This window comes from Microbacterium sp. AISO3 (assembly GCF_002204305.1).
Lineage (GTDB): Bacteria > Actinomycetota > Actinomycetes > Actinomycetales > Microbacteriaceae > Microbacterium > Microbacterium arborescens.
In genome coordinates this window covers 1-82,903 of record NZ_NHRF01000012.1, presented here as the reverse complement: position 1 = coordinate 82,903, position 82,903 = coordinate 1, and the positions used below count along the sequence as shown (strand labels likewise).

64 protein-coding genes are annotated in these 82,903 nt (G+C 71.2%); 38 read left to right on the top strand and 26 right to left on the bottom strand.

Annotated features, from left to right (window positions below):
- The 7 genes from CBF90_RS14975 to CBF90_RS14945 all read right to left on the bottom strand — a co-directional run.
- Nucleotides 1–728 (bottom strand): hypothetical protein (locus CBF90_RS14975; RefSeq protein WP_242435695.1); only part of this gene is annotated, 728 nt, incomplete at its 3' end.
- Between the two features lie 2 nt (nucleotides 729–730).
- Entirely contained in the window at nucleotides 731–1,657 is a 927-nt protein-coding gene (locus tag CBF90_RS14970; protein ID WP_023952478.1) for a carbohydrate ABC transporter permease, read from the bottom strand.
- Nucleotides 1,654–2,646 (bottom strand): carbohydrate ABC transporter permease, encoded by a 993-nt coding sequence (locus CBF90_RS14965; protein ID WP_036304677.1) that lies wholly within the window; start codon nucleotides 2,644–2,646, stop codon nucleotides 1,654–1,656. The genes CBF90_RS14970 and CBF90_RS14965 overlap by 4 nt, the downstream gene beginning before the upstream one ends.
- Nucleotides 2,647–2,716: 70 nt before the next feature.
- Nucleotides 2,717–4,015, bottom strand: coding sequence for an ABC transporter substrate-binding protein (locus tag CBF90_RS14960; RefSeq protein ID WP_023952480.1), 1,299 nt, complete (start codon nucleotides 4,013–4,015; stop codon nucleotides 2,717–2,719).
- Between the two features lie 182 nt (nucleotides 4,016–4,197).
- Nucleotides 4,198–5,148, bottom strand: coding sequence for a hypothetical protein (locus CBF90_RS14955; protein WP_088380976.1), 951 nt, complete (start codon nucleotides 5,146–5,148; stop codon nucleotides 4,198–4,200).
- A gap of 98 nt (nucleotides 5,149–5,246) precedes the next feature.
- Nucleotides 5,247–7,013, bottom strand: a complete 1,767-nt coding sequence (locus CBF90_RS14950) for an ABC transporter ATP-binding protein (RefSeq protein ID WP_088380975.1) — start codon at nucleotides 7,011–7,013, stop codon at nucleotides 5,247–5,249.
- A 49-nt stretch (nucleotides 7,014–7,062) separates the two neighbouring features.
- Nucleotides 7,063–7,806 carry a hypothetical protein gene (locus tag CBF90_RS14945; RefSeq protein ID WP_064956239.1) on the bottom strand — a complete coding sequence of 248 codons (744 nt, stop codon included), beginning with the start codon at nucleotides 7,804–7,806 and terminating at the stop codon, nucleotides 7,063–7,065.
- Nucleotides 7,807–8,006: 200 nt separating this feature from the next.
- On the opposite strand from CBF90_RS14945, the gene CBF90_RS14940 reads away from it, so the two are divergent.
- Nucleotides 8,007–9,965, top strand: coding sequence for a DUF6807 family protein (locus tag CBF90_RS14940; RefSeq protein ID WP_088380974.1), 1,959 nt, complete (start codon nucleotides 8,007–8,009; stop codon nucleotides 9,963–9,965).
- Between the two features lie 51 nt (nucleotides 9,966–10,016).
- Here CBF90_RS14940 and CBF90_RS14935 read toward each other — a convergent pair whose 3' ends face one another.
- Both CBF90_RS14935 and CBF90_RS14930 read right to left on the bottom strand, forming a co-directional pair.
- Nucleotides 10,017–10,934 carry a carbohydrate ABC transporter permease gene (locus tag CBF90_RS14935; RefSeq protein WP_023952489.1) on the bottom strand — a complete coding sequence of 306 codons (918 nt, stop codon included), beginning with the start codon at nucleotides 10,932–10,934 and terminating at the stop codon, nucleotides 10,017–10,019.
- On the bottom strand, nucleotides 10,924–11,856 hold the full coding sequence (locus CBF90_RS14930; RefSeq protein ID WP_023952491.1) for a carbohydrate ABC transporter permease: 933 nt from the start codon (nucleotides 11,854–11,856) through the stop codon (nucleotides 10,924–10,926). Before CBF90_RS14930 ends, CBF90_RS14935 begins: the two co-directional genes overlap by 11 nt.
- An 86-nt stretch (nucleotides 11,857–11,942) precedes the next feature.
- Between CBF90_RS14930 and CBF90_RS14925 the strand changes: the two genes are divergently transcribed.
- Complete coding sequence (locus tag CBF90_RS14925; protein ID WP_242435694.1) at nucleotides 11,943–13,136, top strand: acetylxylan esterase; 1,194 nt, start codon at nucleotides 11,943–11,945, stop codon at nucleotides 13,134–13,136.
- Nucleotides 13,137–13,297: 161 nt separating this feature from the next.
- On the top strand, nucleotides 13,298–14,578 hold the full coding sequence (locus CBF90_RS14920; RefSeq protein ID WP_064956241.1) for an ABC transporter substrate-binding protein: 1,281 nt from the start codon (nucleotides 13,298–13,300) through the stop codon (nucleotides 14,576–14,578).
- Between the two features lie 139 nt (nucleotides 14,579–14,717).
- On the opposite strand, the gene CBF90_RS14915 is transcribed toward CBF90_RS14920, so the two are convergent.
- Nucleotides 14,718–14,987 (bottom strand): hypothetical protein, encoded by a 270-nt coding sequence (locus tag CBF90_RS14915; protein WP_023952497.1) that lies wholly within the window; start codon nucleotides 14,985–14,987, stop codon nucleotides 14,718–14,720.
- Nucleotides 14,988–15,126: 139 nt separating this feature from the next.
- On the opposite strand from CBF90_RS14915, the gene CBF90_RS18840 reads away from it, so the two are divergent.
- Nucleotides 15,127–16,071: a DUF222 domain-containing protein gene (locus CBF90_RS18840; protein ID WP_242435693.1), complete on the top strand. Its 945-nt coding sequence runs from the start codon at nucleotides 15,127–15,129 to the stop codon at nucleotides 16,069–16,071.
- A complete protein-coding gene (locus CBF90_RS18835; protein ID WP_242435692.1) occupies nucleotides 16,047–16,586 on the top strand; it encodes an HNH endonuclease signature motif containing protein in 540 nt (179 codons plus the stop codon). The genes CBF90_RS18840 and CBF90_RS18835 overlap by 25 nt, the downstream gene beginning before the upstream one ends.
- A 185-nt stretch (nucleotides 16,587–16,771) precedes the next feature.
- Here CBF90_RS18835 and CBF90_RS14905 read toward each other — a convergent pair whose 3' ends face one another.
- On the bottom strand, nucleotides 16,772–18,169 hold the full coding sequence (locus tag CBF90_RS14905; protein WP_088380973.1) for a glycoside hydrolase family 30 beta sandwich domain-containing protein: 1,398 nt from the start codon (nucleotides 18,167–18,169) through the stop codon (nucleotides 16,772–16,774).
- A 119-nt stretch (nucleotides 18,170–18,288) separates the two neighbouring features.
- The gene (locus CBF90_RS14900) at nucleotides 18,289–19,386 is read right to left on the bottom strand and encodes a Xaa-Pro peptidase family protein (protein WP_242435691.1); all 1,098 of its coding nucleotides are present in this window, start codon (nucleotides 19,384–19,386) and stop codon (nucleotides 18,289–18,291) included.
- A 64-nt stretch (nucleotides 19,387–19,450) separates the two neighbouring features.
- On the opposite strand from CBF90_RS14900, the gene CBF90_RS14895 reads away from it, so the two are divergent.
- From CBF90_RS14895 to CBF90_RS18905, 9 genes are all read left to right on the top strand, one after another.
- Nucleotides 19,451–20,443 carry a LacI family DNA-binding transcriptional regulator gene (locus tag CBF90_RS14895; protein ID WP_023952505.1) on the top strand — a complete coding sequence of 331 codons (993 nt, stop codon included), beginning with the start codon at nucleotides 19,451–19,453 and terminating at the stop codon, nucleotides 20,441–20,443.
- A 107-nt stretch (nucleotides 20,444–20,550) separates the two neighbouring features.
- Nucleotides 20,551–21,885, top strand: coding sequence for a Gfo/Idh/MocA family protein (locus tag CBF90_RS14890; RefSeq protein ID WP_023952507.1), 1,335 nt, complete (start codon nucleotides 20,551–20,553; stop codon nucleotides 21,883–21,885).
- Nucleotides 21,882–22,817, top strand: coding sequence for an NAD(P)-dependent oxidoreductase (locus CBF90_RS14885; RefSeq protein ID WP_088380972.1), 936 nt, complete (start codon nucleotides 21,882–21,884; stop codon nucleotides 22,815–22,817). Before CBF90_RS14890 ends, CBF90_RS14885 begins: the two co-directional genes overlap by 4 nt.
- Nucleotides 22,814–23,713 carry a 5-dehydro-4-deoxyglucarate dehydratase gene (locus CBF90_RS14880; protein ID WP_088380971.1) on the top strand — a complete coding sequence of 300 codons (900 nt, stop codon included), beginning with the start codon at nucleotides 22,814–22,816 and terminating at the stop codon, nucleotides 23,711–23,713. The genes CBF90_RS14885 and CBF90_RS14880 overlap by 4 nt, the downstream gene beginning before the upstream one ends.
- Nucleotides 23,710–24,795 (top strand): mandelate racemase/muconate lactonizing enzyme family protein, encoded by a 1,086-nt coding sequence (locus CBF90_RS14875; RefSeq protein ID WP_088380970.1) that lies wholly within the window; start codon nucleotides 23,710–23,712, stop codon nucleotides 24,793–24,795. Before CBF90_RS14880 ends, CBF90_RS14875 begins: the two co-directional genes overlap by 4 nt.
- 75 nt (nucleotides 24,796–24,870) lie before the next feature.
- Entirely contained in the window at nucleotides 24,871–26,349 is a 1,479-nt protein-coding gene (locus tag CBF90_RS14870) for an aldehyde dehydrogenase (NADP(+)) (RefSeq protein WP_088380969.1), read from the top strand.
- A 9-nt stretch (nucleotides 26,350–26,358) separates the two neighbouring features.
- A complete protein-coding gene (locus CBF90_RS14865) occupies nucleotides 26,359–27,330 on the top strand; it encodes a serine hydrolase (protein ID WP_088380968.1) in 972 nt (323 codons plus the stop codon).
- Complete coding sequence (locus CBF90_RS14860) at nucleotides 27,327–29,603, top strand: beta-galactosidase (RefSeq protein WP_141097179.1); 2,277 nt, start codon at nucleotides 27,327–27,329, stop codon at nucleotides 29,601–29,603. Before CBF90_RS14865 ends, CBF90_RS14860 begins: the two co-directional genes overlap by 4 nt.
- Nucleotides 29,604–30,044: 441 nt before the next feature.
- Nucleotides 30,045–35,309 carry an SGNH/GDSL hydrolase family protein gene (locus tag CBF90_RS18905; RefSeq protein WP_277921440.1) on the top strand — a complete coding sequence of 1,755 codons (5,265 nt, stop codon included), beginning with the start codon at nucleotides 30,045–30,047 and terminating at the stop codon, nucleotides 35,307–35,309.
- Between the two features lie 93 nt (nucleotides 35,310–35,402).
- On the opposite strand, the gene CBF90_RS14850 is transcribed toward CBF90_RS18905, so the two are convergent.
- Both CBF90_RS14850 and CBF90_RS14845 read right to left on the bottom strand, forming a co-directional pair.
- The gene (locus CBF90_RS14850; protein ID WP_242435690.1) at nucleotides 35,403–39,278 is read right to left on the bottom strand and encodes an RICIN domain-containing protein; all 3,876 of its coding nucleotides are present in this window, start codon (nucleotides 39,276–39,278) and stop codon (nucleotides 35,403–35,405) included.
- Nucleotides 39,279–39,526: 248 nt separating this feature from the next.
- Nucleotides 39,527–40,570: a LacI family DNA-binding transcriptional regulator gene (locus CBF90_RS14845; RefSeq protein ID WP_064956252.1), complete on the bottom strand. Its 1,044-nt coding sequence runs from the start codon at nucleotides 40,568–40,570 to the stop codon at nucleotides 39,527–39,529.
- Between the two features lie 111 nt (nucleotides 40,571–40,681).
- Between CBF90_RS14845 and CBF90_RS14840 the strand changes: the two genes are divergently transcribed.
- The 6 genes from CBF90_RS14840 to galE all read left to right on the top strand — a co-directional run bounded on the left by CBF90_RS14840 (nucleotide 40,682) and on the right by galE (nucleotide 48,289).
- The gene (locus CBF90_RS14840; RefSeq protein WP_023952517.1) at nucleotides 40,682–41,605 is read left to right on the top strand and encodes a carbohydrate ABC transporter permease; all 924 of its coding nucleotides are present in this window, start codon (nucleotides 40,682–40,684) and stop codon (nucleotides 41,603–41,605) included.
- Nucleotides 41,602–42,480: a carbohydrate ABC transporter permease gene (locus tag CBF90_RS14835; protein ID WP_071918546.1), complete on the top strand. Its 879-nt coding sequence runs from the start codon at nucleotides 41,602–41,604 to the stop codon at nucleotides 42,478–42,480. The genes CBF90_RS14840 and CBF90_RS14835 overlap by 4 nt, the downstream gene beginning before the upstream one ends.
- A gap of 80 nt (nucleotides 42,481–42,560) precedes the next feature.
- A complete protein-coding gene (locus CBF90_RS14830) occupies nucleotides 42,561–43,907 on the top strand; it encodes an ABC transporter substrate-binding protein (protein ID WP_306460410.1) in 1,347 nt (448 codons plus the stop codon).
- Between the two features lie 74 nt (nucleotides 43,908–43,981).
- Nucleotides 43,982–45,520 carry an alpha-N-arabinofuranosidase gene (locus tag CBF90_RS14825; protein WP_088380966.1) on the top strand — a complete coding sequence of 513 codons (1,539 nt, stop codon included), beginning with the start codon at nucleotides 43,982–43,984 and terminating at the stop codon, nucleotides 45,518–45,520.
- Nucleotides 45,517–47,268: a beta-galactosidase family protein gene (locus CBF90_RS14820; RefSeq protein ID WP_088380965.1), complete on the top strand. Its 1,752-nt coding sequence runs from the start codon at nucleotides 45,517–45,519 to the stop codon at nucleotides 47,266–47,268. The genes CBF90_RS14825 and CBF90_RS14820 overlap by 4 nt, the downstream gene beginning before the upstream one ends.
- A 40-nt stretch (nucleotides 47,269–47,308) precedes the next feature.
- On the top strand, nucleotides 47,309–48,289 hold the full coding sequence (galE, locus tag CBF90_RS14815) for a UDP-glucose 4-epimerase GalE (RefSeq protein ID WP_088380977.1): 981 nt from the start codon (nucleotides 47,309–47,311) through the stop codon (nucleotides 48,287–48,289).
- Between the two features lie 37 nt (nucleotides 48,290–48,326).
- On the opposite strand, the gene CBF90_RS14810 is transcribed toward galE, so the two are convergent.
- Nucleotides 48,327–49,298 (bottom strand): LacI family DNA-binding transcriptional regulator, encoded by a 972-nt coding sequence (locus CBF90_RS14810; RefSeq protein ID WP_088380964.1) that lies wholly within the window; start codon nucleotides 49,296–49,298, stop codon nucleotides 48,327–48,329.
- Nucleotides 49,299–49,356: 58 nt separating this feature from the next.
- Between CBF90_RS14810 and galT the strand changes: the two genes are divergently transcribed.
- Nucleotides 49,357–50,523, top strand: a complete 1,167-nt coding sequence (gene galT / locus CBF90_RS14805; protein WP_083990621.1) for a galactose-1-phosphate uridylyltransferase — start codon at nucleotides 49,357–49,359, stop codon at nucleotides 50,521–50,523.
- A 32-nt stretch (nucleotides 50,524–50,555) separates the two neighbouring features.
- Entirely contained in the window at nucleotides 50,556–51,710 is a 1,155-nt protein-coding gene (galK, locus tag CBF90_RS14800) for a galactokinase (RefSeq protein ID WP_242435697.1), read from the top strand.
- Nucleotides 51,711–51,784: 74 nt separating this feature from the next.
- On the opposite strand, the gene CBF90_RS14795 is transcribed toward galK, so the two are convergent.
- Genes CBF90_RS14795 through CBF90_RS14770 form a run of 6 tightly spaced genes read right to left on the bottom strand, consistent with a single transcriptional unit; the run spans nucleotide 51,785 to nucleotide 54,284 of the window.
- Complete coding sequence (locus CBF90_RS14795; protein WP_023952533.1) at nucleotides 51,785–51,955, bottom strand: CsbD family protein; 171 nt, start codon at nucleotides 51,953–51,955, stop codon at nucleotides 51,785–51,787.
- Nucleotides 51,956–52,011: 56 nt separating this feature from the next.
- Nucleotides 52,012–52,626, bottom strand: coding sequence for a hypothetical protein (locus tag CBF90_RS14790; RefSeq protein WP_023952535.1), 615 nt, complete (start codon nucleotides 52,624–52,626; stop codon nucleotides 52,012–52,014).
- Complete coding sequence (locus tag CBF90_RS14785) at nucleotides 52,623–53,207, bottom strand: DUF6286 domain-containing protein (RefSeq protein WP_064956257.1); 585 nt, start codon at nucleotides 53,205–53,207, stop codon at nucleotides 52,623–52,625. Before CBF90_RS14785 ends, CBF90_RS14790 begins: the two co-directional genes overlap by 4 nt.
- Nucleotides 53,204–53,599, bottom strand: a complete 396-nt coding sequence (locus tag CBF90_RS14780) for a hypothetical protein (protein ID WP_064956258.1) — start codon at nucleotides 53,597–53,599, stop codon at nucleotides 53,204–53,206. Before CBF90_RS14780 ends, CBF90_RS14785 begins: the two co-directional genes overlap by 4 nt.
- Nucleotides 53,596–53,787 (bottom strand): DUF2273 domain-containing protein, encoded by a 192-nt coding sequence (locus CBF90_RS14775; protein ID WP_023952539.1) that lies wholly within the window; start codon nucleotides 53,785–53,787, stop codon nucleotides 53,596–53,598. The genes CBF90_RS14780 and CBF90_RS14775 overlap by 4 nt, the downstream gene beginning before the upstream one ends.
- Nucleotides 53,784–54,284, bottom strand: a complete 501-nt coding sequence (locus CBF90_RS14770) for an Asp23/Gls24 family envelope stress response protein (RefSeq protein ID WP_023952540.1) — start codon at nucleotides 54,282–54,284, stop codon at nucleotides 53,784–53,786. The genes CBF90_RS14775 and CBF90_RS14770 overlap by 4 nt, the downstream gene beginning before the upstream one ends.
- 139 nt (nucleotides 54,285–54,423) lie before the next feature.
- Here CBF90_RS14770 and CBF90_RS14765 point away from each other — a divergent pair, with 139 nt between their 5' ends.
- The 5 genes from CBF90_RS14765 to CBF90_RS14745 are packed head-to-tail and all read left to right on the top strand — an operon-like array spanning nucleotide 54,424 to nucleotide 58,698.
- Nucleotides 54,424–54,996: an RNA polymerase sigma factor gene (locus tag CBF90_RS14765; protein WP_023952541.1), complete on the top strand. Its 573-nt coding sequence runs from the start codon at nucleotides 54,424–54,426 to the stop codon at nucleotides 54,994–54,996.
- Between the two features lie 14 nt (nucleotides 54,997–55,010).
- A complete protein-coding gene (locus CBF90_RS14760) occupies nucleotides 55,011–55,583 on the top strand; it encodes an Asp23/Gls24 family envelope stress response protein (RefSeq protein ID WP_237049111.1) in 573 nt (190 codons plus the stop codon).
- The gene (locus CBF90_RS14755) at nucleotides 55,580–55,900 is read left to right on the top strand and encodes a hypothetical protein (RefSeq protein ID WP_023952543.1); all 321 of its coding nucleotides are present in this window, start codon (nucleotides 55,580–55,582) and stop codon (nucleotides 55,898–55,900) included. The genes CBF90_RS14760 and CBF90_RS14755 overlap by 4 nt, the downstream gene beginning before the upstream one ends.
- 48 nt (nucleotides 55,901–55,948) lie before the next feature.
- The gene (locus CBF90_RS14750) at nucleotides 55,949–57,196 is read left to right on the top strand and encodes an N-acetyltransferase (RefSeq protein ID WP_064956260.1); all 1,248 of its coding nucleotides are present in this window, start codon (nucleotides 55,949–55,951) and stop codon (nucleotides 57,194–57,196) included.
- Nucleotides 57,193–58,698: a carboxylesterase/lipase family protein gene (locus tag CBF90_RS14745; protein ID WP_088380962.1), complete on the top strand. Its 1,506-nt coding sequence runs from the start codon at nucleotides 57,193–57,195 to the stop codon at nucleotides 58,696–58,698. The genes CBF90_RS14750 and CBF90_RS14745 overlap by 4 nt, the downstream gene beginning before the upstream one ends.
- 23 nt (nucleotides 58,699–58,721) lie before the next feature.
- On the opposite strand, the gene CBF90_RS14740 is transcribed toward CBF90_RS14745, so the two are convergent.
- A complete protein-coding gene (locus tag CBF90_RS14740) occupies nucleotides 58,722–59,771 on the bottom strand; it encodes a biotin/lipoate A/B protein ligase family protein (RefSeq protein ID WP_088380961.1) in 1,050 nt (349 codons plus the stop codon).
- Between the two features lie 100 nt (nucleotides 59,772–59,871).
- On the opposite strand from CBF90_RS14740, the gene CBF90_RS14735 reads away from it, so the two are divergent.
- Both CBF90_RS14735 and CBF90_RS14730 read left to right on the top strand, forming a co-directional pair.
- Nucleotides 59,872–60,618: an ABC transporter ATP-binding protein gene (locus CBF90_RS14735; protein ID WP_023952554.1), complete on the top strand. Its 747-nt coding sequence runs from the start codon at nucleotides 59,872–59,874 to the stop codon at nucleotides 60,616–60,618.
- Nucleotides 60,615–62,030: an FtsX-like permease family protein gene (locus tag CBF90_RS14730; protein WP_088380960.1), complete on the top strand. Its 1,416-nt coding sequence runs from the start codon at nucleotides 60,615–60,617 to the stop codon at nucleotides 62,028–62,030. The genes CBF90_RS14735 and CBF90_RS14730 overlap by 4 nt, the downstream gene beginning before the upstream one ends.
- Before the next feature lie 22 nt (nucleotides 62,031–62,052).
- On the opposite strand, the gene CBF90_RS14725 is transcribed toward CBF90_RS14730, so the two are convergent.
- Nucleotides 62,053–62,898, bottom strand: coding sequence for an alpha/beta fold hydrolase (locus tag CBF90_RS14725; protein ID WP_023952556.1), 846 nt, complete (start codon nucleotides 62,896–62,898; stop codon nucleotides 62,053–62,055).
- Between the two features lie 83 nt (nucleotides 62,899–62,981).
- On the opposite strand from CBF90_RS14725, the gene CBF90_RS14720 reads away from it, so the two are divergent.
- Complete coding sequence (locus tag CBF90_RS14720) at nucleotides 62,982–63,440, top strand: MarR family winged helix-turn-helix transcriptional regulator (protein WP_023952558.1); 459 nt, start codon at nucleotides 62,982–62,984, stop codon at nucleotides 63,438–63,440.
- An 8-nt stretch (nucleotides 63,441–63,448) separates the two neighbouring features.
- Nucleotides 63,449–64,789 (top strand): MFS transporter, encoded by a 1,341-nt coding sequence (locus CBF90_RS14715; RefSeq protein ID WP_233494904.1) that lies wholly within the window; start codon nucleotides 63,449–63,451, stop codon nucleotides 64,787–64,789.
- A gap of 143 nt (nucleotides 64,790–64,932) precedes the next feature.
- Here CBF90_RS14715 and CBF90_RS14710 read toward each other — a convergent pair whose 3' ends face one another.
- The 3 genes from CBF90_RS14710 to CBF90_RS14700 form a co-directional block, all read right to left on the bottom strand.
- The gene (locus CBF90_RS14710) at nucleotides 64,933–67,809 is read right to left on the bottom strand and encodes a rhamnogalacturonan lyase (RefSeq protein WP_197690592.1); all 2,877 of its coding nucleotides are present in this window, start codon (nucleotides 67,807–67,809) and stop codon (nucleotides 64,933–64,935) included.
- Between the two features lie 104 nt (nucleotides 67,810–67,913).
- Nucleotides 67,914–70,337, bottom strand: coding sequence for a glycoside hydrolase family 2 TIM barrel-domain containing protein (locus tag CBF90_RS14705; protein ID WP_088380959.1), 2,424 nt, complete (start codon nucleotides 70,335–70,337; stop codon nucleotides 67,914–67,916).
- Entirely contained in the window at nucleotides 70,334–70,993 is a 660-nt protein-coding gene (locus tag CBF90_RS14700; RefSeq protein WP_023952562.1) for a TetR/AcrR family transcriptional regulator, read from the bottom strand. The genes CBF90_RS14705 and CBF90_RS14700 overlap by 4 nt, the downstream gene beginning before the upstream one ends.
- Before the next feature lie 184 nt (nucleotides 70,994–71,177).
- Between CBF90_RS14700 and CBF90_RS14695 the strand changes: the two genes are divergently transcribed.
- The 7 genes from CBF90_RS14695 to CBF90_RS14665 all read left to right on the top strand — a co-directional run bounded on the left by CBF90_RS14695 (nucleotide 71,178) and on the right by CBF90_RS14665 (nucleotide 82,826).
- Nucleotides 71,178–72,704, top strand: coding sequence for an ABC transporter substrate-binding protein (locus CBF90_RS14695; RefSeq protein WP_064956267.1), 1,527 nt, complete (start codon nucleotides 71,178–71,180; stop codon nucleotides 72,702–72,704).
- A 67-nt stretch (nucleotides 72,705–72,771) separates the two neighbouring features.
- Nucleotides 72,772–73,713 carry an ABC transporter permease gene (locus CBF90_RS14690; protein ID WP_023952564.1) on the top strand — a complete coding sequence of 314 codons (942 nt, stop codon included), beginning with the start codon at nucleotides 72,772–72,774 and terminating at the stop codon, nucleotides 73,711–73,713.
- Nucleotides 73,710–75,575 carry a dipeptide/oligopeptide/nickel ABC transporter permease/ATP-binding protein gene (locus CBF90_RS14685; protein WP_023952565.1) on the top strand — a complete coding sequence of 622 codons (1,866 nt, stop codon included), beginning with the start codon at nucleotides 73,710–73,712 and terminating at the stop codon, nucleotides 75,573–75,575. Before CBF90_RS14690 ends, CBF90_RS14685 begins: the two co-directional genes overlap by 4 nt.
- A complete protein-coding gene (locus CBF90_RS14680; protein ID WP_064956269.1) occupies nucleotides 75,572–76,420 on the top strand; it encodes an ATP-binding cassette domain-containing protein in 849 nt (282 codons plus the stop codon). Before CBF90_RS14685 ends, CBF90_RS14680 begins: the two co-directional genes overlap by 4 nt.
- 195 nt (nucleotides 76,421–76,615) lie before the next feature.
- Nucleotides 76,616–78,901, top strand: coding sequence for a glycoside hydrolase family 3 protein (locus CBF90_RS14675; protein ID WP_242435696.1), 2,286 nt, complete (start codon nucleotides 76,616–76,618; stop codon nucleotides 78,899–78,901).
- Nucleotides 78,898–80,043 carry a serine hydrolase domain-containing protein gene (locus CBF90_RS14670; RefSeq protein ID WP_088380957.1) on the top strand — a complete coding sequence of 382 codons (1,146 nt, stop codon included), beginning with the start codon at nucleotides 78,898–78,900 and terminating at the stop codon, nucleotides 80,041–80,043. Before CBF90_RS14675 ends, CBF90_RS14670 begins: the two co-directional genes overlap by 4 nt.
- Nucleotides 80,040–82,826: an alpha-L-rhamnosidase gene (locus CBF90_RS14665; RefSeq protein ID WP_088380956.1), complete on the top strand. Its 2,787-nt coding sequence runs from the start codon at nucleotides 80,040–80,042 to the stop codon at nucleotides 82,824–82,826. The genes CBF90_RS14670 and CBF90_RS14665 overlap by 4 nt, the downstream gene beginning before the upstream one ends.
- The last annotated feature ends 77 nt before the right edge of the window (nucleotides 82,827–82,903 follow it).

Genomic DNA, 82,903 nt, shown 5'->3' with positions numbered 1-82,903 from the left:
GCGCGGAGCGCGGTGTACCCGACGTCGGGGAGAGGCACGCGGACGGTCGTCAGAGGCGGCGTGACGTCGCGCCCCGTCGGGATGTCGTCGAAGCCGGCGAGCGCGGCGCAGCCGATGCCGGCGACGAACAGGGGCGGCAGCGCCCAGGTGACCACGACGACGAAGGCGGCCGTGGCGAGGAGGTACAGGGTCCCGACGAGGTCGCCGCGGGCGGCATCCGGGATCGATCGGATCGCGCCCCGCCAGCCGAGTGCGGGGCTCCAGGCCCCGGCGGCGAGGAGCAGCGCGACGGCGAGCGCCGCGAGTCCCGCCCAGCCGACCGCCTCGACGACGGCACCGCCCGGGAGGAAGCCCGATCGGGCCAGGTCGATGTCGAGCAGCAGGATGAGCGCCGTGACGACGGTCACGAGCCCGACGACCGCGCCCGGCAACAGACCGGCACGCACGTCCGCCCAGAACAGGGCGAGCCTCGAGTCGTCAGCGGCGACATAGCGTCGCAGGTGCCGCACTCCGGCCGCGAGCGCGATCGGAAGGGTGACGACGGCGAGCGAGACGACGCCGATGAGGAGCCCGATCAGCAGCACCTCGCCGAGCAGGGCGAACGCCCCGGCAGCACCCGGATGCCGCAGCTGCGGGCGCGCGTCGAGAGTCGGACCGCTGCCGGAACGGTCGGCCCTCACCGCTGCGCGCTGTTCGCGCCGCGTGCGCGGACGCTCGTCGGTCGACATCGCTAGCCCTTCAGACCCTGCGTGGCCACGCCGTCGACCAGGAACTTCTGGAAGACGATGAAGAACAGCAGGATCGGCACCAGCGCGATGAACGAAGCCGTCACCGTCGCCCCGTAGTCGCTCGACGAGGTCTGGTCGTTGTAGAGGCGGAGCGCGATCGGCAGCGGGTAGTTCTCGGGGCTCGTGAGGTACAGCAGCGGCCCGAGGAAGTCGTTCCACGCCCAGATGAAGCTGAAGATCGCGCACGTGATGAGCGCCGGCTTGATGAGCGGGAGGATGATCGACCAGAAGATGCGGAGGTGCCCCGCGCCGTCGATCTTCGCGGCCTCGTCCATGTCGCGCGGCATCTGCCGGATGAACTGCACCAGGAGGAAGACGAAGAACGCCTCGGTCGCGAGGAACTTCGGCAGCAGCAGCGGCCAGTAGGTGTCGACCATCCCGAGATTGTTGAAGATGATGTACTGCGGGATGATCACGACGTGGAACGGCAGCAGCAGCGTGCCGATCATGGCGGCGAACAGGATGCCGAGGCCCTTGAACTGCAGGCGGGCGAAGGCGTAGGCCGCGAGCGCCGACGAGAGCACCGTTCCGATGACCGAGACGCCGGCGATCAGCAGCGAGTTGGCGAAGAACCGCCACATCGGGACGCCGGCGATGCCCTCGGCGACCTTGATGTAGTTGTCGATCGTCGGCGCGTTCGGCAGCAGGCCCATGTTCTGGCCGAACTCGCTGTTGGGCTTGAAGGTCGACAGCAGCAGCCAGACCAGCGGGTAGAGCACGACCGCGGTGATGACGATGAGGACGGCGAACCAGACGATCGTCTGCCAGGTCTTGCGCTTCACGCGGCGCCGGGCGGGCGGCATCGGCGTGGTCTGCTGCTCGGCGAAGATGGCCTCGCTCGTGAGCGGTGAGGTGGGTGACGTGGTCATCGGTTGTCTCCCGAGTAGTGCACCCACGACTTCTGGGTGCGGAAGAGGATGAGGGCGATGATGGCGACGACGACGAGCAGGACCCACGCGATCGCAGCGGCGTAGCCCATGCGGCCGTCGGCGAAACCGGTCTTGTAGAGGTAGACCGTGATGAAGTTCGTCATCCCGGCGGGGCCGCCGGTGCCGTTGGAGATGATGTAGGCCGACCCGAAGACCTGGAACGCTCCGATGAGGCCGAGCAGCAGGTTGAAGAAGATGACGGGCGAGAGCATCGGCACCGTCACGGCGCGGAAGCGGCGCAGGGCGTTGGCGCCGTCCATCTCGGCCGCCTCGTACAGCTCCTTCGGGATCTGCTTGAGGCCGGCGAGGAAGATGACCATCGTGGCGCCGAACTGCCAGACGGCCAGGAGGATCATCATGGGCAGGATGAGGCCGGGGTTTCCGATCCAGCCGCCGAGGTCGATGCCGAAGACGTTCAGGCCGTTGTCGACGGGACCGTTCGTGGCGAACATGGCGCGCCACACGATCGCGACCGAGACCGAGGCGCCGATGAGCGAGGGAGCGTAGAAGGCCGAGCGGAAGAAGGCGGCACCCTTGTCGCGGTAGTTCAGCAGCAGGGCGATCAGCAGCGCCGCGATGAGCGAGATCGGCGTGCCGACCAGCACGTAGATCAAGGTGATCTGCGCCGACTGCATGAAGCTCGGGTCGTTGGTGAAGAGCCGGATGTAGTTGTCGAGGCCGATCCACTTGGGCGGCGCGAAGATGTTGTAGCTCGTGAACGACAGGTACAGCGAGTACGCCATCGGCACGAGCGTGAGCCCGAAGAACCCGACGAGCCACGGCAGGAGGAAGCCGTACCCCGCGATGGTCTCGCGGGCCGCGCGCTTGCGGGCGCCGGGGCGATCGAGGTGTTCGGGGCGCTGCTTCCGGACGAGGCCGCGGCGCGGCGACTCCTTGGTGACGATCACCCGTGTGGCGGTAGTGGTCACGATGCTCCTGAGGATGCGGGGAGGATGCGGGCCCGCGGGCCGGCGCTGCGCACCGGCCCGCGGCAACGGGTCATCCGTTGAGGGTGATGTCCATCTGCGAGAAGAAGCGGTCGACGGCGTCGTCGACGGTGATGGTGCCGAAGGCCAGCTCGGTGCCGAGCTTGCGGAACTCCTCCTCGATCGTGCCGTAGCCGACGATCGGCACCGGCGGGGCGTCGCCCAGGCGGTCGGCGATCGATTCCTCGTACTCCTTGACCTGCTGGCTCAGCGGGTCGAGGTCGGCCGCGTCGAGCGCGGTCTGCGAGGCGGGGAGCCCGCGGTTCGTGCCGAAGATCTCACCCGACTGGGGCGAGTTGACGAGGAAGTTCACGAGCGTCGCCGCGGCGGCGGGGTGCTCGGTCTTCGCCGAGATCGTGTGGAGCATCGAGGGCTTGAGGTACAGGTCCTTCGCACCCTCCTTCGTGACCGGCGGGGCGACGAGGCCGAGCTCGGTGTAGCCCTCGCCGAGGTTGCCGAGGTACCCGCCGCCGAAGTTGTCCCACGTCAGCTCGCTCGCCGTCAGCGCGGCGTCGAAGCCCGAGAGCGGCAGGGCCTCTTCGAGGCGCTGCTGCCCGATGACAGCACCGCTCTCGCGGAGCTCGGCGCCGTCCTCCCAGAACTCGGTGAGTCGCTCTTTGTCGAAGCCGGGCTCGCCGTCCTCGTCGAACAGCTGCGAGCCCTCGGAGCGCAGCTGCAGCTCGAAGTTCTGGATGCGGCCGGTGTAGTCCGTGCCGCCCCAGTACGCACCGCCCGACGCGTCGGTGACGCTCGCGATCCACTCGGAGTAGTCGTCCCACGACCCGCCGGCGAAGTCCGCCACGCCCGCCTGCTCGAGCAGCTTCGGGTTGGTGAACATGCCCCAGGCGTTCGTCGAGGTCGCGATGCCGTAGGTCGTGTCGCCGACGACGCCGATGTCGAGGATGTTCTGCGGGAGCGCGTCGGTCTCGATGATGTCGCCGAGATAGGGCTCGAGGTCGAGCAGGAGGTTGTTCTCGGAGTACTGGCGCAGGTACGAGTAGTCGAACTGCATGACATCCGGAAGCCCACCGCCCGCGGCCTCGGTCTGACGCTTCTCCCAGAACTCCGGGAAGGTCAGGAAGGTCGCGTTGACCGTGATGTTCGGGTATTCCTCGTTGAACGCCTCGATGGCCTCGTTGTAGAGCTGCGCGCGAACGTCGTTGCCCCAGAACGCCAGGTTCAGGGTGACTTTCTCGTCGGGGTCGAAAGTCGCGTCGGCGGCCGGCGTGGCGCCGCCGGCGCAGCCCGCCAGGGTGAGCGCTGCGCCCGTCGCGATGGCGACCGTTGCCAGTGCCCGCTTTCTGCTGAACATCATTGTCCTCTCTGCCGAACGTCGTCGTCTCGGTGCGCGCGAACGTCCATTGTCCGTGTGTGCAGGTGCGCTGCCCCGCGTTCGGGAAAGCGCTTGCCGGCAACGGTACTACGCGATGAAACGTTTCGCAAGAAACTCGGGGGAACCGATTCCGACCCGTGATCCCGCGACTGTTACCGGTCTCAGTGCGACGACTCAGCCTCGCACACCAGGCGGCCCGCGTCGACACGCAGCCGCACACGGTAGACGGCGCACCGGCGGGCTTCGACGTCGGTCGCCGCAGCCCCGTCGCCACCGGCATCCGGAGTGGTGGCCGGCTGCGCGAAGAAGTAGTACCAGAGCGTGTCACCGTCGCGGACCGGGGCGCCGTGGTGCCCGAAGCCCCGGCCAGGCACCGCGCCGGCACCGAGCACGACGTCGTCGGGGCCGCCCTGTCGCACCCAGTGGACGGTGTCGTCCGAGACGAAGACGCCCATCCCCCGCCACTCGTCGACGATCATCCACCATCTCCCGTCGAGCTCGAAGGCGCTGGGGCCCTCGTGCGGACGTCCGTCGATCGCGATGCCGCCGTCGCTCCACGACTCGAGATCGTCCGACACGGCGACGCGGGTGATCGACTCGGAAGTCTCGTCCTTGTACCAGAGCCGCCATCTCGCGTCGGGGCCGCGGGCGACGCCGGCGTCGATGACGCGGTCGCTCGCGAGATCGAGTGGTCCGAGCCGGTGCCACGACACCAGGTCGGACGAGCGGTACGCGACGATCGTGCGGGCGTGCCCCGGCCAGCGGTCGGGCACGCCGTCGATCTCGGTCAGGTACATCCGCCATCCGGTGCCGTCGAAGACGACCTCGGGAGCCCAGTGCGTGCGGTCGACGTCTGCCGGGGGCGGCCCGGCGGTCAGTCCGAGCCCGCCGCCATCCGGTTCGAGCGTGCCCGCGTAGTGCCAATCGACCCCGTCGCGCGATCGAGCGACGCCGATGCGCGAGCCATGCACCCACGAGACGCCCGGCCCGGGGTCGGGATGCGTCGCCCGTCGCTGCGTGTAGAACATCCACCAGCCGCCGCCCGGCTCGATGACGACGACCGGATCGGTCGCCCCGTCGTACACCGGGTCGCGGTAGATCTCCCTGAGCATGAGTTCTCCTGTCGTGAACCCGTCGACTCGCCACGAACTGCGGATGCGGGGGTACCGGCATCCGCATGTCCTGGCGAGTCGACGGAGGGGTGGGGGGGTCAGGACTGGGTCGCGTGGAGGTGGGCGTAGCGGCCTGCGGCGGCCAGCAGGTCGTTATGCGAGCCCTGCTCGACGATGCGCCCGCGCTCGAGGACGACGATGCGGTCGGCCTGACGGATCGTCGAGAGACGGTGAGCGACGACGAGGGTCGTGCGGCCGGTCATGAGCCGCGCGAGAGCTTCTTTCACGAGCTCCTCCGACTCGGGATCCAGCGCCGAGGTCGCCTCATCCAGCAGCAGGATGCGGGGGTCGCGGACGAGCGCACGCGCGATCGCGAGCCGCTGCCGCTGCCCGCCCGACAGGCGCGCTCCCCGCTCGCCGACCACGGTGTCCCAGCCGTCCGGCTGGTCGCTGACGAACTCCCACGCGTTGGCGTCGCGCAGCGCCCGCTCGATGCGCTCGTCGCTGACGTCCGGCAGCCCGTAGGCGACGTTCTCGCGGATCGTGCCCTCGAAGAGCACCGACTCCTGCGGCACGACCGACACGGCGCGGCGCACCGAGCGCAGGTCGAGTTCCTGCACATCGGACCCGTCGATCGTCAGGCGCCCGCTCGTCGCACGCACGAACCCGAGCACGAGGTTGAGCAGCGTGGACTTCCCCGACCCCGACGAGCCGACGAATGCGTAGGTGCGGCCCGCGGGGATGTGCAGGTCGATCTCGTGCAGCGCGTCGTCGCTCGCCCCCGCGTAGCGGTGGCCGGCTCGCTCGAGGCGGATGTCGCCGACGACACGATCCACGCGGCGCTTGCCCTCGTTCTGCTCGAGGTCGGGCTCCTGCAGCACCTCGGCGATCGAGCGCACCGATTCGAGTCCGCGCGCCCCGACCGGGATGAGCATGAGCAGCTGCGTGAGCCCCTGCGTGAGCAGCGTGAAGTATGTCGAGAGCAGCACGACCTCTCCGGGAGAGATCGGCAGGATGCCGGTGAGCGAGAACACCGCGGCGAGCACGAGGCATCCGACGCCGAGCAGCTGCATCGCCACCCACGAGATCGAGGCGACGTGGCCGTTCAGCATGTCGAGGTGCAGCCCCGCGCGCCTCACCCCCTCGGCGCCGCGCGAGACGCGGGTGACGGCCGTCTCCTCGAGGCCGTGCGCACGCGTGACCGGGATGAGCGAGGCCATCTCGCCCACCCGTGCCGAGAACACCTCGACCTCGCGCCGGAAGACGGCGTTGCGCTCGCGCGACCGGTTTCGCATGCCGTACCGGATGCCGATCGCGATCGGCACCGCGAGGGCGTAGACCGGCAGGAACTGGGGCACCGCGATCGCGGTCATCGTGAGGGCGCCGATCATGACCATCGTCGCCGAGAGCAGCGGGTGCGTGACCTGCTGCAGCATGAGCTCGACGTTCTCGACGTCGCGCACGACCTTGGTCTGCACGATCGACGAGCTGACGCGGGAGTGATATCCGATCGACAGGCTCTGCAGCCGCGCGGCGAGCGCGTTGCGCAGGTCGGCGCCGGTGTCGCGCACGACGGTCATGAAGCTGCGCGTGTAGAGGATGTGGTTCGGGTAGTTCTGCAGCAGCAGGGCCGCGGCGAGCAGGAACCACCCGATGACCGCGCTGACCTCTCCCCCGCTCGCGACGATGTCGATGATCGCCGCCGTGATGACCGGCAGGAACCACATCGGGATCTCTTTCAACGCGAAGGCGCCGATCGCGACGCCCATGCGCCCAGGACGCCGCGCGAGCAGCCGCAGGACGGATCGTGCCGGACGAGCGCCGTCGATCAGGTCCGCGGGATGGGAAAGCGGTTTCCGAGTCACGCGTCCATGCTAGGCGCAGGTCGCGCTGCCGCAAACCCCTCGGCGCGGATCAGCCGGCCGCCTGCGCGATCCGGTCGACGAACAGCTGCGTCGCCTGCGGCACGTAGTCCGCGCTCGTCTCGGGATCCCAGCCCACGAGGGCGAGAACGTTCTGCCCGGTGCGCACCGTCGCGCCGACGAGGGCGAAGGGCGACCCGCCGACGTCTCCGGTCACCCGCCACCCCTGCACGTCATCCGCTCCCGTCACGGCCAGATCGAACGGCTCGACCGCTGTCGTGACCGGCACCCCCTGCATGGCGAACAGCTCCTGACCGTCTGCGCAGCGCGCGATCGCGTCGTCGGCCTGGGCCACGAGCGCCTCGGCAGCCGCCTCGTCGGCCGCTGACGCCACGACCGCCGTCATCGACCGATCGTTGCTCGTGCCCCATTCGACGGCATCGCCCGCCGATTCCCACCCGGCACCGAAGGGAGCGAGACACGCGGCATCCGAGACCGTCAGCCCGGGGTAGATCGACTCGAGCATCGCGGCGATCGTGTCGTACTGGGCCGGGCGGAACTGGATGCCGCTGAACAGGTCGGCGAGCTCGGCACGGTCGAGGGAACCGGATGCCGCAGCGGGCGCCGACGTCGACGGTGACGGTGAGGCCGCGGTGGTCTCGGGCGCGGCGCTCGAGGCCGCTCCGCTCTGATCCCCCGCCGGCGAGCAGCCCGTCAGCGCGGCGAGTCCGAGGGCCGCGACGACGAGGCCGGCGTGCAGCCGCGTGCGCGGAAGACGGGATGCGGGTGATGCCATGGCGGTTCTCCTCGGATCGGTGTGCCTCGACGCTAACGCGCGCCACGCCCGCCCGTCGCGGACAGCACTCCCCATCGACGCCCCGCGCGCCCTACCGTAGGGTGTCGCGCCACCGCATCCTCCGTGAGACCCCTGCGTTATCCAGGATGCGCACGGGAAAGCGCTTGCTGTCATGATGGGAGCGACGTCAGGAGAAACGGATGCCACGCACCACCACCATCGCCCTCGTCGGCGTCCACGGCTACGGAACCGTGCACCTCGACAACCTCCGCCGCCTGGGCGATCGCGTGCGGCTCGTCGCGGCAGCCGACCCCCGCCCGCCGGCACCGGGCGCCCTGCCCGAGCACACGCGCGTCTTCGCAGACCTGCCGGCCCTGCTCGCCGCGACCGACGACATCGACGTCGTCATCGTGGCGACCCCGCTCCACACCCACCTCGAGCTCGCGCGCACGGTCGTGGGCCGCGGCATCGACCTCTACCTCGAGAAGCCGCCGGTGCTGACGCTCGCCGACCTCCGCGTGCTCCAGGAGGCCGCCGCAACCTCGGGCGCGCGGGTGCAGGTGGGCTTCCAGAGCCTCGGATCGCGTGCGCTTCGAGCCTTCGCCGAGGACCGCTTCGACCTCGGGCCCATCCGCGCGATCGGGGCGGTCGGGCTCTGGGCACGCGACCGCGCGTACTGGGAGCGCAGCCGGTGGGCCGGGCGCCGCGAGCTCGACGGCGTCGCCGTCGTCGACGGCGTCACGACCAACCCTCTCGCCCACGCCACCGCGACGGCGCTGGCGATCGCCGGGACGACGACCGTCGCCGACGTCACCCAGGTCACCGCCGATCTGTACCGCGCGAACGCCATCGAGGGCGATGACACGAGCCTGCTGCGCGTGTCGACGACGCGCGGCGTCCGGGTCACCGCCGGGCTGACGCTGTGCGCGGACGAACAGGTCGACCCCTACGTCGAGGTGCACGGGCGCCGCGGCTCCGCACGGTTCTTCTACACCGAGGACGTCGTCGAGGTCGACGGGCGAACCGAGCGCTTCGAGCGCGACGACCTCTTCGAGAACCTCCTCGACCACCGCGACGAAGGCGTCACCCTGCTGTCGCCGCTGTCGGCCTCCGGCGCCTTCGTCGCCGTCATCGACGCCGTGGGACGCACGGCGCCACTCGAGATCGATCCCGCGTTCGTCACTCCCCGAGGTGACGGTCCCGCGCGCCGGCTCGTCGTCGACGGCATCGAGGACGCGGTCGTCCGCGCCGTCGACGCCGAGGCGACCTTCGCCGAGCTGCACCTCCCCTGGGCGCGGCGCACGGTTCACGAGGTCGTGCTGACGCTGCCCAGCACCGGATCGCCGCTGGCCGAGCTCGTCGACGGCGCAGGTACCGCACGCTCGTCGAGCCCGCGACCCTACCTGCATCCGATCCGCACCCCGGGTGGCGTGGTCGTCACCGATCACCACCCCGCCGATCACGACTGGCACCTCGGCGTCAGCGTCGCGCTGCAGGATGTCGACGGCACCAACTTCTGGGGCGGCCGCACCTACACGCCGGGTCAGGACTACATCTGGCGAGACGACCACGGCCGCATCGAGATCGTTCGCGTCGAGCACCTCGCGGACGGCGCAGTGCTCGACATGCGCTGGATCGGCCCGGACGGCGGAGTCGTGGTGCGCGAGCGTCGCGAGCTGCGGGTGATGCACCGAGACGACCGATCCGCCGTGATCGCACTGTCGTTCGAGCTGGCGCCGGCGGGCGATCGCACCGTGATGCTCGGCGGACCCGGGAGCAACGGGCGCATCGGAGGCGGCTACGGCGGGCTCGCCTGGCGGCTTCCCGCCTGTGCCGACATCGACGTGCGCACACCGTCGGCTCGCGGCGAGGAAGCAGTGCACGGGACGGTCGCGCCGTGGCTCGCGTGGTCGGCGGCCTTCGCCTATCCGACCGATGGCCGGCCGGCAGAGGCGACCGTCGCGCTGGCCCCCGCCGACGACGCCTCGGCCGCCGATCCGTGGTTCGTCCGGGTGGCGGGGTACCCCGGCATCGGCGCGGCCCTCGCCTGGGACCGCGCGGTCGCGGCATCCCCCGACGCCCCGGTCCGTCGGGCGTACCGGCTGCTCGTGGCCGACGGCCGCCTGACCGACGCGGAGGTCGGAGCGCTCCTGACCTGAGCCGGAGCGCTCGGCGCCCGAGCCGGCGCCAGCGCCGGCGCCGGTCGCCGCCTACTTGATGCCGGTCGTGGCGATGCCGCGGATGAGGAAGCGCTGACCGAATAGGAAGGCCAGGAAGACCGGTACGAGCGAGACCACCGACATCGCGAACATGCCGCCGAAGTTCGAGGCCCCCTGCGCCGACATGAACTGGCGGAGCGCGAGCGGCACGGTGAAGAGGTCGGGGTTGTTCAGGTAGATCAGCGCCCCGAAGAAGTCGTTCCACACCCAGACGAAGGTGAAGATCGCGGTCGTCGCGAGGGCCGGAGTCATCATCGGCAGCAGGATCTGCAGGAAGATGCGGGCGTGCCCGGCGCCGTCGATGCGCGCCGCCTCGTCGAGCTCGCGCGGGATGCCGCGGATGAACTGCACCATCAAGAAGATGAAGAACGCGTCGGTCGCGAGGGCCTTCGGCAGGATGAGCGGCCAGAAAGTGTTCACGAGCCCGAGCTGACTGAACATGATGTACTGCGGCACGATGACGATGTGCACGGGCAGCATGATCGTCACGAGCATGATCGCGAAGAGCGTGCGCTTGAAGTGGAAGTTCAGGCGAGCGAAGGCGTAGGCGGCCATCGTGCACGACACGAGATTGCCGATGATCGACCCCGCGACGACGACGAGCGAGTTCCACAGGTAGGTGCCGAACGAGGGCGAGAGGGCGTTCCACCCCTCGATGTAGTTGTCGACCTCGAAGGACAGCGGCCATAGGCCCGGCAGCCGGAAGATCTCGTCGTTGGGCCGCAGCGAGCTGACGATCATCCACAGCAGCGGGTAGAGCATCAGCAGCGAGGTCGCGATGAGGAAGACGTGCCGTGCGAGTGCGCCCGCCCGGCTCCGCCGACCGAGGCCCAGCTCCTCGCGCCGCCGCGCCCGCTGGCGCTCGCGGGCGTCCTTGCGGTCGGCGGTCGTGATCAGTTCAGTCGTCATAGAACACCCACAGCTTGGAGAGAGCGAAGTTCACGGCGGTGAAGCCCGCGATGATGGCCACCAGCAGCCAGGCCATGGCCGAGGCGTAGCCCATGTCGAACGCCGTGAACCCCTTCTGGTAGAGGTACAGCGTGTAGAAGAGCGTCGAGTCGGACGGTCCGCCCGATCCGTTCGAGATGATGAACGCCTGGGTGAAGGCCTGGAACGCTCCGATCATCGACAGGACGAGGTTGAAGAAGACGATCGGACTGAGCAGCGGCAGCGTGATCGAGAAGAACTGGCGGACGGATCCCGCGCCGTCCATCGCGGCGGCCTCGTAGTACATCACCGGGATCTGTCTCAGACCGGCGAGGAAGATGACCATCGGCGCACCGAAGCCCCACACGCTCAAGAGGATGATCGTCGACAGCGCCGTGTCGGGGTTCGAGATCCACCCGGGACCCTCGATGCCGAAGATCGCGAGGAACTGGTTGACGAGCCCGTCGACGCCGAAGATCTGCTTCCACAGGATCGCCACCGCGACCGAGGAGCCGAGCAGGGAGGGCAGGTAGAACATCGAGCGGTAGAACGCCAGCCCCCGCAGCCCCTTGTCGAGCAGCAGAGCGATGCCGAGTGCCGCGCCCATGGCGAGCGGGACGCCGACGAGGACGTACACGAACGTGACGCCGAGGGATGCCGCGAGGCGCGGGTCCTGAGCCATCCGGACGTAGTTGTCGATGCCGATGAACTCGGGGGCGTTGAAAAGGTCGTACTTCGTGAACGACAGGTACAGGGATGCCGCGATCGGCAACACGGTGACGAGTACGAGCCCGAGCAACCAGGGAGCGAGGAAGACCATCGCCGCCTTCGTGTCGCGCGGTTTCTCCCGCGCAGCCCGCCCGGCGGGACGCCGCAGCCGGGACAGCTCGCCGATGGCGCTCATCCGGTCCTCCTCGACACATCCATCGCTTCGTCGTCGAGCGATGCAGAGCGCTCAGAAAGCGCTTTCTGTGAAGATACACTATCGACGTGGACGCACAAGCGTTCCCCCCGATCGGAGCCACGATGACGTCGCCGGACACCTCGCCCACGCTCGCCCGCGACGCCGGTGCGGTCGATGCTCCCCACCCCTCCGGGCCCCTGGCCGGCTATGCCGACTGGCCCGCGTACCTCGAGCGCACGACACCGCATCGGCCGGGCGACGAGCGCGGCGACGCGCTCGCCCGCGCCCTCGGCGTGCGGAGGCCGTCCGCCGCCGACATCCGCGTCGAACACACCTGGTCGAACGACGGCGTCGACGGCTCGGAGCTGAGCTGGCAGCTGCCGTACGGACCGCGGACGCGGGCGTGGCTGCTGCGCCCGGCCGGCATCCGCTCGGCCCTTCCGGGCCTGCTCGCACTGCACTGCCACGGCGGAGTCCGCTCGGTCGGCGCGGAGCAGCTCGTCGAGACCGACCGCCACCCTCACCCGACCGCCGCCCGACTGCGACGCGACGTCTACGACGGTCGAGCCCCCGCGAACGACCTCGCGCGCGACGGATTCGCGGTGCTCGCGCACGACACGTTCTCGTGGGGCAGCCGCGCGTTCGACCTGACCGGACCGACGCCGCGCCTGGCCGAGCACATCGCGGCCCGCGAGGCGCTCTGGCGCGAACGCGGCGAGGACCCCAGCGCCGCAGACCGGTTCGACGCGATCTCGACGCTGCACGAGGACTCGCTCGCCAAGGCCGCCGGAATGCTCGGGTCGAGCCTCGCCGGGGCCGTCGCGAGCGACGACCTCGCGGCCCTCGCCGTCCTCGCCGAGCTGCCGGGGGTCGACCCTGCTCGGCTCGGCACCTTCGGACTGTCGGGCGGCGGCGGACGGGCGGTGCTCGCGGCAGCGTTGGATCGACGCATCTCGGCGACCGTCGTCACCTGCATGATGGCGACGTTCGCCTCACTCGTCCCCGCCGAGATCGACACCCATTCGTGGTTGCTGCACAGTCCCGGCATCCGGTCGGCGGGAGACTGGCCCGAGCTCGCTCGACCGGGGCGCGGACAGTCGGTGCTCGTGCAGTACGGCCGATACGATCCCCTCTTCCCCGCAGCCGGGATGCAGGCGGCCGACGCGGCTCTGGCCGGCTCGGCGGGCTACGCCGGGTCGTTCCACGACGCGGGGCACGTCTCTTCGGCGGCGATGCAGGACGAGGCGCGTGCTTTCCTGGCCGATCGACTCCGCGCCTGACGTCGCTCGAGTGCGTCGTTGACTTTGCCGACGGCGGGCGTTAACGTCCGTCAGTAAGCGTTTTCTCACGGTCGAGAAGCGCTATCGAGAAAACGCTTCCGCAGCGGCCGACGTCGAAGCAGACGACGACACCGCGACGCACCCGCCCGAGAGGACCTCCCATGAACAACCGACGACTCCTCGCCCTCGCCGCCGCCGGCGTCGCGATCGCCGTCTCGCTGTCCGGATGCGCCGCAGGCGCCGGCGGTGGCGACGACGAGAAGATCACCCTGCGCTTCGCCTGGTGGGGCAGCGACGAGCTCAACGCCATCAAGGACGAGCAGATCGCCCTCTTCGAGAAGGCCCACCCGAACATCACCGTCGCGGGCGAGCCCAGCGAGTACAACGGCTACTACGACAAGCTCGCCACCCAGGTCGCCGGCGGCGGCGCCCCGGACGCCCTGCAGATCACGTACGACGCCCTCCCCCTGTACGTGGCCAAGAACGCGATCGCCGACATCTCCAGCGACGTCGACCAGGACTCCTTCACGCCCGGCTCCCTCGATGCGGGCATCATCGACGGCAAGCTCTACGCCCTGCCGACGGGTGTCGGCTCACGCGGCATCATCGTCAACCCCGCCGTGTTCGAGGCCGCAGGCGTGCCGCTGCCCGACGACACGACCTGGACCTGGGACGACTACATCGACATCGCCACCCAGATCTCCGAGAAGAGCGGCGACGGCGTCTACGGGTCGGCTCAGATCGCCAACGACCAGTCGCTCATGGCCTTCGCACGCCAGAACGGCGAAGACCTCTACACCGCCGACGGCGAGTTCGGCGTGAGCGAGAAGACCGCGAACGAGTTCTTCACCTTCGCGAAGGAACTGCAAGCCAGCGGAGGATCGCCCGACGCCTCGACCGCGGCCGAGGACGCGTCAGCTTCCCTCGAGCAGAGCCTGATGGGGCAGGGGAAGATCGGCATGGCGTTCGCCCCGCTCAACTTCACGGGCATCTACGCCACGGCATCCGGTCAGGACCTCCAGATCCTCAATGTGCCCGGCGACAGCGCCGGCAAGGTCGGTCTCGTCATCCAGCCGACCGTGCAGTACGCCGTCTCGTCGAAGTCGAAGCACCCGCGCGAAGCCGCGATGCTCATCGACTTCCTCCTCAACAGCGACGAGGCCGGGCCCCTCAACAAGCTGACCCTGGGCATTCCCGCGACGCCCGCGGTGCTCGAGGCGATCACGCCGGAGTTCACGGACTCCGAGAAGGCTCAGGTCGCCTTCATCGATCGGCTGTCTGCCGCGGGTGGTGCACCCCAGAACCCGCTGGCGCTTCCCACGTCGCAGCTCGGACCGATCATCACCAAGCTGCTCGACGACGTCACGTTCGACAAGGCGACGCCGGCCGACGCCGCGTCCGAGCTCGTATCGCAGGTGCAGACCGCGCTCGACGCGAGCTGACGAGCGACACTCCGGCAGGGCCGGATGCGGGAACCTCAGCCCCCGCGTCCGGCCCTGTCTCGTGCGCGGCGCCGCCCCGCCGGAGCGCGCAGCCTCGCGCACGTCAGGCTGCGTCGCTAGCGTCATCCGCGTCGTCGCGTCAGGATGCGTCGAGCCAGCGGCGCTCGAACTCTTCCGCGCTGATCGGCGTGACGGCATCGTCGTCGTCTAGTTCCCGGGTCGTGGACGGTTGGTCCGACAGCATCCCCTGATCGTCGACATCGACGGCGCCGAAGCCGTACCGCCGCGGGCCCGCCGGTCGATCATCGATCTGCCGCACGACCCGCCAGAGGCCATCCGGTCCGGCCTCGAGCTGTTGATACTGCGCGAAACCAGCGAGGTCGGCATCGACGACGAGATAGCGGGCCATACTTCCATCATCACCGGAGGCGACGGGGGTGCGGGGGTCGGCGGGGCGGGGTGCGCGCGTCTCGGTCCGGAGTCCGCGGGGCCACGCAGGCTGTGGACAGTCGCGGCGCAATGTCGGAGGCCAGTGGCGATATTAGAACATGCATTCGAATGGTGGGCTCGGCGGCCGGGCAGGCGGCGGAATGGGCAGCGACGGTGACGTCGACGCCCTCGCGGCGCTCGTCGCGGATGCCGAGGGTGTTTCGGATGCCGCGCGAGCGGTGCAGATCCGTGAGGTTCGAGTGCTCGCCGCGGCCGGGGTGCTCGCGGAGAAGCAGGCCGCTGGAGCGTCGGAGAAGGTCAAGGCGCACGAGATGGCGCTTCGTGGAATCGCCGCGGAACTGGCCGGAGTGTTCGTCGCGACCGACCGGACCCTGCAACGCCGAATCGACGAAGCACGGGACCTCGTCGACAACTACCCGTTGACGATGGCGGCGTGGGAGACCGGACGCATCGTCCGAGGACACGTCCGGGTGATCCAAGAGATCGGGTGCATCGTGCCCGCGGACGACCGCGAGGACTTCGAGCGAGTCGCGATCGAGCGATGCGAGGGCGAGACGCCCAACCGGGTGCGGGCGGCGCTGCAGATGCTCGCGGAACGCATGCACCCGCGGACCTTCACCGAACGCCACGAGGAGGCCGCTGCGGGGCGGTGCGTGCAGGTGCGGACCGGAGCCGACGGCATGTCGGATCTCATCGCGACGCTGCCCACCGTGATCGCCGACGGGATCGTGGACCGACTGACCCGGCAGGCGCGCGAGATCATCAACGCGCGGGCGAAAGCCGATACCGCGGGCGCCGCCTCCGCGAGCGCTGACGCCCAGCTCGCCGCGGGCGCGACCGGCGCCGACGGTCTGACCGACCGCGCGGGCGCCGACGGGTCGTCGTTCGTCGGTGACACGCGCACGATCGACCAGGTTCGCGCCGACGTATTCAGCGATCTCCTCCTCACGGGAACACCTGGGCTCGACCCCACGGCAACCGGTGACGGGGACGGGCGCTCGGAGCGATCCGTGCGCACGTGCAGGTCGTCGTGTCGGCGCTGACCCTGATGGGTGAGGACGAGGGGCCGGCCGACCTGGCGGGCCGCTCCCCCATCGACGCCGCTACCGCACGCGAACTCGCCGGCAAGGCGGCCTCGTGGGACCGACTGCTCACCCATCCCGTCACCGGAACCGTGCTCGAATGCGACACGTACCGGCCGACCGCAGCGATGGTGCGGCTGCTACGGGCGAGGGACCGGCACTGCAGGTTCCCCGGATGCCGACAACCCGCCATCCGCTGCGAACTCGACCACACCATCGCCGCCTCCCACGGCGGCGCCACCCACGTGTGCAACCTCGCCAACCTCTGTAAGAGACACCACGACGTCAAACACCACACCCGATGGCGAGTCCGACAACTCGCGGGCGGGCGCCTGATATGGACCTCACCCACCGGACGGGTCTACCGCGAAGACGCCCCGCCACCACTCGTCGCATTCACCACCGCCGAGCCGCCCGGCAGCCCGGCCCCATCGGCGGCGCCGCGAGGGCGCCGGGACGGATCGCCGCCATTCTGACGCGCCATCGTCACGCACCACTCTCATGTGCGGCCCCATCGCGTCGCACATGCGGCCCCATCGCGTCGCACATGCCGCGCCGGTGCGCCGACCCCGCACGCCAGGGCCACCAGCGCGTGCGCGGCGCGATCCCGTCCGGACTCTGGCCGTGCCGGGCTTCGCCGGCGCGAGCGCGGGCGCACGCGTCAGGCGGGGGCGGCGATGCGGATCGTGCTGAACGAGTCCGCGGGCAGAACGACGTCGAACGCCGCGCCGTCGAGGGCGATGGTCACCGGCATCTCGTCCGCGAGGTCGTTCTGCATGACGATGACGATCGAGCCGTCCGGGTTCTCGAACGCGAGCTGGTTCTCGTGACCCGTCCAGCTGAACGCGTCGATCCGGGTCGCGCCCGCCTGCACATGGTGCGCGAGGTGCTTCATGACGAAGAACTCGTGGGTGTAGCGGTATCCATTGGTCTCGGGGTCGACGACGACGAGAGAGTTCTGCGCCCAGCCCCACCGGCTGACGCCGCCCTCGTCGAGAGCGAGGTTCCAATAGGTGTACGCGTTGGCGCCGGCCTCGAAGAAGCGCTTCATGAGAGACCAGGTGTACCGCGCGAACCGCCAGTCGTTCCGGCCATCACCGCACTCCTGCTCGGTCTGGTACAACGACAGGTGCGGTGCGATCCGGTGCGCATCGGCGATCGCCCCCTTGCCCGCCCACTGGAATCCCGCGCCCGAAACGAAGGGTCCGGCATCCGGATCCGCGAGGACGGTCGCGAGATGCTCCGGCGCGGGGCGCTCCTGCGTGCCGAAGAACACGTCGACGCCCAGCTCTCGCATCCGCGGCCCGAGGACGGCGATGAACCGGGCCAGCCCCTCGGGCGTCCACGTGCAGCTCGGGAACACCTGCGGCGAGTTGAACTCGTTCTGCGGCATGACCATCGAGATGTCGATCCCCTCCGCGCGATACGCCTCGACGAACCGCGCGAAGTACTCGGCGTAAGCGGCGAGGTACCGCGGCTCCTGGATCATCATGTCCGTGCCCTCGGCACCGACCTGATCGGGCCGGAGCCCGTTGTCGATGTCGTTCCCGCGCCATGGCAGGGCTGCAGCGTAATGACCGTTCGTCTTCATCCACGACGGCGGGCTCCACGGCGATGCCCAGAGCTTCAGGTCCGGGCGCCGACGCAGGGCCTCGTGGATGTACGGGATGAGCGACGCGCGGTCGTGCTCGATCGAGAAGTGCTCGAGGTCGAGATCACCGTCGACCTCGTCGTACGAGTACCAGTCGGTCGAGAAGTCGTTCGCGCCAACCGGCATCCGGCACACGGAGAAGCCCGTACCGCGCCCCGGAGCGAACAGCTCGTCGAAGATCTCGGCCCGGTCGGCATCGCCCAGACGGGACAGCGCGCGCCACCCGAGCTCGTTGAAGCAGACGCCGAACCCCTCGACGGTCTGGTGCCTGCGGTCCGTGCGCAGCAGCACGTTGGGCATGCCCGTCGCGGGCGCGAACCGCGGCGCGGGCATCTCGATCCACGCCCGCTCGCGATCGGTGCTCACCCAGCTGATACGACGATTCGGGACGACATCGGTGTCGGACATGCGGGCCTTTCGGATGTGCGGCGAACGGACCGCATCACGACGACGCGACGCTGCGTTCTCCCGTCATCATCGCAGAGCCGAACCACCAGCCGAACCACCGGCCGCCTCCGCTCGACGCGTCACGAGAACGGTCGCGCGACAGGCCGGGCGAGGCCGCCCACGGTGACGACGGGCCAGCGCGGGTCGACCGTCAGCACCTCGACACCGGCATCGGTGACGACCACGGTGTCCTCGACCTTCGCGCCGGGCGCGCTCGGATTCCAGGCGAACGCGTGCGGCGATCGTACGAGGTCGCGCGTCTCGGACGTCGCCCGCGGATCGCGCCCCGCATAGCCGGTCGGTCCGCCCTGATGGTGACGTTCCCACTCGTCCGGCGCGAAGCCGGCGTCGGCGTAGCCGCGACATCCCGCGGCGAAAACATCGTCGAGCCGCGCACCCGGCCGGGTCGCCGCGAAGAACGCCGCCTCGACCTCCAGGATGCGGTCGTCGTCGACCCCGGCTGCCCCGACCCAGCGAGTCGCGTTGGCGATGAGGCCGTGCCTCCGACCGCACACGACGAGCATCGCGCGCGCACCGAGCGGAGACTCCGTGGGCAGCGGATGCCGATGGCCCAGCCGCCCCTCCCCCGCCACCAGCACCACGAGCGGATCGATCCCGCGCGCGATGAGACCCGCCGCGAGGGCGGAGGCGGCAGTGCGCTCCGACGTCGCCTCGCCGAGCCCCGCGGCGACATCCGTCATCACCTCGGCCACCGCACGGCCGAGGCCCCGATATCGATCGACTTCCTCCGGCACCAGCGCGGCGCGCACCGCCCGCAGCTGCGGACCGAGCTCGGACTCCGCCACCACGCGCCCGTTCCCGGCACCGGCGCGCGCCGCGACCGACTCGTACCACGGGACGCGAACGACGCGCTCGGCGTCGTCCGGTGCGAGCTCCTCCGCGATCAGCCGGTCGGCCTCGTTCGCCGAGACGAAGAGCGTGTCGCCGCCCTCAGCGACGCGGACGGCCAGGACGGGCGGACCCGCGAGCGAGACGTGCGTGCGAACGCCGCCCAGGTACCACGAGAGCGCCTCGTGAGACGTGAGCACGAGTGCTGCCGCGCCGGCATCCTCACAAACGGATGCGAGGCGGCGGCGCTTGACGTCGCGCTCCGTCGTCGGCACCACGCCGTTCGCCGACGCGGTGTCCGCGGCTCCCGCGGTCGTGATCGCAGACATCGTCGTCTCCTGTCATAAAACGTTTCCTCGCATAGTATGGCCGGACCGAGAGGGCGGGGGCACGATGGCCGGAGCGAAACAGACCACGATCACCGACGTCGCCGCGCATGCCGGCGTCTCACTCGCCACCGTCTCGCGCGTCATGAACGGCAACGCCACCGTCGATCCGGCTCTCGCCGAACGCGTGCGCGCTTCGGCCGCCCAGCTCGGCTACTCGGCCAACCCGCTCGCACGAAGCCTCGTGCTCGGGCGCACCCAGACCATCTCGGTCGTCGTCCCCGACCTCGCGAACCCCACGTTCCAGGGGATGCTGCGCGGACTCAGCCGGGCAGCGGTCGCCGACGGCTATCACGTGCTCATCGCCGATTCCGACGAACACGTCGACGAGGAGCGTCTGCTCGCGCTCGAGTCGCGGCGACGCTCGGACGGGCTGATCCTGTGCGCGCCCCGCATGAGCGACGAGCAGCTCGCCGAGGTCGTCGCCGACGTCGCGCCCGTCGTCCTGGTCAACCGCACCGGCGACGCCCCGAGCGTCGCCGCGGACTACCGCACGCCGCTGCGGGGCATCATCGACCACCTCTACGCGCAGGGCCACCGCCGCTTCGCGTATCTCGCCGGCGCGGCACGCAGCGCCTCGAGCGGGCAGCGGCTCTCCGCGCTCGAAGACGCGCGGCGCGAACTGCCGGACTGCTCGATCGCCGAGATCCCCGCCGGGGTCGATTTCGCGAGCGGCGCGGGAGCTCTCGACGACGTCCTGACATCCGGCGCGACGGCGGTGCTGGCCTTCAACGACCTGTCGGCGATGGGCCTGCTGAGCGCGGCGACCGAGCGCGGCATCCCGGTGCCCGGCCGGCTCTCGATCGCGGGCTTCGACGACATCCCCTTCGCCCGCTACACCTCCCCCGCGCTCACGACCGCCGCCGTGCCGATGGGCGAGCTCGGCGCGCGAGCGTGGTCGGCGCTGCACGACCTTCTGGACGGGCGCACGCCCGAGCCCGCCGTGACGGTGTCGCCCGAGGTCATCGTGCGAGGCAGCACCGGAGCACCCGCGGCCTGAGAATCGCCCCCTCGCGCCCGCGCCGCGGCTCGTGCTACGCTCAGAAAACGTTTACTGAGAGCGCTTTCCCATCGGAAGCCCCTCAGCTCTTGGCACGAAGGAGAGCCATGACCCGCACGCGCTACGCCCTGGTCGGCGCGGGGCACCGCGCCCAGATGTACGTCGACGCCATCACCGGGACGCACGCCGATCGGGCGGAGCTCGTCGCGATCTGCGAGCCCAACCCGGTACGGGCCGAGCACTACCGCGATCAGCTGATCGAGCGCGGCCTGCCCGCCCCGACCCTGTGGACACCGGACGAGCTCGAACGGATGATCCAGGAGTCCGAGGCCGAGCGCGTCATCATCACGGCGCGCGACGACCTGCACGCGTCGCTCATCGTGCGCTCGCTCGATGCCGGTGCCGACGTGGTCGTCGAGAAGCCCCTGACGATCGATGCGCCGAGCGCCGCCGCGATCGAGGATGCCGTCGAGCGCACAGGACGCTCTGTCGTGCTGACGTTCAACTACCGCTACTCGCCCCGCAACAGCGCACTGCGGCAGGTGATCCAGGACGGCCGGATCGGTCGGGTCACGTCGATCGACTTCTCGTGGATGCTCGACACGAAGCACGGCGCCGACTACTTCCGCCGCTGGCACCGCGAGAAGGCGCACTCGGGCGGTCTGCTCGTGCACAAGGCGAGTCACCACTTCGACCTCGTCAACTGGTGGATCCGCGACGAGCCCCGCCGCGTCTTCGCCTCCGGTGGCCTCCGCTTCTACGGGGCCGAGAACGCGCGGACCCGCGAGCTCGGCGAGCGCCCCCTCCGCGGCACGCACGACGGCACTCACGACCCGTTCGAGCTCGACCTGCGCGACGACGATCGCCTGCGCGCGCTGTATCTCGAGGCCGAGAGCCACGACGGCTATCTGCGCGATCGCGACGTGTTCGGCGAGGGCATCACGATCGAGGACAACCTCGCTCTCGTCGTCGACTACGCCGGCGGCGCGACGATGTCGTACTCGCTCAACGCCCACGCCCCGTGGGAGGGATACCGCGTCGCCGTGAACGGCACCGAGGGTCGCGCCGAGCTCGAGGTCGTCGAGCGCGGCGCCGTCCTCGAAGACGAAGGGCTGCACCCCGTGCTCGATCCCTCGGCCGTCGAGGCGGGCGGGCCCGTCTCGCTGCGCCCGCAGGGCGAACGTCTGATCGTCCAGCGCCACTGGGAGGACGCCGTCGAGATCCCGATCGAGTCGGGCGAGGGCGGCCACGGCGGCGGCGACGAGCTGCTGCTCGCCGATGTCTTCGTCGGGCCCGGCGACGACCCGCTGGCTCGACCCGCCGGCTGGGCGGACGGCGTGCAGTCGATCGCGGTGGGCATCGCGGGCAACCTGTCGCTGGCGTCGGGTCTTCCCGTGCGCACATCCGAGCTCGGCATCCGACTGCTCGACGGCCGGCGATGAGCCGGGTCGTCGTCACCGGAGGCGCGGGCCGCCTCGGCCGGAGCCTCGTCGGCGGGCTCGTCGCGGCCGGCCACCGCGTCGTGTCCTTCGACCGCGCGGTGTCGGACGCCCCCGAGCTGCAGGGGGCCGATCAGCTCGCGATCGACCTGCTCGACGCCGAGGCGACCGTCACCGCGCTCCGCGCACAGCGGGCGACCGCGGTCATCCACCTCGCCGCGATCGCGGTCCCCTTCAGCGCTCCCGAAGACGTCATCATGCGCACGAATGCCGCGTTGGCCGTCTCGGTGCTGGGCGGGGCGGTCGCCGCCGGGGTATCCCGGATCGTGGCCGCGTCCAGCCCCACCGTGCTGGGCTATGGAGCACCCCGCGGCTGGGTGCCCGACCGCTTCCCGCTCGACGAAGACACTCCGCCACGACCGTGGAACAGCTACGCCCTCTCGAAACTCGTCATCGAGCAGACGGTGCGGATGCTGCACCGGCAGACCGGCGACGCCGTGCGCTTCGCCGCGTTCCGCCCCTGCTACGTCATCGCCCCCGAAGAGTGGCGCGGAGCGCTGACGCAGCAGGGCCATACCGTCCGCGAGCGACTCGACGACCCCGGCCTCGCCGCGCCCGCGCTGTTCAACTACGTCGACGCGCGTGACGTCGCCTCGTTCGCCGATGCGCTCCTGGCCGCCCTGCCGACGATCCCGAACGCCGAGACGTTCTTCGTCGGGGCGGACGACGCCCTCGCGCGCCGCCCGCTCGCCGAGCTCATCCCCCGCTTCCACCCCGGCACGGAGGAGGTCGCCGCCGTCCTCACCGGCACGACCCCCGCCTTCTCCAACGAGAAGGCACGGCGCCTGCTCGACTGGGCGCCGCGTCATTCCTGGCGCGATGCCCTGACCGAAGAACACTCCCTCTCCGACACCCGAAAGGACGTGCCGGCATGAACTTCGACGGCATCCTCTTCTTCCCCGTCACCCCGTTCGACTCCTCCGGCTTGGTCGACCACGAACTGCTCGCATCGCACGTCGGCCGAGGCGTCGAACAGGGCGCCGGCGGCGTCTTCCCGGCCTGCGGGACGGGCGAGTTCCACGCGCTCTCGACCGCCGAGGCGGCTGCCGTCGTCCGGACCGCGGTCGCGAGCGTCGCGGGAGCCGTCCCCGTCGTCGCCGGCACCGGCGGCCCACTCGGCCACGCCCTCGAGACCGCCCGCGCTGCCGCGGATGCCGGGGCCGACGCCCTGCTCGCCCTGCCGCCGTACCTCGTCGGCGGACCGCAGGCGGGACTCGTGGCCTACGTCGAGGCGATCGCCGCGGCATCCGACCTGCCCGTGATCGTCTACCACCGCGCCAACGCGCAGTTCACGCCCGAGTCGATGCGCCGTCTCGCCGACAACCCGCGGATCGTGGGATTCAAGGACGGCACCGGTGACATCGGCGCGACACAGCTCATCGTCCGCGCGATCGCCGACGCGGGCCGCGACGACTTCGCGTTCTTCAATGGTCTCCTCACCGCCGAGCTCACCCAGGCCGCGTACCGCGGCATCGGCGTGCCGCTGTACTCGTCCGCCGCCTTCGCGATGATCCCCGAGGTCGCCAACGCCTACTACCGGGCCTACGTCGAGCACGACGAGGAGCGCCGCCTGGCACTGCTCGACGCGTTCTACACCCCGCTGGTCGCCCTCCGCGACGAGACGCCCGGGTTCGGCGTCTCGCTCATCAAGGCGGGCCTGCGCCTGAGCGGGCAGGCCGTCGGCGGCGTGCGTGCCCCGCTCGTCGACCCCACCGCCGATCAGGAACGCCGCCTCGCGGCGATCCTCGATGCCGGGCGCGCTCTGCTGTGACGACGATCGCCGCGCTCGACGCGCGCCTGATCCGGGTCCCGCTCACCCGCCCGTGGGCCGCCGACGTCACCTCGGTCGGCGTCATTGCGACGCACCTGCGCCGCAGCGACGGCGCCGAGGGCTGGGGCTTCGCCTGGACTCCCCAGATCGGAGCCGAGGCCGTGCTCGCCCTCCTGCGCCACGACATCGCGCCCGCCGCGGTGGGGCGTCCCGCCGCCCCGGGCGACGCCTGGCAGGGCCTGTGGGAGCACGTGCACGAGGCGGGCGGCGGGGGCGTGACGACGATCGCGCTCGCGGGTCTCGACCTGGCGCTGTGGGATGCCGCGGCGCGCCCCGCGGGTTCATCGGTCTCGACCCTGATCGGACGACGGCGCGAGAGCGTCCGCGTCTACGGCAGCGGCGTGAACCTCCACTACTCGATGGACGAGCTCGTTGCTCAGGCCGAGCGATGGGTCGATCGCGGCTTCAGTGCGGTGAAGGTCAAGGTCGGCAAGGCGGACGTCGCCGAGGACCTCGACCGGCTTCGCGCCGTGCGCGCGGTCCTGGGGCCCGACCGCGGCCTGATGATCGACGCCAATCAGCGCTGGGACCTCGACCGCGCCACGCGCTCGCTCGACGTCCTCGCCGAGGTCCGACCCGGCTGGATCGAGGAGCCCCTACGCGCCGACGACATCGACGGACACGCCGAGCTCGCACGGCGCCTCGGCGGCGGGCCGCGCATTCCGATCGCCGTGGGCGAGAACCTGCACACCGCGTACCGCTTCGCGGAGATGCTGCGCCGCGGTGGGGCGCAGATCGTCCAGCCCAACATCGTGCGCATCGGCGGGATCACGCCGCTGCAGCGCATCGCCACAATTGCCGAGGATGCCGGGGCCGAGCTGCATCCGCACCTGCTGCCGGAGCTGTCGGGCCAGATCGCGCTGACCCTGCCCGGCGGCGCCGCCGAGCCCTGGGTCGAAGACGTCGAGGATGCCGGCTTCGCCGAGCTCGGCGCCCTCCGCGATCCGTCTCCCGTCGTGATCCGAGACGGACGGCTGCGCGAGACCGATCACGTCGGCCTGGGCCTGCGCTTCACCGGCTGACACGTCAGCACCGGCCGGCTCCTCCCCACTCACCCTTCACCCACGCTCGATCACAGACCACCGCGAGGACCAGCGATGACCACCACCCCCGATCGCATCGACGAACTGGCCGCCGCGGCAGCCGCGGCAGCCCCCATCTGGCGCGACGCGGATGCGGCGACCCGCGCCGGCTGGCTGCGCGCCCTCGCCGACGCCCTCGACGCCGCCGCGGACGAGCTCGTCGAGATCGCCGACCGCGAGACACGGCTCGGCACGACGCGCCTGCGCGGCGAGGTCGGCCGCACGACGGGACAGCTGCGGCTGTTCGCCGACGTCGTGACCGAGGGCTCGTTCCGCGAGATCACGATCGACGACGCCGACCCGGCTGCGACGCCGCCGCGCCCCGAGCTGCGCCGTCTGCTCGTGGGGCTCGGGCCGGTCGCGGTGTTCTCGGCGTCCAACTTCCCCTTCGCGTTCTCGGTCTGCGGCGGCGACACCGCGTCGGCCCTCGCTGCCGGCAACCCGGTGATCGTCAAGGCGCACTCCGGGCACCCGGAGCTCTCGCGCCGCACGGCCGAGATCGCAGTCGAGGCCCTCCGCGGCGCCGGAGCGCCGGAGGGGTCGTTCGCGCTCGTCGAGGGGCGCGAGGCCGGCAACGCGCTCGTGCAGCAGCCCCTCGTCCGCGCGGCAGGGTTCACCGGCTCGGTGTCGGGCGGGCGCGCCCTGTTCGACCTCGCGTCGGGGCGGCCCGATCCGATCCCGTTCTACGGCGAGCTGGGCAGCGTGAACCCCGTGGTCGTCACACCCGCCGCGGCCGCGGCCCGGGGCGATGAGCTCGCCCGCGGTCTCGTGGCCTCGTTCACGCTCGGCGCCGGCCAGTTCTGCACGAAGCCCGGCGTCGTGTTCGTTCCCGGCGGCAGCGGATTCGTCGACGCCGTCGCCGCTGCCGCCGTGGGCGCGACCGGCGGCCCGCTGCTGACCGATCGCATCACCGACGCCTTCCCGGCCGGGATCTCGGCGCTCGAGGCCGACGCATCCGTGGGGTTGGTGGCGGAGGGCGTCGCGGGCGACGGTGCACGCCCCGTCGTCCTCGCGTCCGATGCGGCGGCGGTCGCGGCTCGCCCGGAGGTCCTGCTGGAGGAGTGCTTCGGTCCCGTCACCCTGCTCGTCGAGTACGCCGGCGAGGCAGACCTGCTGGCAGCCCTCGCCGCCGTGCCGGGAAGCCTCACCGCCACCCTGCACTCGGAGCCGGGCGACGACGTCACCGCAACCCTCGCACTGCTGCAGGAGCGGGCCGGTCGTGTGCTGTTCGCCGGCTGGCCGACCGGCGTTGCAGTGACCTGGTCGCAGCACCACGGCGGCCCGTGGCCCGCGACCACCTCGCTGCACACCTCCGTCGGGGCCACCGCCATCCGCCGCTTCCTGCGCCCGCTCGTCTTCCAGGATGCGCCGCCCGCCCTGTTGCCGCGCGAGCTGAGCGACGCGGCGCTGAGCAGCATCCCGCACCGGCGCAACGGCGTGCTCGTGCTGCCGCAGGCGAGCGGGCCGCTCGCAGACGGAAAACGCTTCCCGTAGGCTGGCGCGATGACCTCGAGCTTCACCGCCGCGTTCGACTGGGCCCGCCGGCACGTGGGAGACGGCCGTCTGCCATCCGCCGTCGTCGGCATCGCGGACGCACGCGGCATCCTCGCCCTCGACGCCGTCGCCGCCGATGTCGACGACCGGTACGCGCTCTTCTCGATCACGAAGCCACTGCTGGGCATCTCCGCCGCGCGCGCCATCGAGCGCGGCGAGCTGACCCTGCAGACACCGCTGACGCGCGCGCTCCCGGAGTTCGGCCGCGACCGGGACGACATCGTGCGGCTCTCGCACCTCGTGAGCCACACGAGCGGCATCAGCGAACCGCCGCTCGACACCCGGGTGCCGCTGCGCACCGAGCTCCTCACGCGCGGCCGCGACTTCGCCGCCGGGACCGTCTCGCGATACTCCACGCTCGCCTTCGAGGGCGTCGCGGCGCTCGTCGAGAGCGCGAGCGGCCACGCATGGCACGACGACGTCGCCGGCTGGGCGTCGAGCATCGGCGCCGACGGCCTGTCGGTCGACCTCGACGGCACGACGCCGATCGCGGATGCCGCCGCCGCGGGCGCCGATATGGCGGCCTTCGCCGCGCAGCGCAATCCCGGCGCGGGCCTCGCCGGCCGGGCGCGCGACCTGCTCGCCCTCGGGACCGAGCTGCTGCGGATCCACGACGGTGCCCGCGACGGCATCCTCGCGCCCGCGACGCTCGCGATGATGCGGCGCCCCCTGACCGGCGACATCCCGCGGCTGGAGCCCTATCCCGCCGAGCGCGGCCAGGACTGGGGTCTCGCCTGGAACCTGCGCACCCGGGCCCCCGGGCTGATTGACCGCGACACGTACGGCCACGGCGGCTGGGCGGGGACGGAGTTCTGGGTCCACCCGGGCGCCGGCATCGCGTGGGTGCTGCTGACCAACCGCGCCCTGCGTCCGGGCGTCGACATCGACGAGCTCGACAACGCGGTCGTCGGGGCGCGGTGAGCGAGCCCGTGACCGAGCCGCTGACCGTCCAGCACGTCGCCTGGCCCCACCCCGAGCGGCCCGCGCCGCTGCCCGCTCCTCACGAGCGCGCCCGCGGCATCTCGGTCACCGATCGCGCCCTGTACCGTCACGGCGAGGGCTGGGTGCCGGTGTCAGGCGAAGTGCACTACAGCAGGCTGCCGCGGCACCGCTGGCCCGAGCGGATGCGACAGCTGCGCGCCGCCGGCGTCTCGGTCGCCTCGACCTACGCCTTCTGGAACCACCACGTCTCCGAGCGCGGGCGCCCCCGCTTCGACGGGCACCTCGACCTCGGCGCGTTCGTCGACGACGCCGCCGCGGCCGGACTCGACGTCATGCTCCGGATCGGCCCCTGGGCGCACGGCGAGTCGCGCAACGGCGGCTTCCCCGACTGGGTGCAGGAGCTGCCGGTCGCCCACCGGAGCGACGACCCCACCTATCTCGAAATCGTGCGCGAGTGGTTCGGTCAGCTCGCGACTGCCCTCGACGGCCGCGCACGGCCGGGCGGACCGGTCATCGGCATCCAGCTCGAGAACGAGCTCTACGACCGCCCCGAGCATCTCGTCACGCTCAAGCGACTCGCCCGCGCGGCGGGTATGTCGGCGCCCCTGTGGACCGCGACGGCATGGGGTGGGGCGATGCTCCCCGACGGAGACGTCCTGCCGGTGTTCGGCGGGTACGCCGACGGGTTCTGGGTCGACCCCGGCGCGCCCTGGGACCCGACGTTCCGCGCGCACTACTTCCCGTCGCACGACTGGGACGACCCGGGCGTGGGCGCTGACGTGCGCGCCAGCCAGGGCTTCGCCGCGGCGAGCGCGACGGCCGATCTGCACGGCTTCCCGCCGGCCACATGCGAGCTCGGCGGGGGCATGGCCACGGCGTACCACCGGCGTCCGGTCCTGGCCGGGCGCGACGTCGCCGCTCTCGCCCACGTGAAGATCGGCAACGGCTCCGCGTGGCAGGGGTACTACATGTTCGTCGGCGGTCGTAACCCCGGCCCCGACCTGCAGGAGACGATCGACACCGGATATCCGAACGACATGCCCGAGTTCGGATACGACTTCCACGCTCCCATCGGGCAGTCGGGCGACCTGGCCGAATCGGCGCCGCTGCTGCGCGCGCAGCACGCCTTCCTCTCCGCGTTCGGCGCCCGCCTGTCGGCCATGTCGTCGTCCCTCCCCGATGTCCGCGCCACGTCGCTCGACGACCGCACCGCCCTCCGATGGGCCCTCCGCTCGACGGCCGACGAGGGCATCGTCGTGATCTCGCACCACCAGCCGTTCGAGCAGGTCGCGGACGTGGCCGACGTGCAGCTGCGCGTGGTCCGTGGCGAGACCGAGACGCTCTTCCCCTCCCGGCCGATCACGGTGCCCGCCGGCACGCTCGCGCGATGGCCCGTCGGGCTCGCCATCGGGCGGACGCGCGTCGCCTGGGCGACGGCATCCCTCCTCACGGTCGTCGCCGGCACGGCGCGACCGACCCTCGTGCTCGTCGAAGATCGCGGCATCCCCGTCGAGATCGCGGTCGGCGACGAGGCGCCGCGGGCCGTCACGCCGGGCTTCCGCCCCCTCGGCTTCGACGACCTCGACGTCGTGGTGCTGCCCGCCGCCGACGCCGACCGAGTCTGGGTGCGGCCGGGTCCCCGCCCCGAGCTGTGGCTGACCGACGGCGAACTGACGTGGGGCGTCGACGGCGCCCTCGTGCGCGGGGCCGGAGAGGCTCACCGTTACGACCCGGATACGGGCGAATGGCGGGCTGCGGCAGTCGTGACGGACGGGCCGGACCCCGCCCGCGCAGCCGCGCCCGCGCCCGACGGCGAACGCGTGTCGGTCGAACAGGAGCGCGCGCCGCAGGCACCGCCCGCGGACTACGGCTTCGGCGGGCCGCGCCACCGCGCACCGTCGGACGAGACCTTCAGCGAGCGCGCCGCCCGATACCGCCTGCGCCTGCCCGCAACGTCGTTCGACCCCGAGGCCGACGCCGTGCTCGACCTCGACTGGGCGGGCGACGTCGGACGCGTCGTCGTCGACGGCCGCGTCGTCGACGATCGTTTCTGGGACGGCACGCGCTGGTCGCTCTCGCTGCGGGATGCCGGCGCCACCGAGACCAGCGAGATCGCCGTCGAGGTGCTGGCGCTGTCACCCGCCTCGACGATCGCCCTCCCCATCGGCGCGGAGTCACGGCGAGCCGACGCTGCGGCTCCGAGCCTCCGCGCCGCGGTGCGCCGTCGCGGCCCCTGGCAGCGCCTCGCCTGAGCGGCCCGCGCCGGTGGCGAAACTCGGAGAATGGCGCGAAAACCGGATGCCGCGCGGTCTGAAGCTCCGAGAAGCGTGAGATTCTCCGGAAGTCGCGACGACCGGATCGGGCCCGTCGCCGCCACGGTCCGTAATCGCGACGACGACGGGGAAAGCCCGTCGAGACGGAATGCGCTTTCCGCGTCACCGTAGCGCGGATGTCGCGCGCCTCACAACCCGCGACAGCCGGGTCGGGCATCTGAGCCGCACGTGACCATTGCGTCTTGATGACCGCCGTGTTTAGATCGTTTCACGCAAGGCGGAATGCGCTTTCCAATGACGGAGGCGCGCTCGTCTCGCGCCGTGGTCGAGTCCGTACGCCCCCGGATGCCGTTCATCCTCCCGCCCCGGCGGAGAGGCTGCGCGGCGTGCCCTTCTCGCCGATGCTGTCCAGGAGGAACCGTGGCTCCGAGCCGTCCCCCCGTCCCCGTCCACCACCGACCGGTCCGCGCCGGCGCCGCGGTCGCCGCCGCAGCCCTCGTGGTCACTCTCCTCGGCGCGGCGCCCGCCGTCGCCGACGATACCGCCCTCCACCCCCTCGATCCCGGCGAGAGCGTCACGTTCGACTTCGGCCCGGGAGCCATCGCGCCGGGCGCCATCGGAGTGACGGCCGAGACCGCCTTCGACACGGCCGCGGGTTACGGCTTCACGACGACTCCCACCGCCGATCCGGCGAACGTCGACCGCGGCGGCGACGACCCGCTGCGCTCCGACTTCGTCGCCGCTCACGGCGGCACGTTCGAGGTCGAACTCGGCGCCGGCGACTATTCGGTCGCCCTCGTCGCGGGTGACACCGCCGCAGCGACCGATATCTCGCTGACCGTCGAGGGCATCGTGAAGGTGCAGCCCACGGCGAAGCCGGCCGGCGAGTACCTGGAGATGTCGTTCCCGATCGCCCTCGTCGACGGCGGGCTCACCGTGCAGGTCGGCGGCACCGCGGCATCCCTCGCGGGTCTCACCGTCACCCGGCTGGCGGAACGTCCCGCCGGCGCGATCCCGACGACCTACCTGACCGGCGACTCGACGGTGCAGACCTACGACGCCACCGCCTACGCGCCGCAGGCCGGGTGGGGTCAGATGCTCGACCGTTTCCTCGCCGACGACGTCGCTGTGACCAACCGGGCCATCGGCGGACGCTCGTCGAAGAACTTCATCACGCAGGGGCGTCTCGACGAGGTCCTCCTCGGCATCCGTCCGGGCGACTACCTGTTCGTGCAGTTCGGCCACAACGACGCGACGCAAGGCGTCGACGACCGCTACGCGTCGCCCGCCGACTACAAGGAGTACCTTCGCGTCTACGTCGAGGGGGCGCGCCAGCGCGGAGCCACTCCGGTTCTCGTGACGCCGGTCTCACGCCGCGACTTCGACCCCGCGACGGGGCTGTTCCGCGTGAGCTTCCCCGCGTACGTCGAGAAGATGATCGAGCTGGCCGACGAGGAGGATGTCGCTCTGGTCGACCTGTCGGCGTCGAGCCGGGCCTACCTCGACCAGATCGGACCGGATGCCGCGAAGGCGGTGTTCCTGCACGTCGACCCGGGCGTCTTCCCCAACCGCCCCGCAGGCACCGTCGACGACACCCACTTCCAGGAGTACGGAGCCATCCAGATGGCTCGTCTCGTCGCGCAGGGCATCGCGGCGCTCGACGACCCGCTCGCCGCGAAGGTCGTCGACGTCGAGCAGCCCGGTGAGCTACCCGCCGCCCCGCAGAACCTCGTCGCGGGAGGCATCAGCAACGCCGGGGCGACGCTGCGCTGGGATGCCGTGCCCACCGCCGACATCTACAAGGTGTTCCGCCAGCGAGCCGCAGACCCCGCCAACACCTGGACGCTCGTCGGGACCGTCACGCAGCCGACCACCATCGTCCAGGGCCTCGAGGAGGGCGCGACGTTCCGCTACCGCGTCGTGGCCGTCAACGGACGCGGCGAGTCCGAGCCGTCGGCATCCGTGGAGTTCACGACCAAGCAGGCGCAGTACCGGTTCGACTTCCAGCTGCCCGGCAACCCGCTCGCCGCGGGGTACACCGAGGTCACCCCGGCGATGGGCTACACCGCCGAGCGCGGCTACGGCTTCACCAACGTCCTGCCGGCCAACGCCGGTCGCGACCGCGGCGCAGCCGACGGCGCCGACGACCTCTCGCGCGATTTCGTGCTGCCGGGCGACAGCTCGACCTTCGCCCTCGACGTGCCGAACGGCACCTATTCGGTCAAGACCTACTCCGGTGACTGGATCGGCTCGTCGCGGACGAGCTTCCGGGTCGAGGGCAAGGACGCCGGGTCGGGCAACGCGGGACGCGCGTCGGTCGCGGCGGTCCTGCGCGGCCCCTTCCTGGTCACCGACGGACAGCTGAGCATCGAGGCCTACGGCGCGGCCGCCGGCACCCGGCTGAACGGGCTGGAGATCACGCCGATCCTGCTCGGCCCCGTGGGCTTGAGCGTGACGGGAGTCGATGCCGATCCCGCGGCCCCGCGAATCGACCTCGCGTGGGATGCCGAGCCCGGAATGCGCTGGAACATCTACCGCGCCTCCGAGTTCGAGGGCGCGCCGGTGCTCGTCGGCACGGCGGATGAGCCGAGCTACACCGACCGCACCGCCCGCCTGGGTCTCGACTACAGCTACCACGTGACCGCCGTCGACCAGACGGGTCTCGAGTCGGTGCCTTCCGCCACGGTCGGCACGAGCCTCGTCGATCCCGAGGCGGCACCGCCGTCGGCACCGATCGCGCTCACCGCCGAGCGCGTCGACAAACGCGAGATCGAGCTGTCGTGGTCGGCACCGGATGGCGCCGTCTCGGCGCTCGTGTTCCGGTCGCAGACCGCCGGCGAGCGGGGCGACCTCGTGGGCATCGTCGACGTCTCGCGGTTCGTCGACACCGACGTGCTGACGACCGTGCCCTACTTCTACACCGTGGTGAGCCTCGGCGCGGGCGGTCCGGGTGCCGCATCCGAACAGCTCGAGACGCCCGCCCCGACCGTGCTGCAGCGTCAGGCCGAGTACCTCGGCCGCGGCGTCGCAGCTGTCGCGACCGACGACGGGGTGCTCGTGTCGTGGCGGCTGCTCGGAACCGATCCGGCGGACGCCGCGTTCCACGTGTACCGCGACGGCGAGCGCATCACCGACGAACCGATCACCGCGACGACGAACCTCGTCGACACGACCGGCTCGACGGGATCGACCTACTTCGTCACGAGACTGAGCGCCGACGGATCGACCGAGACCACCGAATCGGAGCCGGTCTCCGTGCAGACCGCGGCGTACCGGTCGGTCCCGCTGCAGCGTCCCGCCGATGCCTACACCCGAGACGGCCAGCCGTACTCGTACTCGGCGAACGACACGACCGTCGGCGACGTGGACGGCGACGGCGAGTACGAGCTCATCGTCAAGTGGTACCCCTCGAACGCGAAGGACAACTCGCAGTCGGGCTATACCGGAAACGTCTACGTCGACGCCTACCGGATGAGCGGAGAGCGCCTGTGGCGCATCGACCTCGGCGTGAACATCCGAGCCGGCGCGCACTACACCGACCTCATGGTGTACGACTTCGACGGCGACGGTCGGGCGGAGCTCATCACCCGTACCGCCGACGGCACGATCGACGGAGCCGGAAGGCCCATCGGCACCGCCGGGGCCGATCATCGCAACAGCTCGGGCTACGTGCTGCAGGGCCCCGAGTTCCTGACCGTCTTCGACGGATTCACGGGAGCCGCCGTCGACACGATCGACTACGTGCCGCAGCGCGGCGACGTCGGATCGTGGGGCGACACCTACGGCAACCGTGTCGACCGGTTCCTCGCGTCGGTCGCCTACCTCGACGGCGAGCGACCGAGCGCGATCTTCAGCCGCGGGTACTACACCCGCGCGGTGATCGGAGCGTTCGACTTCGACGGCGAGCACCTGACGACGCGCTGGGTGCTCGACTCGAACGACGAGGGCGCAGAGTCGATCTACGGCCAGGGCTACCACTCGATGTCCGTCGCCGACGTCGACGGCGACAGCAAGGACGAGATCGTCTTCGGATCGGCCACGATCGACGATGACGGCGACGTGCTCTACTCCACGGGGCTCGGACACGGCGACGCGCTGCACGTCTCGGATCTCGACCCCTCCCGGCCGGGGCTCGAGGTGTTCGCCGCGCACGAGAACATGGCCGCGTCGGGCAACCGCGGTGCGACCTTCCGCGATGCCCGCACCGGCGAGATCCTGTGGGACATCCCTGCGACCGTCGACACCGGCCGCGCGGCATCCGGCGACATCGATCCGCGGCATCCGGGGGCGGAGAGCTGGGCCGTGGGCGGCGACGCGGCCTGGAACTCGCGTACGGGCCACCTCATGACGGCGGCCGGCGAGCGCATCGGCGAGACGATCCCCGCGGCGAACTTCCTCGCCTGGTTCGACGGCGACCCGCTGCGAGAGATCGTCGACCACACGTGGGACGCCGCGACATCGCAGGGCACCCCCACGGTGTCGAAGTGGGACTTCGAGAACGAGACCGAGAATGTCATCCTCAGCGACACCGGCGCCCGGTCGAACAACGGCACGAAGGGCACGCCGAACCTGCAGGCCGATCTGTTCGGCGACTGGCGCGAAGAGATCGTCTGGCGCTCGGCCGATTCGTCGGAGCTGCGCATCTACTCGACCACGGACGAGACCGAGCTGCGCATCCCGACCCTCATGCACGACATGCAGTACCGGGTCGCCGTGGCCTGGCAGAACACCGGGTACAACCAGCCGCCGCACCCGAGCTTCTTCATCGGAGACGGGATGGCTCCCGCGCCGATGCCCTCGATCGCGGTGACCGGCGACCCCTCGGGGGCGACGGACGAGACGGCCCCGGTCATCTCGGGGCTGCCCGAGGACGGCGCGCTGCTGCCCGACACCGGCGAACTGCAGCTCACGGTCGCAGCCGACGACCCGGAGAGCGGTGTCCGCACCCTCGATGTCGCGCTCGACGGCACGCCGGTCGCCCCCGACGCCGCGATACCGCTCGCGGGGATGTCGGGCGAACGCGTCCTCACGGTGCGCGCGGTCAACCACGACGGTCTCGTGGCGACCGCCGAGGTGCGGCTCGTCGTGTTCAGCGACGACGGTGCCTCGGCGCCGCCCGCCCGAGCATCGCTTCACACCGACAGCGGCTGGAGAGACGGCCGGCACGACGGATCGTTCACCGTGACGATGAACCTCTGGTGGGGAACGAACGGCGGCGCGTACCGCCTCTACGAGAACGGCGAGCTCATCGCCACGCGCCTGCTCGCCCCGAACACGCCCATGGCGCAGGTCGCGTCGGTCGCGGTCGCGGGCCGGTCGAACGGCACATACGTCTACACCGGAGAGCTGGTCAACGCCGCCGGCGTCACGGCCACGACGCCCACGACCGTCGTGGTGACGGATGCCGCGCCGGCTCGTCCCGTCGTCTCGCACGACAACGGCGACTGCGACGGCGCGTTCACCCTGACCACGAACCTGTGGTGGGGCACGAACGGGTCGGAGTACACGCTGTTCGAGAACGGCGTGGAGATCGACCGGCAGCAGCTGACGGTCGCCTCCCCCGCAGCGCAGCGCGCCGTGACCTCGATCGCCGGTCGCAGCCCCGGCACCTACGAGTACGTCGCCGAGTTCGCCAACGACGCCGGGGCCACCCGCTCCGCGCCGATCACCGTCGTCGTGCGCTGACCGCCGTCCGACACAGCACGAAGGCCGTGCCGATCGTTTCATCGATCGGCACGGCCTTCGTCGTCGGGGACTCCGCCGTCAGGGGCTCCGTCGTCAGGCGTCCCGGGCTCCGACGCGGCGTCGGCGCACGACGACCGCTCCGGCGCCGAGCACGAGCAGCGCCAGCGCGCCGAACAGCGTCGCGGCGATGCCGCCGGCATCCCCTCCCGTGCGTGCCAGGTCGCGCGCATCGGTCGAGCCGGCCGCGCCGTTCGCACCCGCGCCCGTCGACGCACCGCCCGAACCCGAGCCCGAGCCCGGCGTTCCCGCGCCGCCATCGGCGCCACCGTCGGTGCCACCGCCCGTTCCCGGGTCGACGACCGCGGCGGTCGGGACGATCGCCGCCGAGCGAGCGCTGCCACCGATGAAGCCGGCCGCTGCCGCGGTCACCTCGACCGAGATCTCGCGGCCTTCGTCAGCAGCGGTCAGCGCGTAGCTGTCGGCCGTGGCGCCGTCGATCGCGGCCCCGTCCCGCAGCCAGACGAACGCGGGCGTCGCGTCCGCCGGGTCGGTGACCGCCACCGCGCGAACGGTCGAGCCGACGCGCGGCTCCCCCGACACGACGGGCGTCTCGACGCCGACCGCCCGGCTGACCGTGACCGTGTACGTCTGCGAGGCGCCATCGGGAGCCGTGACCGTCACGGTCCCGACGCTGGTGATCACGTCATCCGCCGCGGCCGCGGCATCCGCCGCCATCCGCTGCGCGTCACCGGCCTGGTCGTCGCCGGGCTGCGTCACGACGACGGTGGCGTCGTCGTCGACCGCGAGCGCGTGGAGCGTGGGCCACGCCGACCCCGTCGTCGTGACGGTGTACTCCAGCGTGTCCGGCGCGAACCCGTCAACGGGCTCATCGCCGACGGTGAGCCGCGCCAGATCGGCGACGCCTGCCGGGGCGGCTGCGGCCGCGAAGATCTCGACCTCCGAGACGATCATGTGCGTGTCGGGGCGCGCGTTCATCACGACCCGGACCTCGTCGGCGGCGCCGGAGACCGGCACCTCGACGCGCGGCGCGCCCGTCGCGGGCTCCGGCACGGTGACGAGCTCGCCCTCGGCCCACTCGCCGCCGCTCTCGCGGTGGTCGACGCGCATGGTCGCGGGCCAGCTCAGCGAACTGCCGTCGCGGTAGAACTGCACGGCGACACGCGTGAGGGTCTCGCGCTCGGCGAGGACGTAGCTCAGCGTGTCCTGCGGGTTCTTCGCACCAGAGCGCCAGTTCGACCATCCCTTGTCGGTCGTGCTGCCGTTGATGGTGTTGCCCACCGCGTACTGCGCGCTCTCGGTGAAGCTCGCACTCGGAGTGCTCTCGGGAGCGACGTTGCGTTCCGACGCCGCCGTGACGATCACGGTCAGCCGAGCATCGAGCTTCTCGCCGCTCGGACCGGTCGCGACGCCGGGCACCGAGACCGTGCCGGGGTTCGCGAACGCGTCATCGGCGATGCCGTCCCACATCCATTCGACCGGAACGGAGAAGCCTGCGCCCGAGGGACGCAGCTCGGCCTGCACCGTGGTGTCGGCCTGGCTCGTGACGGCGGCGAGGGCGCTTCCGGCGGGTACGGTCACCGATGCCGGCCGCGTCGCGGTGTAGGCGCCGATCTCGACCGTGGCGGCGGCTTCGAACGAGCCGCCGAACAGCTCGGTGCCCGTGCCTCGAACCTCGACCGAACCGGTGCGCGAGAAGTCGACCCCGTCGAGCTGCCAGGTCACCGGCGCCGTCCGAACGGTCCCTCCCGTGTAGCGCACATCGACGGCCGCGGGCAGCGTCGGGACGACACCGACCGCGGTCGCGACCGTGACGGGCTCGGTGCCCGCGACGGTCGTGCTCGCGATGCGCCACTGCTGGTTCCCGCCGCCGTTCGAGGTCCACAGTCCCACCGACGCGCCGGGGGTCGTGCTGCCGCCGCCCACGTCGAGGACGCGCTCAGCAGCGACGTTCAGCACCGAGTAGTACGCGCCGTCCGTCGTGGAGGCCATCCACTGCAGTGCGGGATCGGTCGCCGCTGCCGCTGGATCCGCGTCCACGAGCGCCGTGGCCGTGCCGCTCGATGCGAGGAACTGGCCCGACCCGTTCTGCAGCGTGAAGCGGTGGCGGTTGGTGCCCGCCCCCGCGATCGTGCGGACCGTCCACGCCTGTCCGCGGGCGGCGTCGGGGGTGGTGGCGAGAGAGCGGACCGCGAGGGTCGAGCTGCCGTCGAGGGCGAGCCCGCTCTGAAGGCCCGTGAGCTGCACCGTCTCGCCGTCGCGGAAGGCGGCGGCATCCGGTGAGACGCCCGAGACGCCGTCGATCACGAAAGTCACGACCGACTTGGCGGGAACCGTGAGGGTGGCGGTCCGGGATGCCGCGTCCACGGCGACCGGCTGCCCCTGCTGGAGCGCGTTGACGGTGGGCTCCGCCGCGGTCGACTGGGTCGTGACGACGGGGGTCACGGTCGCCCCGGGGGCCACGGTGCCGAAGTCGCTCAGGTCGATCTCGACGGTGCGGTCGGCAGCCTCGGCGTTGACGTGCACGATCGTGGCCCCCTCGCCGTCGGCGTCGATCGCCGCGGTCGACTGCGCGTTGTCGGTCGCGATCAGCCGGTCGCCGGGGGTGATGTAGTGCGTGAAGTTGCGGACCGTGTTGAACTTCTCGTTCGTCAGCACCTTGCAGGAGGGGTCGGCGTCGCCGTCGCGGAGCCGACGCTCGGACTCGCCGTCGGCGTTGCAGTCGAAGTCGATGAAGACGCTGCCCCAGTTGAGCTTCTCGACCTTCTCCATGTTGTAGAGGTCTTCGACCGGCTGCCAGAACACCCAGGCGTCCGGCTCGAGCTCACGCAGGTCGCCGACGATGTGCTGGGCCATGCCCAGGCCGTTCTCGATGTCGTCGGTGACGAAGCCCCTGCTGCGGTCGGTCCAGTTGCCCTCGACCTCGCTCATCCACAGCGGCTTGTCGGCGGCCTTCGCGATGTCGCGCACGACCTGGCGCCCGCCGGTGCCGTACGTGTGCACGTTGAGCTGGTCGACGAGGTCCTTCGCCTCCGCAGACCACGTGTTCCAGTTGGTGGCGAAAATGCCGGGGTTGGTCTCGTCCATCGCGGAGATGACGGCATCCGTGCTCGTCCCCGGCTGCGCGAGGCGCTCGGCGAGGGCGGCGATCATCGCATCCTGCGCCTCGGGCCCGATGTGCGCGCCCTCCTGGCGTCCGCCGGTGGGCCAGGTCGCGCCGTCGGGGATCTGCGTGGACCAGTAGTTCGTGTTGGGCTCGTTGAACGGGTCGATCGTGTCGAACGAGATGCCGTGAACCCGCTCGAGCTCGTCGACGACGTTCACCAGGTAGCCGGCGAACTTGTCCATGTCGGCCGGGGCGAGTTGCTCGCTCGTGGCGTTGTTGATCCCGCCCGAGACGTAGCCGCTCTGCGTGAGGAAGTAGGGCGGCGAGTTGCTGAACGCCTCCCAGTGCGTGACCTTGTCTTTGAGTGCGTCGAGCCACCAGCGCTGCGCGGAGTCCTGCGAGAAGTCGTAGGCATCGGGATCGTCGGGGTCCCAGGCATCCCGGTAGCGGTCTCGGTCGGCGAAGGTCGAGGTGATCGCGCCCTCGTCGTCCGTGGCCTGCAGGTCGGGGTTCCAGAAGCCGGGAACCGCGCCGCCGGGCCGCAGGTACGGCGGGACGTCGGTGGCGTTGCCGCCGCCGATGTTGTAGCGCGCGATGTTGAGGTTGAGGCCCTCGTCGCCGAACACGGCGTCGAAGAGCTTCTGCCGAACGTCGGCGGGGTAGTTCCCGGTCGCGTTGGCGAACCAGACCAGGCTGGTGCCCCATCCCTCGAACGGCTTCTCCGAGGCGGTAGCGGGATTCGGGGCGATCCGCACGGCGGCGGGCTCGGCCGCCTGCGCCGGCGGGGGCGCCGCAGCGGCAGCGGCGGTGAGGCCACCGGCCGCGAGCGCCACGGCACAGGTCATCGACAACAGTCGAGCTGACTTCATCGTCATTCCTATCCGGTCGCTCCGATGCGACCTCAGGGGGGGGGTGATGTTGACGTCAACATGTTGACGTCAACACCGAGCCTAAGGGACTCCTGTGCGCGGGTGCAATGGCGCGTTCCTCACGACGAAACTCGGACGATCACGCGAAAGTCGGAGCAAATGTCGCGAACGGCCCGAGGAACGCGCGATTCTCCGAGCCCGCGAGCCGGGCAGCCCGGCCCGGGCTAAGCGCGGGGGCCTGAGCTCGCGCGCACGACGAGCTCGGTCGGCACGAGCGTGCGCTCGGCCGGCGCCTCTCCCCCGTCGATCTCGGTGAGCAGCGAGCGGACGGCGGCCGCGCCGATGCGGTCGAAGTGCTGGCGCACGGTCGTCAGCGGCGGCCAGAAGTTCGCCGACTCGGGGGCGTCGTCGTAACCGACCACGCTGACACTCGCAGGCACGGGCCGATCGGCCTCGTGCAGCGCCCGGAGCAGCCCGAGAGCCATGCGGTCATTGGCGGCGAACACCGCCGTGACGGCGTCGTCGGCGGCGAGCGACCGCCCGATCTCGTACCCCGACTCGGCGGTCCAATCCCCTACGTGCGCCTCGGGCACCCGGGCTCCGCGCGCGACGAGCGTGTCGTGCCAGGCGACCCGCCGGCGCTCCGCGGCGAACGACTCCCTCGGCCCGGAGATGTGGTTGACCGTCTGGTGCCCGAGGTCGAGCAGATGCTCCGTCGCGAGACGCGCACCCAGCGCCTGGTCGTTGTCGACCACGGGATACGGATAATCGGCACTCGAGTCGACCACCACGACGGGGAGGCCCGTGGGCAGCGCGAGCTCGCGCTCGCCCAGCCGGTGCGTCTCGATCAGGATGATGACGCCGTCGACGGCGTGCTCGGCCAAGCGCACGAATGCGCCCGACACATCGGACTGCGTGGCCGACTGCACGGTGATGACAGTGAGCGAGTACCCCGCCTCCGCGGCGACGGATGCCACGGCATCGAGCGTGCGCGTGTTGCCGTAGCTCGCGAGCGAGAACATGATCACGCCGATGCTGCGGAAGCGCCCCGAGCGCAGGGCGCGGGCCGCACTGTTGGGCCGGTACCCCAGCCGCGCCATCGCATCCTGGACGCGAGCCCGGGTCTCGGGGTCGACGTTCTCGCGACCGTTCGCGACGCGCGACACCGTCTGCCCCGACACGCCGGCCATCGCGGCCACGTCGGCCATCGACACCTCGCGGCGCCGTGGCCGCACGTCCGGGCCTGCGGCTGCTCGTGCTTCACCCATGCCCGGATCCTCCTCGATGTTGACGTTGACATGCTAGCGTGCCCGAGTTATGTTTACGTCAACATCCGCGCTCAATCGGCGAGCGCCTGCATCACAGAAGAGGCACGGACGATGACGACCACTACGGCACCCCCTCCCGCCGTGCGCACCGCGCGGAAGCGGCGGCGCGTCAGCGTCGAACAACGCGGATGGCTCTTCGTCGGCCCCTTCGCCGTGGTGTTCGCCCTCGTCTTCCTCGCGCCCCTCGCCTACGCGCTCTACCTCAGCTTCTTCCGCGAGCAGATCGTGGGCGGCAACGCATTCGTCGGGTTCGAGAACTACCTCACGGCCTTCGCCGACCCGAAGCTGTGGGACGGCTTCCTCCGCGTGCTGCTGTTCCTGCTCATCCAGGTGCCGATCATGCTCGTGCTCGCGCTGGCCGCCGCCCTCGCGATCGACAGCGCGCGCCTGCACGCATCGGGCTTCTACCGGATCATCATCTTCCTGCCCTACGCCGTCCCCGCCGTCGTCGCGGTCCTCATGTGGGGCTACATCTACGGCGACCAGTTCGGTCTCGCCGGCAACATCAACGACCTCCTCGGCGCACAGGTCCTGCGACCCTTCCTGCCCGAGTGGATGATGGTCTCGATCGGCAACATCGTCACCTGGCAGTTCGTCGGCTACAACATGCTGATCTTCTACTCGTCGCTCAAGACGATTCCCGGCGAGCTGTACGAGGCGGCATCCCTCGACGGCGCCGGTGCCTGGCGCACGATCCTCTCGATCAAGATCCCGGCACTGCGCGGCTCGATCGTCATCGCCACGATCTTCTCGATCATCGGCAGCTTCCAGCTCTTCAACGAGCCGAACATCCTCAAGCCCCTGGCCCCGAACACGATCACGACGTTCTTCACGCCGAACATGTACGCGTACAACCTCTCGTTCGCCGGCCAGCAGTACAACTACGCCGCCACCGTCGCGATCATCATGGGCGTCATCACGGCTGTCATCGCCTACGTCGTCCAGTTGCGCGGATCCCGTCAGGAGATGCGATGACCGCTCCCGCCCTCGCCCGCAGCACGCCGTTCGCCCGGCGGAAGTCCGTCCTGCTCACCGTCGTGATGAGCCTGTTCATCCTCTACACGCTGCTGCCGCTGTTCTGGCTGGTCATCAACGCGACCAAGACCCAGGGCGACCTGTTCACGACCTTCGGCCTCTGGTTCGGCGACAGCTTCAACCTGTGGAACAACATCGTCGACACGTTCACCTACCGCGACGGCATCTTCCTGCGGTGGCTCGGCAACACGCTCCTCTACGTGGTCGTCGGCGCGGGCGGTGCGACGGTTCTCGCGACGATGGCCGGCTACGGCCTGGCGAAGTACAACTTCCGCGGCCGCAAGGCGGTCTTCGCCGTCGTCATCGGCGCCGTGGCCGTTCCCGGCACCGCCCTCGCGGTCCCCACGTTCCTCATGTTCAGCCAGCTGGGCCTGACCAACACCCCGTGGGCGATCATCATCCCCTCGCTCATCAGCCCCTTCGGCCTGTACCTGATGTGGGTGTTCGCGAGCGACGCCGTCCCCACCGAGCTGCTCGAGGCGGCCCGCATGGACGGCGCCAGCGAGATGCGCACGTTCTTCACCATCTCGACGAAGCTGCTCATGCCCGGCATCGTCACGGTGCTGCTGTTCGCGGTCGTCGCGACCTGGAACAACTACTTCCTCCCGCTCATCATGCTCAGCGACCCCGCCTGGTACCCGCTCACCGTCGGGCTCAATCAGTGGAACGCCCAGGCCACGGGAGCCGCGGCCCAGCCGATCTACAACCTCGTGATCACCGGATCGCTGCTGTCGATCATCCCCATCGTCGTCGCCTTCCTCCTGCTGCAGCGCTTCTGGCAGTCCGGCCTGAGCGCCGGCAGCGTCAAGCAGTGAGCACACCCCCAGACCCCGTATTCCGCACCACCTGAATCCACAACGACCCGAATCCACAACAACGAAGTGAAGGAACTCCCATGACACCCATGCGTAAGGGATCGGCGCTGCGTCGCGCCGCATCCGTCGTGGCCCTGACCGCAGCCGCCGGCCTCGTGCTGGCCGCCTGCTCGTCCTCCGGCCCCGCCGCGGGCAGCGGCAACCCCGACGACCTCGACGCGGCCCTGAAGGCCGGCGGCGAGATCACCTACTGGTCGTGGACCCCGTCCGCCGAGGCGCAGGCCGAGGCGTTCATGAAGAAGTACCCCGAGGTCAAGGTCAACGTCGTCAACGCGGGCACCAACACCGAGGAGTACACCAAGCTCCAGAACGCGATCAAGGCCGGCTCGGGCGCCCCCGACGTCGTGCAGATCGAGTACTACGCCTTCCCGCAGTTCGCCCTCACCGACGGGCTGCTCGACCTCGCGCCCTACGGCTTCGGCGATCTCGAGAGCGACTACACCGCCTCGACGTGGAACTCCGTCGACTTCGACGGCAAGATCTACGGCCTGCCGCAGGACTCCGGCCCCATGGCGCTGTTCTACAACAAGGCGGTCTTCGACCAGTACGGCCTGACGGTCCCGACGACGTGGGACGAGTACATCGCCACCGCGCGTCAGCTCACCGCCGCCGACCCGACGAAGAAGATCACGAACGACACCGGTGACGCCGGCTTCGCCACCAGCATGATCTGGCAGGCGGGCGGGCAGCCCTTCTCGGCCGACGGCACCGACGTGACGATCAACGTCGCCGACGAGGGCTCGAAGAAGTGGGCCGACACCTGGAACACGCTCGTCGAGGACGACCTGATCGCCAGCACCCCGAGCTGGAGCGACGAGTGGTTCAAGGGCCTCGGCGACGGCTCGATCGCGACGCTCGTCATCGGGGCCTGGATGCCGGGCAACCTCGAGTCGTCGGTCGCCGACGCCTCCGGCGACTGGCGCGTGGCCCCCATGCCGACCTACGACGGCACCCCGGTCTCGGCCGAGAACGGCGGCGGCGGCCAGGCGGTCACGAAGCAGAGCGAGAACCCGGCCCTCGCCGCCGCGTTCCTCAAGTGGCTGAACAACGACGAGGAGAGCCTGACGATCTTCGCCGAGAGCGGCGGCTTCCCCTCGACGACGGCGCAGCTCGAGTCGGACGAGTTCCTGAACAAGGCGCCCGAGTACTTCGGCGGCCAGAAGATCAACGAGGTGCTCGTGCAGGCGGCCAAGGACGTGCGTCCGGGCTGGCAGTACCTGCCCTTCCAGGTGTACGCGAACAGCATCTTCAGCGACACCGTCGGGCAGTCCTACGCCTCAAAGTCCGACCTGAACGAGGGCCTCGCCACGTGGCAGGACCAGCTCGTGCAGTACGGCAACGACCAGGGCTTCACCGTCAACAAGTGACGCCCGACGAGGGGCGGGTCGCATCGAGCTTCGGTCCGGCCCGCCCCTCGCCATGTCCCCCCAGGAGAAGAGCAATGACCTCCCCCACCCGCATCTCGCTCGACACGTCCGCCCCGGGCCCTGTCGTACCCCGGCGACTCTTCGGCACCTTCGTCGAGCACATGGGACGCTGCGTGTACGACGGCATCTTCGAGCCGGGTCACGCCACGGCCGACGACGCCGGCTTCCGCGGCGACGTCCTCGAGCTCGTGCGCGAGCTGGGCGCGACGGTCGTGCGCTACCCCGGGGGCAACTTCGTCTCGGGCTACCGGTGGGAGGACGGCGTCGGCCCGCGCGACCAGCGCCCCGTGCGCCTGGATGCCGCGTGGCACAGCACCGAGACCAATCAGGTTGGGCTGCACGAGTTCGCCGCGTGGGCCGAGCAGGCCGGGCTCGAGCTCATGGAGGCCGTGAACCTCGGCACGCGCGGCGTCGCCGAGGCCGCCGATCTGCTCGAGTACGCCAACCACCCGGGCGGCACCGCGCTGTCGGAGCGCCGCCGCGAGAACGGGCGCGCCGAGCCCTTCGGCATCCGGCTCTGGTGCCTGGGCAACGAGATGGACGGCCCCTGGCAGATCGGCCACAAGACCGCCGAGGAATACGGCCGCCTCGCTGCCGAGAGCGCCCGGCTCATGCGGTTCATCGATCCCGACGTCGAGCTCGTCGCCGCGGGCAGCTCGAACCACGAGATGCCGACCTTCGGCGAGTGGGAGCGCACCGTGCTCCGCCACACCGCGGGACTCGTCGACCACATCTCCGTGCACGCCTACTACGAAGAGACCCCGGGCGACCCCGCGAGCTTCCTCGCTTCCGGCGCCGGCCTCGACGCCTACATCGGCGAGGTCGCCGACATCATCGACGAGGTGCGCGCCGAGCGCGGCATCACGACCCCCATCGGCATCAGCGTCGACGAGTGGAACGTCTGGAACCAGACCCGGTGGAACGAAGTGGACAAGCCCGAGGTGTTCACCGGCGACTGGCCCGTCGCTCCGCGCCTCATCGAGGACGACTACACCGTGACGGATGCCGTCGTCGTCGGGTCCCTCCTCATCACGATGCTCCGCCGCGCCGACCGCGTCTCGATGGCGAACCTCGCGCAGCTCGTCAACGTCATCGCGCCGATCCGCACCGAGCCGGGCGGCGCCGCCTGGCGGCAGACCACCTTCTTCCCGTTCCAACTGACCGCGGCCGCGGCATCCGGCCATGTCATGGTCCCGGTCATCGACACCGGCGTCATCCCGACCGCGCGCTACGGCGACGTGGGCGCCGTCGACGCGGTCGCGACGATCGCGGGCGACGAGCTGTCGATCTTCCTCGTGCATCGGGGACTCGACGCCGAGACGCCGGTCACGATCGACCTCGACCGCTCGGCCGCGCGCGCCGAGGCGCTCGTGCTGACCGTCCCCGCGGGCGGCGACCGGCACACCGTCAACAGCGCATCGTCGCAGCCCGTCGCCCCGGCATCCCTCGCCGTCGAGGTCAGCGACAGCGCTGTGACCCTGACCCTTCCCCCGCTCTCCTGGGCGCGCGTGAGCGTGCGCCTGAACCCCGGAACGAATCGAGTGACCGCGTGACGACCTTCAGCATCGGCGAGACCGACTTCCTCCTCGACGGGCGCCCGCACCGCGTCATCGCGGGAGCCCTGCACTACTTCCGCATCCACCCCGACCACTGGGCCGACCGCATCCGCAAGGCACGGCTCATGGGGCTCAACACGATCGAGACCTACGTCGCCTGGAACGCCCACGAGCCGGTGCGCGGCGAATGGGATGCCACGGGCTGGAACGACCTGGGGCGCTTCCTCGACCTCATCGCGGCGGAGGGCATGCACGCGATCGTGCGCCCCGGCCCGTACATCTGCGCCGAGTGGCACAACGGCGGACTTCCCGTGTGGCTCACGAGCACGCCCGGTATCGGCCTGCGCCGCTCCGAGCCGCAGTACGTCGAGGCGGTCAGCACCTACCTGCGGCGCGTCTACGAGATCGTGGCGCCCCGCCAGATCGACCGCGGCGGCAACGTCGTGCTCGTGCAGATCGAGAACGAGTACGGCGCCTACGGCTCCGACCACGACTACCTCCGCACGCTCACCGAGCTCACCCGAGCCTGCGACATCACGGTGCCGCTGACCACGGTCGACCAGCCCGAGCCGCACATGCTCGCCGCCGGCACGCTCCCCGACCTGCACACGACCGGATCGTTCGGCTCGCGCGCCACCGAGCGTCTCGCGACGCTGCGGGAGCACCAGCCGACCGGGCCCCTGATGTGCTCGGAGTTCTGGGACGGCTGGTTCGACTGGTGGGGCGGGGTGCACCACACCACGGATGCCGCCGCCTCGGCATCCGAGCTCGACGCCCTGCTCGCCGCGGGAGCCTCGGTGAACATCTACATGCTCCACGGCGGCACGAACTTCGGCACCACGAACGGCGCCAACGACAAGGGCCGCTACGCCCCCATCGTCACCTCGTACGACTACGACGCACCGCTCGACGAATCGGGCCACCCGACCGAGAAGTACCACGCGTTCCGCGAGGTCATCGCCCGCTACGCCCCGGTGCCCGACGAGGTGCCGCCCGCGCGGCCCGCGGCCCCCGTGCTGTCGGTTCCGCTGCGGGCGACGGGCGACTGGCTCCCCGCGGCGGGTTCCGGCGCGGGCGCGGCGGTCACTCCCCCGACGTTCGAGGAACTCGGACAACTCGGCCCCCTCGTGCGCTACGACATCGCGCTGCCCGCCGAGGCGTTCGGAGATTCAGACAGCGCCGTGCTCGCCGTCGCCGAGGTCCGCGACCTCGCCTGGATCGCCGTCGACGGCGCACCCGTCGGCCGCCTGCAGCGCGCGCTGCACGAACGCTCGCTGCCGATCCCGCGCGGGTCGCGGCTGACCGTGCTCGTCGAGGATCAGGGGCGCGTCAACTACGACGTCCGTCTCGGCGAGAACAAGGGCCTCGTCGGCCCCGTCGCCCTCGGCGGACGCGAGCTGACCGGCTGGTCGGCGCAGCCCGTCGACCTCGCGGCCGTCGCCGCCGGCATCCCCGCTGCTTCTGAGCAGACGACGGCGGGACGCACCGGTCTCGCGGGCACGTTCGACCTCGACGAGCCCGCCGACCTCTTCCTCGACACGGATGCCTGGAGCAAGGGCTTCGCATTCGTCAACGGCTTCTTCCTCGGGCGGTACTGGCGCAACGGCCCGCAGCGCACCCTGTACGTGCCCGCTCCCGCGACGCGTGCCGGGGCGAACGAGATCGTCGTCGTCGAGCTCGAGCACGTCATCGATCCCGTCGCCGCGTTCGTCGCCGCGCCCGACCTCGGCCACCGCGAGGAGTGAGCGCGAGGAAGCCCCGCCGCGATCGGGCAGGATGGATGTCATGAGCTGGATGGTCACCGGTGGTGCTGGATACATCGGCGCGCATGTCGTGCGCGCCCTCGCCGCGGCGGGTCTCGACCCCGTCGTCCTCGACGACCTGTCGAGCGGTCACGCCGGGTTCGTCCCCGAGGGCGTGCCGTTCGTCCGCGGCTCGATCCTCGACCGCCCGCTCGTCGAGGGCGCCCTGCGCGAGCACGGCGTCGAGGGCGTCATCCACGTCGCCGGCTACAAGTACGCCGGCGTCTCGGTGACGCGCCCGCTGCACACCTACGCGCAGAACGTCGAGGGCACGCGGATCGTGCTCGAGGCGATGGAGACCGCGGGCGTCGACAAGATCGTGTTCTCCTCCAGCGCCGCCGTCTACGGCACTCCCGACGTTCCGCTCGTCACGGAGGACCTGCCCAAGCGCCCCGCATCGCCCTACGGCGAGTCGAAGCTCATCGGCGAGTGGCTGCTGCGCGATCAGGCGGTCGCGACGGCGGGCTCCCCCGCACCCCTGCGCCACACCTCGCTGCGCTACTTCAACGTCGTGGGTTCGGGCGACCCGTCCGTGTACGACACGAGCCCGCACAACCTCTTCCCCATCGTCTTCGAGAAGCTGATCGCCGGCGAGACCCCGCAGATCAACGGCGACGACTACGACACCGAAGACGGCACGAACGTGCGCGACTACGTCCACGTCGCCGACATCGCCGCCGCCCACGTCGTCGCGGCCCAGCGCCTCGCGGCCGGAGAGAACGTCGAGCCGGCCTACAACCTCGGGTCGCAGAACGGCCTGTCGGTCCGCGAGATCATGGACGCGATGGCCCGCGTCACGGGCATCGACTTCACCCCGAGGGTCGGCCCGCGTCGCCCCGGCGACCCCGACCGCATCGTCGCCACCGGCGAGCTCGCCGCCCGCGACCTCGAGTGGGCCAACCGCTACTCGGTCGACGAGATGGTGCGCACCGGCTGGGAGGCGCGCCGGGCGGCATCCGTCTGACCGCACCCACATGCCGAGCTGAGCTCACGCGGGCGCTTCACCTCAGCGCAGAGCTCGCGCGGACGACGAGCTCGGTGGGCATGGTGTGCGCCGGGGCCGTCGAGCCCGACTCGATGACCTCCACGAGCGCCTCGACGGCACGTGCGCCGAGGGCGTCGAAGTCCTGGCGGACGGTCGTCAGCGGCGGCCGGTACTCCGCGGCATCCACCACGTCGTCGAATCCGACGACCGCGACGTCGTCCGGCACCGCGCGACCGGCGTCGCTGAAGGCACGGAGCAGGCCGAGCGCCATCTGGTCGTTCGCGGCGAACACCGCGGTGGCATCCACGAGCGCCGCACCGGCCGCGTGACCGCCGCGTGAGGTCCAGTCGCCGCGGACGACCTCGGGTACCGCCGCATCCGCGTCGATCAACGCCTCGCGCCACCCGCGCTCGCGTTCTTGAGCCGCGAACGAGGCTGCGGGCCCCGCGAGGTGGTGCACCGTCGTGTGCCCCAGCTCGAGCAGGTGCTGCGTCGCCTGTCGGGCGCCTCCCGCGTGGTCGGTCTGCACGATGGCGAAGCGGTCGTCGGGGGGCGAGTCGACGACGACGAGGCGGAGGTCGGCGGGCGGTGCGGTGTCGCGAGCGAGCCGCGTCGCCTCGTTGAGCACGATCGCTCCGTCGACGCCCTGGTCGCGCAGCTGGGCGAACGCCTCCGCGATGTCGCGCGCACCGGCGACCGTCACCACGGCCAGGGCGTAGTCGCGCTCAGCCGCCGCGTCGGCGATGGCCTGCAGCATGCGGGAGTTGCCGACCGAGGCGAGGGTCGAGACGACGAGGCCGATCGTGCGGGTCTGGCCGGTGCGCAGCGCCCGGGCGGCGCGATGCATGCGGTAGCCGAGCGTCGCCATGGACGCCTCGACCCGGGCCCGCGTCGCGGGATCGACGCGCGGGCTGCCGTTGGCCACACGCGAGACGGTCTGCGCCGAGACGCCCGCGTGAGCCGCCACCTGGGCCATCGAGACGCGCATGCCGGTCCTCTCGTCGGGGTGTGTTGACGATATCACGGCCGGAATGTAGCGTGTTATCGTGAACATCAGCGCTCCTCCCGCCGTGCCGCTCGGCGCGGGCGTCGTCAAACGCTCCACGCGCCTCGACGACGGCCGCGAGCTTCTCTACTACGACGACCCCGACACGACGCTCGGCCCCGAGCGCGCCGTCGACGCCCGCACCCTCGACCCCCGCCCCGAGACCGCGACGATGCGGCAGGACATCCTGACGGGCGACTGGATCTCGATCGCGGCATCGCGCCAGAACCGCGCCTTCCTGCCCCCGGCCGAGCTCGACCCGCTCGCCCCGCAGACGCCGACCAACCCCTCCGAGATCCCGTCGCGCTACGACGTCGCCGTCTTCGAGAACAAGTCGCCGTCGTTCGGCCCCGCCCTGGCCGAGGCGTTCGGCGGCGCACCCGCGGCATCCGACCCGCCCCGCGGCATCGATGACCTCGCGCACCTGGGCCTCGGCCGCACCCGCACGAGCGTCGGACGCACCGAGGTCGTGTGCTTCTCCCCCGAGCACGCCGGATCCTTCGGAACCCAGACGGTCACCCGCGCCCGTACCGTCATCGAGGCGTGGGCCGATCGCACGGCCGCGCTGTCCGCGCTCCCCGGCATCGAGCAGGTGTTCCCGTTCGAGAACCGCGGCGAGGCGATCGGCGTCACCCTGCCGCACCCGCACGGGCAGATCTACGCCTACCCGTACATCACACCGCGCACGACGCGCCTGCTCGACTCGATCGACCGCACGGCTCCCGATCTGTTCCAGCGCATCCTCGAGTTCGAGCAGGCGGGTCCCCGGGTCGTGCTCCGCGGCGAGCACTGGACGGCGTTCGTCCCGTTCGCAGCGCGCTGGCCGATCGAGGTGCACCTCATGCCCCACCGGCACGTCGCCGACTTCGCCGAGACGAACGAGGCCGAGCGCGACGAGCTCGCCCCGCTCTACCTGCGATTGCTGCGCGGGATCGACGCGCTGTACGAGACCCCGACGCCGTACATCGCGGCATGGCACCAGGCACCGGTCCGCCACGCCCGCGACACCGCCCGCCTGCACCTGCAGCTGACGAGCCCACGCCGCGCAGCCGACAAGCTCAAGTTCCTCGCCGGGTCCGAGGCCGCCATGGGCGCCTGGATCGGCGACATCCCGCCCGAGACCGCGGCTGCGCGTATTCGCGAGGCTGTAGAAGGAGTGACCCTGTGACCGACACCGATCCGCGCACCGACGCGCGCGACCTGCTGGCCTCCCTCGGCGCGACCGCGACGAGCGAATGGTCAGCCCCGGGCCGCGTCAACCTCATCGGCGAGCACACCGACTACAACGACGGCTTCGTGTTCCCGTTCGCCACTCCCCACCGCACGCACGTCGCGCTCGCCCCCCGCACGGACGGGCGCCTGCGGGTCATCTCGACGTTCGACACCGTGCCGGTCGAGGTCGCGATCGCCGACCTCGACGCGATCTTCCCGACCACAGGTGGCGAGCACGCCGTGCCCGAGTGGTCCGCGTACCCGCTGGGCGTCGCCTGGGCACTGATCCAGGCCGCCGGCGCAGACCCGACCACGCTGACCGGCGCCGATCTCGCGTTCGCGTCGAACGTGCCGGTCGGCGCGGGCCTGTCGTCGTCCGCCGCGATCGAAGGCGCCACCGCCTCGGCGCTCAACGAGCTGTGGAGCCTCGGACTCGACCGCGTCGCGCTCGCGCAGGTCGGCCGTCGCGCCGAGAACGAGGCCGTCGGAGCGCCCACGGGCATCATGGACCAGATGGCCTCGATGCTCGGTGAGCCGGATGCCGCGACGTTCCTCGACTGCCGTTCGCTCGAGACCGACCAGGTCGAGCTCGGCTTCGCCGCCGCGGGGCTGACGCTGCTCGTGATGGACACCAACGTCAAGCACGCGCACTCCACGGGTGGCTACGGCGAGCGCCGTGCCTCGTGCGAGAAGGGCGCGCAGCTCATGGGCGTCCCGATGCTGCGCGACCTGTCGGTCGACGACCTCGACCGCGCCGCCGGCATCCTCGACGACGTCACCTTCCGCCGCGTGCGCCACATCGTGACCGAGAACCAGCGCGTTCTCGACACCGTTCGCACCCTGCGCGAGCAGGGGCCGCGGGCGATCGGATCGCTGCTGGACGCCTCGCACGTCTCGATGCGCGACGACTTCGAGATCTCCGTGCCCGAGCTCGACCTCGCCGTCGAGACGGCGCGGGGCGCGGGCGCCATCGGGGCCCGGATGACCGGCGGCGGCTTCGGCGGCGCGGCGATCGCGCTCGTCGAGACCGGTGCCGTCGACGCGGTGGCCGGCGCCGTCGAGAAGGCATTCGCGGATGCCGGCTACGCGGCTCCGACGATCTTCTCGGTCAGCCCGTCGGCGGGCGCGCGCCGCGACGGCTGATACCGCAGTCGACAACCACGCACGCACGACGAGAGGGGGATGCGGCCCGGCACCCCCCTCTGCGTTCACGCGAGTTACTTGAAGGCGTCCTTGACGTCTTCGCCCGTCTTCTTCGCCTCGGCCTTGACCTGGTCGGCCTTGCCTTCGGCTTCGAGCTTGTCGTTGTCGGTCGCCTTGCCGATGGCCTCCTTCGCCTTGCCGGCGATGTCCTGGGCGGCGTTCTTGATCTTGTCGTCGAGACCCATGATGGGCTCCTCTCCTTCGGTGGTGACGCCCCGGGCGGGGCTGTGGACGTGTGCGGTCAGGACAGGCGGCGCTGGTCGTGCGCCAGCTTCGCGCGCAGCCCCGTGTGGATGGAGATGTAGGTCGTGAGCTGCTGACCCGTCAGAGTGCCGAGGTTGCCGACGAGACGTTCGACGGTCTCGGCCACGTGCAGCGGCGAGGTGTTCTGCCGCGGAGTGACGCTGACGTGCAGCACCGGCTGCTTCTTGATGTCGTTCGCGGTGACACGGGCGCTGAGGATCTCGTCGCGGTCGGCGAGCGCGTTCTTCAGCGCGTCCGCCGCGAATCCCTCGGTGACCGTGATGCGGCCGAGGTCGCTCTCCGCACCCGTCGCCCGGAGTGCGGTCCGGCGGCGGCCGTGGATGCTGCGCACGACCAGCACGATCAGCAGCACGACCAGCAGCGCGAGAGCGGCGAGCACGCCGACGGCGAGCCAGGTGAGGCTCGTGCCCGCGATGACGGTGGCATCCCACGCCTGCTTCGCCCAGTCCTCGGCCCCGGACCCGACCGAGGTCCAGGTGTCGGCGGCTGCCGGCCACACCGCGCCGGCGATGATTCCGCCGCCGACGACGACGAGCACCAGTCCCAGGATCAGGAGGATCGTGCGGTTGACCGCGCGATTGGTGTTGTTCATGCGTCCTCCTCCTGTTCGCGGGGCCGCTCGACCCGCACCGCGGTGCGCAGCTTCGACGCGAGCCGATACGACTCCAGCTCCGCATCCGCCAGGGCGCGGACCTGCGTCTCGTCGACGGGGACTCCCACCGCGGGGGTGAGGGTCACATCGACCGAGCGGTGGCCGACACCGACCCGCACCTGGTCGCGGGGCAGTCCGCTCTCGTCGCTGACCCGCTGCGCGATCGCCGAGGCGATCACGCCGTTGTCGGCGACGACGGCGCTCTCACCGACGACGAGCTGGTGCTTCGACAGGCGGCCCGGGGCGACGGCGAGCACCACGAGGATGACGCCGAGCACCGCGATGACGGCGCCGATGGCGACGCTGACGCCGACCGGTACCTCCGTCGGGAGTCCGACGACCCACCCGAAGGCGGCGGCGGGACCGAGGAGAAGGGCCGGCTGACCGGCGAGGTTCAGCACGATCTCCGTACCGACGTAGACGAGCGCGAGGATGACGAGGACGACGGCGACGATCATCGCGACGGTGCGCGGCGAGTGCGTCTCACGCCGCACGACGCGGCGCAGCACGGGACTGCTCATCGGACTCTCCTCCTTGCGGGTGTCGTGGCGCCGGTGACGGTGATGTCGACGCGCGTGACGGGCTTGCCCAGCACGCGGCCGAGCTCTTCCTGCACGCGGCGCTGGGCCTCACGGGCGATGTCGACGACGGCTCCGGCGGCTCGCACCGCTTCGGTGTCGTCGAGCGACGGGACGGGGAACGGCGCCTGGATGCGGACGGCCACCCCACCCCGGTGATCGGATGCCGTGACCGACACACGGTCGACGTCCACGCCGATGACCTGGGATGCGATCTGCTCCGAGACCTTCCGCACCACGCGCTCGCGCACATCGACCCGTCCGGCGAGACCGGACGCCCCGCCGGTGGCGGCCGTGACGCCGCCACCGGGACGGATGGCCTCTGCGACGGTCATGACGAGGTGCGCCGCCCGGTCAGCACGTCGGCCAGCCCGCGGACGTCGAGCTTGCCGGACGCGATGCGGCCGACCGCGGCACCGATCGCCATGAAGAGGGCGACGAGGAGGAAACCCCAGAAGCCGAACAGCAGGGCGGCGGCGGCGAGGATGGCGCCGATGAGCGCACCCGAGACGGTGGCGCTCATGCGACGCGCGACTCGGACTCGTCGTCGTCGTCAGCGCCGGCGATGTGCACGTCGTTGACCTCGACGTTGACCTCGACGACCTCGAGGCCCACGAGTCGGCTGATGGCACCGGCGACGGCGGCACGGACGTTGTCAGCGACCTCCTGGATCGGCGCGGGGTACTCGACGACGATCGTGAGGTCGGCTGCGGCCTGGGTCTCGCCGACCTCGACCTTGACGCCCTGCGACAGGTCGGTGGCGTTGATGGCGTCGCGGATCGCACCGAAGGCGCGGGCTCCGCCGCCACCGAGGGCGTAGACGCCGGCGACCTCACGGGCTGCGATGCCGGCGACCTTCGCCACGACGCCGTCGGCGATCGTGGTCTTGCCCGCGGCATCGGTGTCGGCCGGGACACGCGACGACGAGAACGTGCGGTCGACGCGCGAAGCCTGCGGCGCGGCGGCCTGCGACTTCGTGGTCTCAGCAGCGGGGGCGGTGTTCTTCTGGTCCTCAGCCATGACGTTTCCTTATCTGTCTGCGTTGTCCGATGCAAGCTCTCGGCTCGTCATTCGGTGAGCGTTACGTTCGCTCTACAGATAAGAGGGCGGCTCATCCGGATTCGTCACAAAAAAGTTCGAGAAGTTTTCTGGGGGAACGATGCGAGCCGAAGACAGCGGGTCGAACCCCGACCTGCAGGCCGCGCCCGACGGCATCCTGGCGGCCCGAGCCGCCTCCGGAGACGCCGATGCCTTCGACGTCCTCCTTCATCGGCACACCCGCATCGTCCGCGCCTACGTGTACCGCATCGTCGGTACCCTCTCGGAGACCGACGACGTCGTGCAAGAGGCCTTCCTCACCGCGTGGCGGCAGCTGTCCACCTTGCGCGACCCGAACGCCGTGAAGGCGTGGCTGATGAAGATCGCGAGCCGCGAGGCGTATGCGCATCTCAGGAAGCGCCCCGACCATGACACACTGGACGGATTCGACAGAGCCGCGGAGGCGGGTCTCCTCCCCGAGGCCGCTGCCATCCGCAACGCACAGTTGCAAGCGCTCTCTCTTGCACTCGATGCGCTGCCGGAAGCCCAACGCCGCTGCTGGCTGCTCCGAGAAGTCGGGTCGCTCAGCTATACCGAGATCGCAGAAGAGATGAACCTCCCTCTCAGCACCGTTCGAGGAAACCTGTCCCGCGCCCGCGCCAGCATCACGATCCAGATGGCGGGGTGGCGCTGATGGATGCCGATGGCATGACTCTCGAGTGCGGCAAGACGATCGATGAGATCAGCGACTACCTCGACAGCGGTCGCTCGCCGTACGACCCCGAGATCGAGACCTGTCCCGACTGTCTGAACGCCCTCGACGCGCTCGAGCGCGCGGGGCGGTTGTCACGCGAGCTCATCGCGGCGGATGCCGCGGAGATGCCCGAGCCCTCGGAGAACTGGTTCCACGGCGTGATGAACGCGGTGCGGGCCGAGCTGCGGGCCGGGCGCTCGATCCCGCTCTCGCATCCCGATCCCCGGGTCTCGATGACCGTCACCGAGGGAGCCGTGCAAGCGCTCATCCGCGCCAGCGGCGACGCGATCGACGGCGTCTTCATCGGCCATTCGCGCATCATCGGCGACGTCGAGGTGCCCGATGCGCCGATCGCCGTCGACATCACCGCGTCGGTCGCGTGGGGCGAGTCGCTGCCGACCGCCGCCGGAGCGGTCCGCCGAGCGGTGTCCGACGCGCTCGCCCACCACACCGAGCTGAACGTCACCGCTGTCGACGTCACCGTCGAAGACCTCCACCGTCCCTTCCCGCCCAAGGACACCGCATGATCGAGCCCGTCTCCATCGTCGACCCGTCGGCTCCGCGCCCCCTCGTCGAGGTGCCCGGGGTCAGTGCCGTGCACGACCCCCGCCCGCCGCTGACCCGCGTGCTGGGAGCAGCGGCATCCGCGCTCCACCGAGAGACGGCGGCACCGACGAACGGCGTCCTCGTCACGGCCGATGGCGAGGTGGTGACCGCTGCCGCTGCCATCTCCGTCGCCGCATCCGCACGCACCCCGGAGGTGGCCCGCGCCGTCGCCGACGAACTGTGCGCGCAGCATCCGACGGCCGACCGCATCACGGTGCAGGTCCGCCGCATCGCCTGACCCGCGGTCGCCTCACCGAGGCGCCGCGGAGTCCGCTAGCTTCGGACTGTGTCTGCGACCGTCTCCGTCTCTCTCCGCCCCGCGGGTCCCGATGATCTTCCCGCTGTCCGGGAACTCGACAGGCTGTGTTTCCCGCCCGGGCGCGACGACGTCGAGCCCGCTCACCCGGGCGAGCTCGAGAGCGCCTTGGCGGGTGAACAGATCACGCTCGCCGTCATCGGCGACTCCGTGGTGGGGATGCTGCAGACCGAACGACTCGGCCCCGAGCACGTCTACCTCGCCGCGTTGGCCGTTCATCCCGACCACCAGCGCGCCGGGATCGGAGCGCGGCTCGTCCGGCACTTCTCCGACACGGTGAAGGGGATGTCGCCGCGGCCCTCGGCCACGACGGTGACCAGCCCCAGGAACGTCGCGATGATCGACCTGCTGACCCGGAGCGGCTTCGTCGGATCGCGCGGCATCCACGCCTACTTCGGTCCGAGCAAGGACCGTCTCTACTTCCAGCTGAAGAGCCGGCAGCTGGTCGCCGATCCCGACGACCGCGTCCTCGTCCCGGTGGCGGCGACCGATCACCTGTTCGATCTGCTGAGCGCCGACGCGAACGCCGTGACCAGCGTCATCAAGAGCGTGCAGGGGACGTTCTTCGAGGTCTCGACCTTCGAGGTCGAGGACCGACCCGGCCTGCGCGCCGACGAGACGTCCGTCAGCACGGGTGAGGCGGGCGCCGTCCTGGCGGCACTCACCTTCCTGCTCGGCTTCTCGCTGACGATCACCGACTTCTCCGAAGCGCTGCGGATCTTCCTGCTGGTCGCCACGATCCTGACTCTGGGAGCCACGCAGGTCTACGCGAACGCGTCGGGCTCGTTGTCGCGCCTGCAGGACGATCAGTTCGGCCTGCATATGAAGTGGGGCAATCTTCTGCTCGAGTTCGGCGGGGTCTATCCCCTCGTCCTGGTGCTGCCGGCCGTGTTCGCCGACGCCTCCGACAACGCCGGGCTCTCCCTCGCGACCGCGATCGTCGTCGCCGTCCTCGTCCTCGCGTACGAGGTGTCACCGTTCTCGATCAGCGGCCGGTACCGACGCAACATCGTGTTCTACGCGCTCGCGGTGGTCACAGCCGCGGCCCCGGTCGCCGCCGCGCCACTGCAGGCGCTGACCGGGCGCGACACCGCATGGGTCGTCCTGACAGCTGTCATCCTCATCGTCCGCTTGGCGTATCTCATCCCCGCCGGCCGGCAGGAGCTCGGCGCCCGAACCCGCCCCCGGCTGATGCGTCGCGCCCGGAGGACGCGATGAGCGCCGCAGCGGGGGAAAGCGGTGGCGGGAACCTCGTTCGCGCCACCGCGGCCGGCCGCGTGCGCGGCACGCGTCGCCCCGACGGAAGCCTCGTCTTCCTCGGCATCCCGTACGCGCAGCCGCCGACCGGCGCGCGGCGCTTCGGCGAGCCCGTGCCCGTCGAGCCGTGGGACGGCGTCCGCGACGCGACCGTCTACGGACCGACGCCGCAGCGCGGTGACCACGGCGACACCCTCATCCCCGAGCCGTCGATCCCCGGCGACGACACCCTGTCGGTCAACGTGTTCGCGCCGGACTCGTCTGGCGAGGCGGGCACCGGCGCACGGCATCCGGTTCTCGTGTACATCCACGGCGGCGGTTTCGTGCAGGGCTCCCCCGCGAGCCCCTGGTACGACGGCGGCTCGTTCGCGCGGGCGGGCATCGTCGTGGTCACGGTCTCGTACCGCCTCGGCTTCGACGGCTTCGGCCTCCTCCCCGGCGCCCCGACCAACCGCGCCGTGCGCGACTGGATCGCCGCCCTCGAATGGGTGCGGGCGAACGTCGCCGTGTTCGGAGGAAACCCCGATGACGTGACGATCGCCGGGCAGTCCGCCGGCGGCGGCGCGGTGCTCACTCTGCTCGGGATGCCCGATGCACAGCACTTGTTCCATCGCGTGCTGTCCATCTCTGCGGCCCTGACGAACGTGCCGCCCGCCCGGGCGGCGACGGCGACCGGCCGGCTCGCGGCGCGCCTCGGGATCGCCCCGACCCGCGAGGCGTTCGCCGGCGTGGACGAGCTCACGGTGCTCGGGGCGCAGCAAGCGCTGGAATCGGAGCGGCACGGCAGCATCATCGCCTCGGTGCGCTCGCGGCTCGCCGACGGGCTCACGTGGGGACCGGTCGTCGACGGCGAGCTCATCCCGCGCCCGACCCTCGATGCGCTCGCTGCCGGCGTCGGCGCGGACAAGCCGCTCGTGCTCGGCACGACGGACGACGAGTTCACGATGATCACCGACGGGGTCGCCGGCCCGCTGCGTCTCGTCCCGCCGGCGCTGGCGCTTGCCGCACTCGGGGTCGGCCATGCGATGCGCTGGCGCTACATCCGCGACAACCGTACGCAGCGACGACTCGGCACCGCCGCATTCCTCGGCCGCTACGCCACCGACCGCATCTTCCGCGACACCGTGCCCCTCGTCGCCCGGGCCCGTGGCGGTTCTTCGACGTGGGCCTACCGATTCAGCTGGCCCTCGCCGACCAAGCGCTGGGCGCTGCACTGCCTCGATGTGCCGTTCTGGTGGGACGTCTTGGGCGCCGACGGCGTCGCGAAGCTCGCGGGGCCACAGCCGCCGCAGGAGCTGGCCGACGCGATGCACGGCGCCGCCGTGTCGTTCGTCCGGACCGGCGATCCGGGCTGGCCGCGATGGACGCCGGACGAGCGGACGACGCGCATGTTCGGCGCCGCGCCGTCGGTGCCGACGGTCGTGGCCGACGGTTACGCCTCGGTGCGAGCGCTCGTCGGTTGACGGGGTGTCGACGATCCCGCGGCTTAGGGAACGCGCTTCAGCCAGGCGTCCGTCGCGAACTTCGACTCGACGAGGGCCTCGGCCTCGGCGTACTCCTCGTCCGAGATCGTGCCGGGAACCGCGCCGTAGCGCTTCGAGAACACCTCGATGAACCGCTCGATGATCGCGTCGCGCGGCAGACCCGTCTGGCTGCGCAGCGGATCGACGCGCTTGGCGGCCGAGACGGTGCCCTTGTCGCTGAGCTTCTCGCGGCCGATGCGCAGCACCTCGGTGAGCACCTGCCCGTCCATGTCGTACGACAGGGTGGCGTGGTGGAGCACCCCGCCGTTGGCGAGACGCTTCTGCGCGGCGCCGCCGATCTTGCCCGCAGGCGAGGCGATGTCGTTGAGCGGCTGGTACGTCGCCTCGATGCCGAGCGAGCGGAGGGCCTCGAGCACCCAATCGTCGAGGAAGGCGTACGAGTCGGCGAAGGTCAGCCCGGCGACGAGGGATGCCGGCACGTACAGCGAGTACGTCACGATCGAGTTCGCCGCCATCATCATCGCGCCGCCGCCGGAGATGCGGCGCACGACGTCGAAGCCGTGCTTCGCGGCACCCTCGGGGTCGACCTCGTTGCGGTACGACTGGAACGACCCGATAACGACGGCCGATTCGTTCCACTCCCAGATGCGCAGGGTGGGGTTGCGGCGGCCGTCGCCGACGCGGGTGGTGAGGACCTCGTCGAGCGCGAGGTTCATGCTCGGCGACACGGCGCGGTCGTGGACGACCTCCCAGTCGAACTCGCGCCAGCCCGGGGCGGTGATCATCGCGCGGCGAACCGCGGTGCCGACCGACTCGGGAGTGAAGCCGAGCAGTTGCGCGCCGTCGGGCAGCGCCGAACGCACGGCGGCCGCGATGGTGGCGACATCCGATTCCTCGGGCAGGCCCGTCACGGCCGCGTCGATGTCGGCGAGCGCGTCGTCGGGCTCGAGGAAGAAGTCGCCCGCCAGGTGGAAATCGGCGATGCGGCCGTCGCGCACCTCGAGGTCGACGACGACCAGCTTTCCTCCGGGGACCTTGTATTCGCCGTGCATGCGTCCAGCCTAGGACCGGGCGGAGGATCGGTCGCCCGATGGATGCCGTTACACCTCGCGACGGACGACGGCGCGGGCCCCGCTCGGAAGAGTGGATGACATGAACCCCACCATCGACTCCGCCCCCGTCCTCGAAGCCCGCGGGCTCGTGAAGCGCTACGGGCCGCTCACCGCGCTCGACCGCGTGGACCTGACCGTCCGCGCCGGCGAGGCCGTCGCGATCATGGGCGCATCGGGGTCGGGAAAGACGACGCTCCTGCACTGCCTCGCCGCGATCATCGCGCCCGATGCCGGCTCCGTCCGCCTCACCGCTCCCGGTACGGCGCCGCGCGAGCTCGTCGGGATGCCCGATGCCGACCGGTCCGCGGTCCGGCGCAGCAGCCTCGGCTTCGTCTTCCAGGACCACCTGCTGCTTCCCGAGCTCACCGCCGTCGAGAACGCCGCGCTGCCGCTGCTTCTCGTGGGCACGGCCCGCGCGGCCGCCGAGGCCCACGCCGCGGCGTGGCTGGGCGCGCTGGGACTCGCGGGCATGGAGAACCGTCGCATCGGCGAGCTCTCGGGCGGACAGGCGCAGCGCGTCGCCATCGCCCGGGCTCAGGTGACCGGCGCTCCCGTCGTGTTCGCCGACGAGCCGACCGGAGCCCTCGACTCCACCACCTCGGCGGAGGTGCTCGACGCGCTGCTGCACGCCACGACCGGTCAGGGACGCAGCCTCGTCGTCGTCACGCACGACGCGGAGGTCGCGCGCCGCTGCGACCGCGTCCTCCGGATGCGCGACGGGCGCATCGTCGACTCGTCTGCCGGCCCCGCGCGTGCGGGCGCGGCCGCCACCGGGGCGACCCGATGAGCGCCGTCGTCGCGACCGGTTCGCTCCCGCAGCCTCCCGCTCCGCTCGCGCACGCCTCCGAGGCGCCGGGCGGCATCGGCCGCGTCGCAGCTCTGACGATCCTGCTCGCCCGGCCGGCGCGGCAGGGGTCGGCGGCGATCGTCCTGCCGCTGACGGCGTTCGCCGTGACGACGATGCTCATGCTGATCGTCGCGGGCGGCACGCGCATGTTCCTCACCGACCCGCGTGCGGGCGAGATGGCCTTCCTCTACGGCGTGCTCAGCGTCCTGGCGCTCATCCTCCTCGCCGTCCCGACGGCGACCCTCGGGGCTGCCGCCGCCCGCCTGTCGAGCCGCCGCCGCAACGACCGCCTCTCGACGCTGCGGCTCCTCGGGGCCACGAACACGGAGGTCGGAGCGATGGCGGTGGGCGAGGCATCCGTCGTCGCGTTCGCCGGTGCCGTCGTCGGCGCCGCCGCCTACGGCGTCGCGTTGCCCCTGGTCGGGCTGCTCCCCTTCTTCGGCGGGCCCGTCGGCGCCGCCGCGGTGTGGGCGGGGTGGCCGATCGTCCTCGTCGTCGTCATCGGGGTCGGTCTCATCGCCACCGTGAGCGCGGCGGCGAGCCTGCGTCGCGTGCGGCTGACCCCTCTCGGCGTGCGCCGCCGCACCGAGGCGCCGCCGCGACGCACCCGGACCCTCGTGATCTCCGCGATCGCGATCGTCGCCGTCGGCACCATCGTGGCCCAGTTCAGCAGCGTCAGCGCAGTCCTGGCCCCCGCTGCGTCGATCGTGGTGCTGCTGGCCCTGTTCGCCGGCGCCCTCGCGCTGGTCAACCTCATCGGGACTCCGATCGTCGCGGCGCGCGGACGATCGATGGCGCGCCGAGCCCGGACGGCTGCTCAGCTCATCGCCGGCCGCGAGCTCGCTGCACACGCCCCCACCGCGTGGCGCCGCGTGTCGAGCATCGCGATGATCTCGTTCATCGCGGTCGTCGGCGGCAGCGGAATGGCGCTGACCGAGATCGCCGGCGACGAGCCCGGGATGACGCTGTTCGCCGACATCCGCACCGGCGTCCTCGTCACGCTGGGCGCGGGCTTCATCCTGCTCGCCGCCTCGGTGGGCGTCAGTCAGGCGGCGTCGGTGCTCGACGACCGCGAGCTCATCGTGGGCCTCGACCGTCTCGGCATGGAACCCGCCGAGCTCGCCCGGGCACGTCGCATCACCGTGATGCTGCCCCTGCGCTGGGCGGCCGCCGGCGGGGCCGTCGTCGGGGTGGCGCTGGCCCTCCCGATCGTGGGGATCAGCCTGGTCGTGGCGCCGCTCACGATGGCCGTCATCGCGGCGACCTTCGTCGCGGGCTTCGGCGCGGTCGCGCTGGCGCTCCTCGCGTCGCGCCCGCTCGTCACGGCGATCCTGCGCGGCCCCGCCCGGTGACCCCGACGCTCGCTTCCCCGGCTCAGCCCCGCGGGAAGCGAGCGTCGAGCCACGCGAGCAGATCGGCCTGCACGTCGCCCCGCACCGCCTCGTTGAAGATCTCGTGGCGGGCACCCGGGTACACGAGTGTGGTCACGTCCGTCAGACCCGAACGCGTGCGGTATGCGTCGGCGAGACGGTGGACGCTCCGCGGGCCGCCGACGGTGTCGTCGCGCCCGACCATGAGCAGGACCGGGACGTCGACCCCGAGGTCGCGACGCGGCCGGCCGATGAGCTTGAGCGTCTCGACGGGGCCGAACAGTCGGGGCAGCGCTGTCGTCGTGGTCAGTGGGTCGTCGAGGAAGCTCTGCTGCACGGCGACATCCGTGCTCAGCCACTCGACGCCGTTCGCGCCGGGCGCCTTCCACGGCGCGTTCAGGTCGCCGGAGTTGAGCGATCCGGGCCAGCGCAGCGCCGACCCCGAGAGCACGAGTCCGGCGTAGGCGTCCGGCCGGTCGTCGAAGAGCATCTGCGCGAGGAACGATCCCCACGAGTGGCCGAGGAGCACGATGGGCGCCCCGGGATGGTCGCGCTCGATGATGCGGGTCAGCTCGGCGCACGCGTCGCGCGCGGCGTGCAGTCCGCCCCGGCCGAGCTTGCCGAGCTTGCTCGGGTCACCGTGCTGCCGGATGCCGGTGCGTCCATGGCCGCGGTGGTCGTCGGCGTAGACGGTGAAGCCGGCGGCGGTGAGCACCTCGGCCAGCTCGGCGTAACGGCCCGCGTGCTCGCCGACGCCGTGCAGCAGCTGCACGACCGCCCGCTGCGCACCCTGCGCGGGATGGATGTCGTAGACGATCGCGACCCCGTGCGCGTCGGTGAACTCGGGCATGCGGCGAGTCTACGTTTTCGGCCGTCGCATTCCGGACACCACAGACCGTTAGCAAGACTAATGAGCTAAGCTAAACATCACAGATGAGCACCTCCTCCCCCGCCTCCGCCCCGCCGTCCGCCATCGATCTCGCGCACGACGCGACCGACCTCCGCATGGCGACCTTCCGCCTCGCACGGCGACTCCGCGCGCAGCGCGCCGTCGATTCGATGAGCGACGGGCAGTACGCCGTGCTCGCGAACCTGCACGTGCACGGTCCGCACACGCTCGGCGAGCTGGCGGACCGCGAGCGCGTATCGGCGCCGTCGATGAACCGCACCGTCAACCACCTCGAAGAGCTCGGCTACCTGACACGGACGCCCGACGACGGCGACCGTCGCAAGGTCAACATCGCCCTCACCGACGAGGGCCGCACCGTCGTGATCGAGACGACCCGCCGTCGCGACTCCTGGCTCGAGCACGCGCTGGAAGAGCTCGAACCGGCCGACCGTGAGACTCTGGCCGCCGCCGCCGTCATCATGCGGGCGGTGGCCGACCGATGAGCTCTGCGATGTTCCGCTCCTTCTCGGTGTTCAACTACCGGGTGTGGTTCTTCGGCGCCCTCGTGTCGAACGTCGGCGCGTGGATGCAGGCCACGGCGCTGAGCTGGGTCGTCCTCACCGGCCTCACCGACAACGACGCGGGAGCGATGGGCGTCACGATGGCGCTGCAGTTCGCGCCGCCGCTCCTGCTCGTCGGCGTCACCGGGTGGGTCGCCGACCGTTTCGACCGGCGCCGTCTGCTCGTGGTCACGCAGAGCTCGCTCATGCTCGTCGGGCTGATCATCGGCACGCTCCTGCTCACGGGTGTCATGACGCTTCCGCTCATGTACGTCTTCGCGTTCACGCTCGGCATGATCTCGGCCTTCGACAATCCGGCACGTCAGGCGTTCGTCTCCGACATCGTCGCGCGCGAGATCGCGGCCAACGCCGTCGCGCTCAACGCGGCATCCTTCAACGGTGCGCGCATGATCGGCCCCGCAGCTGCGGGCATCGTCATCGTCGCGGTCGGCACCGGCTGGGTCTTCTTCATCAACGCGGCGACGTTCCTCGCGATGATCGTCGCGCTCTTCCTCATCCGGCCGGGCGAGCTCATCCCGCGCGTGACCTCGCCGGGCGCGGCTCGCCTCGCCGACGGCTTCCGGTACGTTCGCGGGCGCCCCGACCTCATGGTCACTTTCGCGATGGTGTTCCTCCTCGGCGCCTTCGGCATGAACTTCCCGATCTTCGCGTCGACGATGGCGATCGAGTTCGGGCGCGACGCCGACGGGTACGGCCTCCTCAGCTCGATCCTGGCGATCGGGTCCCTCGCCGGCGCCCTGATGGCGGCCCGTCGTGAGCGGGCGCGCATCCGCGTCGTGATCCTCGGCGCGGGACTCTTCGCCGTGGCCGCCGCGGTGTCGGCCTTCATGCCGGATTACTGGCTGTACGCGGTGACGCTGATGTTCACGGGCTTCGCGGTCGTGACCACCCTGACCACGGCCAACGGCTACGTGCAGACGACGACCGACCCGGCCCTGCGCGGCCGTGTGCTCGCGCTGTACATGGCGATCCTCATGGGCGGCACCCCCATCGGCGCCCCGATCGTCGGATGGGTCGCCGACCAGTTCGGGCCGCGCGCGGCCATCGGTCTCGGTGCCGTCGCCGCCCTGGTCGCGTTCGGCGTCGGGGTGACATGGATGCTCGTCTCCGGACGCGTCCACCGCTCGAGCTCGCGCCGGTTCGCGCTCTCGCTCGACGAGACGCGCCCGATCTCGGTCGTCGCGCCCGAGGAGTTCAGCGACGAGGTCGCCGGAACGACGCCCATCCCGCTGCCCGACGCAGCCGCCGAGCGCCCCCACCGCATGCGCTGAGGCCCCGCCGGCGCCGATCCGCGCCCGAACCCGATACATCCGTCGGACGGGTGGGGCTGGTGAGCGTTCGCGCCGCGTCACCAGCCCCACCCGTCTCTCCGGTCCTGCAGATGTATCAGGGCATCACGTCCGAGCGGGCCGCCTCAGCACATCCGGGCGAAGTAGGGCACGTCGTAGGTGGCGTGGTAGCCGACTCCGTCGAGCCACTGATACGCCGTCACGGTCGCCGATCCGGGCACGAGCGAGTCACGGCCCGCGTCGAAGAGCCGGTACGCCGCGTCGCCCGCGGCGACCTTCTGCTGCGCGTGCTCACCGCCGACCGCGGCCAGCCGCACGTCGATCGCACCCTCAGCCTCGTTCGCGGCGTGGACCGCGACGTGCACCGCCCCGTTCACGCACTGCGACCGCGCGCTCACGCGCAGCGGCACCGGCTGCCCCGCTCGCACCGTAGCCGTCGCCGACGGCTGTGACGGTGCCGCCTGGCCGAAGGTTCCCGCGGGGGTGACGGTCGCGGTCCACTCCCCCGGCGGCACCGCCGCGAACCGCGCGGAGCGAGCCTCGGCCCCGACCTGCTGGGCGACGGTCTCACCCGCCGCCGAGCGGAGCGTGACGGCGAAGCCGGTGGCCGGGGCGCCGGGATCCGTCGTCGCCCACGTGACGTTGACGCCGGCCGAGTCGACCCCGATGCCGGGAGCCGCCACGGGCGCGGGGGCGGGCCGCAGCGGCACACCGGCGAAGTCCATGCCGGAGGCGAGGTGGAACCCGGTGTAGCTCGGCTGGTTGTAGGTCGTCTGCTGACGGGCGACCTCGGCGCGGTACTGCGGATCGTGCATGAGCGTATACAGCTTGTGCTCGGTCACCTCGGTCGAGACGTACAGCCGCAGCGCCGACGAGTCCGCCGTCCGTACGACCAGCTCTTCGCGCCAGTCGCCCAGCACGTCGGCGACGAGGCCGGGGTTTCCCTTCGTGCCGTTGTTGGCGAGGGCTCCGGATGCCGTCAGCACGGTGCCGCGCGCCCAGTCGTCGATCGTCGGGGCGACGTCGCCGCTGCCGTTCACGATCTGCGTCGTGAGATCGCCGGCCCAGCGAATCGAGGCGTTCGTGCCGGGAGTCGCCGCCGAGAGCACCTCGCCCTGGGCGGTCAGCAGGCCCGAGGCATCCGTCCCGCCGGGCATGCTCGACCAGACCTCCATGCCGGGGACGTCGGGGCGGACGTCGCCGATCATCCCGCGCCCGGTGTCGCGACCCGAGTAGGCGCCGAAGACGACCTCGCCGGTGGCCGCATCCCGCAGCGCCGTGCCGTAGGGCGCATACGCTCCGCCCTCGTGCACGGTGAAGATCTCGAGGCCCGGGCGCGACGGGTCGATGTCGGCGACGTGCATCGCGTCGCCGTGACCGAGACGCGCCATCTCTCCCGGGGTCGCCGATCCCTCGGGCATCTCGGCGAACGAGCTGTAGAGGAGGCTTCCGTCGTCATCCAGCGTCGCCGATCCGTAGACGATCTCGTGGCGGCCGTCGCCGTCGACATCCGCCGCCGAGAGGCTGTGGAAGCCCTGCGTCGTGATCGTGCCGTACACGGGGTCGGTGCCGTCGACCCCGTGCGGGCCGTCGTTGAACGGGTTGGTCATCGGCGCGTGCCCGCTGTCGACGAACCAGCGCTTGACGAGGTTCTCGCCGTCCCAGTCGTAGGTCGCGATCGTCGTGCGCGTGTAGTAGCCGCGGGCGAAGACCGCCGACGGACGCTCGCCGTCGAGGTAGGCGACGCCCGCCAGGAACCGGTCGACCCGGTTTCCGGGCTCGATGCGCGACATCGCGTAGTCGCCCCACAGCAGGCCGTCATCGCCGCGGTCCGGCTCGTAGCGCACGGTCTGCAGCTCGGCTCCGCTCTCGCCGTCGAAGACGGTGAGGTACTCGGGCCCGTCGAGGATGAAGCCCTCGAAGTTCCGCAGAGCGTTGCGGGCGCTTCGGCTCGGCGCGTACACGTCGATGAAGTGATCGACGAGGGCGCGGGCGTCGGCATCCGACAGCGGGTAGTCGTAGCGCGGCTCGATGCCGAAGGCCTCCTCGAGCGTGGCCGGCCACCGGCCCGACACGACCTCGTCGCGCGTGGACCACCCGCGGAACACCTCGACGAGGTGATCGGCGTAGTCGGCGGCGCTCATGCGGTAGTCGTCGGTGTGGGCGTAGCCCGCGGCGACATCCTCGCCCGGCATCGTGATGTACTGCTCCGACGCCACCGAGCCGTCGTCGGCGTAGGTGATCGACTTCGTCCCCGGCGCGGTCTTGAGCATCGTCTCCGACCGTCCGTCGCCGTCGAAGTCGTAGACGAGGAACTGCGTGTAATGCGCGCCGGCCCGGATGTTGGGACCGAGGTCGAGCCGGTTCAGCAGGCGTCCCTCGAGGCTGTAGGTGTCGATGTAGACCCCGCCGGTGTACCCGACCTGCGAGACGTCTTTGGAGTTCGAGGGGTCCCACTTCACGACGAATTCGTAGCGCCCGTCGCCGTCGACGTCGCCGACCGAGACGTCGTTCGCCGAGTAGGTGTACTCCTCGCCTGCCGGAGTCACCCCGCCTTCGGGCCGCTGCAGCGCGATGTCGAGGAAGCCGTCTTGCATCGGGATCGCGGCGTCGCTCGCCGCCGTCTCGACGCCCGCCGTGACCGGCGCCACGCGGTAGACGGATGCCGCCGTGCCGGCGTCGTCGCGGTAGTTCGTGCTGTCGGTGACGGTGGCGATCGGCGCGTCATCGCGGTAGACGACGAAGTCGGTGCCGGTGAGGCCGGTCTCGCCGGCACCGCTGGCCTCGCCCGCGAGGAGGCGCCAGCTGAGGAAGACGCCCTCGCTCGTCGGCACCGCGACGAGGCCCCGGTCGAGGGTCTCGAGCCGGGGCACGGGGGCGGCCGGTGGCTCCTGCGCGCCCGCGGCCGGGAGCGTCGCGACGCCTCCGGCGGTGAGGGTCGCGGCGGCGAGCGTTCCCGCGGTGAGGCCCGCGAGCAGCGTGGAGCGGAGTCTGTTCTTCATCGAATGGATCCCATCGGAATACGCTTTCCTGGATTCCGACGAGCCTAGGCGACGACGCTCCTCGCCCCGATGAGTTCTCTCTCATCCCCCGCATCCCTCGCGGCTCACAACGCGGCGGGCGCCACCTCGAACACCAGGGATGCGGGGGCGTAGCCGGGGGCGGAGGCCGTGACGGCGACCGTGCCGGTACCGGAGGGCTTCACCACCGCGAGCAGCCGGCCGTCGAACGTCGTGAAGACGGGACCGGCGAACGACTCCTCGCTGTCGGTACGCCCCGACCCGATGCCCGCCAGCACTCCGGCGCCGGCCACCTCGACCGTCACCGGAACGTCGCGGGCGCAGACCACGACTCCGTCGTCGTCCTCGAGCGTCACCGCGACGAATGCGAGACCGTCGTGGTGCACGGCGGCGTCTTCCAGACGTGCGACCAGCGAGGCCGGGCCCGCGCTGACGAGAGCGTGCCGCCCGATCTCGGCACCGCCGCGGCGAGCCACGGCGACGAGGCGGCCCGGGCGGTACCGGGTCTCGAAGCGAGCGAGGAACGCCTTCTCGCGGCCGACCGGCTCGGCGCCCACGCTCTCGTCGTCGACGAACAGCTCGACCTCGTCGGCATCCGCGTAGACGTCCACGGTCACGGGGGCACCGGATGCCGCATCCCACGACCACGACGACACCGTGTCGGTCCACGACCACGGCGTCGTCGCCGTCGGCCGCCCGTGATGCTGCGGGCGGTGCACGGCGATGTAGGGGTCGCGGCGCAGCCCGTAGACGATCTCGCGGTAGTACGAGATCGGCCGGCGGAGCCCGGTGATGTCGAGGTCGCCGCAGCCGGCCAGCCGGTAGGGATAGGGACCGGCCGTGCCGGTGGGCGTGTAGCCGGGCTCGTCGGTGTAGTCGACGCGACCGATGCCGGCCTCGCCGAGGTAGTCCCAGCCCGTCCACGTGAAGTCGCCGATGACGTGCGGCAGCTCGCGCACGAGCTCCCACATCACGTCGATGCGCTCGGGGAAGGTCTCGGAACCGACGATGATGCGATTCGGATGGTCGAGGGCGTCCTGCCGGTAGCGCGAGTCGGCGTAGTTGAACCCGACCACGTCGAGCACCGCTGCCGACTCCTCGATCGACGCGCTCACGAGCGGCGAGGCGTTCATGAGCCCCATCTGCTCACCCATCCCCGCCATCATCGTGTTGGCGTCGGGCATCTGCTCGCGGGCTTCGGCCATGCGGTCGAGGTTCGCGATGATGCCGTTGATCCCGTTCGTGACGAATCGCGTCGGGTCGAGCTCTCGCACCTGCTCGGCGAGCCGCCGGCTCCAGGTCGCGCCCAGCGGCGTGGCGAGCTCGAGGATCTCGTTGCCGATCGAGTACATCACGACGCTCGGGTGGTTGCGGTCCTTCGCGACGAGCGAGGCGATGTCGTCGCGCCAGTGCTCGGCGAACGTGATCGTCGCGTCGAACGGGGCCTTCGGGCGCGTCCAGGCGTCGGTCAGCTCGTCCATGACGAGCATCCCGTGCCGGTCGCATGCCGCGAGCATCGCGCGACTCATCGGATTGTGTGCGCTGCGCAGCGCGGTGAAACCCGCCCGCTTGAGCAGCCGGACGCGCCGGTCCTCGGCGGCGGGCTCGGTGGCCGCTCCGAGCATGCCGTTGTCGTGGTGAACGCAAGCGCCGCGCAGGTCGATCGAGCGCCCGTTCAGACGGAGGCCGTGGCGCGGATCGAGCTGGAGCGAGCGGATGCCGAAGTCGGTGACATCCTCGTCGAGCAGCGCGCCGTCGGCGGAGGCGAGCGTGCTGCGCACCCGGTACAGGTCGGGCGTCTCGACATCCCAGCGCATCGGCGCCTCGACCGTCACCCGCGCCCGGGCCACGGCGCGCTCGCCCGGCAGGACCGTGACGGGCGAATGCGCACTCGCGACCACCGTTCCGTCGGGCGCCGCGACCTGCCAGCTCACCCGGGTCGTCACGGTGTGCCGCGTCGTGTTCGCGACCTCCGTCGCGACGGCGACGACCGCGCGCTCGTCGTCGATGTCGGGTGTCTCGACCCGCACGCCGTCGAGCGGGATGTGCACGGGATCGGCCACGACGAGATGCACCGGGCGGTAGATCCCCGCCCCGGAGTACCAGCGCGAATCGCGATGCGCCCGCGCCTCGACGCTGATGCGGTTGACGGCGCCGAACTCGAGGAAGGGGTCGAGCACGACCGAGAACCCGGCGTAGCCGCCCGCCTGATGCGCGGCGAACGCGCCGTTCACGAACACGACGGCGTCGCGGTAGACGCCCTCGAACTCGAGGACGACGGTGCGCGAACGCCAGTCGCCGGGCACGTCGAGCAACCGCGCGTACTCGAAGACGCCGCCCGGGGTGTATCCGGTGTGCACGCCCTGCGGTTCGTCGGGCGAGCGTGGCAGATCGCGCACCGCATCGTGCGGCAGGGTCACGGCGACGGGACCCGGCCCGTCGGCCGGGGTCTCGAACGGACCGAGCTTGGGGCCGACCGTCCACCCGTCGTGCAGCGGGACGCGGATCACGACGACGGCTCTTCTCGGGTTCGGGGCGACCACTCGATGTCGACGAAGCTCGCGAACATGGCCTGCAGCTCCGCGGCCATGTCCAGCGCGTCGCGGTCGAGCAGCCACTGCACCTGCAGGCCGTCCATGAGGGCCACGGCCATGATCGCCGCGCGACGAGGCGTCATCCCGTGCCGGAGGCGCCCCTCGTCGCGCAGGACCCGGAACGACCGTTCGATGTTGCCGCGGGTGTACTCGTACCGACGGACGAAGTAGCCGTGCGCCGGATGATCGGATGCCGTCGCCTCGGCCGACAGCGTCGTGTAGAGCTCGACGACGCCAGGCGTCGAGGCGTTGTGCGAGGCGAGTTCGATGAGCCCGCGGAGGACATCGGTGCCGTCCTCCGACTCGATGGGCACCAGTGCGCGGGCGCGGGCGTCGCGCTCCTCGAGCACGGCCTCGAGCAGGGCGCTCTTGTTGCGGAAGTGGTGCAGCAGCCCGGCCTCGCTCATGCCCACGCGCGTCGCGATGTCACGGAGCGATCCCGCACGGTAGCCGGACTGCGAGAACACCTCGAGAGCGGCATCCAGGATCGCCTGGCGGGTGGCCTCGGTCTTCGCGTACGTGCCTCGCCGTCGACGGCGCTCGGGCGCCGTCGTGTCGGTCGTCGTCATCATCGTCCATCTGTCCGTCGTCGCCCTCGTCGGCGAACGGAGGCCAGTCTGCCCGCTCGGATAACGAAAACCTAGCGATCGATAGAAATTCGTCTCAAAAATCTAGTCACCGCTCGGATTTGGTGCTAGCGTCCAGCGCCAGGGCGATCCACCGGGGTATCGCCTCTCCCGAGAAAAAGGACCAAAGATGTTCCGATGGAAGGCCACAGCAGCCCTCACGGTCGTCGCCGCACTCGCCCTGGCGGGGTGCGCGGGGACCGACGACGGATCCGGCGGTGACAGCGGTCGCGCCGACCGGCTCACCCTCACGGCGATCGCCGCTCCCACGAGTTACGACATCGGCCAGGGCGCGGAATGGGGCAACCGCAGCCCCTTCTTCCAGGCCGTGTTCGACACCCTCCTGTCGAAGGACTCTTCCGGTGAGACGCAGCCGTGGCTCGCCACCGAGTGGTCGTACAACGACGACAACACGGTGCTGACCCTGACGCTCCGCGAGGGCGTGAAGTTCACCGACGGCACCGACCTCGACGCCGCGGCGGTCGTCGCGAGCCTCGAGCACTTCCGCGACGGCACCGCCCCGCAGGCTGCGACCCTCGCCGGCAAGGAGTTCGCCGCCGTCGACGCGACGACGGTGACGATCACGCAGCAGGCGCCCGACCCCTCGCTGATCAACCTGCTCTCGATCGCCCCGGGCCTGATCCAGGCCCCGTCGACGTTCGACGACCCCGACTCCGCGACCGACCCCATCGGCTCGGGCGCGTACATCCTCGACACCGCCTCGTCGGTCACCGGGACCACGTACAACTACACCGCGAACCCCGACTACTGGAACGCGGACGCCGTCAAGTACGACAACCTCACGATCAACGTCCTCGAGGACGTCACCGCCACCGTCAACGCGATCCGCGCGGGCGAGGCGAACGGCGCGAAGATCGCCGACAACAACACGATCTCCGAGGTCGAAGGCGCCGGCTGGACGATCGAGTCGAACGAGCTCGACTTCCAGGGTCTGCTGCTGCTGGACCGCGCCGGCACGATGGCCCCCGAGCTCGCCGACGTCAAGGTCCGCCAGGCGATCAACATGGCCTTCGACCGCGAGGCGCTGCTGGCGTCGCTGCAGAGCGGATACGGCACCGTCACCGAGCAGGTGTTCCCCGAGACCTCCGTCGCGTACGACGCCGCGCTCGACAGCACCTACCCGTACGACCCGGATGCCGCGAAGGACCTCCTCGCCGAGGCGGGCTACCCCGACGGGTTCACGCTCAACATGATGTCGACCCCGGCCTTCCAGACCACCTTCGACCTCGTCGCCCAGCAGCTGTCCGACATCGGGATCACCGTCAACTACACCGACCCCGGCACCGGCAACTTCATCACCGACATGCTGGCGCCGAAGTACCCCGCGACCTGGATGGCGCTGGAGCAGAACCCCGACTGGCAGCTGATCAACTTCATGGTCGGCCCCGACGCGACGTTCAACCCCTTCAAGTACCAGGACCCGACGGTCGACGGCTACATCGAGACCGTGCAGTTCGGCACCCCGGACGAGTCGGACCAGGCTCTCAAGGACCTCAACAAGTACCTCGTCGACCAGGCGTGGTTCGCGCCGTTCTTCCGGGTGCAGGGCACGTTCGCGACCGACGCGAACACGAACCTCGAGTTCTGGCCCACCAACGCCTACCCGTCGATCTTCGACTTCTCGCCGAAGAACTGATCAGACTCCCTCGGACCGGGCGACTCTCCAGCGCCCGGTCCGAGGGTTCCACCTTCGGGAAGGCATCATGCTCACATTCATCCTGCGCCGCCTGCTCTCGGGCGTCGTGCTGATCGCGGTGATCTCGTTCCTCGCGTTCGTCCTGCTGTACGCCGGCGGCGGCGACATCGCCCGCCGCATCCTCGGCGAGAACGCGACCGCCGAGACCGTCGCGAAGAAGACCGAGGAGCTCGGTCTGAACCGCCCGCTGCTCGTCCAGTACGGCGACTGGGTCGCCTCCGCACTGACCGGCAACCTCGGACGCAGCTGGTTCACCGGCGAACTCGTCTCGGTGAGCGTCAGCGGGCGCCTCGCCGTCACCCTCTCGCTGGTGCTGGGCGCGACGATCGTCTCCGCCGTCCTCGCCGTCGTCCTCGGCGTTCTCGCGGCACGCCGCGGCGGCATCGTCGACGGGGCCGTGCAGTTCCTCTCGCTCGTCGGCTTCGCCGTGCCGGGCTTCCTCATCGCCCTGCTCCTCGTGCTCGTCTTCGCCATCAACCTCGGATGGTTCAAGGCGACCGGTTACGTGCCCATCACCACGTCACCGACGGGCTGGCTCGCCTCGGTAACCCTGCCCGTGGTCGCCCTCTCGCTGGGGGCGATCGCGACGGTCGCCGCTCAGGTGCGCGGCTCGGTCATCGACGCGATGTCGCGCGACTACGTCCGCACCCTCCGCTCGCGGGGCCTCGGCATGCGCTCGGTCATCTACAAGCACGTCCTGCGCAACGCGGGCGGCCCGGCGCTGGCCGTCCTGGCCGTGCAGTTCGTCGGTCTTCTCGGCGGCGCGGTCGTCGTCGAGCAGATCTTCGCCATCCCCGGCATGGGCCAGCTGAGCGTCCGCTCCACCACCCTCGGCGACGTCCCCGTCGTCATGGGCCTCGTGATCGCGTTCGCGATCATCGTCGTCATCGTGAACCTCCTGATCGACCTCGCCCAGGCCGCTCTGAACCCGAAGGTGAGACTGTCATGACCGCCGTCGACGTCCCTCCCGCCGTCCCCATCGCCCCCGTGCGGGTGAGTCTGTTCCGCCGGCTGCTGAAGAAGCCCCTCGGAGTCGTCTCGGCGCTGTTCCTGCTGCTGGTCGCCGTCGTCGCGGTCATCGGCCCGGTGATCGCGCCGCAGGACCCGAACTTCGCCGACATCCGCAGCATCCTCGCCCCGCCGAGCGCCGCGCACCTCCTCGGCACCGACGGGAGCGGCCGCGACGTGCTGTCGCGCCTGCTCGCAGCCACCCAGACGAGCGTCGCCGCCGCTCTCATCGCGGTCGTCGTGGCCGTCGTGCTCGGCGTCGTCAGCGGACTCATCGCCGGTTACTACCAGGGCTGGTTCAACACCGTCGCCACCTGGGTGACCGAGCTGAACATGGCCCTGCCCGGCATCGTGGTGCTGCTCGCGGCACGCGCCGTGCTCGGCCCGTCGGTGTGGATCTCGATGCTGATCTTCGGCATCCTGCTCGCCCCGGCGTTCTTCCGACTCGTGTACGCCGCCGTCACCGCGGTGCGCGGCGAGCTGTACGTGGATGCCGCCCGGGTCTCGGGGCTCGGCGACGGCCGCATCATCGGACGCCACGTGCTCGCGGTGGTGCGGGCGCCGATCATCATCCAGGGCGCGATCATCTCCGGCATCGCCCTGGCCATCCAGTCGGGCCTGGAGTTCCTCGGCCTCGGCGACGTCAACGTCCCGACGTGGGGATCGATGCTGACCGACGGCTTCAAGAACATCTACAAGACGCCCGTCCTGATGATCTGGCCCTCGCTCGCGATCGCCCTGACCTGCATCGCTCTCACTCTCCTGGCCAACGTCATGCGCGACGAGCTCGAGCGCACCGTCACCGTCCGGCGCAAGCGCCGCCGTGCGGTGACCACCGCCACCGGCTCGGTCGCCGCCGTCACCACCTCGGTGTCGACCGGCGGCGGTGAGCCCATCGAAGACCTCGACGAGCTGCCCGTCGTCGAGGGCTCCGACGTCATCGTCCATCCCGAGGACGCACGCAGCAAGGCGACCGAGCGCGTGCTGCAGATCCGCGACCTGCGCGTCGGCTACGACCAGCCCGACGGCTCGCACATCGAGGTGGTGCACGGCGTCTCGCTCGACATCCGCCGGGGCGAGGTGCACGGACTGATCGGCGAATCCGGCTCGGGCAAGACGCAGACCGCCTTCGGCGTGCTGGGCCTCCTCCCCCGCGGCGGCCGGGTGACCGGCGGCTCGATCACCTACGAGGGCACCGAGCTCGCCGACGCCTCCGACCGGGTGTACGCGGGAGTGCGCGGCAAGCGCATCGGCTACATCCCGCAGGAGCCGATGAGCAACCTCGACCCCGCCTTCACGATCGGAAGCCAGCTCGTCGAGCCGCTGCGCGCGACGCTCGGGCTGTCGAAGAAGGAGGCGACCGAGCGATCGCTCGACCTGCTCGCCCGCGTCGGGATCCCGCAGCCGAAGCGGACGTTCGATGCCTACCCGTTCGAGGTCTCGGGCGGCATGGCGCAGCGCGTGCTGATCGCCGGCGCGGTCTCGACCGATCCCGACCTCATCGTCGCCGACGAGCCGACGACCGCCCTCGACGTCACCGTGCAGGCCGAGGTGCTCGACCTGCTCCGCGACCTCCAGGCCGAGCGTCACATGGCGATGCTGCTCGTGACGCACAACTTCGGCGTCGTCGCAGACCTGTGCGACCGCGTCACCGTGATGCAGAACGGCCGCTTCGTCGAGCAGGGCCCCGTGCGCTCGATCTTCCGCGACGCACGTCATCCGTACACCCGAGCGCTGCTGGACGCGATCCTCGACGAGGGTCCCGCCCGCCCGGCGCTGGTCACGAAGGGAGCGAGCGCATGACCGCTCCGCTGCTCGAGGTCTCCGACCTCGTCGTCGAGTACCCCGGCAAGGGATTCCGCGCCGAGCCGTTCCGCGCCCTCAAGGGGGTCTCGCTCGACATCCTGCCGGGCGAGACCGTGGGCCTCGTGGGCGAATCCGGCTCGGGCAAGACCACGCTCGGGCGCGCGGCGCTCGGCCTGGCACCCGTCACCGAGGGCTCGATCATCTTCGACGGCCGCGACATCTCGCACCTGACCCGGCGCGAACGGCGCCCCCTCAGCGCCGACATCCAGGTCGTCTTCCAAGATCCGTACTCGTCGCTGAACCCGTCGATGACGATCGAGCAGATCCTGACCGAGCCCCTCACCGCGGCCGGTGTCGGCGCTCGTGAGGCCCGCGACCGGGTGCGCGAGCTGCTCGACCAGGTCGGCCTGCCCGGCGATGCGCGCAGTCGCCTCCCCCGCGAGTTCTCGGGGGGCCAGCGTCAGCGCGTCGCGATCGCGCGCGCGCTCGCGCTGCGTCCGCGCCTGATCGTGTGCGACGAGCCGGTCTCAGCGCTCGACCTGTCGACGCAGGCGCGCGTGCTCGACCTGTTCATCGAGATCCAGGAGCGCACCGGCGTGGCCTACCTGTTCGTCACGCACGACCTGGCCGTCGTCCGCCATGTCAGCCACCGCGTCGCGGTGATGTACCGCGGCGAGATCGTCGAGTCGGGCGACGCCGACCAGGTCACCTCCCGGCCGGAGCACCCGTACACGCAGCGCCTGTTCATGGCGGCCCCCGTGCCCGACCCCGACCGGCAGGAGGAGCGCCGCGCCGCCCGACGCGCGTTCCTCGCGTCCGAGGCCGCGCGCGGCGCAGCCTGAACGGATGCCGGGGCTCCCGTTCCGGCGCCCCGGCATCCACCCCCTCACCCCCTCTCGCTTGGAGTTCCCGTGACCGCGTCCACCGACCACCTCCGTCCCCTGCTCGACCAGCTCACCCTCGAGGACAAGGCCGCCCTCGTCCAGGGCGCCGACTTCTGGACGACGGTGCCGCTGCCGGCGATCGGGCTGCGGGCGATGACCCTCTCGGACGGACCCGCGGGTGTGCGCGGCCCCCGCTGGGACGAACGCGATCCCTCGCTGAACCTGCCCTCGGGCTCCGCGCTGGCGGCATCGTGGGACGCCGACCTCGCCTACCGCTACGGCGCCGCCTCGGCATCCGAGGCCCGCCGCAAGGGCGTCGACGTCGTGCTCGGACCCACCATCAACCTGCACCGCACCCCGCTCGGCGGACGGCACTTCGAGTGCCTGTCGGAGGACCCCGAGCTCACCGGCGAGCTCGGCGCCGCCTACGTGCGCGGCCTGCAGGACAACGGGGTCGCCGCGACGCCCAAGCACTACGTCGCCAACGACTCCGAGACCGACCGCTTCACCGTCGACGTGCAGGTGGACGAGCGCACCCTGCGCGAGCTCTACCTCGCCCCCTTCGAACGGACGGTCACGGATGCCGGCGCCTGGGCCCTCATGAGCTCGTACAACTCCGTCGACGGCGTCACGATGACCGAGAACGCCCTCCTCGAGACGCCGCTGAACACCGAGTGGGGCTTCGACGGCGTCGTCATCAGCGACTGGACCGCGGTGCGATCCCTCGGCGCCGTGCCCGCGGCACAGGACCTCGCCATGCCGGGACCGGCGCCGGCGTACGCCGACCTCGTCGCCGCCGTGCGCGACGGGCGCGTCGACGAGACCGACCTCGACCGCAAGGTGCTGCGCATCCTGCTGCTCGCCGAGCGGGTCGGTGCCCTGGGCGACGGCGCGCCGAGCGAGACGGCCCCGGTCGACGGCGTCGCGTTCGCGCGGGAGGCGGCGGTCGCCGGAACCGTGCTGCTGCGCAACGACGGCCTCCTGCCCCTCGACGCCACGCCGCTTCGCCGCGTCGCGGTCGTCGGCCAGAACGCCCGCGACGCCCGGACGCAGGGTGGCGGGTCGGCGACGGTCGTGCCCGCGCGGGTGGTGTCGCCGCTCGACGCTCTGCGCGAAGCCCTGCCCGGTGCCGAGGTGCGCTTCGAGATCGGCGCCGTCGTGCAGGAGGGCGTCGCCGAGCTGCCGCTGTCGCAGCTGACGAACCCCGTGACCGGAGAGCCCGGCATGCGCGTGAGCTTCCTCGACGCCGCCGGCGGCGAGATCTTCGCCGAGGACCGCCGCTCGACCGCCCTCGTGTGGTTCGGCGGCGACGCCCCCATCGGCGAGAGCGCGACGATCGTCTACGAGACACGGCTCACCCCGGCCGAGTCCGGCGAGATCGAGCTCGGCTTCGCCGGGGCGAACCCGGGCCGCCTCTTCGTCGACGGCGAGCTGCGTCTCGACGACGCCCCCGTGCTGACGGGCACCGACCTCGGCGCCGCGTTCCTCAACCCGCCTTCGCTCACCGCGCCGGTGACCGTGACGGCCGGTACGCCCGTCGACATCCGGGTGGAGTTCGCGCGGGCGGGGGACGGCGCGATCGCCGGCGCGTTCTCCGCCACCCTCGGCATCGCCCCCGAGCGCACCGATCCCGACGAGCTGATCGCCCGCGCGGTCGACGCCGCCGCCGCGGCCGAGATCGCGGTCGTCGTCGTGGGCACGAACTCCAAGGTCGAGTCCGAGGGCTACGACCGGACAGACCTCGACCTCCCCGGCCGCCAGGACGACCTCGTGCGGGCCGTCGCCGCGACGGGAACCCCGACGATCGTCATCGTCAACGCGGGATCCCCCGTCGTGCTGCCGTGGGCCGGCGACGTCGCCGCGGTGCTGCAGGGCTACTTCGGCGGCCAGGAGTTCGGCCACGCCCTCGCCGACATCCTCACCGGCGCCGCGGAGCCCGGCGGCCGCCTCCCCACGACCTGGCCCGCCGCACTGGCCGACGTCCCGGTCACCGAGGTGACCCCCTCGGACGGCGTGCTGCGCTACGCCGAGGGCATCCACGTCGGCTACCGGGCCTGGCTGCGAGACGACGTCGAGCCCGCTTTCGTCTTCGGACACGGGCTCGGCTATACGACCTGGCGATGGGATGCCGCGCAGCGCCACGGCGACACGCTCACGGTCACGCTCACCAACACCGGTGATCGCGCCGGCAAGCAGGTCGTGCAGGTCTACGCCGAGCGGCCCGGCTCCGCCGTCGACCGCCCGGTGCGGTGGCTCGTCGGATTCGCCGTCGTGCGCGCCGAGGCCGGACAGACGGTGTCGGTCGACATCGCGGTCGACCCGCGTCGCCTCGCGCACTGGGACGGCGCCTGGGTCGTCGAGCCCGGCGCCTATACCCTGCACACGGGAGCATCGGTGGCCGAGCTCCCGCTCACCGCCGAGTGGGAGGTTCCCGCATGACCACTGAGCCGACGACCGAGCTGACCGGCGTCCTGCACGGGCGGGCCGACGATCGCCTGACCGAGGTGGTGACCGAGCTCGAGGGGCTGCTCACCGCCGATCCCGACCTGTCGTTCCAGGTCGCGGCGATCCACCGCGGCCGCACGGTGCTCGACGCGTGGGGCGGTCCGCACCTGAACGGCGAGTCCGTCATCGTGCCGTACTCGGTCACCAAGAACACGATCGGGCTCTCCGTCGGCCTGCTCCTCGAACGCGGCGAGATCGACCTCGATGAGCGCGTCGCGCACTACTGGCCCGAGTTCGCCGCGAAGGGCAAGGGGGCCGTGACCGTCCGTCAGCTGCTGTCACATCAGGCCGGCCTCCCCCAGACCGACGATCCCCTCACGTGGGACGAGCTGCTCGACCACCACGCCGCCGCCGCGCGGCTGGCCGACGCGACGCCGTTCTGGCACCCCGGCAGCGCCTTCGGCTACCACGCCCTCACGATCGGCAGCCTCGGCGACGAGCTCGTGTACCGCGTGACCGGCCGCACGCTCCACGAGTTCTACGAGACCGAGATCCGCGCGCCGCACGCGATCGACTTCCATCTCGGGCTCCCCGCCGACCTCGAGCACCGCCGCGTCGATGTTCTGCCGATGATCCGGCCCGTCTCCGACACGGCCGAACGACCCTCGTCCGCGCTCGGGCCACGGGTGTTCGCGCCCCCGGCGGGCGGCCTCGACCTCGCCAACTCCCCGCGCAGCTGGCGCTACGGGCATCCGGCCGGCAGCGGTACCGGGTCGGCCCGCGGGCTGGCGCGCCTGTTCGCGGCCATGGTCACCGGGGTCGACGGTGCCGCACCGGTGCTCGGCGCCGACACGGTCGCCGCGATCGGCCAGCAGCAGGTCCGCGGCTACGACGAAGTGCTCCACCAGCACGACCGCGCACACGCCATCGTCTTCCAGAAACCCTCGCAGCAGCTCGCGTTCGGCGGCCCGCGCGCGTTCGGGCACGACGGAGCCGCCGGCGCGCTCGCGTGCGTGGACCCCGAGACGGGGCTCGCCTTCGCCTGGACGATCGCCCGCGGCCCCTGGCCCGGCGGCGCCGATCCGCGCGCCGTGGCGCTGGCCGCTCGGCTCGGCCGCATCCTGGGCGACGCATGACCGCCGCGATCGCGACGCTGCGTGCCGAGCTGCGCGACGACACCGCTTTTGTCGCCACCCCGACACCGCGGCTGAGCTGGACCGTCCGGACGGACGAGTCCGACTGGATGCAGCGACGCGCCGAGATCGACGACGGTTCGGGTGCGGTCGCCCTCGAGCACGACGAGAGCGCGCTCGTGACGTGGCCGTTCGCCCCGCTCGCGCCCGGGGAGGCGAGGCGCGTGCGCATCCGCGTCGAGGGCGCCTCGGGCACGATGACCCCCTGGAGCGACGACCTCGTCGTCACCGCGGCCTTCCTCGCCGACGACGAGTGGGTCGCCGAGCCCGTCGGGTTGGCCGCCCCGCAGCGTCCCGCCCAGCCCACCGTCGTCCGCACCCGGTTCCGGCCGCCCCGGCCCGTCGCCCGCGCGATCCTCTTCTGGACGGCGCTCGGGTCGGCAGAGCCCGAGATCAACGGCGTCGCCGTCTCGGACGAGGTGCTCGCCCCGGGCTGGACCGCCTACCGCGATCGTCTCGTGCACGAGACCGTCGATGTCACCGATCTCGTCCGCGACGGCGAGAACGAGCTGACCGCGACCCTCGCGGGCGCCTGGTACACCGAGAAGTACGGCTTCTTCGCGTTCGCCGATCGGCTGTACGGCGACCAGCCGTCGTTCCTCGCGCAGCTGCGGGTGACCTACGACGACGGCTCCGCCGAGACCCTCGCCGCGACCGGCGCGGGATGGGAGGCCGCGGGCGACGGACCCGTCGTCGACTCCGGCATCTACGCGGGCGAGCACCAGGATCTCGCACGCACGGCGACCGCGTTCTCGCCGGCGCGGGTCGGCGCGTCGGCACGTCCCGGTTACGAGAACGTGCCGACGCCGGAGGCTCGCATCGCCCCGCCCGTTCGCCGCACCCAGGCGCTTGCGGTGTCCGAGGTGCTCACCACGCCGTCGGGCGGGCGCATCCTCGACTTCGGCCAGAACCTCGTCGGGCGGCTGCGGCTGCGCGTGCGCGGCCGGGCCGGTCAGCGCGTCGTCATCCGCCACGCCGAGGTGCTCGAGGACGGCGAGCTGGCGCTGCGTCCGTTGCGCAACGCAGCGGCGACGGCGACGTTCGACCTCTCGGGCGGCGACGACGTCCTCGAGTCGCGCTTCACCTTCTACGGGTTCCGGTACGCCGAGATCACCGGTGCCGACGTCGACCCCGCCGACATCGAAGCCGTCGTCCTGCACACCGACATGACCCGCACCGGATGGTTCGCCGCGTCCGACCCGCTGATCGACCGGCTGCACGAGAACGTCGTGTGGGGCATGCGGGGCAACTTCCTCTCGATCCCCACCGACTGTCCGCAGCGCGACGAGCGTCTGGGCTGGACCGGCGACCTGCAGGTCTTCGCGCCGACGGCATCCTTCCTCTACGACTGCGCCGGCTTCCTGACGTCGTGGCTGCGCGACCTCGCTCACGAGCAGCGCCGCAGCGGCGGCTCGGTGCCCGTCGTCGTCCCCGCTGCCCTCACGGGCTTCGGGGCGTTCGGGGTGAGCCCCGCCGCGTGGGGCGACGCCGCGACGGTCGTGCCCACCGTGATGCACGAGCGCTTCGGCGATCGCGACGTCGTCGCCGCGCAGTACGCGAGCATGCGCTCGTGGGTCGACGCGGTGGCCGCCGACGCCGGCGACAGCGGGCTGTGGGCCGGACGCATGCAGCTGGGCGACTGGCTCGACCCCGCCGCTCCCCCCGACAAGCCGGGCCAGGCGAAGGTGGACTCCGACATCGTCGCGAGCGCGTACTTCGCCCGCTCGCTGCGGCAGGTCGCCGATGCCGCCGGGCTGCTCGGGTTCGACGCGGACGCCGCTCACTACGGAGCCCTCGCGGAGCGCAGCCGGAAGGCCTTCGTCGCGGAGTACGTCACCCCCGCCGGCCGGATGGTCAGCGATGCCCCGACCGCCTACGCCCTGGCGCTCGAGTTCGACCTCGTCGTCGACCCGCCGGTGCGCGCGGCCCTCGCCTCCCGGCTGGCCGACCTCGTCCGCGAGGGCGGCTACCGCATCGGCACCGGATTCGTCGGCACGCCGCTGGTGGCGGACGCCCTCGCCGAGGGAGGACGGCTGGATGCCGCGGAGCGCCTCCTCACGCAGACGGAGTGCCCGTCGTGGCTGTACCCGGTCACGCAGGGCGCGACGACCGTCTGGGAACGCTGGGACTCACTGCTGCCCGACGGAAGCGTGAACCCGGGCGAGATGACGTCGTTCAACCACTACGCCCTCGGCGCGGTCGCCGACTGGCTGCACCGCACGGTCGCGGGGCTCGCCCCGGCAGCCCCGGGCTATCGGCGGATCCGGATCGCTCCCCGCCCGCTGCGCTCGCTCGACCACGCCTCGGCGCGCCACCTCACGCCGTACGGCGAGGCGAGCGTGGCCTGGCGCCGCGACGGCGGGGAGATCGTCGTGACGGCGACCGTGCCGCCGAGCACCCGCGCCGACGTCGACCTGCCAGGGCTGCGCGGCCTGAGCGCCGAGGTCGGTTCGGGAACGCACGAGTGGCGTTTCGCAGCTGAGAGCGCGCCGGCGCTCCCGCCGCTCGACGGCCTGAGCGCTTCGCTCGCCGACGTGATCGACGACCCGCGGGCGTACGGCGCGCTGCTCGGCGCGCTCGAGCAGCACGCCCCCGACCGGGTGCCGGCCGTCCGCGACGAGACCCGCTGGGGCGCCGGCCGCACGGTGAGCTCGGTCCTCATGTTCAGCCCGCCCGACCTCCTCAGGGCGGTCGACTCCGCCATCCGCGAGGCCACCGCGCGCTGAGCAGCGCGCCGTACGCCCGCGGGTCGTCGATCACGTCGGCGAGCGAAGCGCTCAGGCCGTCGAGCGGCGGGAGCGCC

What these genes read in the sequence shown, in the direction of transcription:
- CBF90_RS14970 (WP_023952478.1), bottom strand. Translation starts at nt 1,657, where the DNA reads ATGACCACGTCACCCACCTCACCGCTCACGAGCGAGGCCATCTTCGCC.
- CBF90_RS14960 (WP_023952480.1), bottom strand. Translation starts at nt 4,015, where the DNA reads ATGTTCAGCAGAAAGCGGGCACTGGCAACGGTCGCCATCGCGACGGGC.
- CBF90_RS14955 (WP_088380976.1), bottom strand. Translation starts at nt 5,148, where the DNA reads ATGCTCAGGGAGATCTACCGCGACCCGGTGTACGACGGGGCGACCGAT.
- CBF90_RS14945 (WP_064956239.1), bottom strand. Translation starts at nt 7,806, where the DNA reads ATGGCATCACCCGCATCCCGTCTTCCGCGCACGCGGCTGCACGCCGGC.
- CBF90_RS14940 (WP_088380974.1), top strand. Translation starts at nt 8,007, where the DNA reads ATGCCACGCACCACCACCATCGCCCTCGTCGGCGTCCACGGCTACGGA.
- CBF90_RS14935 (WP_023952489.1), bottom strand. Translation starts at nt 10,934, where the DNA reads ATGACGACTGAACTGATCACGACCGCCGACCGCAAGGACGCCCGCGAG.
- CBF90_RS14930 (WP_023952491.1), bottom strand. Translation starts at nt 11,856, where the DNA reads ATGAGCGCCATCGGCGAGCTGTCCCGGCTGCGGCGTCCCGCCGGGCGG.
- CBF90_RS14920 (WP_064956241.1), top strand. Translation starts at nt 13,298, where the DNA reads ATGAACAACCGACGACTCCTCGCCCTCGCCGCCGCCGGCGTCGCGATC.
- CBF90_RS14915 (WP_023952497.1), bottom strand. Translation starts at nt 14,987, where the DNA reads ATGGCCCGCTATCTCGTCGTCGATGCCGACCTCGCTGGTTTCGCGCAG.
- CBF90_RS18840 (WP_242435693.1), top strand. Translation starts at nt 15,127, where the DNA reads ATGCATTCGAATGGTGGGCTCGGCGGCCGGGCAGGCGGCGGAATGGGC.
- CBF90_RS14905 (WP_088380973.1), bottom strand. Translation starts at nt 18,169, where the DNA reads ATGTCCGACACCGATGTCGTCCCGAATCGTCGTATCAGCTGGGTGAGC.
- CBF90_RS14900 (WP_242435691.1), bottom strand. Translation starts at nt 19,386, where the DNA reads ATGTCTGCGATCACGACCGCGGGAGCCGCGGACACCGCGTCGGCGAAC.
- CBF90_RS14895 (WP_023952505.1), top strand. Translation starts at nt 19,451, where the DNA reads ATGGCCGGAGCGAAACAGACCACGATCACCGACGTCGCCGCGCATGCC.
- CBF90_RS14890 (WP_023952507.1), top strand. Translation starts at nt 20,551, where the DNA reads ATGACCCGCACGCGCTACGCCCTGGTCGGCGCGGGGCACCGCGCCCAG.
- CBF90_RS14885 (WP_088380972.1), top strand. Translation starts at nt 21,882, where the DNA reads ATGAGCCGGGTCGTCGTCACCGGAGGCGCGGGCCGCCTCGGCCGGAGC.
- CBF90_RS14880 (WP_088380971.1), top strand. Translation starts at nt 22,814, where the DNA reads ATGAACTTCGACGGCATCCTCTTCTTCCCCGTCACCCCGTTCGACTCC.
- CBF90_RS14870 (WP_088380969.1), top strand. Translation starts at nt 24,871, where the DNA reads ATGACCACCACCCCCGATCGCATCGACGAACTGGCCGCCGCGGCAGCC.
- CBF90_RS14865 (WP_088380968.1), top strand. Translation starts at nt 26,359, where the DNA reads ATGACCTCGAGCTTCACCGCCGCGTTCGACTGGGCCCGCCGGCACGTG.
- CBF90_RS14850 (WP_242435690.1), bottom strand. Translation starts at nt 39,278, where the DNA reads ATGACCTGTGCCGTGGCGCTCGCGGCCGGTGGCCTCACCGCCGCTGCC.
- CBF90_RS14845 (WP_064956252.1), bottom strand. Translation starts at nt 40,570, where the DNA reads ATGGGTGAAGCACGAGCAGCCGCAGGCCCGGACGTGCGGCCACGGCGC.
- CBF90_RS14840 (WP_023952517.1), top strand. Translation starts at nt 40,682, where the DNA reads ATGACGACCACTACGGCACCCCCTCCCGCCGTGCGCACCGCGCGGAAG.
- CBF90_RS14835 (WP_071918546.1), top strand. Translation starts at nt 41,602, where the DNA reads ATGACCGCTCCCGCCCTCGCCCGCAGCACGCCGTTCGCCCGGCGGAAG.
- CBF90_RS14830 (WP_306460410.1), top strand. Translation starts at nt 42,561, where the DNA reads ATGACACCCATGCGTAAGGGATCGGCGCTGCGTCGCGCCGCATCCGTC.
- CBF90_RS14825 (WP_088380966.1), top strand. Translation starts at nt 43,982, where the DNA reads ATGACCTCCCCCACCCGCATCTCGCTCGACACGTCCGCCCCGGGCCCT.
- galE (WP_088380977.1), top strand. Translation starts at nt 47,309, where the DNA reads ATGAGCTGGATGGTCACCGGTGGTGCTGGATACATCGGCGCGCATGTC.
- CBF90_RS14810 (WP_088380964.1), bottom strand. Translation starts at nt 49,298, where the DNA reads ATGCGCGTCTCGATGGCCCAGGTGGCGGCTCACGCGGGCGTCTCGGCG.
- CBF90_RS14795 (WP_023952533.1), bottom strand. Translation starts at nt 51,955, where the DNA reads ATGGGTCTCGACGACAAGATCAAGAACGCCGCCCAGGACATCGCCGGC.
- CBF90_RS14790 (WP_023952535.1), bottom strand. Translation starts at nt 52,626, where the DNA reads ATGAACAACACCAATCGCGCGGTCAACCGCACGATCCTCCTGATCCTG.
- CBF90_RS14785 (WP_064956257.1), bottom strand. Translation starts at nt 53,207, where the DNA reads ATGAGCAGTCCCGTGCTGCGCCGCGTCGTGCGGCGTGAGACGCACTCG.
- CBF90_RS14780 (WP_064956258.1), bottom strand. Translation starts at nt 53,599, where the DNA reads ATGACCGTCGCAGAGGCCATCCGTCCCGGTGGCGGCGTCACGGCCGCC.
- CBF90_RS14775 (WP_023952539.1), bottom strand. Translation starts at nt 53,787, where the DNA reads ATGAGCGCCACCGTCTCGGGTGCGCTCATCGGCGCCATCCTCGCCGCC.
- CBF90_RS14770 (WP_023952540.1), bottom strand. Translation starts at nt 54,284, where the DNA reads ATGGCTGAGGACCAGAAGAACACCGCCCCCGCTGCTGAGACCACGAAG.
- CBF90_RS14765 (WP_023952541.1), top strand. Translation starts at nt 54,424, where the DNA reads ATGCGAGCCGAAGACAGCGGGTCGAACCCCGACCTGCAGGCCGCGCCC.
- CBF90_RS14760 (WP_237049111.1), top strand. Translation starts at nt 55,011, where the DNA reads ATGACTCTCGAGTGCGGCAAGACGATCGATGAGATCAGCGACTACCTC.
- CBF90_RS14755 (WP_023952543.1), top strand. Translation starts at nt 55,580, where the DNA reads ATGATCGAGCCCGTCTCCATCGTCGACCCGTCGGCTCCGCGCCCCCTC.
- CBF90_RS14745 (WP_088380962.1), top strand. Translation starts at nt 57,193, where the DNA reads ATGAGCGCCGCAGCGGGGGAAAGCGGTGGCGGGAACCTCGTTCGCGCC.
- CBF90_RS14740 (WP_088380961.1), bottom strand. Translation starts at nt 59,771, where the DNA reads ATGCACGGCGAATACAAGGTCCCCGGAGGAAAGCTGGTCGTCGTCGAC.
- CBF90_RS14735 (WP_023952554.1), top strand. Translation starts at nt 59,872, where the DNA reads ATGAACCCCACCATCGACTCCGCCCCCGTCCTCGAAGCCCGCGGGCTC.
- CBF90_RS14730 (WP_088380960.1), top strand. Translation starts at nt 60,615, where the DNA reads ATGAGCGCCGTCGTCGCGACCGGTTCGCTCCCGCAGCCTCCCGCTCCG.
- CBF90_RS14725 (WP_023952556.1), bottom strand. Translation starts at nt 62,898, where the DNA reads ATGCCCGAGTTCACCGACGCGCACGGGGTCGCGATCGTCTACGACATC.
- CBF90_RS14720 (WP_023952558.1), top strand. Translation starts at nt 62,982, where the DNA reads ATGAGCACCTCCTCCCCCGCCTCCGCCCCGCCGTCCGCCATCGATCTC.
- CBF90_RS14715 (WP_233494904.1), top strand. Translation starts at nt 63,449, where the DNA reads ATGTTCCGCTCCTTCTCGGTGTTCAACTACCGGGTGTGGTTCTTCGGC.
- CBF90_RS14710 (WP_197690592.1), bottom strand. Translation starts at nt 67,809, where the DNA reads ATGAAGAACAGACTCCGCTCCACGCTGCTCGCGGGCCTCACCGCGGGA.
- CBF90_RS14700 (WP_023952562.1), bottom strand. Translation starts at nt 70,993, where the DNA reads ATGATGACGACGACCGACACGACGGCGCCCGAGCGCCGTCGACGGCGA.
- CBF90_RS14695 (WP_064956267.1), top strand. Translation starts at nt 71,178, where the DNA reads ATGTTCCGATGGAAGGCCACAGCAGCCCTCACGGTCGTCGCCGCACTC.
- CBF90_RS14690 (WP_023952564.1), top strand. Translation starts at nt 72,772, where the DNA reads ATGCTCACATTCATCCTGCGCCGCCTGCTCTCGGGCGTCGTGCTGATC.
- CBF90_RS14685 (WP_023952565.1), top strand. Translation starts at nt 73,710, where the DNA reads ATGACCGCCGTCGACGTCCCTCCCGCCGTCCCCATCGCCCCCGTGCGG.
- CBF90_RS14680 (WP_064956269.1), top strand. Translation starts at nt 75,572, where the DNA reads ATGACCGCTCCGCTGCTCGAGGTCTCCGACCTCGTCGTCGAGTACCCC.
- CBF90_RS14675 (WP_242435696.1), top strand. Translation starts at nt 76,616, where the DNA reads ATGACCCTCTCGGACGGACCCGCGGGTGTGCGCGGCCCCCGCTGGGAC.
- CBF90_RS14670 (WP_088380957.1), top strand. Translation starts at nt 78,898, where the DNA reads ATGACCACTGAGCCGACGACCGAGCTGACCGGCGTCCTGCACGGGCGG.
- CBF90_RS14665 (WP_088380956.1), top strand. Translation starts at nt 80,040, where the DNA reads ATGACCGCCGCGATCGCGACGCTGCGTGCCGAGCTGCGCGACGACACC.